Annotated in this window: 128 protein-coding genes, 1 tRNA gene and 1 other RNA gene (2 of these 130 only partly in view); 112 read left to right on the top strand and 18 right to left on the bottom strand. The window is 39.8% G+C overall.

Annotation, left to right across the window (positions count from 1 at the left end):
• The 3 genes from MKY65_RS18640 to MKY65_RS18630 all read left to right on the top strand — a co-directional run.
• Positions 1-84, top strand: the end of a protein-coding gene (locus MKY65_RS18640) for an aldehyde dehydrogenase family protein (protein WP_339179474.1). 1,437 nt of this gene lie to the left of the window's left edge; only the last 84 of its 1,521 coding nucleotides appear in the window; the start codon falls outside the window, past its left edge; the stop codon is at positions 82-84.
• A 112-nt stretch (positions 85-196) separates the two neighbouring features.
• Positions 197-562 (top strand): DUF779 domain-containing protein, encoded by a 366-nt coding sequence (locus tag MKY65_RS18635; protein WP_339179473.1) that lies wholly within the window; start codon positions 197-199, stop codon positions 560-562.
• Positions 563-691: 129 nt separating this feature from the next.
• A complete protein-coding gene (locus MKY65_RS18630) occupies positions 692-1,144 on the top strand; it encodes an IDEAL domain-containing protein (protein WP_339179471.1) in 453 nt (150 codons plus the stop codon).
• A 123-nt stretch (positions 1,145-1,267) separates the two neighbouring features.
• On the opposite strand, the gene MKY65_RS18625 is transcribed toward MKY65_RS18630, so the two are convergent.
• Entirely contained in the window at positions 1,268-3,265 is a 1,998-nt protein-coding gene (locus MKY65_RS18625; protein WP_339179469.1) for a penicillin-binding transpeptidase domain-containing protein, read from the bottom strand.
• A gap of 245 nt (positions 3,266-3,510) precedes the next feature.
• Entirely contained in the window at positions 3,511-4,473 is a 963-nt protein-coding gene (locus tag MKY65_RS18620) for an LCP family protein (RefSeq protein WP_339179467.1), read from the bottom strand.
• 410 nt (positions 4,474-4,883) lie between these two features.
• On the opposite strand from MKY65_RS18620, the gene MKY65_RS18615 reads away from it, so the two are divergent.
• Positions 4,884-5,036, top strand: coding sequence for a hypothetical protein (locus MKY65_RS18615; RefSeq protein WP_175297007.1), 153 nt, complete (start codon positions 4,884-4,886; stop codon positions 5,034-5,036).
• A 46-nt stretch (positions 5,037-5,082) separates the two neighbouring features.
• On the opposite strand, the gene MKY65_RS18610 is transcribed toward MKY65_RS18615, so the two are convergent.
• Positions 5,083-5,733, bottom strand: a complete 651-nt coding sequence (locus MKY65_RS18610; RefSeq protein WP_339179465.1) for a YigZ family protein — start codon at positions 5,731-5,733, stop codon at positions 5,083-5,085.
• A 224-nt stretch (positions 5,734-5,957) separates the two neighbouring features.
• Here MKY65_RS18610 and MKY65_RS18605 point away from each other — a divergent pair, with 224 nt between their 5' ends.
• From MKY65_RS18605 to MKY65_RS18430, 36 genes are all read left to right on the top strand, one after another.
• Positions 5,958-7,097 carry a sensor histidine kinase gene (locus tag MKY65_RS18605; RefSeq protein WP_339179463.1) on the top strand — a complete coding sequence of 380 codons (1,140 nt, stop codon included), beginning with the start codon at positions 5,958-5,960 and terminating at the stop codon, positions 7,095-7,097.
• A 251-nt stretch (positions 7,098-7,348) separates the two neighbouring features.
• The gene (locus tag MKY65_RS18600; protein WP_042530169.1) at positions 7,349-8,041 is read left to right on the top strand and encodes a response regulator transcription factor; all 693 of its coding nucleotides are present in this window, start codon (positions 7,349-7,351) and stop codon (positions 8,039-8,041) included.
• Positions 8,042-8,270: 229 nt separating this feature from the next.
• On the top strand, positions 8,271-9,113 hold the full coding sequence (locus MKY65_RS18595) for a DegV family protein (RefSeq protein ID WP_339179460.1): 843 nt from the start codon (positions 8,271-8,273) through the stop codon (positions 9,111-9,113).
• Positions 9,114-9,209: 96 nt separating this feature from the next.
• Positions 9,210-10,619 carry a DEAD/DEAH box helicase gene (locus MKY65_RS18590; protein WP_339179458.1) on the top strand — a complete coding sequence of 470 codons (1,410 nt, stop codon included), beginning with the start codon at positions 9,210-9,212 and terminating at the stop codon, positions 10,617-10,619.
• Positions 10,616-11,293 (top strand): ComF family protein, encoded by a 678-nt coding sequence (locus MKY65_RS18585; RefSeq protein ID WP_339179456.1) that lies wholly within the window; start codon positions 10,616-10,618, stop codon positions 11,291-11,293. Before MKY65_RS18590 ends, MKY65_RS18585 begins: the two co-directional genes overlap by 4 nt.
• 218 nt (positions 11,294-11,511) lie before the next feature.
• A complete protein-coding gene (locus MKY65_RS18580; protein WP_339179453.1) occupies positions 11,512-11,934 on the top strand; it encodes a TIGR03826 family flagellar region protein in 423 nt (140 codons plus the stop codon).
• A 74-nt stretch (positions 11,935-12,008) separates the two neighbouring features.
• Positions 12,009-12,272 (top strand): flagellar biosynthesis anti-sigma factor FlgM, encoded by a 264-nt coding sequence (flgM, locus tag MKY65_RS18575; protein WP_339179451.1) that lies wholly within the window; start codon positions 12,009-12,011, stop codon positions 12,270-12,272.
• A 27-nt stretch (positions 12,273-12,299) separates the two neighbouring features.
• Positions 12,300-12,782: a flagellar protein FlgN gene (locus tag MKY65_RS18570; RefSeq protein ID WP_339179449.1), complete on the top strand. Its 483-nt coding sequence runs from the start codon at positions 12,300-12,302 to the stop codon at positions 12,780-12,782.
• Between the two features lie 20 nt (positions 12,783-12,802).
• Positions 12,803-14,278 carry a flagellar hook-associated protein FlgK gene (gene flgK / locus MKY65_RS18565; protein WP_339179446.1) on the top strand — a complete coding sequence of 492 codons (1,476 nt, stop codon included), beginning with the start codon at positions 12,803-12,805 and terminating at the stop codon, positions 14,276-14,278.
• Positions 14,279-14,287: 9 nt separating this feature from the next.
• Complete coding sequence (flgL, locus tag MKY65_RS18560) at positions 14,288-15,169, top strand: flagellar hook-associated protein FlgL (protein ID WP_339179444.1); 882 nt, start codon at positions 14,288-14,290, stop codon at positions 15,167-15,169.
• Between the two features lie 181 nt (positions 15,170-15,350).
• Positions 15,351-15,914 carry a DUF6470 family protein gene (locus tag MKY65_RS18555; RefSeq protein WP_339179442.1) on the top strand — a complete coding sequence of 188 codons (564 nt, stop codon included), beginning with the start codon at positions 15,351-15,353 and terminating at the stop codon, positions 15,912-15,914.
• A gap of 12 nt (positions 15,915-15,926) precedes the next feature.
• Positions 15,927-16,373 carry a flagellar assembly protein FliW gene (gene fliW / locus MKY65_RS18550; RefSeq protein ID WP_339179440.1) on the top strand — a complete coding sequence of 149 codons (447 nt, stop codon included), beginning with the start codon at positions 15,927-15,929 and terminating at the stop codon, positions 16,371-16,373.
• The gene (csrA, locus tag MKY65_RS18545; RefSeq protein WP_040978816.1) at positions 16,373-16,597 is read left to right on the top strand and encodes a carbon storage regulator CsrA; all 225 of its coding nucleotides are present in this window, start codon (positions 16,373-16,375) and stop codon (positions 16,595-16,597) included. Before fliW ends, csrA begins: the two co-directional genes overlap by 1 nt.
• A gap of 113 nt (positions 16,598-16,710) precedes the next feature.
• Positions 16,711-17,070 carry a flagellar protein FlaG gene (gene flaG / locus MKY65_RS18540; RefSeq protein ID WP_339179438.1) on the top strand — a complete coding sequence of 120 codons (360 nt, stop codon included), beginning with the start codon at positions 16,711-16,713 and terminating at the stop codon, positions 17,068-17,070.
• 12 nt (positions 17,071-17,082) lie between these two features.
• Positions 17,083-18,564 (top strand): flagellar filament capping protein FliD, encoded by a 1,482-nt coding sequence (gene fliD / locus MKY65_RS18535; protein ID WP_339179437.1) that lies wholly within the window; start codon positions 17,083-17,085, stop codon positions 18,562-18,564.
• A gap of 19 nt (positions 18,565-18,583) precedes the next feature.
• Positions 18,584-18,985 (top strand): flagellar export chaperone FliS, encoded by a 402-nt coding sequence (fliS, locus tag MKY65_RS18530; protein WP_339179436.1) that lies wholly within the window; start codon positions 18,584-18,586, stop codon positions 18,983-18,985.
• Positions 18,985-19,338 carry a flagellar protein FliT gene (locus MKY65_RS18525; protein ID WP_339179433.1) on the top strand — a complete coding sequence of 118 codons (354 nt, stop codon included), beginning with the start codon at positions 18,985-18,987 and terminating at the stop codon, positions 19,336-19,338. Before fliS ends, MKY65_RS18525 begins: the two co-directional genes overlap by 1 nt.
• A 309-nt stretch (positions 19,339-19,647) precedes the next feature.
• Complete coding sequence (raiA, locus tag MKY65_RS18520) at positions 19,648-20,202, top strand: ribosome-associated translation inhibitor RaiA (protein WP_042530193.1); 555 nt, start codon at positions 19,648-19,650, stop codon at positions 20,200-20,202.
• A gap of 421 nt (positions 20,203-20,623) precedes the next feature.
• Positions 20,624-20,770, top strand: a complete 147-nt coding sequence (locus MKY65_RS18515) for a hypothetical protein (RefSeq protein ID WP_175297008.1) — start codon at positions 20,624-20,626, stop codon at positions 20,768-20,770.
• A gap of 356 nt (positions 20,771-21,126) precedes the next feature.
• On the top strand, positions 21,127-23,646 hold the full coding sequence (gene secA, locus MKY65_RS18510) for a preprotein translocase subunit SecA (RefSeq protein WP_339179430.1): 2,520 nt from the start codon (positions 21,127-21,129) through the stop codon (positions 23,644-23,646).
• Positions 23,647-23,802: 156 nt separating this feature from the next.
• Positions 23,803-24,904, top strand: a protein-coding gene (gene prfB, locus MKY65_RS18505) for a peptide chain release factor 2 (protein ID WP_339179427.1) whose coding sequence is annotated in 2 segments (ribosomal slippage) — positions 23,803-23,874 and positions 23,876-24,904 — 1,101 coding nt in all. Because the reading frame shifts where the segments join, the coding sequence is not laid out codon by codon here.
• Between the two features lie 94 nt (positions 24,905-24,998).
• The gene (locus MKY65_RS18500) at positions 24,999-25,313 is read left to right on the top strand and encodes a cytochrome c (protein ID WP_339179424.1); all 315 of its coding nucleotides are present in this window, start codon (positions 24,999-25,001) and stop codon (positions 25,311-25,313) included.
• A gap of 664 nt (positions 25,314-25,977) precedes the next feature.
• On the top strand, positions 25,978-26,664 hold the full coding sequence (gene ftsE, locus MKY65_RS18495) for a cell division ATP-binding protein FtsE (RefSeq protein WP_339179423.1): 687 nt from the start codon (positions 25,978-25,980) through the stop codon (positions 26,662-26,664).
• Positions 26,654-27,550: a permease-like cell division protein FtsX gene (ftsX, locus tag MKY65_RS18490; RefSeq protein ID WP_339179420.1), complete on the top strand. Its 897-nt coding sequence runs from the start codon at positions 26,654-26,656 to the stop codon at positions 27,548-27,550. Before ftsE ends, ftsX begins: the two co-directional genes overlap by 11 nt.
• Positions 27,551-27,744: 194 nt before the next feature.
• A complete protein-coding gene (locus MKY65_RS18485; protein WP_339179418.1) occupies positions 27,745-29,367 on the top strand; it encodes a peptidoglycan DD-metalloendopeptidase family protein in 1,623 nt (540 codons plus the stop codon).
• A 393-nt stretch (positions 29,368-29,760) separates the two neighbouring features.
• Entirely contained in the window at positions 29,761-31,236 is a 1,476-nt protein-coding gene (locus MKY65_RS18480; RefSeq protein WP_339179416.1) for a S41 family peptidase, read from the top strand.
• 226 nt (positions 31,237-31,462) lie between these two features.
• Positions 31,463-32,659 (top strand): PDZ domain-containing protein, encoded by a 1,197-nt coding sequence (locus tag MKY65_RS18475; RefSeq protein WP_339179414.1) that lies wholly within the window; start codon positions 31,463-31,465, stop codon positions 32,657-32,659.
• A gap of 229 nt (positions 32,660-32,888) precedes the next feature.
• The gene (gene uvrB / locus MKY65_RS18470; protein ID WP_339179412.1) at positions 32,889-34,871 is read left to right on the top strand and encodes an excinuclease ABC subunit UvrB; all 1,983 of its coding nucleotides are present in this window, start codon (positions 32,889-32,891) and stop codon (positions 34,869-34,871) included.
• Between the two features lie 7 nt (positions 34,872-34,878).
• Complete coding sequence (gene uvrA / locus MKY65_RS18465; RefSeq protein WP_339179409.1) at positions 34,879-37,752, top strand: excinuclease ABC subunit UvrA; 2,874 nt, start codon at positions 34,879-34,881, stop codon at positions 37,750-37,752.
• A gap of 328 nt (positions 37,753-38,080) precedes the next feature.
• Positions 38,081-38,434 (top strand): YojF family protein, encoded by a 354-nt coding sequence (locus tag MKY65_RS18460; protein WP_040978834.1) that lies wholly within the window; start codon positions 38,081-38,083, stop codon positions 38,432-38,434.
• Between the two features lie 44 nt (positions 38,435-38,478).
• Positions 38,479-39,162 (top strand): bacillithiol biosynthesis deacetylase BshB2, encoded by a 684-nt coding sequence (gene bshB2, locus MKY65_RS18455; protein WP_339179406.1) that lies wholly within the window; start codon positions 38,479-38,481, stop codon positions 39,160-39,162.
• A gap of 137 nt (positions 39,163-39,299) precedes the next feature.
• Complete coding sequence (locus MKY65_RS18450) at positions 39,300-39,491, top strand: PspC domain-containing protein (protein WP_042530211.1); 192 nt, start codon at positions 39,300-39,302, stop codon at positions 39,489-39,491.
• Positions 39,491-39,847 carry a phage holin family protein gene (locus MKY65_RS18445; RefSeq protein WP_193064297.1) on the top strand — a complete coding sequence of 119 codons (357 nt, stop codon included), beginning with the start codon at positions 39,491-39,493 and terminating at the stop codon, positions 39,845-39,847. The genes MKY65_RS18450 and MKY65_RS18445 overlap by 1 nt, the downstream gene beginning before the upstream one ends.
• 91 nt (positions 39,848-39,938) lie before the next feature.
• A complete protein-coding gene (locus MKY65_RS18440; protein WP_339179404.1) occupies positions 39,939-40,874 on the top strand; it encodes a YafY family protein in 936 nt (311 codons plus the stop codon).
• An 81-nt stretch (positions 40,875-40,955) separates the two neighbouring features.
• Positions 40,956-41,471, top strand: a complete 516-nt coding sequence (locus MKY65_RS18435) for a GyrI-like domain-containing protein (protein ID WP_339179401.1) — start codon at positions 40,956-40,958, stop codon at positions 41,469-41,471.
• A gap of 28 nt (positions 41,472-41,499) precedes the next feature.
• Positions 41,500-41,988, top strand: a complete 489-nt coding sequence (locus MKY65_RS18430) for a MepB family protein (RefSeq protein ID WP_339179399.1) — start codon at positions 41,500-41,502, stop codon at positions 41,986-41,988.
• A 96-nt stretch (positions 41,989-42,084) separates the two neighbouring features.
• Here MKY65_RS18430 and MKY65_RS18425 read toward each other — a convergent pair whose 3' ends face one another.
• Together MKY65_RS18425 and MKY65_RS18420 are read right to left on the bottom strand one after the other, a co-directional pair.
• Positions 42,085-42,858, bottom strand: coding sequence for a MerR family transcriptional regulator (locus MKY65_RS18425; RefSeq protein ID WP_339179397.1), 774 nt, complete (start codon positions 42,856-42,858; stop codon positions 42,085-42,087).
• Between the two features lie 251 nt (positions 42,859-43,109).
• Positions 43,110-43,901 (bottom strand): hypothetical protein, encoded by a 792-nt coding sequence (locus MKY65_RS18420; RefSeq protein ID WP_339179394.1) that lies wholly within the window; start codon positions 43,899-43,901, stop codon positions 43,110-43,112.
• Positions 43,902-44,400: 499 nt separating this feature from the next.
• On the opposite strand from MKY65_RS18420, the gene MKY65_RS18415 reads away from it, so the two are divergent.
• From MKY65_RS18415 to MKY65_RS18295, 25 genes are all read left to right on the top strand, one after another.
• Positions 44,401-45,501: a hypothetical protein gene (locus MKY65_RS18415; protein ID WP_339179391.1), complete on the top strand. Its 1,101-nt coding sequence runs from the start codon at positions 44,401-44,403 to the stop codon at positions 45,499-45,501.
• Between the two features lie 229 nt (positions 45,502-45,730).
• On the top strand, positions 45,731-46,669 hold the full coding sequence (gene hprK / locus MKY65_RS18410) for an HPr(Ser) kinase/phosphatase (RefSeq protein WP_042530222.1): 939 nt from the start codon (positions 45,731-45,733) through the stop codon (positions 46,667-46,669).
• Between the two features lie 13 nt (positions 46,670-46,682).
• Positions 46,683-47,564, top strand: a complete 882-nt coding sequence (gene lgt, locus MKY65_RS18405) for a prolipoprotein diacylglyceryl transferase (RefSeq protein ID WP_339179388.1) — start codon at positions 46,683-46,685, stop codon at positions 47,562-47,564.
• Between the two features lie 33 nt (positions 47,565-47,597).
• Complete coding sequence (locus MKY65_RS18400) at positions 47,598-48,545, top strand: nucleoside recognition domain-containing protein (protein WP_339179385.1); 948 nt, start codon at positions 47,598-47,600, stop codon at positions 48,543-48,545.
• Positions 48,520-49,155 (top strand): pyrophosphatase PpaX, encoded by a 636-nt coding sequence (gene ppaX / locus MKY65_RS18395; RefSeq protein WP_339179383.1) that lies wholly within the window; start codon positions 48,520-48,522, stop codon positions 49,153-49,155. The genes MKY65_RS18400 and ppaX overlap by 26 nt, the downstream gene beginning before the upstream one ends.
• Positions 49,156-49,157: 2 nt before the next feature.
• Positions 49,158-49,694 (top strand): acyltransferase, encoded by a 537-nt coding sequence (locus tag MKY65_RS18390; RefSeq protein WP_339179381.1) that lies wholly within the window; start codon positions 49,158-49,160, stop codon positions 49,692-49,694.
• A complete protein-coding gene (locus MKY65_RS18385; protein ID WP_339179378.1) occupies positions 49,694-50,227 on the top strand; it encodes a glycerol-3-phosphate responsive antiterminator in 534 nt (177 codons plus the stop codon). Before MKY65_RS18390 ends, MKY65_RS18385 begins: the two co-directional genes overlap by 1 nt.
• A 473-nt stretch (positions 50,228-50,700) precedes the next feature.
• Positions 50,701-52,467: a solute:sodium symporter family transporter gene (locus MKY65_RS18380; protein WP_339179375.1), complete on the top strand. Its 1,767-nt coding sequence runs from the start codon at positions 50,701-50,703 to the stop codon at positions 52,465-52,467.
• Between the two features lie 24 nt (positions 52,468-52,491).
• Positions 52,492-53,169 carry a DUF4867 family protein gene (locus MKY65_RS18375; protein ID WP_339179373.1) on the top strand — a complete coding sequence of 226 codons (678 nt, stop codon included), beginning with the start codon at positions 52,492-52,494 and terminating at the stop codon, positions 53,167-53,169.
• Between the two features lie 31 nt (positions 53,170-53,200).
• Positions 53,201-54,430 carry a Gfo/Idh/MocA family oxidoreductase gene (locus MKY65_RS18370; protein WP_339179371.1) on the top strand — a complete coding sequence of 410 codons (1,230 nt, stop codon included), beginning with the start codon at positions 53,201-53,203 and terminating at the stop codon, positions 54,428-54,430.
• Between the two features lie 116 nt (positions 54,431-54,546).
• Entirely contained in the window at positions 54,547-55,986 is a 1,440-nt protein-coding gene (locus MKY65_RS18365) for a hypothetical protein (protein WP_339179368.1), read from the top strand.
• Entirely contained in the window at positions 55,983-57,155 is a 1,173-nt protein-coding gene (locus MKY65_RS18360) for a diphosphate--fructose-6-phosphate 1-phosphotransferase (protein ID WP_339179366.1), read from the top strand. The genes MKY65_RS18365 and MKY65_RS18360 overlap by 4 nt, the downstream gene beginning before the upstream one ends.
• Positions 57,136-57,870 (top strand): GntR family transcriptional regulator, encoded by a 735-nt coding sequence (locus tag MKY65_RS18355; protein ID WP_339179364.1) that lies wholly within the window; start codon positions 57,136-57,138, stop codon positions 57,868-57,870. Before MKY65_RS18360 ends, MKY65_RS18355 begins: the two co-directional genes overlap by 20 nt.
• Positions 57,871-57,884: 14 nt before the next feature.
• The gene (locus MKY65_RS18350; RefSeq protein WP_339179362.1) at positions 57,885-58,763 is read left to right on the top strand and encodes a class II fructose-bisphosphate aldolase; all 879 of its coding nucleotides are present in this window, start codon (positions 57,885-57,887) and stop codon (positions 58,761-58,763) included.
• 31 nt (positions 58,764-58,794) lie between these two features.
• A complete protein-coding gene (locus tag MKY65_RS18345; protein ID WP_339185304.1) occupies positions 58,795-60,225 on the top strand; it encodes an aldehyde dehydrogenase family protein in 1,431 nt (476 codons plus the stop codon).
• Between the two features lie 86 nt (positions 60,226-60,311).
• Complete coding sequence (locus MKY65_RS18340; RefSeq protein ID WP_339179361.1) at positions 60,312-61,211, top strand: AEC family transporter; 900 nt, start codon at positions 60,312-60,314, stop codon at positions 61,209-61,211.
• Between the two features lie 227 nt (positions 61,212-61,438).
• The gene (glpK, locus tag MKY65_RS18335) at positions 61,439-62,941 is read left to right on the top strand and encodes a glycerol kinase GlpK (RefSeq protein ID WP_339179358.1); all 1,503 of its coding nucleotides are present in this window, start codon (positions 61,439-61,441) and stop codon (positions 62,939-62,941) included.
• A 310-nt stretch (positions 62,942-63,251) separates the two neighbouring features.
• Positions 63,252-64,913, top strand: a complete 1,662-nt coding sequence (locus MKY65_RS18330; protein WP_339179356.1) for an FAD-dependent oxidoreductase — start codon at positions 63,252-63,254, stop codon at positions 64,911-64,913.
• A 115-nt stretch (positions 64,914-65,028) separates the two neighbouring features.
• A complete protein-coding gene (locus tag MKY65_RS18325; protein ID WP_339179353.1) occupies positions 65,029-66,027 on the top strand; it encodes a hypothetical protein in 999 nt (332 codons plus the stop codon).
• A gap of 83 nt (positions 66,028-66,110) precedes the next feature.
• Entirely contained in the window at positions 66,111-67,043 is a 933-nt protein-coding gene (gene trxB / locus MKY65_RS18320) for a thioredoxin-disulfide reductase (RefSeq protein ID WP_193064310.1), read from the top strand.
• A gap of 530 nt (positions 67,044-67,573) precedes the next feature.
• Positions 67,574-68,461: an RNase adapter RapZ gene (gene rapZ, locus MKY65_RS18315; RefSeq protein ID WP_084612854.1), complete on the top strand. Its 888-nt coding sequence runs from the start codon at positions 67,574-67,576 to the stop codon at positions 68,459-68,461.
• Positions 68,458-69,408 carry a YvcK family protein gene (locus MKY65_RS18310; protein ID WP_339179348.1) on the top strand — a complete coding sequence of 317 codons (951 nt, stop codon included), beginning with the start codon at positions 68,458-68,460 and terminating at the stop codon, positions 69,406-69,408. Before rapZ ends, MKY65_RS18310 begins: the two co-directional genes overlap by 4 nt.
• A 137-nt stretch (positions 69,409-69,545) precedes the next feature.
• On the top strand, positions 69,546-70,496 hold the full coding sequence (whiA, locus tag MKY65_RS18305; RefSeq protein ID WP_042530265.1) for a DNA-binding protein WhiA: 951 nt from the start codon (positions 69,546-69,548) through the stop codon (positions 70,494-70,496).
• A 127-nt stretch (positions 70,497-70,623) separates the two neighbouring features.
• On the top strand, positions 70,624-70,881 hold the full coding sequence (locus MKY65_RS18300) for an HPr family phosphocarrier protein (RefSeq protein WP_152655201.1): 258 nt from the start codon (positions 70,624-70,626) through the stop codon (positions 70,879-70,881).
• 415 nt (positions 70,882-71,296) lie between these two features.
• Positions 71,297-71,599 carry a leucocin A/sakacin P family class II bacteriocin gene (locus tag MKY65_RS18295; protein ID WP_339179342.1) on the top strand — a complete coding sequence of 101 codons (303 nt, stop codon included), beginning with the start codon at positions 71,297-71,299 and terminating at the stop codon, positions 71,597-71,599.
• Positions 71,600-71,761: 162 nt separating this feature from the next.
• Here the strand turns inward: MKY65_RS18295 and MKY65_RS18290 are convergent.
• Positions 71,762-71,837: transfer RNA gene (locus MKY65_RS18290), tRNA-Arg, on the bottom strand.
• 270 nt (positions 71,838-72,107) lie between these two features.
• Between MKY65_RS18290 and clpP the strand changes: the two genes are divergently transcribed.
• On the top strand, positions 72,108-72,692 hold the full coding sequence (gene clpP, locus MKY65_RS18285; protein ID WP_040978891.1) for an ATP-dependent Clp endopeptidase proteolytic subunit ClpP: 585 nt from the start codon (positions 72,108-72,110) through the stop codon (positions 72,690-72,692).
• Positions 72,693-72,753: 61 nt separating this feature from the next.
• On the opposite strand, the gene MKY65_RS18280 is transcribed toward clpP, so the two are convergent.
• The 3 genes from MKY65_RS18280 to MKY65_RS18270 form a co-directional block, all read right to left on the bottom strand.
• Positions 72,754-73,296, bottom strand: coding sequence for a shikimate kinase (locus tag MKY65_RS18280; RefSeq protein WP_339179338.1), 543 nt, complete (start codon positions 73,294-73,296; stop codon positions 72,754-72,756).
• Positions 73,297-73,324: 28 nt separating this feature from the next.
• A complete protein-coding gene (locus tag MKY65_RS18275; protein ID WP_339179336.1) occupies positions 73,325-73,720 on the bottom strand; it encodes an RNase H family protein in 396 nt (131 codons plus the stop codon).
• A 108-nt stretch (positions 73,721-73,828) separates the two neighbouring features.
• Positions 73,829-74,332: a FixH family protein gene (locus tag MKY65_RS18270; RefSeq protein ID WP_339179333.1), complete on the bottom strand. Its 504-nt coding sequence runs from the start codon at positions 74,330-74,332 to the stop codon at positions 73,829-73,831.
• Positions 74,333-74,469: 137 nt separating this feature from the next.
• Here MKY65_RS18270 and MKY65_RS18265 point away from each other — a divergent pair, with 137 nt between their 5' ends.
• The 10 genes from MKY65_RS18265 to MKY65_RS18220 all read left to right on the top strand — a co-directional run bounded on the left by MKY65_RS18265 (position 74,470) and on the right by MKY65_RS18220 (position 85,783).
• The gene (locus MKY65_RS18265; RefSeq protein ID WP_339179332.1) at positions 74,470-75,354 is read left to right on the top strand and encodes a fumarylacetoacetate hydrolase family protein; all 885 of its coding nucleotides are present in this window, start codon (positions 74,470-74,472) and stop codon (positions 75,352-75,354) included.
• A 78-nt stretch (positions 75,355-75,432) separates the two neighbouring features.
• A complete protein-coding gene (gene rpoN / locus MKY65_RS18260) occupies positions 75,433-76,728 on the top strand; it encodes an RNA polymerase factor sigma-54 (RefSeq protein ID WP_339179329.1) in 1,296 nt (431 codons plus the stop codon).
• Positions 76,718-76,948, top strand: coding sequence for a glutaredoxin family protein (locus tag MKY65_RS18255; RefSeq protein WP_339185302.1), 231 nt, complete (start codon positions 76,718-76,720; stop codon positions 76,946-76,948). The genes rpoN and MKY65_RS18255 overlap by 11 nt, the downstream gene beginning before the upstream one ends.
• A gap of 940 nt (positions 76,949-77,888) precedes the next feature.
• Entirely contained in the window at positions 77,889-78,908 is a 1,020-nt protein-coding gene (locus tag MKY65_RS18250; RefSeq protein ID WP_339179327.1) for a sugar-binding domain-containing protein, read from the top strand.
• 48 nt (positions 78,909-78,956) lie between these two features.
• A complete protein-coding gene (gap, locus tag MKY65_RS18245) occupies positions 78,957-79,964 on the top strand; it encodes a type I glyceraldehyde-3-phosphate dehydrogenase (protein ID WP_042530410.1) in 1,008 nt (335 codons plus the stop codon).
• 330 nt (positions 79,965-80,294) lie between these two features.
• Entirely contained in the window at positions 80,295-81,476 is a 1,182-nt protein-coding gene (locus tag MKY65_RS18240; RefSeq protein ID WP_339179324.1) for a phosphoglycerate kinase, read from the top strand.
• A gap of 27 nt (positions 81,477-81,503) precedes the next feature.
• Positions 81,504-82,259: a triose-phosphate isomerase gene (gene tpiA / locus MKY65_RS18235; protein WP_339179322.1), complete on the top strand. Its 756-nt coding sequence runs from the start codon at positions 81,504-81,506 to the stop codon at positions 82,257-82,259.
• Complete coding sequence (gene gpmI / locus MKY65_RS18230) at positions 82,256-83,794, top strand: 2,3-bisphosphoglycerate-independent phosphoglycerate mutase (RefSeq protein ID WP_339179320.1); 1,539 nt, start codon at positions 82,256-82,258, stop codon at positions 83,792-83,794. Before tpiA ends, gpmI begins: the two co-directional genes overlap by 4 nt.
• Positions 83,795-83,823: 29 nt before the next feature.
• Positions 83,824-85,113 (top strand): phosphopyruvate hydratase, encoded by a 1,290-nt coding sequence (gene eno, locus MKY65_RS18225; RefSeq protein ID WP_042530417.1) that lies wholly within the window; start codon positions 83,824-83,826, stop codon positions 85,111-85,113.
• A 166-nt stretch (positions 85,114-85,279) separates the two neighbouring features.
• Positions 85,280-85,783: a hypothetical protein gene (locus MKY65_RS18220; RefSeq protein ID WP_042530419.1), complete on the top strand. Its 504-nt coding sequence runs from the start codon at positions 85,280-85,282 to the stop codon at positions 85,781-85,783.
• Positions 85,784-85,892: 109 nt separating this feature from the next.
• Here the strand turns inward: MKY65_RS18220 and MKY65_RS18215 are convergent, their stop codons facing one another.
• The 4 genes from MKY65_RS18215 to MKY65_RS18200 form a co-directional block, all read right to left on the bottom strand.
• Complete coding sequence (locus MKY65_RS18215; RefSeq protein ID WP_256704973.1) at positions 85,893-87,251, bottom strand: FAD-linked oxidase C-terminal domain-containing protein; 1,359 nt, start codon at positions 87,249-87,251, stop codon at positions 85,893-85,895.
• A 32-nt stretch (positions 87,252-87,283) separates the two neighbouring features.
• Positions 87,284-88,657, bottom strand: a complete 1,374-nt coding sequence (locus MKY65_RS18210) for a YjiH family protein (protein ID WP_256704972.1) — start codon at positions 88,655-88,657, stop codon at positions 87,284-87,286.
• A 28-nt stretch (positions 88,658-88,685) separates the two neighbouring features.
• Entirely contained in the window at positions 88,686-90,002 is a 1,317-nt protein-coding gene (locus tag MKY65_RS18205; protein WP_339179315.1) for an aspartate aminotransferase family protein, read from the bottom strand.
• A gap of 477 nt (positions 90,003-90,479) precedes the next feature.
• Positions 90,480-91,253, bottom strand: coding sequence for a class I SAM-dependent methyltransferase (locus tag MKY65_RS18200; RefSeq protein WP_244882334.1), 774 nt, complete (start codon positions 91,251-91,253; stop codon positions 90,480-90,482).
• A 161-nt stretch (positions 91,254-91,414) separates the two neighbouring features.
• On the opposite strand from MKY65_RS18200, the gene MKY65_RS18195 reads away from it, so the two are divergent.
• The gene (locus MKY65_RS18195) at positions 91,415-91,825 is read left to right on the top strand and encodes a GNAT family N-acetyltransferase (protein ID WP_339179311.1); all 411 of its coding nucleotides are present in this window, start codon (positions 91,415-91,417) and stop codon (positions 91,823-91,825) included.
• A 53-nt stretch (positions 91,826-91,878) separates the two neighbouring features.
• On the opposite strand, the gene ptsP is transcribed toward MKY65_RS18195, so the two are convergent.
• Both ptsP and MKY65_RS18185 read right to left on the bottom strand, forming a co-directional pair.
• Entirely contained in the window at positions 91,879-93,594 is a 1,716-nt protein-coding gene (gene ptsP / locus MKY65_RS18190) for a phosphoenolpyruvate--protein phosphotransferase (RefSeq protein ID WP_193063389.1), read from the bottom strand.
• A gap of 123 nt (positions 93,595-93,717) precedes the next feature.
• Positions 93,718-94,626, bottom strand: a complete 909-nt coding sequence (locus MKY65_RS18185) for an alpha/beta hydrolase (RefSeq protein ID WP_256704971.1) — start codon at positions 94,624-94,626, stop codon at positions 93,718-93,720.
• A 228-nt stretch (positions 94,627-94,854) separates the two neighbouring features.
• Here MKY65_RS18185 and secG point away from each other — a divergent pair, with 228 nt between their 5' ends.
• The 5 genes from secG (at position 94,855) to ssrA (ending at position 99,460) form a co-directional block, all read left to right on the top strand.
• Positions 94,855-95,088, top strand: coding sequence for a preprotein translocase subunit SecG (gene secG, locus MKY65_RS18180; RefSeq protein ID WP_042535818.1), 234 nt, complete (start codon positions 94,855-94,857; stop codon positions 95,086-95,088).
• Between the two features lie 149 nt (positions 95,089-95,237).
• Complete coding sequence (locus MKY65_RS18175; protein WP_042535820.1) at positions 95,238-95,984, top strand: alpha/beta fold hydrolase; 747 nt, start codon at positions 95,238-95,240, stop codon at positions 95,982-95,984.
• Positions 95,985-96,025: 41 nt separating this feature from the next.
• Positions 96,026-98,293 (top strand): ribonuclease R, encoded by a 2,268-nt coding sequence (rnr, locus tag MKY65_RS18170; protein ID WP_339179306.1) that lies wholly within the window; start codon positions 96,026-96,028, stop codon positions 98,291-98,293.
• Between the two features lie 183 nt (positions 98,294-98,476).
• Positions 98,477-98,944 carry an SsrA-binding protein SmpB gene (gene smpB, locus MKY65_RS18165; RefSeq protein ID WP_339179304.1) on the top strand — a complete coding sequence of 156 codons (468 nt, stop codon included), beginning with the start codon at positions 98,477-98,479 and terminating at the stop codon, positions 98,942-98,944.
• A gap of 152 nt (positions 98,945-99,096) precedes the next feature.
• Positions 99,097-99,460: a transfer-messenger RNA gene (gene ssrA, locus MKY65_RS18160) on the top strand.
• A 61-nt stretch (positions 99,461-99,521) separates the two neighbouring features.
• On the opposite strand, the gene MKY65_RS18155 is transcribed toward ssrA, so the two are convergent.
• From MKY65_RS18155 to MKY65_RS18145, 3 genes are all read right to left on the bottom strand, one after another.
• Positions 99,522-100,616, bottom strand: a complete 1,095-nt coding sequence (locus MKY65_RS18155; protein ID WP_339185300.1) for a site-specific integrase — start codon at positions 100,614-100,616, stop codon at positions 99,522-99,524.
• 181 nt (positions 100,617-100,797) lie between these two features.
• Positions 100,798-101,031 (bottom strand): helix-turn-helix transcriptional regulator, encoded by a 234-nt coding sequence (locus MKY65_RS18150; protein ID WP_339179302.1) that lies wholly within the window; start codon positions 101,029-101,031, stop codon positions 100,798-100,800.
• Positions 101,032-101,122: 91 nt separating this feature from the next.
• Positions 101,123-101,521 carry a helix-turn-helix domain-containing protein gene (locus MKY65_RS18145; protein ID WP_339179300.1) on the bottom strand — a complete coding sequence of 133 codons (399 nt, stop codon included), beginning with the start codon at positions 101,519-101,521 and terminating at the stop codon, positions 101,123-101,125.
• 163 nt (positions 101,522-101,684) lie between these two features.
• Between MKY65_RS18145 and MKY65_RS18140 the strand changes: the two genes are divergently transcribed.
• From MKY65_RS18140 to MKY65_RS17995, 30 genes are all read left to right on the top strand, one after another.
• On the top strand, positions 101,685-101,900 hold the full coding sequence (locus tag MKY65_RS18140; protein WP_339179298.1) for a helix-turn-helix transcriptional regulator: 216 nt from the start codon (positions 101,685-101,687) through the stop codon (positions 101,898-101,900).
• A 161-nt stretch (positions 101,901-102,061) separates the two neighbouring features.
• Positions 102,062-102,271: a helix-turn-helix transcriptional regulator gene (locus tag MKY65_RS18135; RefSeq protein ID WP_339179297.1), complete on the top strand. Its 210-nt coding sequence runs from the start codon at positions 102,062-102,064 to the stop codon at positions 102,269-102,271.
• Positions 102,264-102,503 (top strand): hypothetical protein, encoded by a 240-nt coding sequence (locus MKY65_RS18130; RefSeq protein WP_339179296.1) that lies wholly within the window; start codon positions 102,264-102,266, stop codon positions 102,501-102,503. Before MKY65_RS18135 ends, MKY65_RS18130 begins: the two co-directional genes overlap by 8 nt.
• A 250-nt stretch (positions 102,504-102,753) precedes the next feature.
• Positions 102,754-102,915 (top strand): hypothetical protein, encoded by a 162-nt coding sequence (locus tag MKY65_RS18125; protein ID WP_339179294.1) that lies wholly within the window; start codon positions 102,754-102,756, stop codon positions 102,913-102,915.
• A 40-nt stretch (positions 102,916-102,955) separates the two neighbouring features.
• Positions 102,956-103,204: a hypothetical protein gene (locus MKY65_RS18120; protein WP_339179293.1), complete on the top strand. Its 249-nt coding sequence runs from the start codon at positions 102,956-102,958 to the stop codon at positions 103,202-103,204.
• Complete coding sequence (locus MKY65_RS18115) at positions 103,197-103,682, top strand: siphovirus Gp157 family protein (RefSeq protein ID WP_339179291.1); 486 nt, start codon at positions 103,197-103,199, stop codon at positions 103,680-103,682. The genes MKY65_RS18120 and MKY65_RS18115 overlap by 8 nt, the downstream gene beginning before the upstream one ends.
• A 15-nt stretch (positions 103,683-103,697) precedes the next feature.
• Positions 103,698-103,901, top strand: a complete 204-nt coding sequence (locus MKY65_RS18110) for a hypothetical protein (RefSeq protein ID WP_339179288.1) — start codon at positions 103,698-103,700, stop codon at positions 103,899-103,901.
• 5 nt (positions 103,902-103,906) lie between these two features.
• Positions 103,907-104,602, top strand: a complete 696-nt coding sequence (locus tag MKY65_RS18105; protein ID WP_339179286.1) for an AAA family ATPase — start codon at positions 103,907-103,909, stop codon at positions 104,600-104,602.
• On the top strand, positions 104,589-105,941 hold the full coding sequence (locus MKY65_RS18100) for a DEAD/DEAH box helicase (protein WP_339179284.1): 1,353 nt from the start codon (positions 104,589-104,591) through the stop codon (positions 105,939-105,941). Before MKY65_RS18105 ends, MKY65_RS18100 begins: the two co-directional genes overlap by 14 nt.
• 28 nt (positions 105,942-105,969) lie before the next feature.
• Complete coding sequence (locus MKY65_RS18095; RefSeq protein WP_339179282.1) at positions 105,970-106,497, top strand: DUF669 domain-containing protein; 528 nt, start codon at positions 105,970-105,972, stop codon at positions 106,495-106,497.
• A 12-nt stretch (positions 106,498-106,509) separates the two neighbouring features.
• Positions 106,510-108,810 (top strand): phage/plasmid primase, P4 family, encoded by a 2,301-nt coding sequence (locus tag MKY65_RS18090; RefSeq protein ID WP_339179280.1) that lies wholly within the window; start codon positions 106,510-106,512, stop codon positions 108,808-108,810.
• A gap of 284 nt (positions 108,811-109,094) precedes the next feature.
• Positions 109,095-109,406: a VRR-NUC domain-containing protein gene (locus MKY65_RS18085; protein ID WP_339179278.1), complete on the top strand. Its 312-nt coding sequence runs from the start codon at positions 109,095-109,097 to the stop codon at positions 109,404-109,406.
• A 3-nt stretch (positions 109,407-109,409) separates the two neighbouring features.
• The gene (locus MKY65_RS18080; protein ID WP_339179276.1) at positions 109,410-109,796 is read left to right on the top strand and encodes a hypothetical protein; all 387 of its coding nucleotides are present in this window, start codon (positions 109,410-109,412) and stop codon (positions 109,794-109,796) included.
• Positions 109,796-110,005, top strand: coding sequence for a DUF3310 domain-containing protein (locus MKY65_RS18075; protein WP_339179273.1), 210 nt, complete (start codon positions 109,796-109,798; stop codon positions 110,003-110,005). The genes MKY65_RS18080 and MKY65_RS18075 overlap by 1 nt, the downstream gene beginning before the upstream one ends.
• A 184-nt stretch (positions 110,006-110,189) precedes the next feature.
• A complete protein-coding gene (locus tag MKY65_RS18070; protein WP_339179270.1) occupies positions 110,190-110,381 on the top strand; it encodes a hypothetical protein in 192 nt (63 codons plus the stop codon).
• 1 nt (position 110,382) lies between these two features.
• Entirely contained in the window at positions 110,383-110,619 is a 237-nt protein-coding gene (locus MKY65_RS18065; protein ID WP_339179268.1) for a hypothetical protein, read from the top strand.
• Positions 110,616-110,864 (top strand): hypothetical protein, encoded by a 249-nt coding sequence (locus MKY65_RS18060; RefSeq protein WP_339179266.1) that lies wholly within the window; start codon positions 110,616-110,618, stop codon positions 110,862-110,864. Before MKY65_RS18065 ends, MKY65_RS18060 begins: the two co-directional genes overlap by 4 nt.
• The gene (locus tag MKY65_RS18055; protein WP_339179264.1) at positions 110,861-111,265 is read left to right on the top strand and encodes a hypothetical protein; all 405 of its coding nucleotides are present in this window, start codon (positions 110,861-110,863) and stop codon (positions 111,263-111,265) included. The genes MKY65_RS18060 and MKY65_RS18055 overlap by 4 nt, the downstream gene beginning before the upstream one ends.
• Positions 111,258-111,806: an HNH endonuclease gene (locus MKY65_RS18050; RefSeq protein WP_339179262.1), complete on the top strand. Its 549-nt coding sequence runs from the start codon at positions 111,258-111,260 to the stop codon at positions 111,804-111,806. The genes MKY65_RS18055 and MKY65_RS18050 overlap by 8 nt, the downstream gene beginning before the upstream one ends.
• A complete protein-coding gene (locus MKY65_RS18045; RefSeq protein ID WP_339179258.1) occupies positions 111,806-111,949 on the top strand; it encodes a hypothetical protein in 144 nt (47 codons plus the stop codon). The genes MKY65_RS18050 and MKY65_RS18045 overlap by 1 nt, the downstream gene beginning before the upstream one ends.
• A 142-nt stretch (positions 111,950-112,091) precedes the next feature.
• Positions 112,092-112,433 carry a hypothetical protein gene (locus MKY65_RS18040; RefSeq protein WP_339179255.1) on the top strand — a complete coding sequence of 114 codons (342 nt, stop codon included), beginning with the start codon at positions 112,092-112,094 and terminating at the stop codon, positions 112,431-112,433.
• A 148-nt stretch (positions 112,434-112,581) separates the two neighbouring features.
• The gene (locus MKY65_RS18035; protein ID WP_212928436.1) at positions 112,582-112,812 is read left to right on the top strand and encodes a hypothetical protein; all 231 of its coding nucleotides are present in this window, start codon (positions 112,582-112,584) and stop codon (positions 112,810-112,812) included.
• A 134-nt stretch (positions 112,813-112,946) separates the two neighbouring features.
• Positions 112,947-113,255, top strand: a complete 309-nt coding sequence (locus tag MKY65_RS18030; protein WP_339179251.1) for a MazG-like family protein — start codon at positions 112,947-112,949, stop codon at positions 113,253-113,255.
• Entirely contained in the window at positions 113,252-113,416 is a 165-nt protein-coding gene (locus MKY65_RS18025; RefSeq protein ID WP_339179249.1) for a hypothetical protein, read from the top strand. The genes MKY65_RS18030 and MKY65_RS18025 overlap by 4 nt, the downstream gene beginning before the upstream one ends.
• Before the next feature lie 16 nt (positions 113,417-113,432).
• Positions 113,433-113,648 carry a hypothetical protein gene (locus MKY65_RS18020; protein WP_339179245.1) on the top strand — a complete coding sequence of 72 codons (216 nt, stop codon included), beginning with the start codon at positions 113,433-113,435 and terminating at the stop codon, positions 113,646-113,648.
• A gap of 13 nt (positions 113,649-113,661) precedes the next feature.
• Complete coding sequence (locus MKY65_RS18015) at positions 113,662-113,862, top strand: hypothetical protein (protein WP_339179244.1); 201 nt, start codon at positions 113,662-113,664, stop codon at positions 113,860-113,862.
• A gap of 13 nt (positions 113,863-113,875) precedes the next feature.
• Entirely contained in the window at positions 113,876-114,328 is a 453-nt protein-coding gene (locus MKY65_RS18010) for a hypothetical protein (protein WP_339179242.1), read from the top strand.
• Between the two features lie 79 nt (positions 114,329-114,407).
• The gene (locus MKY65_RS18005; protein ID WP_339179239.1) at positions 114,408-114,893 is read left to right on the top strand and encodes a hypothetical protein; all 486 of its coding nucleotides are present in this window, start codon (positions 114,408-114,410) and stop codon (positions 114,891-114,893) included.
• An 85-nt stretch (positions 114,894-114,978) separates the two neighbouring features.
• A complete protein-coding gene (locus tag MKY65_RS18000; protein ID WP_339179237.1) occupies positions 114,979-115,230 on the top strand; it encodes an HNH endonuclease in 252 nt (83 codons plus the stop codon).
• 109 nt (positions 115,231-115,339) lie between these two features.
• On the top strand, positions 115,340-115,343 hold the beginning of the coding sequence (locus tag MKY65_RS17995) for an HNH endonuclease (protein WP_339179235.1). Its footprint extends 845 nt past the window's final position; 4 of the gene's 849 nt are visible here — the first part of the coding sequence; its start codon is at positions 115,340-115,342; the stop codon falls past the right edge of the window.

The raw sequence follows: 115,343 nt of genomic DNA, 5'->3' as shown, positions 1-115,343 counted from the left end.
AATCATTTAATGATGCTGGATCATTATCAGCAGACAAAGAATTTGCTGGTCAGCTACAGTGAAGGCCCGGCTGGTTTATTTTAAATAAAAAAAGGATATAGGAACAGTAGAATGGCAGGCATAGGTTAGATACATATGCCTGCCGAAACATACGGATTCTCTTGTCTGCAGTTACTTAAATAAGGAGGTGTTTTCCATGGTAGACAGAGTGGTTGCAACGCAGGATGCGCAGGACTTAATGGAGAAGCTGAAAGACATTCATGGACCGCTTATGTTTCATCAGTCAGGAGGCTGCTGTGACGGAAGCTCGCCCATGTGTTATCCGCTTGGAGAGCTAAAAACCGGCGAGTCGGATGTCTTATTAGGAAAACTGCCAGGCGATATCCCATTTTATATTTCTAGAGATCAATTTGAGTATTGGAAGCATACGCAGCTTATTATTGATGTTGTCAATGGAAGGGGCGGGATGTTCTCGTTAGAAGGGCCTGAAGGAAAAAGATTTTTAACTCGTTCGAGAGTTTTTTCAGAGGAAGAAGCAGAAGCGTTAAATGGAAGTCCATGATCATTTCAATTTTGAATAAAAAACCAAGTTTTCTAAACAATTAAAAATCTCTGCTTGATTTTTTAAAGTATATCCGGTAGAATAAATTAACAGAAAATTTAGAGTGTGTCCTAAATAAGGGGGGATAAGATGGTTACTGTTAAAATGTTAAAGCCTTATTATGTAAAGACAGAAGAGAAATATATACGGATTATTTTAGCATATCAATACTTCTCCATTATCATGAATAAGAAGGTATATCAATTTATCCCTGTAAAATCTACGGAAGTTCGTATTAATCGCAAGACGAAAAAAATTGAGAATGTCGATGATGTCTTTGCTTTTCAAAAAGGGAAAGAAGTACTCACTATCTCCATGTCACAATTGATTTCAATTCCCGGTTTTTTGGAAATGCTTCACCGTATTGCAGAATCCTATTATTTACCTGAAGATACACAGGAGGTTTCCGAACAGCAAAAGGCTTTAGACCAGCTGATATCAGAACTGGAGTATGAAAATGTCAGAAGGCTGATTGATAAAGCGATTGATAACGATGACAAAGAAACATTCTTAGAATTAACAAGTGCCTTAAACAATCAATAAAATGACTATATTTCCATTTCAGCTGTTTGGCAGATGCTATTCTGTTAAATGGCTTTCTTTTGTTTATAAAAAAGGGTTTGAGCAGCTTTATCATTGCTCAAACCCTTTTTCGTTACAAAAACGTTAATCCTTAATATCCATCAATATTTCTGTAGCTTTTTCAACTCCGGAGCTGCGGTCATTATTTTTGGTTCCTTCCACCATGATAGCAATCATGAGATCCTGGTCATCTGTCGGATAGCCGACAAACCAGCTATTTTCATCCCCGCTGTCTTCTCCGGTTAATTTTAATTCTGCAGTCCCTGTTTTACCTGAGATAGGAAAATCGGCTTCTTCAGCAGGTTTACCAGTTCCTTCTGTGACCACGTTTCGGAGGGACTCTTGGATTTGATCCGCTTGTTCTTCCGTAACTAAGCCTTCTTTCCAAAACTGGCCGGTTTCTTCATCTGTTAATAATGTCGGCTGTATCATATCTCCATTATTCAAGAAGGCAGAATAAGTAGTTGCCAGATGCAGCGCGCTCATTTCAATTTCACCTTGTCCATAGCTTGTGTGTGCCAGTAAATAATTGTCGTCTAACTCGCCTGAATTAGAAATGGTAGAATCTGAAACCGGATAGGTGTATGGGAATTCTTCTCCAACTCCAAATTCATGCAGCCCTTCAACAAAAGCATCTCCGCCCATTTCCACGGCCTTCATTGCAAAGTAAATATTATCTGAACGAACCAGGGCATCATCTAAATCAACAGGTCCGTCGGAGGTCGATACACGTGTTACATTGTAATCCTCCCATTGCAGTCCATCAATTTCAATGCCTTCATCGTATTCAATCGTACCGTTTTTCAGCCCGATTGCCCCAGTGACCGGTTTAATAACAGAACCGGGCGCAAACGTGGAGGAAGAACGATTCAGCATAGGCTGTAACTCATTCTCTTCCATATCCTCCCAATAATTTGGGGCGGTGCCATAAAGGATATCGTTTGGATCAAAGGACGGGCTGCTGACTAAGGCTAATGTTTCCCCCGTTTTTGGATCGATGACAGCTGCATTGCCGGGTTCCTCATCAAATCCTTGAAAAACATCATCCTGAATATTGATATCAATGGTTACCGTAATATTCTCTCCGTCTACTGCTTCTGTTTCAGCTAAAGTTACATCTTCTCCGTCATCTTTTGTTACTTGAATCGTCGCTCCTTTTTTACCGCGAAGCTCTTCTTCAAATAAACTTTCTAATCCCCGTGCTCCGATTCTGTCAGAAGAAGTGTATTCTGTCGGGTCTAGCTCTTCTAAATCCTCTGCATTTACAGAGCGGAGATAACCTACTAAGTGAGCAGTTATTTCGCCTTCTGGATAAACTCTGCCGTTTGTTTCGCGATAGGAAACGCCCTCGATTGCATTTAACTCCTGAACGGTATCTGAATCATCTGGGAGGATGGTTTTCAGCGGAACAAATAAATCATCTTCCACCCATTCTGCTTCGATACTGGAATTAATGGAATCGACAGATATACCAAGTAAACGGGCTAATTCTTCGCGCTTTGCTTCATTTTCTCCTAATTCACTTGGGATAACGCCAAATTCATATACGGTATCATTGATTGCCAGCGGCATTTGGTTTTTATCAAGGATTTCTCCTCTTTCAGGCTGATTAGTAGAAATCCGGATTTCTCCGCCATCGGCAAGATCAGGGAAGATAAAGCCAGAATCCCAATTGATCAGCCAGTTGTCCTCTTCCTCTTCATTTTCGATTAAAGTCAGTTCTGCCTGGTAATCAAATGAAATTTCACCTGCGATTGTGTTCATGTTAACAGTGAAGGGAATCGTTGCTATGCCATCGTCATATGCGTTAGCGACTTCCCTTTCTTCTAATTCCTGTATATTTATCTCAATATCAGTAGCAGAAATATCATCATATAATTTCCCTAAGCGCAGCGCGGAATCTTCTTCGCTATATGTATCTTTTGTTTCCTGAGAAAAAAGATTATACAGAGATTCATAGTCTCCTTCTTCTACTGCTTCTGCATATTGATTTAACGTATTTGTCGGGTCGGTTTGTTCTTCAGAGCACCCGGCTAACAGGGCGATAAAAAGAATCATCATCCATAAACTTTTTTTCCACATTTTCTAACCCCCATTAAAAAATATCTCTTTACGTAAAAGTATACCATGTTCTACATTTTTTTTAGAAAAATAGATAGAATGACATGAAATTTTTAAAAGTATATTGATCCAATCAGAAAAAAGCAGAGACTGTGTGAAAAAACGTCACGCTGTATATTTACCAGGTGACGTTTTGTTTTCCAATTGGAACTAGCTGTCTGTTTCTCTGAAGTCTATGAAAAGTCTTTCAGCAATGACACATTTCTTTATTCTTGTTCCATGTGGTCTGTAATTGTTGAATGGATACGGCTAAACTCTTCATCAGGTACAACATAATACCAAACTCCGCCGATGGTTTGACCGTCGCCTTCCATCTCCATTGTTTCTACATTATTTCTTGTTCCGCTATAATCTGTAAATAATGTTTGCAATCGTTTCATATCTAAATCAGTTTGGACATTATTTCCTAAAATGTCCAGAATGTTACTTGCTTTAGTAATACTTGAAAAGCTGGCCGCTTCGTCCATTGCAGCAACAATAACATCACGCTGACGTTCATTTCTCCCCATATCTCCGCGGCTGTCTTCGTATCTCATGCGGATATAAGAAAGAGCTTCCTCGCCATTTAAAGTGAGATTTCCTTCGCTGAAATCATGCCCGTCTTGAGAAAACGCCATGCTGTTTTGAACAGTAACGCCGCCTAAAGCATCAATACCTTGCTGGAAACCTTCCATATTTACACGTACATAAGAATGGATTGGCAAATCAAAGGCTTCTTCTACTGTTTCCACAGATAATTCGGTTCCGCCTCCTGTTTGAGCAGCTTCGCCAAATGCATAGGCATGGTTGATCTTATCCATTCCCCGGTCCGGGATATTTACATACGTATCACGAGGAATACTTAACATAAGCATGGAGTCGGTTCTTGGATTTAAGGAAAGCAGAATCATCGTATCCGAACGTCCGACATCTCCATCCCGCTCATCTACTCCCAGAAGCAGAATGTTAACTGCATCTGAATCGCTATAGAGCCGGTTGATTTCATCCTGCCGTTCAGGATCATTATCTCTTTCTAATGGACTATGCATCGATTCAACAACCTTGCCAACCTGATTCCACACAAAAAAGGCCCCGCCGCCGACAACTAAAATGAAAAACAAAATGATTCCACCAACAATAAATGGCCATTTTTTCCTTTTACGACTTCTATCATTTAATCTGGACACCAATATATTCTCCTCTATTCTTTCCTTAATTTAAACAAATTTTTACTAATTGTCAGGAAAAATAAATCTGTAATAGATTATATCGAAATTTAGATAAATCGTCTATGTTTAAAACAAATTTTGTGCGTACTATCTTCTCCTGAGAGCAGGACTTTTGATTCGATGTGAGATTTGAATCAGCTGTAAAGAGGAGTTTTGACGGAGGTGTCGCGCCTTTGAACGAATGAAATCGCTATCATTTATGAATCTATCAAAAGAGTTAAAAAATTTATCAAAATTAGTAGACAACGGTTCTATTTTTATATAGAATTACGTTTAGTAAGAAAATTCATCTTAGAGTGCAATATTACATATTTGCATGTAGAGTAAAGGTTAACGACTTTTAAGAAAAAATATTTAAAGGCGGTAGATGAATGGGCAGAGAGCAAGAACAGTATCAGAAGATATTGAAACGGGTTATTCATGATACGGAAAATCAAAAAGTAAATTCAATGGATGAAATCATTCAGTTACTTATTAAAGAATTATCTTTAAATACGACCACAAACATAAAAAGAAGTTATTAAATAAAAACTCTGTCGGATTATCGAGCAATCTGACAGAGTTTTTTTATTATGAAGGTGTATCCTCTACATCGATGTCGACATATTTCTGGCCGAGCAGTTCGAATGCTGCCTGCGCATTTGTCATTTCCGTTATCCAATCTTGGAAAGCATCGGTTTCTTCCGTTTTGACATAAATAATAAATGCGACATTCTCAAGATAATGAATGTCCTCCAAAAGATAGTTAGACTGTTGACGAATTTCGTTTTCTAATTTGCCGAGCAGTGTATATTCGACAGTGACGGAAACACCTTGCATCAGTTCTCTGCGGACGATTCCGGTCGTTTGGATGCCTTGTGTGGTTGCCGAGCCATAAGCACGGATAAGCCCGCCGGCTCCAAGTTTGATTCCTCCAAAATACCTTGTCACGACCACAGCAGTATCCTTTAATCCTTTTTTCTTTAACACTTCTAACATAGGGACACCAGCAGTTCCGCTTGGTTCACCGTCATCATTCGCTTTTTGGATATAGTCGGTTTCTCCGATAATATATGCGGAGCAATTATGTGTCGCATCCCGGTGTTCCTTTTTAATAGATTGAATAAATTCCTGAGCTTCCTCTTCTGATTCCACTCTTTTTACATTTGCGATAAAACGTGACTTTTGAATGATTATTTCGTCTGTACCCTGTTTATTTACGGTATAATAAGTTGATAGCATTTTATTTTCACCTCATTATTTTAAGTATTACATAACATCCCTGAGGAATTGTAACCAGCTGTGTCTTTTGGGGACGCCGTTTAAGTCCGATTGAGCAGCTGTTATCTTCCCTTCATTTTTAATTTAACGGATATATACCGGGCTTCGATGAAATTAATTTTTAAATAACCTTATAAAACCAAGAAAAGCTACGAATAATTATAACATAGGTTGGTGAGTTTCTTATGACAATAAGATTAAGCAGTCAAGCGATAGATAACATTGTAGAGAATGTAATGCAGATGGTGAATCAGAGTAAGGATGAAGTATTTGAAATTACCGAAGAAGGCAGAAAAGAGTATGAATATCTTTCTGGGGAATTAGAATCAACGAAAAAGAAAGTAAAGGAATATATTAAAAACGGAGATAAATTAGAGAACGATGTCAAAAGTCACCGCAAAAAGCTTGCTGCGGTCAGCAGAGACTTTATGAAATACTCTGAGGAAGAAGTGCGGAAGGTTTATGAAAAAACGCATGATCTGCAAACAAAATTAGTCATTATGCGCGAAGAGGAAAAACTGTTAAGGAAGCGGCGTGATGAGATAGAGCTCAGATTGACAAATCTTACACATATATTGCAACGCGGAGAAGAGCTTACCGCTAAGATGACGGTTATTTTTAATTTTATGATGGATGACATGAAACAGGTCAATGAGATGATTGAAGATGCCAGAGAAAAACAGGAATTTGGTTTGAAAATCATTGAAGCACAAGAAGAGGAAAGGAAGAAGCTTTCCCGGGAAATCCACGATGGGCCGGCTCAAATGCTCGCTAATGTCTTATTACGGTCCGATATTCTGGACTATGTCATAAAAAAAGGGTCGCCAGAAGAAGTGAACAAAGAAATTAAATCGCTGCGGAAAAATGTTCGTGCTTCTTTACAGGAGGTCCGGAGAATTATCTATGACCTGCGTCCCATGGCCTTGGATGATTTGGGACTTATTCCGACAATCCGGAAATATGTTGACAGGCTGACCGAATATCATGATATTCATGTGGATTTTATTGTATTTGGGGAAGAAAAAAGATTAGATTCAAAATATGAGGTTGCTTTGTTCCGGCTAATGCAGGAGGCTGCGCAGAATGTGATAAAGCATAGTGGAGCAACAACAATCAAGGTAAAATTAGAAATTTTAAAAGACCGATTGATCCTGATTGTAGCCGATAACGGCAAAGGGTTTAATCCGGAAGAAAAAAGTGATAATTCCTTTGGATTAATCGGGATGAAAGAACGCGTGGAGATGCTTAACGGCAAGTTGGAAATCGTTACAGGGCAAGGAAAAGGAACAACGGTTACAATTAATGTTCCATATTCGTTAACTTAAGTATATAATGAAAAAGAGATATTGTAGAAAAAAAGTGCTTTTTGCAGAAAAGTAGAAAGTATCTGGATTTTTTATAGGGGTGTCATCATTCATAAATAAGCTGTTAAAAATAGTTTGAGCTGAAATGAGACAATAATGATGAAATATACTACAATAGACTTATTTAATCTAGAGAAAACTATCTATCTATTAATGATGAAGACAACATGACAGTTCAATTAGTATCATCTAGTAGAAAAGGAGATATATATATGGACGCACAAAAAGAAGTAAATATCGTATTAATTGATGACCACAAATTATTTCGCGAAGGTGTCAAACGAATTTTAGAATTCGAACCGGCATTTAAGGTAGTTGCAGAAGCGGATGACGGAACGGATGCAGCTAATCTTGTGAGAGATAATAATCCGGATGTTGTGTTAATGGATATCAATATGCCTAAAATTAATGGGGTACAGGCAACTGCTGACTTACTGAGACAATTTCCGCATACAAAAATAATCATCCTGTCTATCCATGATGATGAAAATTATGTGACACATGCTTTGAAAACGGGGGCACAAGGCTATCTGTTAAAAGAGATGGATGCAGAAGCACTTGTTGAAGCAATTAAAGTAGTGAGCGAGGGCGGTTCTTATTTACATCCGCGCATTACACATAATTTAGTAAAAGAGTATCGCCGTCTTGCACGGGAAAATACTTCCAGCCTGGCAAACAGACATGTAGAGCACCGCAAACCGCTTCATTTATTGACAAGACGTGAATGTCAGGTACTTCAGCTGCTGGCAGAGGGGAAAAGCAACCGTGCTGTAGCAGAATCGCTTTATATCAGTGAAAAAACAGTAAAAAACCATGTAAGTAATATTCTCCAAAAAATGAATGTGAATGATCGTACGCAGGCTGTTGTGTGTGCTATACGAAAAGGCTGGGTAGAGGTTATTTAATAAGATAAACAAAAAAAGCGTCCTGATTGAGTCTGTCAGGGCGCTTTTTCCCTCCTTTTGGGCAAGCAGACTTTCTCTTTTTACCATAAGAGGTAGAAACATTCGCCTTGCCGGAAAGCATTCGATTTTTACAGCAGTTTCGTGTAGAATAATGTCAAGTAAGCCGTTTCCTATGAGGATATACAGAACAAGACAGTATAGTACCAGAAAAGAAAAGGGGTAATTGCCTATGAAAGTTGCTGTAATGACAGATAGTACAGCATATATTACGCCGGAAGAACGGGAAAAATATAATATTCATATGGTTCCGTTGAGCGTCAATTTTCCGGATGGTTCCTATCGTGAAGAATTAGATATTACCACGGAAGAGTTTTATCGGAAGCTTGCAAACGCTAAAGAATTGCCAAGTACCTCACAGCCGTCTGTCGGCGAGATGACGAAAAAATTAGAAGCATTAGCAGAAGAATATGACGCTGTTATTTCGGTTCATTTATCGAGCGGGATAAGCGGCACCTATCAGACAATGGTAAGTACAGGTGACATGGTGGAAGGAATCGAAGTGTATGCCTACGATTCGGAAATCAGTTGTATGCTGCAGGGCTTTTATGTACTTGAAGCTGCTGCAATGGCCCAAAACGGAGCATCCGCAGAAACTATTTTAGCGAGAATGGATGAAATGAAAAAATCAGCCCGTGCTTATTTTATGGTGGATGATCTAACGAACCTCCAAAAAGGAGGAAGATTATCGAATGCCCAAGCGATATTAGGAAGTCTGTTACAAATCAAACCGATTCTTCATTTTGAGGATAAGCTGATTGTTCCTTTTGAAAAAATCCGCACGAAGAAAAAAGCAATCTCTCGTATCCTTGGCATGCTGGAAGAAGAGGTTGATGCAGGTAAGGAACTGCGGGTTGTGTTTATTCATGGGAATGACCGCACTTATGCCGAAAAGCTCGAAGCAGATTTTAAAGAAAAACACCCGGAAATCGAAACATCTATCAGCTATTTCGGACCTGTTATTGGTACGCATCTCGGACAAGGCGCTGTTGGCGTCGCTTGGTACAAAAAATAGAATAAAACTTCATTCAGCAGCAGAAAAGCTCACTGAATGAAGTTTTCTGCTAAATAGATGCTTTTCCCCACAAATTACGGAGGTGTTATATTACGTATGGACAAACAGATCCCGCTATCCCCTGCACTCCTCGCTCAGGCCTTATCCGGAAAACGATTATTAGAAGATGAAGTCCCCATTCCTCAAACCTGTTTTCAAGTACTCCAATCCACGAAGCAGCTCATACCAATTCCTGCAATAGAAAATAAAAAAGGAGCGCCCCAATGTATGCGCTGCGGAAATACTTCCCTGCAATATTTTTCCGAATATCCCTGTGGAATTTGCCAGAAAACCCATTTATATTGCCGGAATTGTATCCAAATGGGGAGAATCAGCGAATGCAAGCCGCTGTACAGCTGGAATGGTACAGAAGCACGCTGGCCGGAGCATGCCAATCCGTTAACCTGGGAAGGACAGTTAACGCCGGCTCAAAGCAAGGCTGCGGCTCACCTGGAGCGAGCCGTTAATGAAAAAAATCCATCCTATCTATGCTGGGCCGTCTGCGGTGCCGGCAAAACAGAGATGCTGTTCCCGGCAATTACTGCGGCTTTGAAGCGTGGGAATCGTGTTGCTTTGGCTTCCCCACGCGTCGATGTTATCCGGGAATTACTCCCCAGAATGAGACAGGCCTTTCAAAACATCACCATAGAAGCCCTTTATGGCGGCAGTGAGCATCGTACTGGCAGGTCTCAATTGATTTTAGCCACTACACATCAACTGCTGCGCTATTATCAGGCATTTGATGTATTAATCATTGATGAGGTAGATGCTTTTCCTTATTATTTAGATAGAAGCCTGATGTATGCTGCCAAGCAAGCTGTTAAGAAGCAGGCTACGACATTATACCTCACTGCTACCCCTCGTAAAAACTTCAGGCTGCAAATGAAGCTTGGAAAGCTCCCGCATGTTTTTGTGCCTTTGCGTTACCATGGACATCTTTTACCTGTTCCCCAATTTAAATTTTCCTTTTATCTAACCAGTCAGCTGACAAACAGAAAACTTCCCCGTGCCTTATTAAAGTGGCTGGTTCAAAGAAAAAACCGGAAGCGGCAGCTCCTTTTGTTCGTACCAGAAATTGCTATGGCAAAAGAATTAAAGGAAGTTATTTCCGACGCCTTGCTTAAAACAAATACAATAGCAGCTGCTGAAAAATTAGAGATTGTTTTTGCGGCGGATCAGGATAGAGAAGAGAAAATCATTCAATTTCGAGAAAAGAAATTACATGCCTTGATTACAACAACAATCCTGGAAAGAGGGGTGACCTTCCCCTCTGTGGATGTAGCTGTGCTGGGTGCCGGCCATGAAGTATTTAATGAAGCTGCACTGGTGCAAATTGCTGGACGTGCCGGAAGAAGTGCGGCTGATCCATCAGGAGAGGTTATTTTTTTCCATGACGGGAAAACAGACGCAATGGAAAAAGCCCGACAGATGATTTTAGATATGAATGCAAGGGGGAGCAAACGTTGAATATTTGTTTATACTGCTATGCCCCTTTAGAAAAGTCCTTGAGCTGGTCGAATTGGCTGACAGTAGAAGAAAATTCGGTTCTCTGTGAAACCTGTGCCGCAAAACTTAAAATAATTTCTGGGAACCGGTGTGAGATATGCAGCCGGGCGTGGAACGGCGCCATTTGTTCCGATTGTCAGCAGTGGAGGCAATTAGGAGAAAATATAGAAGGGAATTATTCTATTTACTATTATAATGAAACGATGCGTGACCTGATTACCCAATGGAAATTCCGGGGAGATTATGTATTAAGAGAAGTTTTTCGGAAGGGCCTGCAGCATGCTTTTGAAAAACAATTTGCTTCGATTACGCCATCCATAGCGGCCGTGCCTATTCCATTAAGTAAAAATCGAATGCAGGAGCGGGGGTTTAATCAATCATTAGCTCTGGCAGAAATGCTGGATATTCCAGTAAAGCATGCGTTGGGAAGAAACAGCGGGGAAAAGCAGGCAAAGAAAAATCGGAAGTCGCGTTTAAAAAGAGGGAATCCTTTTTTTATCACAGAGGCCCTGCAGCAGCCGGCTTTGATTGTGGATGATATTTATACAACTGGTACAACTGTCCGGCATGCAGCACAGCAGCTGAAGCTTCACGGCTGCCCGGCAGTGTATTCCTTAACAGTAGCACGAAGTTAGAAGTGCAGGCCTGCACAGGATGAATAATAGAACTGCTCCCAAAACTGCGAAACGATTTGTTATAATAAATGTAACGAACGTAAAATAAATCGAATTTACTATTAACAATAGCGGCAATAGTGACGATGATATAAGTAGGCAAAAGTATTTCGTGAAAATAAAATATGAAATGATAAATTCCTTCCTGGCAATATGCAGAGCAGAGAGGAGAAACGGCAATGGGAGAACTGGCAAACTGCGAACGATGTAATCGTGTGTTTGTGAAGCAATTTAGAGAAATATGTAACGAATGCTATAAAAAAGAAGAAGAAGATTTTAGAATGGTATATAACTTTTTAAGAAAACGGGAAAACCGGATGGCTACAATTGGGCAGATTGTAGAGGCGACAGATGTAAATGAAAGTATTCTTCATAAATTTATCCGGGAAAAAAGGCTCCAGCCTTCTCACTTCCCTAATTTGTCCTATCCTTGTGAAAGGTGCCAGCGACCTATTACAGAAGGGACTTTATGTGATGCTTGCCAGACAGAGCTGAAGGAAGAACTGGAGCGGCATGACGCAGTGGAATCCATTCAGGAAAAAGCGCTGAAAGAAGAAAGTAAAACAACATATTATGCAAAAGGAGAATGGAAGAAAGATTAATATACCAGAATCGGACAAAGAAAGAGTAATGCAGTATCCAAAGAAATCACGCATTACTGGAAGGGGTGCAGAAATTGAAAATACATGGACCAAATCCAACCAACTTTAATCCATATAAACAGGCATTTAAGGATAAACAGGCAATCGAGTCTGAAGCATATAAGAAGGACAGTATTGAGATATCGCCGGAAGCGAAGAAGCTGCAGAAGCAGGAGCAGCCGAATGAAACGCGGGCAGCGTATGTCAATGAGATAAAACAGAAAATCGAGAGCAATCAATATGAAATAAATTATGAGAAGATTGCTCAGAAAATGCATGATTTTTGGACTGGTAAGTAAGGGAATACCGTCAAAGGAGGAAACGGTGTGGGCATACAGCTGATACACGCAATGAATGATTTAACCGCAACACACAAAGATTTACTGGGATTATCCAAGCGAAAGACAGAAGCTTTGACGAATAATAAGCTGGATGAATTTCAGGCATTGCTTTTAGAAGAGCAGAAGCTTATCCGTCAGCTGGAGAAACAGGAACAACAAAGACAGGAAGCCGCAGAAGCATGGAATCAAGAACAGCCTGATGCCGCAGCATCACTGACCATTACAGAGATTTTGGACAGGCTGGATGGAGAAGAACAGAAAATGGCAGCAGATGCAGCGGCTGCACTAACGGATACAATGACAGAGCTAAAAAGACAGGAGCAATTAAATAAAGCATTACTGGAAGAATCGATGAAGTTTGTTCAGCTTTCGATGGAATTAGTTAATCCTTCCATCAACTCAATGAATTACGGAAATGGATCCTCTGATAAGATGTCCAACCGTTCTTTATTTGATTCGAAAGCGTAGAAAAGGAGAGAAAAGAAGGCATGAGTACGTTCCGAGGATTAGAAATGGCACGTCAGGCACTGAGTACACAGCAAAGTGCTTTATATACAACCGGGCATAATATTTCCAATGCCAATACACCTGGATACTCCAGACAGCGCGTGAATATGCAGGCAATGAATGCTTACCCGACGCCGGGAATGAACAGTCCGCACCTGCCTGGTCAGATGGGGACAGGAGTAGAAGCTGGGTCTGTCCAGCGTATCCGTAATCAATTTTTAGATACCCAATTTCGGTCGGAGAATGCTTCTGTAGGCTATTGGTCTCAACGGACAGAGGCACTTTCAAGAATGGAAAATTTATTGAATGAGCCGAGCGATTCAGGCATCGAAGCAGCAATGAGTGATTTCTGGAGTGCGTTGCAGACTGCATCTACCACCCCGGGCGAAAATGGGGGGCGTGCAGTTATCCTGAGCAGAGGGGAAGCGCTGGCTGATACGTTCAATCATCTGTCGTCTTCGATGAATACCATTCGTACGGATTTACAAACGGAGACAGAGAATACAATTAATCAAGCAAATAGTATGATTGAAAATCTGAAAGATATCAATTCTCAAATTAAAAAGCTCGAAACACATGGGTATACTGCCAATGATTTATATGATCGGCGCGATAATATTTTAGATGAGCTTTCAGAAATTGTGAATATTGATGTGTCCTATAATAAAGATCATATTCCGGGCGGAAAGCAGGGAGATGGTGTCGCGATAGTGAATATTATCGTTGCAGATGGTGAGCCGGTGAATATCGTTAATGGGGTGACAGGAGAAACCCAGCAGATCGATGATCCGGTTTATACAGAAATTAATGGAATGAAAGTTTTTGAAAGCATCAATGTAGGTGATGTGGATATTACATCCTCCAGAGGCACAATCCAAAGTTATGTACATGCTTCCGGATATGCGGAGGGCGAAGGAGAGAACGCTGTAGCAAAAGGCGATTTTCCGGAGATGCTTGAAAAGCTGGATAATCTGGCACATGCGATTGTAACCAGCTTCAATGAACTTCATAAAGAGGGGGACTCAGGGCTGCCATTTTTTGAAGAGTTAACGGATGCACAGGGAGCTGCCGGGAAAATGGCGGTTGCATTAAAAGACCGTTCCGACGTTAATGTGTCAAGAGAAGGAAATTCAGGAGACCTGGCAAGAGATTTGTCGAATGTCTTTACAAGTGCCAATGAGGATTTAGATGGTGTCTCTGTGAATGGTTATCTGGAATCCATTATCGGTGAAGTCGGGGTGGATGCTAAACACGCCATCACGATGCTGGATAATACAGCGACATTACAGCATCAGGTGAATAACCAGCGTCAATCGATCAGTGCAGTTTCTCTGGATGAAGAAATGACAAACATGATTAAATTCCAGCATGCATACAATGCAGCAGCCCGCGGGATGACAGCGATGGATGAATTAATAGATACAATTATCAACCGAATGGGATTGGTAGGAAGGTAGGTTAGAAAAATGCGTGTAACTCAAAGTATGCTTTCCAATAACTTATTACGTAATTTATCACATAACAGTACGCAAATGAATAAATATATGGATCAGCTGTACACGGGGAAAAAGATATCCAAGCCTTCTGATGATCCGATGATTGCGATGAAGGGCGTTTCGTACCGTTCCGAATTAGCACGAATTGAACAATTTGAACGGAATACCTCTGAAGTGAACAGCTGGCTGGATAATACGGATGCTGCCATTGACCAGACGAATCATGCGATGCAGCGGTTAAAAGAGCTGGCAGTAAAGGCAAGCAATGGGACAAACAGCAGCGACGAATACCAGAGTATTGTAGAAGAAGCAAAGCAATTAAAAGAGCATTTAGTAGATATTGCGAATACGAGTGTGAATGGAAAATACATTTTTAACGGCACGAACTCGAATGTACAGCCAGTAACAATAGGCGAAGATGGAGAACTGACAGTTGATTTTGCAGATGATGATATGATTATGGAAGTTTCAAGCGGGATTACTGTAAAAGCAAATACAGATGGATCTACCGTTTTTGGTGAGAATGGAGATTTATTTGCAACGGTGGATAGCTTTATTTCACGCCTTGTAGACGGAGAAGGTATTGAAGCAAGCATTGGCGAATTAGAAGCATCGATTGGCGGCGTTCTTGATTCACGTGCAGAAATCGGTGCCCGCATGAATCGGGTAGAGCTTGTCGAAAACCGCTTAGCCGATCAAAAAATCGTCACGACAAAAACGTTATCTGATAATGAGGACGTCGATTTTGCAGAGGCAATTACGAACCTGATTACACAAGAGAGTCTTCATCGGGCAGCACTTTCAGCAGGTTCTCGTATTATCCAGCCTTCTCTGGTTGACTTTTTACGATAAGGACATGTTCACGTGAAAGTTTGTTGACGTATAAAACACCCTGCCCACTATGTTGTTTGGAGCAGGGTGTTTTTTATCTAATAGGAAAGTTTTGTTTGTAAGACGGATGTGAGCATGTTATTCACCCAAAGGCTTAGCCAAGCCAATGTTTTCTAAATCATGCGATGGAGAGGGAAAAGAGATGGAGATTCCACAAATTAGAATGCATTCACAGCCGGCAAAAATACAAATTCAAACAGAGTCGGCACAATTACATATGTCACAGCCGTCTAGTGATTTAACCATCAGACAGCCCAAAGCAGAAATCTCCATGCGTACGAAACAAGGAAAGCTAAACATCGATCAGAGCCAGGCGTGGGAGGACATGAATTTATTAAGTGCGAAAAAAAGCATCGCCAAAAATGCGCAGGCCGGGGAACAGGCGGCTGCTCAAGGGACTGCCAGAAGAGCACGGCAGGGCAATGCATTAATGCGCATTGAAAATAGTGCAGATCCCATCAAGGCACAAGCGATGGAAAACGCATTTTCAGAGCAAAAAAGATTGGGAATTACATTTATTCCTTCTACCTTTGCTGTAAAAACTTCCTATGAACCGGCAGATTTAGATATTCAGGTGCAAACACATCAGCCGGTGATTGAAGGAAGAGCCAATAAACCAATGATGCAATATACACCTGGAAGTATAGAAACCTCCCTCGCCCAGCGTCCGGAGCTAACAATAGAAGTAATCAATACAAAAATATAAGGAGTGTGCACCATGAAGATGCCATCTGCGTACTTAGGTGAAATCGAAGTCGATGAGTCAAAAATAATTACATTTCCATCCGGAATACCCGGATTTTCAGAGTCCAAACAATTTGTATTACTGGAATTTCCAGATAACCAGATGTTTCATATTTTACAATCGGCAGATAATGCGCAATTAGCTTTTATCATTACCGACCCCTATTATCTTTATCAGGATTATGTGTTTGAACTGGAACCCTCTACTATTGACCTTTTAAAAATAAAAGACCGCAATGATGTAGCTATCTACACGATTGTCACTGTAAATAAACCCTTTACGGACAGCACCATTAACCTGAAAGCGCCAATTGTGATTCACGTTAAAGAAAACTTGGCAAAACAGGTCGTCCTTCAAACGGATGCATATTCATCCAGAACGCCAATCAACCGGCCTTCCCATGAAAAGGAGGAAAAATAATGCTTGTACTTTCCAGAAAAAGAAATGAAGCCATCCAAATCGGTGACGATATTGAAGTAGAAGTAATTGCGATTGAAGGGGATCAGGTCAAGCTGGGTATTCGTGCGCCAAAGTCAGTAGATATCTACCGGCAGGAGATTTATGTAGATATCAAAAACCAAAATAATCAGGCGGCACAGATTGATCAAAACCTCTTTGATTTCTTAAAAGGAGAAAAACTATAAACTTTTTATCGTACAGATAAACTTGACAATCATGCTATAAAACTTGTATTTAACCCTTTACATTTTCCAAGAGTAGCCGATATAAAAGATAAACAGTAAGGAGTTGTGACCTGATGGTTGTAAATAAAGCTGGAGTGCAGGACACTTCATTTATTCCTCATCCCATTAAGGCTGTTACATCCCCCGCCGCTTTACCGTCTGAAGCAAAAGAAAAAGAAGTAACCAAGACAGAAACGAGCAAAGCAGTGAGTAAAGAACAAGTAGAGCTGGTTATTGAAAAAATGAATGGCTTTTTAGAGCCGGTCAGAAGAAATGTAAAGTTTGAAATGCACGATAAATTGGAAAAGTATTATGTTACTGTTGTAGATGCAGATAAAGACGAGGTTATACGAGAAATTCCTCCAAAAAAGTTATTGGATATGTATGCAGAAATGGCCGATTTCATGGGCCTGTTAATCAATAAAAAGATATAGAGGTGAGTGAATATGCGAATTGGCGGATTGGCAAGTGGAATTGATACAGAATCGATGATCAAAGATTTAATGAATGCAGAGAGAATCCCGCTTGATAAAATGCATCAGGACCGGACAAAGCTGGAATGGAAACGCGATGCTTTCCGGGACGTTAATAAATTATTAGGCAACTTTGACCAGAATATGATTTTGAATATGAAATTGAGTGAAACTTTTAATAAAAAGATTATTTCCTCGACACAGGAGGATGCGGTTCGTGCTACGGGAAATGCTGGCGCGAATGGCGGTACGTATCGGATTAAGGTGGAGCAGTTGGCTAGTTCTGCTATTAATGTAAGTGAGTCGGATAAAATGCAGATTAATGCTGAAGATACGCTTGATCCATCAATGGGACCAATTGAATTTTCAACATATGATAAAGCCGGTGAAAAAATAGATCATAGCTATGAGATTCAATCTGGAGATAAACTTTCTGATGTTATTAAAAGAATTAATGACGATAAAGATAGCCCTGTTCGTTTAAGCTACGATGAAAATGCAAATACAGTCATATTAGAAGCTACTCGAACTGGGAAATATAACAAAGCTGAAGGTGGAAAGGAAATTACGTTTACTGATAGTAGCTTTTTTGCCAACCTAGGTTTGAATGATGAAAATGAAGAAGGCGCCCAAAATGCAGAATTTACCTATAATGGCGCTTATAAAGTCACAACCCAGGACAACCATTATCAGCTAAATGGCGTTACCTTCCAATTTCTAAATAAAACAGAAGGCGAAGCAACCCTAAACGTAACCAACGATATTGACCATACCGTTGAAAAAATTACCGAGTTTGTGGAAGCTTATAATGAAATTGTTGAGAAAATTAATGAATCGCAGCGTGAACAGGTTTTCCGTGATTTTCCTCCGTTAACAGATGAACAAAAATCAGATATGTCCGAGCGTGAAATTGAGCTTTGGGAAGAAAAAGCAAAAAGCGGAATGCTGCGGGGAGAATCATTCTTATCTAGTGGATTATCCAGCATGCGGCAAAGCTGGTATGGAACAGTGAAAAATGATGGAGCCTTCACTTCATTAACAGAAATCGGAATTGAAACGTCAGCTGACTATATGGATGGCGGAAAGCTGGTTATTAATGAAGCAGAGTTGCGGGAGGCGCTAGCTGCCGATCCAGAAAGTGTGCAAAGACTCTTCTCCAATAATGTAGAGGGAGAAGGAAGAGGACTGATCAATCGGTTGGAGGATTCTGTAGAGAATACCATCGGTCAAATTAATCAGCGTGCTGGTAAAGCAACCAGTGTATCCTTAGATGGGTATGCACTAGGGAAACGCATGGAGGAAATCAACAGCCGTATTGAGAATTTTGAGCGTCGTTTGGAAAACGTCGAATCGCGTTATTGGAGACAATTCTCAGAGATGGAGCGTGCTATTTCCATGATGAATCAGCAATCCGATATGCTGATGTCGAATTTTGCTCCTGGACTGGCACAATAAGAAAGAAGGGTGACGCAATATGAGTAGTAATAAAGCATATCAAACCTATCAAAATAACGCTGTTAATACAGCATCAGGCGGAGAACTGACGCTGATGCTCTATAATGGCTGTATTAAATTTATTAAACAAGCAAGGAAAGAGATGGATAACAACCATTTTGCTGCTAAAAATACCAATATCCAAAAAGCGCAGAAAATCATTAATGAACTCATGGTGACATTGGATATGAATATGGAAATCTCTCACCAGATGATGCCGTTATACGACTATATGCATAATCTATTAACAGAAGCGAATATAAAGAATGATACTGAAAAATTAGAAGAGGCACTCAGCTATGCAGAGGAATTTCGCGATGTTTGGAAACAGGTTATTCTAAAGGATCGTCAGCAGAAATACAGTCAGGGTGCTTCGATCTGATGAACCGGATCATACCTATCTACCAACTAACAGAGCGCATGCAGCAGCTATTATCCCAGGATATCGATTCGCATAATCGGGAAGAGGTTATCAGTACCTTTCAAAAATTGATGGAAGAGAGAGGGAAGCTGCTTGAAGCGATAGCTCCTCCATACACAGAGGATGAAGACAAGCTGGGAAAAGCAGTCGTCCCTATGAACCAAGATATTGAGCAAAAGATAAAATTTATATTCTTTGCTTTAAAAAATGAAATGAAGCAGGTACAGCAGCAAAAGAAATCAACATCAAGCTATTCCAATCCATATAAAAATATGCAAAGCATGGACGGCATGTTTTTAGATCAGAAAAAATAAAGGTTTATTACCTTCAAAAAGAGATAATCAGCAATGGCCAAGCTGGTTATCTCTTTTTAGAAGAGAGGATGCTTTACTTTCTGTCTGAGACGGAGAGAAGGAAAAGAATAGAAGGATATGTTTCTGGTAAATCGAATTCAAACATAACTTCGAATTTTGTCAAAAAACTTTAATCTTTCTAAACCTTGCATATACAGGGGTTGGCCCGGATGAATAGAAAACGTTTACGAAAAATAAGGGTTTAGACAAGAGAAGTTTGTGAAATAGTGATATAATATATTTATAAAAGTAAAGAAGGAGGACACTTATATGAAATTTAATATTAGAGGCGAAAATATTGAGGTTACAAACGCTATTCGAGAGTATGTTGAGAAGAAAATCAGCAAACTGGAAAGATATTTTGATTCCGCTCCGACTAGCGATGTGCATGTAAATCTAAGTGTCTATAATGATGAACAGCGCATTGAGGTTACCATCCCAATGACAAATCTCTTACTGCGTGCAGAGGTACAGCATATTGACTTATATGCTGCTGTAGACTTAGCCGTAGATAAATTAGAAAGACAAATTCGCAAACATAAAACTAAAATCAATCGTAAATTCAGACAAAACGGCGCTCCTAAGCATGCTTTTGCTGAATTAGAAAAAGAAGCAAAACTGGCATCTGAAGAAAATGAAAATCAAATTGAATTAGTACGTACCAAACGTTTTAACTTAAAACCAATGGATTCTGAAGAAGCAATTCTGCAAATGGATATGCTTGGACACAGCTTCTTTGTATTTACCAATGATCAATCTGGAGAAACCAATGTAGTTTATAAACGCCGTGATGGAAAATACGGATTGATTGAACCGCATGTTTAAATCAAAATAAAATAGTATATTAATAGAAAAAGCAGAATATCACTTCCGATGCAGGAGGCAATATCCTGCTTTTTTCATTTTTACGAGATTGCTAAAAAGTTTTTTTGATCAAGAAATGAAATATCTACGGATCATAGAAATCGCCCACAGAGTGCGTATGTACAGGATTTGTTGTGGTAAAGGAAGAATAAATAAGCCAAAAAATTTATCATTTTCATCCAATCGGTGAAATTTTGTCGAAAAAAACATCAAACTGGCGTTTTTGTTCAGTTTATACGGGTAAACGCGTCTTTTTTACAGCCAAAAACACAGTTTGTCTGGACAAACTGTGTTTTTGGCTGTTGAAAAATGGAGTTTGCTGATTCGCTGGAAAAGAAGGCATGTGGTATAAATAAATTAGAAAGTAAAGGGGGGCAGTCAAATGCAGTATACGACGCAGCGAGTGCTGGATGAATTGGAACAGCGGGTAAGTCAGCATGAACATACAATTCAGCAGCTATTACGTATTGTAGGAAACCTCAATAAGCATCTTGCACAGATATCCTCTGAACAAAAAGAAAAAGTTTAAAAATAGTGTATCTATAATCGATACTACTCTTCGCAAAACAACCTCGGAAGATCACTTCATTCAGGACTGAAATCAACATTTCAGTTCTTTTTTTATACATACAGGAGGTCAGTCAGTATATTGATAATTAGCTTGTGCCAGAAAGAGACCCTGCTGGGAACGAAACGGACAATGTAAGTTGTCATAACGGTTTAGGAAGTGTTATGATTACTTATATTGACTATTGCCTATCAGACATGGTAAATTTATCAGCTACGATATCATTACCTTTAAATAATGGTATATGACATATAATTTTTGAATCAAGTGTAATTCTATAAGCAATAAAAGTTTCAATTAACTGAGGAGCGTTCATAATGGCAGGAATTTTAACGAAGATTTTTGGTGACGGAAATCAAAAACAAGTGAAGCGTATCGAAAAACAGGTGGACAAGATCGAAGCATTAGAGCCTGAGGTACAGAAGCTTTCAGATAATGATTTACAGAAGAAAACAGAGGAATTTAAGGAACGGGTCGCAAATGGAGAAGAATTGGACAACCTTCTTGTAGAAGCATATGCGGTTGTTCGTGAAGCCTCTAAGCGTGTGCTCGGAATGCGGCCTTTCCGTACGCAGTTAGTCGGTGCGGTAGCGCTGCATAATGGAAATATATCTGAAATGAAAACAGGGGAAGGGAAAACGTTGGCTTCCACGATGCCAGCGTATCTTAATGCGCTTTCGGGTGAAGGTGTGCATATTATTACGGTCAATGATTATTTAGCAGATCGTGATGCGAAAGAAAATGGAGAGCTGTTTGCTTTTTTAGGATTAACGGTCGGTTTAAACCATAATGGTCTCCCTAAGGAAGATAAGCGTAAAGCGTATCAAGCAGATATTACTTATGGAACAAATAATGAATTTGGTTTTGACTATTTAAGAGATAACATGGTGTTATATAAAGAACAGATGGTGCAGCGTCCATTGAATTATGCCATTATCGATGAGGTTGACTCGATTTTAATTGATGAAGCCCGTACGCCATTGATTATTTCCGGGTCAGCAAAAAAATCTGCATCGCTCTATCAGCAGGCAGATCAATTTGTGCGTACACTGCAGAAGGAAACAGATTATACCTTTGAGGAAAAAACAAAGGCAGTACAATTAACGGAACAAGGAATTGATAAAGCAGAGAAATTCTTCAGTATCGAAAATTTATTTGAATTATCACATGTTTCTTTAACGCATCATATTAATCAGGCATTAAAAGCGCATGTATCCATGCATAAAGATACGGATTATATGGTAGAAGAAGGCGAAGTCATTATTATCGACCAGTTTACTGGACGTAAAATGAAAGGCCGCCGCTATAGTGATGGTCTGCATCAGGCAATTGAAGCTAAGGAAAACTTACAAATACAAAATGAGAGTATGACGCTTGCTTCGATTACTTTCCAGAACTATTTCCGTATGTACAAAAAATTGTCTGGTATGACAGGTACAGCAAAAACAGAAGAAGAAGAGTTCAGAAGCATCTATAATATGGATGTTATTGCTATCCCAACTAATCAGCCAGTTCAAAGAGATGACCGTGCAGATCAAATTTATAAAACGATGGAAGGCAAGTTTAAATCTGTTGTCAATAACATCAAAGAGCGTCATGAAATGGGTCAGCCGGTTCTGGTCGGTACGGTAGCGGTAGAGACCTCTGAATTGATTTCACAGATGCTCAAGCGCGCGGGAGTAAAGCATGAAGTACTAAATGCGAAAAACCACTTCCGTGAGGCGGAAATTATTGAAAATGCCGGTCAGAGGGGTGCAGTAACCATCGCAACCAACATGGCGGGCCGCGGTACAGATATTAAATTAGGAGACGGTGTAAAAGACCTTGGCGGACTGGCTGTCATCGGCACGGAACGACACGAATCACGTCGGATTGATAATCAGCTCCGCGGACGTTCCGGACGTCAGGGTGATCCGGGAATATCCCAATTTTTCTTATCTATGGAAGATGAGCTGATGCGCCGTTTCGGTTCAGATAATTTGAAAGCAATGATGGAAAGGCTTGGCATGGATGATGACCAGCCAATTGAAAGTAAAATGGTTTCCCGTGCAGTAGAATCTGCTCAGAAACGTGTGGAAGGAAATAACTACGATGCACGTAAAACGGTTCTGTCTTATGATGATGTGCTTCGTGAGCAGCGTGAGATTATTTATAAACAGCGCTTTGACGTCATTGATTCTGAAACCAACCTGCGTGAAATCATTATAAATATGATTCAGTCTACCGTAGAGCGAATTGTTGCAACGCATACACAGGATAATGATGAAGATAAATGGAACCTGGATGCTATTGTGGAATATGTAGAAGGGAACTTATTAGATCAAGGCGATATCACAACAGCAGAGCTTCAGGATAAGGAAGCAGATGAAATAACTGGCATTATTATGGAAAAAGTGAATAGCCGTTATGATGCAAAAGAAGCAGAGCTTACACCGGAGCAGTTTGTTGAGTTTGAAAAAGTTATTTTACTGCGTACAGTAGATACAAAATGGATGGACCATATTGACCAGATGGATCAGCTTCGCCAGGGTATTCATTTACGTGCTTACGGTCAGAACGATCCGCTGCGTGAATATCAAATGGAAGGCTTCACGATGTTTGAAGAAATGATTGCAAGCATTGAAGAGGAAGTATCCAAATATGTGATGAAAGCACAGATTCAGGATAATCTGCAGCGTCAGGAAGTCGTTAAAAATACGCAAGCTGTTTCTGGAGGAGGCGACGGTCAGAAGAAAAAATCCAGAAAACCAGTTGTGAAAAATAATACCGTAGGACGAAATGATCCTTGTCCATGCGGCAGCGGTAAAAAATATAAAAACTGTCATGGTAAGCAATAAGCTAAACGGCGTTCATTTGAAACAACACCCCGTTCAATAGTGGATACAACGGCTATATTGGCGGGGAAAACCGGCTGGGGGAAAACAGAGAGCTTTCCTGGAAAGAGCATCTGTTATACCATGGCAAGGAAAAGCTATATTAGGAGGAATCAGTATATGGAATTAAGCGAAATTAAACAGGAACTGGAAAAAATAACTTCACGTGTTGAAGATTTCAGGGGGTCTCTTTGACCTCGAACAAAAGAAAGCGCGGATTGCTGAATTAGAAGCATTGATGGCTGACCCTGCTTTTTGGGATGATCAGAATCAAGCGCAAACGGTTATTCAAGAATCGAATGGATTAAAAAGCTACGTCGATTCTTTTGAAGAAATGGAAGAAACATTAGATAATCTGGAAGTATCTTATGAGCTGGTTAAAGAGGAAAATGACCAAGAGTTATTTGAAGACCTGCAGTCAGAGCTGAAGGATTTTAAAGAGAAAGTAAATAAATTTGAATTACAGCTCTTATTGAGTGAGCCTTATGATGCGAATAATGCCATTTTAGAGCTGCACCCAGGAGCAGGCGGTACAGAATCGCAGGACTGGGCAAGTATGCTGCTGCGTATGTATCAGCGCTGGGCGGAAAGCCATTCGTTTTCTGTGGAAACCATTGATTACCTTCCCGGAGATGAAGCCGGTGTGAAAAGTGTTACGTTATTAATCAAAGGTCATAACGTCTATGGCTATTTAAAAGCAGAAAAAGGGGTTCATCGCCTTGTCCGAATTTCTCCTTTTGATTCATCAGGGAGACGGCATACATCTTTTGTATCCTGTGATGTGACACCAGAGATGAGCGACGACGTAGATATTGATGTGAAAACAGAGGATTTAAAAATAGACACGTATCGTGCAAGCGGCGCCGGCGGACAGCATGTCAATACGACGGATTCGGCTGTACGGATTACGCATCTTCCGACAAATATCATCGTTACCTGCCAAAATGAACGTTCCCAGATCAAAAACCGGGAACAAGCGATGAAAATGTTAAAATCAAAGCTTTATCAGCTGGAGATTGAAAAGCAGCGGCAAGAACTAGCTGAAATTCGCGGAGAACAAATGGAAATCGGCTGGGGAAGCCAGATTCGTTCGTATGTTTTCCATCCATATTCGATGGTCAAGGATCATAGAACAGATGTAGAGACAGGGAATACGCAGGCGGTAATGGATGGTAGCCTGGATATATTTATTGACGGATATCTCCGTTCCCAAATGAAATAAACCCCAATTGTCCTTTTTTGTTCATAATGATTTATGTAGAATGAAACAGGAGAAGATATACTAATAGTAGCAACTGGCAAGGAGGATTGAGGCGATGAAAAAAGGATTAGCTGCCTTGTTCCTGGGAATGGTTATTATTCTGGGAGCTTGCGGTAATGCAGACGATACCAACAGCGATTCAGCTGAAAATTTAGAAGCTGGCGAGGAAGTGTATCGCAATAACTGTGCTAACTGTCATGGTGCTGACCTTTCTGGAAATGGCGGTCCTGAACTGCTTGATATTGGATCAAAATATTCTCAGGAACAAATTGAGGATATCGTCCAAGAAGGTATCGGCAGCATGCCGCCGCAGTCGCAAGTAGAAGGGCAAGACTTAGAGGAATTAGCATCCTGGTTAACTGAACAATAGGGGACGGACAGACGTTTGCTTTACGGCAAGCGTCTGTGTCTCTTCTTCTCAATTTATTTAGAAAAAGTATTTTAAAAGCATTGATATTTCGCCATTGTCAGGTTTATTTTCATAGTTCTTCGCTTATTAGATATAGCAGGTTAATGCTGCTTTTGACTTGAATATTCAAATAGAAATAATGATAAAAATCAATCTTCTTCATGAAATACAGCGTCCCCTCCAGCCTTTTAATAATTCCAAAATCTGTCGTTTTATCACAACCCGCTCAATTACCCGTTATCCTTTAAACCAAAACATTTTCAACTAGTAAACATAAAAAATTGTCGATTATACGAAGCTGTGTTAAACTCCTCTATGCCAAGCTTGATTGGTGTTCTTTTTTGATTATTACAAGAGTTGTCGAATTGAAATAAAAATGTAATATGATTTTTTCATCATAAAATACACAGAGATGTTATAATTATTTTTGGTCGTTTAAATCTATTTAAATGAATTCTAATAACATGAAAAAGATAGAGATAAAATAGCAGAAATCAAAATATAACAGAAATATATAATAGATAGAGTTTGCGAAATATGTATTTTTTTGGCAGTTAATCAGACAGATATCAGTGACGGTTAAAGACATAAGCGGAAATAATATATTAAATTAGGTGGTCATGAAATGATAACAATGGAGAATGTATCCAAAACATATAGTAATGGTGTGACAGCACTGAACGATATAAATATACATATCGATCGTGGTGAATTTGTTTATCTTGTCGGGCCAAGCGGGGCCGGTAAATCATCATTTATTCGTTTGATTTACCGTGAAGCAAAGCCGACAAAAGGTAAGATAATCATTAATGGACGAGAATTAAGTAAAATAAAAGAAAGGCATATCCCCTACTTGCGTCGTGATATAGGGGTTGTCTTTCAGGATTTCAAACTTCTGCAAAAACTGACAGTCTATGAAAACGTGGCGTTTGCTTTAGAAGTAATCGAAACGTCGCCAAAAAGTATCAAACGCAGAGTGTCAGAAGTCTTGCAGCTTGTAGGATTAGAGGATAAAGCGAAAATGATTCCAAGTGAATTATCAGGCGGAGAGCAACAGCGTGTGGCAATTGCGCGGGCGATTGTAAATAACCCTAAGGTTGTAATAGCCGATGAACCGACAGGAAACCTGGACCCGGATACTTCATGGGGAATTATGCAAGTTTTAGATGATATTAATTCAAAAGGTACAACCATAATCATGGCAACTCACAGTAAACATATTGTTAATACAATCAAACGTCGTGTCATTGCAATTGAAGATGGGAATATAGTACGAGATCAACAGCGGGGTGACTACGGCTATGAAGTTTAGAACATTGTTAAGACATATACGTGAAGGTATGAAGAACATATTCCGGAATGGCTGGATGACCTTTGCTTCCATTGCAGCCGTAACCACAACCTTAATTCTTGTGGCTGTATTTTTGGCTTTAGTTCTAAACCTTGACCAAATGGCAAGGAATATCGAGCAGGATGTACAAATCAGTACGCTGATTGAATTAACAGCAGATGAAGATCAAATTGTCGAACTCGGCGAAGAAATTGAACAGATAGATGGTGTAGCAGAGGTTCAATTTTCTTCCAATGATAATGAATTAAAAAGCTTAATTGACAGTATGGGAGATGACGGCCAGGCGTGGGTCATGCTGGAGCAGGACAACCCGTTGAACCATGTATATATCGTGGAAGCTGACATTCCAGAGGAAACAGAGGCTATTGCAAATCAGATCAGCGAGTTAGACAGCGTAGAAGATGTATTATACGGACAAGAAGTAGTTGACCGGCTTTTCCAATTTAATAACTATGCAAGAGCAATTGGAATGGCATTGATTATAGCGCTGGTATTTACAGCTATTTTCTTAATTTCAAATACAATCAAGATAACGATTATCGCAAGAAGTACTGAAATTGGCATTCAGAAATTAGTAGGAGCAACGAATTCCTTTATTCGCTGGCCGTTCTTTGTGGAAGGGGCACTGTTAGGGATACTTGGTTCCATAACCCCAATGGCTGTTATCGTGGGAGGTTATTATTATATTTATCATAACTTACCAGGTATAACGAATACCTTCCGATTTATAGACCTTCTGCCATTCAATCCATTTGCTTGGCAGCTGTCCGGAATGGTACTGCTGATAGGAGCAGTAATTGGCGTTTGGGGAAGCGTGATGAGTGTACGTAAATTCTTAAAAGTCTAGAATACAAGAGAAATAAAGATTATGCTCCATATAGGGAAAATAAGAAAAACTCGCATTTGCTGCAAACGCAGTGAATACGAGTTTTTCTAAAATAGAATAGTCAGCTGAGCAGAAAGACATAGGGGGCAGTTTCAGCTGATAGAAAAATCACAATTTACTATAAAGCAGAAACAAAATGGAGAGGGGAACAACATATGAGAAGCTTGAGAGCACTTGCGGCATTCAGCCTGGTTACATTGCTCGCAGTCACGACACCAATACATTCTGTTTCAGCAGAGTCTGTAAAAGATGTAGAAGATGAAATCAACGAACTGGAAAAAGAGAAATCTGATCTGGAATCGGAAAAAGAGGAAGCAAAGAAAAAGAAAGATGATTCAGAGGAAAAGCTCGAATCAAACAAAAAAGAACAGAATAACGTGGAAAGTGAAATTTCTTCCATCGATGAAGAATTGAGCCAGACGCAATCCAATATCGCTGATAAAGAAGGCGAGATTGAAGCAACCAATCAGGAGATTGCAAATTTAACGAATGAAATAGAAGAATTGTCCAATCGTATTGATGAATTAGAGGAAGACATAGTAGATTTAGAAGAGCGAATCGAACAGCGGGATGCGCTCATTAAAGACCGTCTCCGCAGTATTCAGCAGAATGGCGGAGAAATTCAATACTTAGAGGTTATTTTTGGTGCACAAAATTTCAGTGAATTCGTCTCCCGCAGTACCGCGGTGAATAGAATAATGGATTCAGACAGATCTATTATGGAAGAACAGGCTAATGATAAGGCGCAGCTGGAAGATGACAAAGGGGAACTGGAAGCAAGTAAAGTGACAGTTGAGGAAAATAAGGTTGCTGTAGAAGAAAATAAAGCAGCGCTTGAAGATCAGCACGATGAACTGCTTGCATTGCAGGACCAATTAGATGAACAAATATCTGATAAAGAAACGTTATTAGCTGACTTAGAAATTGAGTATGATGAAATGGAAGAAGTGAAGTTATCAGCTGAAGAGGAGCAGCAGCTGATTGATGCTCAGGCAGCAGCGAAGCAAGCTGCATTGGAGTCTGCTCAAAGTAAAAAGGATGACATGGAACAGAAGGAAGCAGAAGAGAAGGCACGTGCTGAGGCAGAAGCAGAGCGCAAGGCAGAAGAAGAACGCCAGGCGGAAGAAGAACGCCAGGCGGAAGAAGCACGTCGAGCTGCGGCAGAAAGTGAACAAGAAGCAGAGCAGCAGGAAGAAGAAAGTGAAGAGCAGGAACAAGAGAGCCAGCCGGCAGAGGAAGAATCAGAGAGCGAAGATACTTCCAGTGAAGAAGAAACGGAACAGCAGGAAGAAGAAAGTGATGTGGACGTGCAAGTAGCCAGCGGAGCTTCCGGTGAAGTGAAATCAGAAGATGCTGCGCCAAGCAATCGTTCTGGTTTTATTCGACCAACCTCCGGACCGACCACTTCTCCTTTTGACCCGAATCGTGTGCATCCAATACATGGAGATGTCAGACCGCATAACGGAATGGATTTTGGACAAGCTGGAGAAGCGGATAAAGTAATTCGTGCAGCTGCTGATGGTGTGGTTGCTTATACTGGTTCAATGAGCGGTTATGGCAATACGGTGATGGTTACGCATAATATAAACGGCCAGGAGTATACGACCTTATATGCGCATTTGGATAGCTTTACGGTATCTAACGGCGAGACGGTAAGCCAAGGCGATCAAATCGCTGTAATGGGCAATACGGGAGGTTCCACTGGTGTCCATCTCCATTTTGAGATTCACCCTGGAGGCTATAAGAACCCGGTTGACCCGGCAGGCTACTTGAATTAATTCAAAGCTAAATAAATAGAAACCTATCAAATAATAAATCCGAACTAGTACTTCATTTGCTTTTAGGCAGAATGTGAATTAGTTCGGATTTCTTGTTATTAAATAAAGCTGCCAGAAGCATGTTCTGAATAGCCTGTTCAAAAGAAAGATTCTAGATAATGTTTGTGTGTAAAATCATAGTCATTCACTGGATAACATGATATGATTTCTTTATTAGAAAATAAATATGCTTTGTTTTACTTGAGAAGTGTCTTTATTTTTATATAGAAACATACGCTTTTTAAATGCTTTTTACGAATATCAGTTTTTCTAAATGGTTTGCTGCTTGTGATAATTTATTAATTCAACTTCGGAGCTGGATGGAAGCTTTTGAAGCAACAAAGAGGTGTAGAAATGAAGCTTAATCAAACTAAAATCATACTGATATTAATCGGTGCTCTACTTATCGGTGTGTTAGGGGGCTACGGCGGAGTTAAATTAGCTCAAAATTCAGAGGGGAACGCTCCTTTGGAAATAACGAATTCAGAAAATGAAACTGATAATGACGAGGAAGAATCCGCTGCTGAATTACCGGCAGATTTAGACAAGATTTCTCAAACTTTTGATTTAATCAAATCAAACTATATAGAAGATGTTGATGATAATGAACTGGTGGAAGGCGCTATAGAAGGAATGCTTTCGACGCTGGAAGACCCGCATACTTCTTACTTAGATAGTGAAATGATGGAGCAGTTCAACGAGCAGATTGAGTCCTCGTTTGAAGGAATTGGTGCGGAGGTCAGTGAAATAGACGGTTATATAACCATTATGTCACCAATGAAAGAATCACCTGCGGAAAAAGCAGGGCTGCGTCCAAATGACCAGGTCTTAAGTGTGGACGGAGAGAGTTTAGAGGGATTAAATGTAAACGAGGCAGTTGCTAAAATCCGTGGAGAAAAAGGAACCGATGTTGTTTTAGAAATACAGCGTTCAGGTACTTCGGATCCATTTGAAGTAACGATTCAAAGAGATACGATTCCGGTGGAAACCGTATATAGTGAAGTGGAATCAGAAGACGGCAAGGATACAGGGGTTATTCAAATCACAAACTTCTCTGAGCACACTGGAGAAGAATTTGAAGAACAGCTGGCAGATTTGGAAGAGCAGGGGATTGACGGTCTGGTTATTGATGTTCGCGGAAACCCGGGTGGGCTGTTAGATGTTGCAGAAGAAATCTTACAGCAATTTGTTCCGAGTGATATGCCTTATCTGCAAATAGAGGATGCGGATGGAAATGCAGAAGAATATGTATCTAATTTGGATGAGGAGAAAGATTATCCAATCAGCGTGTTGATTGACGAAGGCAGTGCCTCTGCTTCTGAAATTGTCGCTGTTGCTATGAAAGAGCTTGATTATGATGTTGTGGGAGAAACAAGCTTTGGAAAAGGTACCGTACAGCAGGCTATTCCGCTTGGAGACGACAGTTCAATTAAAATGACAACTCTTAAATGGCTGTCTCCTGGCGGCGAGTGGATTGATGGAAAAGGAGTGGAACCGACCATCGAGCAAAGGCAGGATGATTACTACTACTCTACTCCGATTCAAGTAACAGATGATGAGCCGCTCACGTTTGACCATACAAGCGAAGCAGTGGCGAATATGCAAGTGATGTTATCTGGACTGGGATATGATACTGGAAGAACAGACGGCTATTTCAGTGAAGAAACAGAGCAAGCTGTAGAAGAATTTCAGGAAGATAATGACCTGGAAGCAACTGGAGAAGTAGACGAAGAAACTGGCGGTTTAATTGAAACACAGGTTATTGAAAAGATTCGGGACGGAGAGGACGACCAACAGCTGGAACGCTCTTTAGAAGAACTTTATCAATAAAACGAAACTTCATTCAGCGGGAGTTATTGCTTTTCTTCCACTGAATTAGCCTAAATGATTCAGGGAGTTAGCGCCCGTTAACTCCCACTGGCTAAATATATTTCCACTTTCTATTTTAAGACGGGAGTTTTACGGGCGATTCTCCATGATAAAACAAGAGATTTGTTCATTCATCACTTAGTGATGGATGGACAAATTGTATTTGCAAAGCAGGTGAAGAGTATTGGTGGAAGCATGGCTTATTGAATTGGCAAAAGGTATAGGCAAATTTTTTCTGAATCCGGCATTATACTGGTTTTTATTTATATTGACGATGGCAAGTTATTTTCGAATCAAACGGGAACGGTACGATTTTGGGATAAAAATATATCCGAAGTTTATGGAGTGGCATCGGACCTGGCTTGTCTCCTTAATCAGCGGAATACTAATTTCTGCCGTCATTATTGGCACAGGCATGGTATTCTCTTATGAGACACTTCTCGTTTTAGCGTTAAGCTTTGTTGTATTAAGCATCAGTACGCGTTTTACATTATTGTCTCCCAGCTATACACTTGGGCTGACTTTTCTTATTTTGTTTTTTGCACCGTATCTTATTGACATGCAAGGTGTCATTGATTATTCCTTGCTTTATGAAAGCAGTCTTCCGGCGTTAGCTGTATTAGCGGGATTGCTTCTTTTTGTAGAATCCCTGTTCATTAAACGTATTGAAAAGCAAGATACGTTTCCAAGAATTACGCTGAGCGACCGCGGTGTCTGGGTAGGCGAACAGCAAATCAAACGATTAACGGTTGTTCCTCTGCTGATGCTTGTGCCTGAAGGATTAATTACTTCCTTTGCTCCCTGGTGGCCGTATTTATCCATTGGAGAATCCAGCTTAGGCTTAGCATTGATTCCATTTTTGATTGGGTTTAACTATAAGGCAAAGGGGCATTTTCATCAGGATGCGATTTACAAGCTGGCAAAAGCAAATACCTTTTTAGCAATCGGTATTTTACTTATTGCTGTCGGTGGAGTATTTATTCCGTATCTTTCCCTGGCTGCGATAATTTTGGCGATTATCGGAAAAGAATATTTGAATTACCGCTATCGCGAAGGAGACCGTTTGCGTCGTCCATATTATCAGCCGCATGCGAAAGGCTTAAGAGTGGTTGGTGTGTTGCCTGGAAGCCCGGCAGACAGGCTGGAGATAGAGACTGGCGAGGTCATTTACAGAGTAGGCGGGAAAAACGTACGGACAAGCCAAGCTTTTTATGAAGCACTGCAGGGAAGCGGGGCATATATTAAAATGGAAGTCTTGAACCATGAGGAAGAGGTTCGTTTTGTACAAGGATCTCTGTATGAAGGAGAGCACCATTCCTTAGGCTTTCAATTTGCGGAAGAGCCTTTTAAAGCTAGAAGAGAAAAGAATACGAACGCTTCTTAACATAAGAATGCTTGGAACAGTGACTTACTGCTGCATCCAAGCATTCTTATTTGATTATAAAAACGAAACGAGGATTGAAAGATTGACAGAAAGGCTATAATGAAAGTAGAGGTTATCTTAATAATATAAAAAAATATATAATTTCTTAAAAACAAGAACGAATACTTGTTCGTTTTTTAAGAAAAGGATATAATAGAAAATAGCTATGGTATGGAACGGAGGAAATAGGATGAATGAGCAATTTGAGTTAGTTTCTGCTTATGAGCCTGCGGGTGATCAGCCGGCAGCTATTCAGGAAATTGTAGATAAGGTGCTTGCCGGCCAGCATCATCAGACGTTACTCGGTGCTACCGGAACGGGGAAAACATTTACGATGTCCAATGTGGTGAAAGAAATCAACCGGCCGACGCTTGTTATTGCACATAATAAGACGCTGGCAGGACAGCTTTACAGTGAGTTTAAAGAGTTCTTTCCAAACAATGCGGTAGAGTATTTTGTGAGCTATTATGATTACTATCAGCCGGAAGCATATGTGCCTTCTACCGATACGTTTATTGAAAAAGATGCCAGCATTAATGATGAAATAGATAAATTGCGCCACTCTGCTACATCTGCCCTGTTTGAACGAAGCGATGTATTGATCGTAGCGAGTGTGTCGTGTATTTACGGTTTAGGTAACCCGGAAGAATACAGAAGCCAGGTGCTGTCCCTTAGACTTGGTATGGAAAAAGAAAGAGATCAGCTTCTGCGGGAATTAGTAGATATCCAATATGCAAGAAATGATATTAATTTTCAGCGCGGGACGTTTCGTGTGCGCGGGGATTCCGTAGAAATTATCCCGGCATCTCATGAGGAGCATTGTATCCGGGTAGAATTTTTCGGAGACGATATCGACCGGATCCGTGAAGTAGATGCGCTGACGGGAGAAATCATCGGCGACAGAGAGCATGTAGCGATTTTCCCGGCATCTCACTTTGTGACCCGTGAAGAGAAAATGAAAATTGCGATTAAAAATATTGAAAAAGAATTAGAAGACCGGTTGAAAGAATTAAATGATGCCGGGAAGCTGCTGGAAGCACAGCGTCTTGAGCAGCGGACCAATTATGATTTAGAAATGATGCGGGAAATGGGCTTTTGTTCCGGGATTGAAAACTATTCACGTCCGCTGACACTGCGTGAAGCCGGAGCAACGCCTTATACACTGCTGGATTTCTTTCCAGAGGACTTTTTAGTAATTATTGATGAGTCCCATGTGACGCTGCCGCAGATTCGCGGTATGTATAACGGGGACCAGGCCCGGAAACAGGTATTAGTGGATCATGGCTTCCGCTTGCCTTCCGCAATGGATAACCGCCCGCTGCGGTTTGAAGAATTTGAAGAAAAGACCAATCAGCTGGTGTATGTTTCGGCGACACCGGGACCGTATGAATTAGAGCATTCACCAGAAATGACAGAGCAGATTATCCGTCCGACCGGCTTACTGGACCCAGAGGTGGAGGTCCGTCCGATTGAAGGACAGATTGATGATTTAATAGGTGAAATCAATAAGCGGACGGAACGCAATGAACGTGTATTGATCACGACGTTAACCAAGAAAATGTCAGAGGACTTAACCGATTATTTAAAAGAAATCGGAATAAAGGTTGCATACCTGCATTCTGAAATCAAAACCTTGGAGCGGATCGAGGTCATCCGTGATTTACGTGTCGGGAAATATGATGTGCTTGTCGGAATCAACCTGCTCCGGGAAGGACTGGATATTCCGGAAGTATCTTTAGTTTCCATTTTGGATGCAGATAAAGAAGGCTTCCTTCGTTCCGAGCGCTCGTTGATTCAGACAATGGGCCGCGCCGCGCGAAATGAACAGGGTAAAGTTATAATGTATGCTGATAAGATGACCGATTCGATGCAAAAAGCAATCGATGAAACAGAACGCCGCCGTATGGTTCAGCAGGAATATAACGAAAAACACGGCATTACCCCGCAAACGATTCGCAAGGAAGTACGCGATGTTATTCAGGCAACGGTTGCTGCGGAAGCACCGGAAGCGTATGAATCCGAAGCGAAGCAAATGAAGAAGATGACGAAGAAAGAAAAGCAGAAAGTCATCGAAAATATGGAAAAAGAAATGAAGCAGGCAGCCAAAAATCTAGACTTCGAGAAAGCAGCAGAATTAAGAGATGTTCTCTTGGAGCTTAAAGCGGAAGGATGAATTTTTTATGCTAAGTAAATCTATAAAAATCCAAGGTGCCAGAGCGCATAACTTAAAAAATATCGATGTGGATATTCCTAAAAATAAATTAGTGGTTCTTACAGGGCTTTCTGGCTCCGGGAAATCCTCCCTTGCCTTTGATACCGTTTATGCAGAAGGACAGCGCAGGTATGTAGAATCGTTGTCTGCCTATGCAAGACAATTTCTGGGACAGATGGACAAGCCGGATGTGGACGTGATTGAAGGCTTGTCTCCGGCAATTTCGATTGATCAGAAAACAACCAGCAAAAATCCGAGATCGACCGTCGGAACAGTGACCGAGATTTATGATTATTTGCGTTTGCTTTTTGCACGCGTAGGAAAGCCGACCTGTCCGAAGCATGGCATTGAAATCAGCTCGCAGACTGTACAGCAGATGGTGGACCGGGTGCTGGAATATCCGGAAAGAACGAAAATGCAGATTTTAGCTCCGGTCGTATCCGGCAGAAAAGGAGAACACGTTAAAGTATTAGAAGACTTGAAAAAGCAAGGCTATGTGCGTGTTCGGATTGATGGCGATATGATGGAGGTTACGGACGATATTAATCTGGAGAAAAATAAAAAGCACTCCATCGAGGTGGTTATCGACCGTGTTGTTATTAAAAGCGGCATCGAAAGCCGTTTGAGTGATTCCCTGGAAGCAGCGCTGAAGCTTGGAGAAGGAAATGCGATTGTGGACGTTATCGACGATGAAGAGCTGTTATTCAGCGAAAACCATGCCTGCCCGATTTGCGGTTTCTCTATCGGGAAATTAGAGCCGCGTTTATTCTCCTTTAACAGTCCCTTTGGGGCGTGTCCGAGCTGTGATGGGCTGGGTACGAAGCTGGAGGTCGATGTGGAGCTGGTTATTCCAGATTGGGACAAGACGTTAAATGAGCATGCTATCGCACCATGGGAGCCAATCAGCTCGCAGTATTACCCGCAGCTTTTGAAAAGCGTCTGCGACCATTATGGCATTCCGATGGATGTTCCAGTGAAGAATATTCCTGAGGAACAAATGGATAAAATTTTATATGGAAGCGGGAAAGAAAAAATCCACTTTCATTATGAAAATGATTTTGGCAGCTCCCGTACGAAAGACGTTGCGTTTGAAGGTGTTTTAAAGAATGTGGAACGCAGATATAAAGAAACTTCTTCGGACTTTATCCGTGAGACATTAGAAAAATATATGGCGCAGAAAAATTGTCCGACCTGTAAAGGGAACCGTCTTAATAAAGAGGCGCTTGCTGTATTGATTGACGGGAAGCATATCAGCCATGTAACAGATTTTTCTATTCTGGAATCAATGGATTTCTTTAAGCAGCTTGAATTGAGTGCAAAGGACCGCCAGATTGCACGTTTGATTTTAAGAGAAATTGATAATCGTTTGAATTTCTTAAATAATGTCGGCTTAGACTATTTAACGTTATCCCGTTCAGCAGGAACACTTTCCGGCGGAGAAGCACAGCGGATTCGTCTGGCGACACAAATCGGCTCTGCATTGACAGGAGTGCTTTATGTGCTGGATGAGCCTTCTATCGGACTGCATCAGCGGGATAATGACCGTCTGATTGAAACACTCAAACAGATGCGTGATTTAGATAATACGCTGATTGTGGTGGAGCATGATGAAGATACGATGCTTGCAGCGGACTGGCTGATTGATATTGGCCCCGGCGCCGGCGAGCATGGCGGGGAGATTGTTGCCAGTGATACGCCGGAGAATGTGAAGGCGAATGAGAATTCATTAACGGGCCGTTATTTATCTGGAAAAGAGTTTATTCCTGTGCCGTCAAAACGTAAAAAAGCGGATAAACGCAAAATAAAAGTTACCGGCGCATCGGAAAATAATTTAAAAAACGTATCAGCTGAAATTCCGATTGGCCTGATGACCGTTGTCACAGGGGTTTCCGGTTCAGGGAAAAGTACGCTGGTTAATGAGATCATTTACAAATCCTTAGCAAAAGAATTATATAAAGGGAAAGTAAAACCAGGGAAATATCGAAGCATAAAAGGGATCGAGCATATAGAGAAAGTCATTGATATCGACCAGTCTCCAATCGGAAGAACACCGCGTTCGAATCCGGCGACGTACACCGGGGTATTTGATGATATCCGTGATGTATTTGCGCAGACGAATGAAGCGAAGATACGCGGCTATAAAAAAGGCCGTTTCAGCTTCAACGTCAAAGGCGGACGTTGTGAAGCCTGCCGCGGCGATGGAATCATCAAGATTGAAATGCATTTCCTTCCCGATGTGTATGTCCCTTGTGAGGTTTGTGACGGAGCACGTTATAATCGGGAAACATTGGAAGTGAAGTATAAAGGCAAAAATATATCAGAAGTGTTGGGGATGCGTATTGAAGAAGCGCTGGAGTTTTTCGCTGCCATTCCAAAAATTAAACGGAAGCTGCAAACCATTTATGATGTCGGATTAGGATATATTAAATTAGGCCAGCCGGCAACGACGTTATCCGGCGGGGAAGCTCAGCGTGTGAAATTAGCGAGTGAGCTGCATAAACGCTCCGATGGAAAAACATTTTATATTCTGGATGAGCCGACAACAGGGCTTCATTCTGCCGATATCCGGCGTTTGCTGGATGTCCTGCAGAGACTTGTAGATAATGGAGATTCTGTCTTAATTATCGAACACAACCTGGATGTCATCAAAAGTGCGGATCATATTATTGATTTAGGTCCGGAAGGCGGAGACCGCGGCGGTCAGATTATCGCTAAGGGAACGCCGGAAAAAATCGCAGAGCAGGCAGATGTTTCTTATACAGGAAAGTATCTTGGCCCTGTGTTAGAGCGCGATAAGGAACGTATGAATGATATGCTGAAAGAGAAGGTCAGCAGTAAATAGAGGATAGCTGGTCCATCTTTAGAGTGCAGTTTTGCTCTTTAGATGGACTTTTTTTATCACGGGATTACAGACTGTAAAAGCATTTGCAGATAGATATTATATTTTAAGAGCAAATCATAACGGGTCTACAGAATAATAGTTTATTTCATCATACATTTGCAAACCAATCAGAATACTATGGTATAATAAAACGTAAATATCTTACGAATAGGATGCAAATGTAAGTTTAAAATCATCTTAAAGCGCTGTTTTCGTATGAATAAGCTATCTAATTGACGATTTGCCCGCATTTCGATAGAGTAAAAGAATAAGAAGTGGAGGTTGAAACATGAAGCCGATAGAAATTGAAAAAGTTCAGCAGGCGCTGGACAGCTACTTAAATAAAGAAGTGTATGTTCATTTGGAAACAACAAATGGAGCTTATGCGAATCATTTAGACGCCAATGCCTATACCGTTGGTGCATATATACGTAATGCAAAAGTAACCTATAAACAGGCAAAGATTATAGGAGAAGGAAATTCCTATCGTGTCGGTTTGAAAATGGAGCTTGGCTGGATTTATGCAGAAGGGCTGACGGACTGGACGATTTATCAAGAAGACCAATTGCTGCTGGCCGGTCATGACAGAGAAGGCCGGTTAATGGTGGCATTAGAAATTAGTGAGACGCCTTTTCATCAATAAAAAACGAAAGATATAGCTTGATTCTAGAAAGATAGGTGAACGTAATGGAGAAACATGTAGTAGTTATTTATCCGCATCCAGACGATGAAGCATTCGGTGCGTCTGGTTCCATCGCACAGTTTCGAAGAGATGGGGTGCCGGTAACATATTTATGTGGAACGTTAGGACAAATGGGGAGAAATATGGGGAATCCGACATTTGCGAATCGGGAATCCTTGCCTGAAATTCGTAAAAAAGAGTTGAAGCAGGCATGTGAAACATTAGATATGGAACTGAAAATGCTCGGATACCGTGATAAAACGATTGAATTTGAAGATAAACAAGAGGTGGCCGATCATTTAAGAAGCTATTTAGAAGAAATTAAACCCTCTCTTGTGATTACACACTATCCCGGCTATGCTGTGCACCCGGATCATAATTCCTTGGGAGCAGCTGCAATCCAGGCTGTAGAAGATATGGCTCCTGAGGAAAGACCAAAAGTATGGGCGCAGGCTTTTTCTAATGGTCATGAAGAGGATTTAGGAAGCCCTGATATCGTTAATGATGTGCATGATACGTTTGATAAAAAGCTGCAAACGGTTCTATCCCATGATTCACAGGTAGCGGGCATGTTTGGCTGGTTCAAACAGATGGATGAAATCGATGAAGAAGTGAAAAATGAACTGATTGAGCATCAGGCGATGGAACGTTTTTATACTTGGGATTTTGAAAAGAACAGCTCCAACTAATTGTTTTGTTTAAAAAGAATAGGGAGAGGGAAAATAGAAATGAAACTTTTTCATTTCTATTTTCGTATGAAAGGATAGAAGCACACATATCCATGAATAGATAGATGGCAAAACAATTACCTGAGGAGGTACTTTTCATGAAAAAATTATATCGTTCCGAAACCAATAAAATACTTGCTGGTGTCCTTGGCGGAATAGGAGAGTATTTAAATGTGGATCCGACATTGCTCCGGATTATTTTCTTGATTCTGCTTATCCCGAGCTTTTCTACATTGGCAATTGTTTATCTTATTGCTGCATTTATTATGCCTAGAGGAGACGTGTATTAATGTTACTTCGGGGGATTATTTCGTTAGTATTAAATGCTGTCGCGCTGATAGCAGTTGCTCAGATTTTTGATTCATTTCAACTGGACGGATTTGGCACAGCGCTGTTAGCAAGTGTTATTTTAGCCATCCTGAATATGTTTGTGAAGCCGATTTTGGTTATTTTAACATTGCCGATTACGGTGATTACATTTGGATTGTTTTTAATTGTGGTCAATGCGATTATATTGATGATTACACAGGCGCTTATCGGACCTTCCTTTGTCATTGACGGGTTTGGTACAGCGTTTATCGCATCGATTGTGATTTCATTGATTTCGATGATTTTAAACAGTGTTGTCCGGGATATACGACGGTAAAAGGGAAGGTCAGGTTATTGCCTGGCTTTTTCTTTGTTTATTAAAAGGAATCCATAACGTTTAGGTACTTCTGTTCTGAGGAGGGTGATGAATGAAATTAGAAAGACTGCTATCCATTATTATATTATTGATAAATCATCGTATGCTGCAGGCAAAAGATTTAGCAAAGCGATTTGAAGTATCCGTGCGGACCATTTATCGGGATATTGAAGCGATAAATGCAGCTGGTATCCCGATAGTCACTTATCAGGGAGTTCATGGGGGTATCGGACTTGCAGAAGGTTACCGGCTGGATCGTAATCTGTTGACCAATGATGAATTGGCCACAATTGTGACAGCACTTCGCAGTATATCTACATCCTATGAAAAAGTACAGCATCAGCAGTTGATGGAAAAAATGAATAGTGTTGTACATCCTGGGGATGCTGAAGCTTTTCAAAGTAAAACAAGCCGCGTTCTCATTGATTATTCCCCTTGGGATAATAATACACATCTCCAAGAAAAGTTGGAGCGTATTGAACAGGCAATTGATACGTGTCTATTTATTGTATTTACATATTCGGATGCACAAGGTAAGGTTACGCAGCGAACAGCAGAACCACATACATTGATCCTCAAGGGAAGACAATGGTATGTCCAAGCATACTGCACAGATAGAGAGCAGTTTCGTTTATTTAAATTGCGAAGAATGAAATCTTTGTCCGTTGATCCAAAGTTAAGTTTTACCCGCCGCCCTTTACCAGAACAAAAACAAATAAAAGGGAAACAATCCTCTCTTTCTCATAAAAACGAGGTAGTTTTACGTTTTCAGAAAGAAGCGCGTCATTTAGCGGAAGATTGGTTTGATGCGGAAGAGCTTGTTCCGACAGAGAATGAGGCTTGGCTGGTGAAGAAAGCTTATCCTGAAGATGAATGGTTATACAGCTTTATTCTAAGCTTCGGGTCTCATGTGGAAGTGCTAGAGCCTGTTCATTTACGAGATGTTATTGCAGAGCGTGCAGCGCAAATTACAAAAATATATAAATAAGTTGAACAAACTAGACAGACAGCTGTCAGGTTTCCTGCATTATAATAGCTATTATCACATAGATAAGGAGTTTGATAAGGCATGAAGCAGGATAAATCAGCTGTACACATAAAACCAGTCCGGATCGAGAAAAGACCAGCTTTTACACTAGCAGGAGTTAGTGCGGTAACTACAAATGAGGCAGAACAGCTAGGAAACGGAAAGATAGGCGGGCTATTTGAACGCTTTTTTACAGAAAATATTGGCGGAAAATTAGGTGTAAACATTCGTGAAGCAGGATATTACGGTTGCTATTTTCATTACCGGCAAGAAGAAAAAGGACCGTATGAAATTATGTTGAGCGTGCAAGTAGCGGACAATTCGGAGGTTCAAAATGTAGAAGGAATTCAAACGTATACAGTGCCGGAAGCGACATATGCTGTCTTTGTAACTGAAAAAGGTCCGATCGTGGAAAAGGTTCCACAAACATGGGCGGCTATTTGGGAATGGCAGAAGCTCTCTGAAAACCGACGGACATTTACTGGCGATTTTGAATGCTATGCCGGTGATATGGACCCGGCAAATGGGCAGGTAGAAATATATATTGCGATGGAATAAGCAGAAATGCAAAGGATGAGAAGAAAAAATGCTAAAATCGATAAACCTAACCAAATCATTGCTTTCTGGCACAGATTATGACATCACAAATATAGTGAAAGAGCCGCAAAATATGGAATATGAAGGGACTACTTTTACGATTCATGAAAATATGTATAGGAGTCGCTTAGCCAAACGAACACTCAAGAAAAAGGGCTACTTTGTTGTCTTTTGGGAAAAAGATGTAAATCATTGTAATCAACCTTATGCGTATAGTGAAAGTCCTGATAAAATAATGATTTCAATTATAGATAAAGACTTGAAAGGTCAGTTTATTTTTCCAAAGTCCTTGCTTTTAGAAAAAAGAATATTAAGAACGATTAATAACAAAGGGAAAATGGCAATAAGAGTATATCCTTCTTGGGAAAAGCCGTTAAATAACGCTGCTAAAAAAACACAAGCATGGCAAGCACCATACTTTATCAATGTTTCAAATGAAATAGATTGGAGAAGGCTTAGAGAATTATATTTCTCTTGAAAAGTACATATAAAAATATCGAATGAAAAAGTCCGAAGTGATTCAGTGTAAATAGTGAGCTCTTTCGGACTTTTTCATTCCATTTTTTTCATTCCATTATTTCCTTTCATTCTCTTTATACTGCTGCTCCATCGCTTTAGCGATTTCCTCCATATAAGCTTCTTCCTCTTTCGACCAAAATGTCGGGGCTACAAAATCATCCGCTTCAGCAGATTCCAATTGTTCCTCCCATTTATCTATATTCTCTGTGATAACATCTTCAGGGACGATCCTCATAAATAAATCATTGATATTTAAAAATACCTGCTGCGCTTCTGGGGCATGCGGGGGTACGTTTTCCCGCATCAGTCTTTTTACCTCGGCCAGAATGGAAAGCCATTCTCTATCTAATTTTTCACGTTCTTCGTTTGGGATATCTGTGAAAAGTGATGCAAAATCATCTGGAAAATGCTCCTGCATCCACGCCTTTTGTTTTTCTTCAAATTCCATCCCGTGAAGCAGCGAGGTGAGGACCGTCCAATCTAATGGGAAATCATCATCTAAAAGTGCTTGCACATGATCAATAGCTGCAATGACGCGGTTTAATTCTTCGCGCTTATGCACCAAAACCTTTCTCTGAACAGGGAGGGAGCCTGCAAAATTTTCTAAGGTAATTTCTTCTTTATCGAGCATTTCTTTGATTTCCTGAAGCGAATAACCAATAAACTTTAACGACTGAATACGCTGTAAGATAGCGAGTTCTTCCAAGCCATATAAACGATGGCCGCTCTCATTTCTTTTGCTAGGGTAAAGAATCCCGAGCTCTTCATAAAAACGCAGCGTCCGTGTTGAAAATCCGGTTTTTGCTCCAAATTCTCCGATGGTATACATTTGAATCAGCTCCTTTACTGATAAGTATAACGGTTTCCGTTACGTGAAGTGCAAGCGAAATTACATAAGCGTTTGTCTGAACCGGATGCAGGGAATATTTTTAATAACAGCATGAAAAGACCGGATAAAAATAATGTGAAAGGGCGGGGTATATTTAATGAAGAAATGGCTTTTTTTTGATCATGATTTCGTTATTATTTATCGGAGGCTGTAACAGTGAAGCTGGGGCAGCTTTCCTTTCTAGCCACTCCTTACCTGACACCCATAACTTGAATATACAGAGATAACAGAATTTCTTTTGGAAGCTTTGATTCAGATACCTGAATATGATGCTGCTCGCCTCTTCGATTTGTTTTTTTATCTTTTGATAAATCAAAGTAAGTGCGCTTTGCAGTAAGGAGTTCTTTATCTTCAGTATTTTGAATTTTGGTTTCCATGCTAAAATAATCACTCTGTATAGTAAACGTTTCCTCCTCATTCGTAGTAAATATAAAGTTCAAATATTTTTTACTTCCGCCTTCTTTAAAAAATCCTTTCGACCGCAGCCTTCCGTAAAAAGTTTCATTCCAATACACATCATAAAAATATCTGGCACGAAATATTTTAGCTGGAACTACTTTTACTGTATTTTGATTAGAAGTTAATTTAATTCCAGATGCTGATGGGAGAACCTGAAAAAGAACGAGGAATTTATAGCCTGCATTCTTTAAATACAATTGAAATTTAAAATCATTCACGCCCTTTATCACAATCAGCATGTTATCAAATAAAGTGGTAACGGGCATTTGATAAAAATATTCGCCTTCTTTTTGATCAAACTCTCTTTCTTGACCAAATGATTCTTGAGAAATTTCCCAAAACCTTTGTTGCTGCTTTTTTCTTAAAAAATAAAAGACTATTAAAGAAACCGTAGCAACGCCCCACAAAGCCCAAATAACTCCTAAAGGATTACCAAAAAAGGTTTCCCCATTTTGTACATAGTGTACGGTTTCAATAATATTTAAAATGCCGATAACCACGAATATAAATAAAGATTTAAACATAGATGAGCTTCCTCCTGATTAACGTATGTAATTTTCTGTTAATTACAGCTTTAAAGATACGATTTTCATAGGTACTTTCGTTTAACAATTTCCCTGGATTTATATATTTAAACTCAAAGCAGCGAATATCTATTAACTGAAGTACCAACGGTTTTATCAGGGAGCATATAGGGTAAACGTTTTTTAAAGAGAACAATACATTAAACAAAGGGTATATCAAAAATGAATCAATGTTTGAAATTGACTGGTTAGTATCCGTGATATGGGAAAGTAAACCTCGTTATTCAAGAACTTATTAAACTTCATTTCGCAGAGAAATATTGTATGGAGAAAGACACCTATAAATTCTTCGTTTTTTATTGTTCCTGGTATTCAGAAACAACATCAAGTAGATACTGCAAATAAATTTACCCGCCTGTCCTGATTACGTATAAAAAGCTGATTTTTGAATTAATTTATTTTTCACGAATCCAACTTAATAGTATGAAAGGAGAATTGCATGTGTTTTAAACGGAAGTTAGGATTGCTTTTTGTTGTTGGTAGTTTATTGTTACTTAGTCCTATTGGAGCTATTAAAGTTATGGCGATAGCTGATTACGATGGAAGTGTTGACAGCGAAGAAGTAGAGGAAAATTTAGAACTGCCGGATATGCATGAAAACACCATTATTTATAATGGGACAATTAATCCTGAATTAGCTTTAAGAATACACCTGCCTGGATCAGATAATGTAGTTAGTCCGTATGTGAATGAAGACGGACAGTTTTCAACGGAATTACTTATGAGAGAATTTGAAGCTGGTGATGAAATTACTTTTCTTTTTGGAGAAGATGGTAAAGAACCTCAAGAGCGAACCATTGAAGTACAACCGGAAGAAGAAGGAAAAGAAGTGGTAGAAAGCAGTGCAGATACAAGTGCGGTCGAAGAAGTGATCGAAGAAGGAACATCCATAGACTGGCCGGAGAATAATGACAGCATACGATTTAATTTAAGCACAATTGGCGATGTTGATGGGCAGATATATTACGCTCGTGAAGGAAAAACGATTAATGAGCATACGCAATTGGAGGATATGGGTCCAACAAGTTTTACTGCTTTCCTAGCTCCTTCAGAAGAGGACTATGAAGAACAAACGGATTCAGATGATTACCCGCAGCCTGGTGAAAAAGTTAATATATACATTCCTGCATTAGGAGTAACTGCCGTAATAGAAACGGAAATTCCTGATAATTTAGATGTTTGGAAGGAAGAGGATAATCAAGAAAATGGGATGGAATCCAATGATGACAAAAATGAAACAGGGGCAAGTGCATCAAGCAATGAAGGTGCTTCGGATAATACCTCCGCAGAAGATAGTAATAATAATGAAGGAACAGAGAACAACTCCAACGACAATGAAACAGATGGAACCGCGGAAAACTCGGATAACAATCATACCGCCGATGACACAGCAAATGCGGAAGATACAGAAAGTGCTGTAAGTGATGCAAATGAAAGTAGCGGAGGGATGTCCGCGCTTTGCTGGAGTCTTATCGGAATTGGGCTGTTGGCAATAATTATTAGTGGTATTATCTGGGGCAAAAGGCGCCGCAGCACGTAGAATAAGTTTTCAAACGAAGAAGCTGTCAACGAATGCATACGATGCATTTGGTTGACAGCTTCGTTTTATGGGGAAGCACATTTTCAAAATAATACATATTTTCTGCTGTGAAAGCTTATCCTATACAACAAAAATAATTTAATCACACTAAAACTTCTCCCCTACGTTTTTTAAATGGATTATGCTAAAATGTATATCAGTTAGCTTTGTTGAAGAGAGGAGCTTCAAAATGGTATCAACCGTCTGTACAAAAGATTTATTGGACAGGTTTCATTTGCAATTGGTAGCAGGAGAAGAAGGGGTTCACCGTGAGATTATCACAAGTGATATTTCACGTCCGGGATTAGAAATGACAGGTTTTTTTGATTATTATCCCAGAGAACGCCTGCAATTGATCGGAAAGACAGAATTAGCTTATTTTCTGGGTTTGAATGCAGCGGAGAGAAAGCAGCGTGCTGAAAATCTATGTACGGATGTAACCCCGGGGATCATCATTTCCCGCGGGATGGATGTACCGGAAGAATTTTTTGAAGCATCGAAGCACTCTGGCGTTCCTATCATACAATCACCGCGGACAACCACGCGTGTATTGAGCCGTTTAACCAATTACTTAGAATCTAAATTTGCGCCATTTACTGCGGTACATGGTGTGTTAATCGATATTTATGGTGTCGGCGTCTTGATTATCGGCCAAAGCGGTGTCGGTAAAAGTGAGACAGCACTTGAATTAGTCAAGCGGGGGCATCGGCTTGTAGCGGATGATAATGTGGAAATCCGGCAGGAGGATTATGAGAGTCTGATTGGCAATGCGCCGGCTCTGATTGAGCATTTGCTGGAGATTCGGGGACTTGGAATCATTAATGTCATGACATTATTTGGAGCCAGCTCCATCCGCAGTCAAAAGCGGATCTCGATGGTGATTCAATTGGAAATCTGGGATGAAAAGAAGCAGTACGACCGTTTAGGCTTAGATGAGGATACCATGAAGATCATGGATGTTCATTTGCCAAAAGCGACGATACCGGTCAGACCAGGAAGAAACCTTGCTGTTATTATCGAAGTAGCTGCCATGAATTTCCGTCTGAAACGGATGGGTGTCAATACAGCCGAGGAGTTTTCAGACCGTTTAACCAAAATGATTGAACAAGGTGATTTGGAATCACAATAGGAGGATGATATAGATGACTGGGACAGACGCTCCTATTGAACGTGTGTTTTTAGAATTGGGTCCTTTTACCATTTATTGGTATGGTATCATTATCGCCGTTGGGGCCGTATTAGCCGTTTATTTAGCAACGAGAGAAGCAGAAAGAGTCGGCCTTGGCAAAGAAACCATTATGGATTTCATTATTTTTGCTGTGCCGATTGCGATTATCTCAGCGAGAATCTATTATGTCATTTTTGAATTTGAGCAATATGCGAATGGTCCGCTTTGGAAGATGATTGCCGTCTGGGAGGGCGGTATCGCTATCCATGGAGCCATTATCGGCGGGGTTCTTACAGCCATCGTTTTCACAAAAGTAAAGAAAATTTCTTTCTGGCGTCTCGCTGATGTGATTGCGCCAAGTTTAATCTTAGGCCAGGCAATTGGACGCTGGGGGAATTTCGTCAATCAGGAAGCGCATGGCGGTCCGATTTCCGAGGCGGCGTATGAGAGCTTCCATCAGTATTTGCCGGACTTTATTATGAATCAGATGGTGATTGACGGTGTGATGTATCACCCGACATTTTTATATGAATCCGTCTGGAATTTCCTGATATTTTTCGGACTGCTGTTTTTCCGCAGAATCAATCCAAAACGCGGCATGGTATTTTTAATGTATGCCGTCACCTATTCGATTGGAAGGTTCTATATCGAAGGACTCCGGACAGACAGTTTATATGTTATTGGTGAGCTGCGAACGGCGCAGGTTGTTTCCATTCTAACGATTGTAGCAGGAGTTATCATGATGCTGTATCTGGTAAAAACATCCAACGTCCGTTACCTTGACGTGCCTGCGAAAAAGAAACAGGCAAAGCCGTCGAATAAAAATAAAGGTAAAAAGAAGAAGAAAAAGAAGTAATGGAATTGTGATAAATTGAAATGAGGTAAGAAAATGAAAGGGATGCTTTACAGGGGATTGAAAGAGGGGTTAAAGACCACACTAAAGCTTGGAAAGGTTATTTTCCCCATTACATTAATTATAACGATTTTACAGTTTACACCTGTTTTCCCCTGGTTTATGAATATCATCTCCCCGCTTATGGGGCTATTCGGTTTGTCAGGTGAAGCCGCTGTTCCGCTTGTTTTAGGGAATGGCTTGAATTTATATGCAGGTATTGCAGCGATTATTTCCTTTGATTTTACAGTGAAGGAAGTCTTTATAATGGCAGTCATGCTGTCATTCTCCCATAATCTTTTTATTGAATCTGCTGTAGCGACCAGCGTCGGAGTAAGATGGTGGATCATCGTCGGCATTCGGGTCGGACTGGCTGTTGTTTCCGGACTACTGATTAATTTATTCTGGAATGGCGGTGCAGAGCTTGCGCAATATGGATTCATTTCCAGTAATGAAGTGGTGCTGAATAATTGGTGGGAGATTGCCCTCCATGGGGCACAGGCTGCGCTGACAGCAATAGTTCAACTAGCTTGTATCGTTATTCCGTTAATGATTATAATGCAGGTTATGCGGGAGCTGGGCTGGATGACAGCCTTATCCAATAAATTCGCTCCATTTATGAAGCTGCTGGGGATAGATAAACGGGCTTCCATGACAATGGTTGCCGGGCTGACAATCGGACTTGCTTATGGAGCAGGCCTCATGATGCAGGCGGTTAAGGAAGATAATGTGCCGAAGAAGGATATGTATTTAGCCTTGATTTTTCTGGTATCCTGCCATGCGGTCGTTGAAGATACATTAGTCTTTATTCCGCTTGGTATTCCAGTTTGGCCATTATTGATTATCCGGTTATCGGTAGCGATTATTTTAACGATGACGCTTGCTTATTTTTGGAAGAAAGAAGAAAGGAAAATGCATCATGAGCATTCGTACCATTCTGTTTGATCTGGACGGAACATTGATTAATACAAATGAGCTGATACGTGCTTCATTTGAACATACGTTTCAACAATTTGATATGCAGTTTACACCGGAGGAAATAAAACATCTTAACGGACCGCCGTTAAATGAAACCTTCTATGAAATAAATCCGGGGCTGTCTGAGCAAATGGTGGCTGCATACCGGGAGTATAATATGAGGGAGCATGACGATTATGTAGAAGCTTTTCCGGATGTATATGAAACAATCAAACAGCTGTATGAAAAGGACATTACATTAGGGATCGTCAGCACAAAAATTAAAAAAACGGTGATGATGGGGCTGGATTTAACCAGGCTGACGGATTTCTTTTCGGTCATCATTACGTATGATGATGTAGTAAATAAAAAGCCTGATCCGGAACCCGTGGAAAAAGCGATGAATCTGCTGGATGCCGATCCGGAGACAACGTTAATGGTCGGGGATAATTTTCATGACATTGTTTCTGGACAGCGGGCAGGCACACAAACGGCGGCCGTAAGCTGGTCCGAGAAAACAGAGGCCTTTTTAAAAAGCTATCATCCAACCTATTATTTGGATACAATGAGGGATTTACTAACAGTGGCAGGTGAATAGGCATGCGGAGAACGGAAAGGTATAAGGTCCATCCTAAAGCAAATTCTCTATGGCAGATGTACAGTACCATATCTTTTTTTAAAATAGTGAAGAATTTTATTGTCATTCAGATTGCGCGATATACCCCTTTTTTAAGAATGAAAAATTGGATGTATCGGCATCTGCTGCGCATGAAAGTAGGCGATCGTACATCATTTGCTTTAATGGCGATGCCTGATTCCATGTTCCCGGAAAAAATCAAGGTTGGAGACAACAGCATTATCGGTTATAATACCACTATTTTAGCGCATGAATATTTAATTACAGAATATCGCCTGGGCGAGGTGCATATTGGCAATGAGGTTATGATCGGCGCTAATTCGACGATATTGCCGGGGGTGCATATCGGTGATGGAGCGATTGTCTCGGCTGCGACGCTTGTTCATAAAGACGTCCCGGCTGGAGCTTTTGCAGGGGGAAATCCAATGCGGATTATTTATACCAAGGAAGAAATGGAATCGCGTCAATCACCGGATGAGCATGAAGGGAGGAAGTCTTGATGCAAGGGGTATTGCCTGCTGTACGACGGATGAAGGACTTTGAGAAAGTATTGGAAAGTGGTCATGAACATATTATTATTTTAGAATCAAGATTAATTCAGCTCAAGAGTATGATTGTTTACGCTCATCGGGCAAATAAAAAGGTATTAGTCCATTTTGATTTGATCCAAGGATTGAAAGCGGACGAGTACGGCATGGAATTTCTACAGCGGGAAATGAAGCCGGATGGGATTTTAACAACCCGCGGCAATGTGATTGCCGCTGCTAAGAAGCATAAATTGCTGGCGATTCAGCGTGTTTTTATCTTGGACAGCGCGGCGTTAGAACAAAGCATTAAGCTTATTCAGCGATTTCATCCGGATTATGTTGAAATCTTGCCTGGACTGATGCCTGAAGTGATTGAAGAGATAACGGAAGAAATTGATATTCCTGTCATTGCCGGCGGTTTGATTAAAGAGGAAGAGCAGGTGAAAGCAGCATTAGATGCTGGAGCGGTTGCTGTTTCTACTTCAAGCCGGAAGCTTTGGGATTGATGGTGGCAGAAACGATATACAAAGATAATAGAATGAATTCTGTTTAGATAGGTCTTCAAAAATAATTAGTGCCACATTTTAAAAGAACTTTTTCGTTATACCTTCTAAAAAGAACCTTCTGAAAACCAGCCAATCTTTTACATGTGTAAAGGATTGGCTGGTTTCTTTCTAACGAAAAATAATTCTGATTTATTATCAAACCTTTGTTTACAGGTATCTGCCACTGTTTTCTATATAAGTAAATCAGTAAAACTATCATACCAAATAAAAAATTTTTTAAAAAAAAGCTTGCATTTTTGAATCCGTTTCCAATATAATATGTTTAAAGATAATGATGTTTGTATAAACGTAATGATGTTAGCTAGGAGGTAGATTTGAATTTGAATAATTAAAAACGGATAACAAATAAAACAGTCGAGGGGCAGGACGTTTAAAAATACGAAATAACGTGTTATCTAAAAGGAGGAGCAAGGATGGGGAGTATTGCGTTTACGTTAATAACATGTGCTTTCTTTATGGGACTGGTGGCTTGGTATTCTTATCATAAAACAAAGAATACAGTAAGTGATTCAACAGGTTATTTTTTAGCTGGCAGAGGATTGACCGGCGGGTTTATAGCCGGATCATTAATTTTAACAAACCTGTCTGCAGAACAGTTAATCGGTTTAAATGGTCAAGGGTATAGTGCAAACTTATCAAATATGGCCTGGGAAGTTACAGCTGGATTTTCTGTTATTATGCTGGCTCTTGTGTTACTTCCAAGATATCTAGGAGGAGCCTTCACAACACTTCCTGGTTTCATTAATAATCGATTTGACCAGGGTACGAGATTGTTGATTGTGTTATTGTTTATGCTGGGGTATGGATTAATTACAATCCCTTCCGTACTTTATTCAGGATCTATTGCGGTATTACAATTATTTGATATACCTAATATGCTTGGGATTACTTTTGAGCAATCGATGTGGATAGTCGTTTGGGTGATTGGTATTATTGGTTCTATCTACGCAATTTTCGGAGGTTTAAAGGCGGTTGCTATTTCGGATACATTAAATGGAATTGGACTTTTGATAGTTGGATTATTAGTGCCGATTCTAGGATTTATAGCTTTAGGTGATGGAAATTTATTTGAAGGAATGAAAACGATTACGACAGAGCATCCGGAAAAAATGAATGCCATTGGATCAAGTGATGATGGTGTTCCGTTTGGAGCTATTTTCACTGGAATGCTATTTGCTAATTTATTTTATTGGGGGACAAACCAATATGTTATTCAAAGAACCTTGGGAGCAAAAAGCTTAGCGGAAGGTCAAAAAGGAGCGTTATTTACAGGCTTTCTGAAAATCTTAGTTCCATTTTTAATGATGATTCCGGGAATTATTGCTTTTCATTTATATGGACCGGGACTAGAGACTATGGATTTGGCTTATCCGACGCTAATCAGTGGTGTCTTCCCTACATTTTTAAATGGATTTTTCTTAGCTGTATTATTAGGAGCTGTTTTTTCCAGCTTTAACTCCTTATTAAATAGTGCTTCTACGCTGTTTGTATATGATGTCTATAAGGTTGTTATTAACAAAGATGCCAGTGATAGAAAAATGATACGTGTCAGTCAGTGGTTTGGAACAATTTTGGCATTAATAACGTTTTTTATTTCTCCGTTGTTAATCAATGCGCCTGATGGGTTATGGACACTGATTCGTCAGTTTACTGGATTTTTCAATATTCCAATTATTGCAATTGTATTAGTGGGGATATTTTCCAAACGTGTTCCTTCCATAGCGCCGAAAGTTACGATTATACTCCATGTAATAGCATATTATTTCTTGATTTGGGGTCTGCCAACATTCTTTAATGTGGAATTAGCTATTAACTTCATTCACATTCAAGGGTTAATGTTTGTAATTGAAGTTGCGCTTATGCTCGTAATTGGAATGGTAAAGCCATTAGAAGAGCCATTTGTATTTAAAGTTAACGCGCAGGTTAGCATGGTTCCTTGGAAATATGCATTGCCAGTGACGATTCTATTATTAAGTGCAATGGTATTCAGCTATATTTTATTCTCGCCAATTGGCGTGGCTTCGCCGGAAAATATTATCTCAGGCTGGTTCTGGCCTGCAACGATTGCTCTTATCATCGTAACGATCATTCTTTATCTTATTGCACTTAAATCGTGGAATAAAAAATATGCAGACAAGCTGTTAAGCAGTCATGAAGAGCAACTAAAGAAAGAAGCTTAGCATTATATACGAGGGAGGTAGAGGATGAATAATCTACTAGAGAAATTGCAAGAAAATAATTCAAATAAGACGATTCACCCTATTACAGCGGATAAATTTAAAAAATATGGCAGGATTCTAACGGAATTTGATTGGAGCGAATGGAATGAAACAATGAAGCAGATAGAGATTCCTCAGGAGGCGAATCAATATATTGCTTCTGATACAGCTTTAGAGAAAGCAAAGCTGACAGGAAAAATCCAAACAACACTGTTTGGAGGAATGGAGATACAGGTAGGATATTGTAATGGGCCCAATAGTCATTTGAATGGGTTAGAATATCATAAAGGCAGTGAAATCAACATTGCGGTTACTGATTTAATTCTTATTTTAGGACACACCGGAGATATTCACAAAAATAAGTATAAAACAGAAAATCTGGATATTTTCTATTTGCCTAAAGGAACAATGATTGAAATTTATCAGACTACATTGCATTTTGCACCTTGTAAAGTGAATGTGGAAGGTTTTAAGTGTGTGGTTATCTTACCTAAAGGAACCAATGAACCTATTGATTTCAACAAATCAGTGATAACCGAAGAGGACGAGCTGCTCTTTATGAAAAATAAATGGCTGCTTGCCCATCCAGATAGAATACCGCTTATTTCAAAAGGCGCCTACCCTGGGATTATTGGAGAAAATTTCAAATTAGAAACAATATAAGATTTACTAAATTTAAAGGAGAGATGGAGAAATGACAGTAGAAAGACAGGAATTAGATATTTTAGCAGGTTTTGATAAATCAAAATTTGATTATTTACCAGGAGATGACCGTTACCTGACCGCAGAAAATCAGCCTAAACTAAAGTTTAACTTAATAGGCACAGGGAATATTGGGCAAGAGCATATGAAAGTCACGGTACTGGAAGGCCGCGCAACCATTAATGGATTATATGATCCAAATCAAAAAAGCATTGAACAGGCGAAAGACGTATTTGTTAATGAATTGCAGGCTGGAGATGTAAAGGTGTTTGAATCATTAGAAGAAGCATGTAATGATCCGGAAGCGGATGCATTATTAATCTGTACGCCAAATTATACGCATATAGATGTTGTACGGGTAGCTGCAAAATCGAAAAAACATATTTTTCTAGAAAAACCAATGACAACAAATCTGGAAGATGCATACGAAATCATGGAGATTGCTAAGGATTATCCAAGTATTTTTCAAATAGGTTTGCAATACCGTTATAAACCAATCTATGTAGAAGCAATTCATGAAGCGCTGGAAAGAAAATCAGTTGGCGACATTAAAACGATTTCCATTATGGAGCATCGTGTACCTTTCCTTGATAAAGTAGGTCAATGGAATAAATTCTCCGAAAAATCAGGGGGAACATTTGTAGAGAAATGCTGTCATTACTTCGATTTATTTAATTTATTTGCGCAATCGAAGCCTGTAGAAGTATATGCAACAGGAAGCCAGGCAGTAAATTTTCAAACCTTCCAATATGAAGGGGAAAGTTCAGATATTATTGACAGCGGCTTTGTCATTGTAAAATATGAAAATGGTATTCAATGTAATTTTAACTTATCTATGTTTTCACCTATGTTTTATGAAGAATTAGTGCTTTGCGGGAATGAAGGACGTTTGAAAGCTACTGAAACAGAACGGTTTGTACCATTAGAAGGGCCGGATAACTATTTGGAGATTATTCGTGCAGGAGGAAGCCCTTCGAAAACCTCTACGCCGGTTTATCCGACAGAGATTCAAAAAAGCGGACATGGCGGAGCAACTTATTATGAGCATGTTTACTTTGTAGATAATATTTTAGGAAAAACAACATCGACTGCTACAGTAGAGGAAGGTTTCTGGTCTATCGTAGTAGGTTTGGCCGCAGAAGAATCATTAAGAACGGATGAAAAAGTAATTATAAATGATTTTTTAGCTGCAAATCCGAAAGACACAGTGGTGAATAAATAAGAAGAATCTGATAGAGATTCCTTCTATAAAAGAAGGTGTTCAAAAAGCTGAGTTGCTTTGAAATTCAATTTGTAATTCAGTATTTATAAAATGTTTTTGGAAAGCGGGGAAGTTACATGGCTAATAAAATAGTATATATTCCAATTGGAAGAAAAACGTTTGATTTAAAAGCTGCTGAAGAGCAGAGGGAACAAAGCTCGAAACTCTTACATGAATTGGTTGATACGGTAATAGAACCAAAGGAGATTATTACATCTACTGAAGATGTAATGGATTTTCTGAATACAGAGGATTTAAATGATATATCCTACGTTGTCTACCAACATGCAACTTTTGCTGATGCTGCTGCTGTGGAAGAACTGATTCAAGTAGTGAAAGCTCCGATAATTGTCTGGAGTGTCAGAGAGCCAAGTGTTGGCGGAAGATTACGGTTAAATTCTCTAACTGGAGGAAATGCAACCAGCCATCACTTAAAAGCTGCGAAACATCCGTATGTCTTTGTATTTGGCAATGCAGAAGAATCACGAGTCAAAGAAATATTATCGAACTATCTAAATGGGGTTCAAGAAGAAAAGGAAAGAAACGTAAAATCAATTAATACCCTAATTGAAGTAAATACAAAACAAAAATCAGAAGTAGAAAAAGTTATTAAAGATCTTCAAAATATTAAAATTGGCGTTTTTGGAGATCATCCACCAGGATTCTTTTTCTCTGGTACAAATGAAGAAAAACTTGGAGAACAGCTGGGAGTTTCGGTGAAATTTTTTGATTTAAATGAAGCATTTGAGAAATGTGTGGAGCTCCCGAAGGAAAAATGGATTGGAGCCATTGAGAGAGCTGAGAAGCAGGTGATTGGATTAAACAGATCGGATGAAACAGTAGAACGATTTGCACAATTCACAACCTATGTTAAAGAGCAAATTGATCAGGAGGAACTTACAGGAACAGCAGTACGTTGTTACCCGGAATTTTTCAATAAACTAGGTGCTGCAGCCTGCTCCACACTATCACAATTTACTGAAGATGGTATCGTTTCAGCTTGTGAATCGGATATTCATGGGGCTATCTCGATGTCAATTCTGCAGCAGCTGTCAGGAGGAAGTGCTCCTTATTTAGGAGATATGGTACATGTTAATGAAGAAAGCAATTCTGTGGTATTTTGGCATTGCGGGGCTGGTGCATATTCTTTAGCAAATCCAAAAACTGGAGCACGTCCCGGGGTCCATCCAAATAGAAAACTGGGATTCACCATGGAATTTGGTTTAAAACCGGGAAAAGTAACTATTTTCAGAGTAAGCTATACACCGGAAGGATATCGCATGCTTATCATGTCAGGAGAAGCATTGGATACACCGCAGCGTTTTAATGGAACCTCTGTAGAAGTAGAACTGGGAACAAACGTAACAGATACGCTTTATGATTTAATGGATGAAGGATTTGAACCACATTACGCCCTTGTATATGCAGATATAACGGATGAATTAATCGAGTTGGGCAAACAGCTGAATATTGAAACTGTGGTATATAACAGTCGTTCGGAAGAAGTTCTCTCATGAAGAAGGTTGTTGTAGGACAGGCAGGCGGTCCAACTTCTGTTATCAATGCAACATTAGCGGGTTTTGTAGAGGAAGTGATGGATGAATACAAGCTTACCTTTTTACAAAACGGCTACGAAGGCCTGGTTTACGGAAATTTTTTGGATGGAACAGATGAAATAAACAGCTGGATTGTAGAAAACAGACATGTGCCGGGAGCCTGCCTTGGATCTGGACGCTTTCCTTTGGAAGCTGAGCATATCGAACAATGTGTTCAGCAATTAAGAAACATACAGGCAGATGCGCTTGTCGTAATCGGTGGTAACGGCACAATGGAAGCTTTAAGTAAAATTGAACAGGAAGCGGCAAATACAGGGTATGATTTACAAGTTATCGGGTTACCGAAAACAGTGGATAATGATTTGGGAGGAACGGATCATGCGCCGGGTTTTGGCAGTGCGGTAAGGTATGTTGCTCAATCAACCTTAGATATCAGCAGAGATCTTTATTCCATGAGAAATTTTGAACAGGTTCGAATCTTAGAAACGATGGGTAGAAATGCCGGCTGGCTGGCGCTGGCTACTGGATTTCTTCGCAGATATGAAGAGGACGGTCCGCATATCATCTTAATTCCGGAAAGACCTGTAAAAAAAGAAATATTCTTAAAAGAAGTAGATAAAACAATTCAGAAGAATGGTTATGCTGTGATTGTAGTGAGCGAGGGGGCGAAGTGGGAAGGATCCAACCAAATTGAGAAGGAAGTCGTAGATGGCAGAAAGATACTTGGCGGGATTTCCTCAGAAATAGAGGATTTAATAAAAAAAGAGTTAAAGATAATGGCAAGAGCAGAGCTGCTGGGGATGAACCAGCGCAGTTCTTCCATGTTTGTTTCACCAGTGGACTATAAGGAAGCATCTCAAGCAGGAAGCTGTGGAGGCAAATGGTTAAAAGAAGGTAAAAATAAAATCATGGTTTCCCTACAAAGAACGAAACAATTCGACTATAATATAAGTAAAATACCAGTCGATTTGAAGGAAGTAGTTCAAGAAGGAGAAAGGTTGCTGCCGGATTATTTTATTGATAATCGTCAGGCATATTATGAGTGGTTGACTCCAATAATTGGAGAAGGCCTTCCTTCTTATCCTTCACCGATTCCTAGGAGAGATAGTCATGTCGGGGAGCCGTTTTGAGCCTAAAAAAGGCGAGGCATTGTATTTACAAGTAAAAAAAGAATTATATAAACGTATTCAGGAAGGTATCTGGAAGGCGGATACACTTATTCCTACAGAGCAAGAATTAATTTCAGAATTTGATGTCAGCCGAACAACCATAAGACAAGCAATAAACTTGCTTGTTCAGGATAATTTACTTGAAAAGAAACAGGGACGAGGGACTGTTGTCCGGCCGCAAAATTTGGTAGGGCATTTAGGTAAACTGAAAGGATTTACAGAAGAAGCCAGAGAAAGAGGACAAATCCCGAAAGCAAAGGTTTTACGAAGTGAATTTAAATCAACGTTTTTTTTCGAAAAGGATATATTAGAGGTTGCTGAAAAGGATCCTATCCTGCTGGTGGAAAGAATCCGGCTGGCAGATGATATTCCGATAGCAATTGAAAGATCCTGCTGGCCAAAGGATATTGGAGAATTACTGCAAACGCATAACCTGAATGAAGCGCATTACTATGAAATTTTAGAACAGCATAATATTTATTTAAAGCGTGCGAAAGAAACCATCAGAGCAATTAATGCAACGATGGATGAAGCAGATTATTTAGGAATTCGCCCGGGAGAAGCGCTGTTAGAAATGACAAAAGTCAGCTATGGAATGGACGATCGTCCAATTGAATATACAAAAACTAGATATCGAAGTGATAAATATCAATATAGTATCGAATTAAAAAGATAGGGAGTGGACATAGTATGCCATTTATAAACGGAAAGGTAATGCTTCAGCATGCTTATGAGAATGGATATGGCGTTGGGGCTTTCAGTGCGCATAATGCTGAAACCATTTTAGGGATTTTAGAGGCGGCAGAAGAAGAACAGGCGCCAATTATGATTCAAGTGGGGCAAAAGGTTATTCAGACATTAGGAATGGAATCAATGAAAGCATTGATAGATATCTATGCAAAACAATTTACAATTCCGGTCGCTATTCATTTAGATCACAGCAGAAGTTTTGAACAAACAATGCAGGCTGTTCAGCTTGGGTTTCAATCTGTCATGTTTGACGGGTCCGCAAGATCCTTTGAAGAAAATAGCAGCATTACACGGGATGTCGTTCAAGTAGCAAAAGCACTCCATATCGGTTCTGAAGGAGAAATTGGCAAAATAGGCGGAACAGAGGATGATATTTCTGTAGATGAAAAAGATGCCCTTATTACAACGACAGAAGAAGCAGTTGCCTTTGTAGAAGCAACAGACGTGGATTATTTAGCTGTTTCCATTGGTACTGCTCATGGGCTGTATAAACAAACACCTCAATTACGATTTGAGAGGTTAGATGCCATTTCAAAGGCGGTGCAACGTCCCGTAGTGCTTCATGGAGGATCGGATGTTCCTGATGAACAGGTTCAAAAAGCAATCCAATTAGGCGTTGCCAAAATTAATGTAGACACAGAATTGCGTCAGGCGTTTACAAATGGTGTAAAAGAAACTTTTAAACAGAATCCGGATGAAATCGTATTAGCCAATTCATTAGGAAACGGAAAAGATTATTTAAAGAAAAAAGTTCAGGAAAAAATAAAGGTATTTGGCAGTAATGGGAAAGCAAAGGATTTATTAGAAAACAAAAGGTAGTAACCTTATGTTGTGAAAGGATGATGTTATGATGAATAATGTATTATTAAAAAATACCTATGGCCTTTTCATTGATGGAAAATGGACAGAGAGGGATAAAAGGCTTCCGGTCTTCAATAAATACTCACAAGAAGTGATTGCTGAAATTTCTGTAGCGGAAGAAAGCGATGTAAATGCAAGTACAGAGGCAGCTAAAAAAGCTTTAAAAACACCATTTCCACCTTACGAGCGCTTTCATGTTTTAAAAAAAGCTTCTGAATTATTATTGGAACGAAAAGAGAGCATTGCGAATGTCCTTGTTCAAGAAGTTGGGAAGCCTTTAACAGAATCAATTGGTGAAGTGGAAAGAGCGGCCTTAACATTAGAAGTTTCGGCAGAAGAAGCGAAACGTATCCATGGAGAGGGAGTGCCAATAGAGTCAGCACCGGGTTCGGAAAATAGGAAAGCATTGACAATAAAAGCACCAGTTGGGGTCGTTGCCGCCATCACACCATTTAACGTTCCTTTAAATCTAGTTTGTCATAAGGTTGGGCCAGGTCTTGCTGCGGGAAATAGCGTGATATTAAAACCAGCAGAAGAAACATCTATATCCGCGCTATTGCTGGCGGAAATATTTGAAGAAGCTGGTCTTCCTGTCGGACGTTTAAATGTGTTAACTGGAGAGGGAGCAGAAATTGGTGAGTACTTGACCTCCAATCAAGAAATAAACATGTATACCTTTACTGGCAGCCCGCGCGTAGGTCAAATTATACGTGAAAATACTGGAATAAGAAAAGTAGCATTAGAACTGGGGAATAATTCAGCAACGATTGTTCATCGAGATGCTGATATTGAGACCAGTGCAGCTGCGGCAGCGCAAAAAAGCTTTAATAATGCCGGTCAGGTTTGTATTTCGGTTCAACGTGTTTTTGTGCATGAATCCATTTATGAATCCTTTTTGGAGAAAATGATCGAAACAACAAAAGCTCTCAAGGTAGGTGACCCTGCAGATGCTTCCACAAATATCGGTCCTATGATTGCGGAGAAAGAAGCCATTCGCGTTGAAAACTGGGTGGATGAAGCGATAAGCCAAGGTGCTAAGCTGCAGGTTGGCGGGAAACGCGATGGTGTTTTTTATCAGCCGACTATTTTGACAAATGTAAATCAGGAAATGAAAGTGTGCAGAAATGAAGTCTTTGGTCCAGTAGTTGCAGTAGATACGTATCACGATGAAGATGAAGTGATTGAAAAAGTAAATGATTCAGAGTATGGGCTGCAGGCAGGGTTATTTACAAATGATTTAAGCTTTGTTATGAAAGCAGCCGAGAAGATTGAAGTAGGCGGCTTGATTATTAATGATACTTCTGGTTACAGAGTAGACCACATGCCTTATGGCGGTGTAAAAAAGAGCGGCACCGGTAAAGAAGGTCCGAAGTATGCAATGGAAGAAATGACAGAGGAAAAATTAATTGTATTTCAATAATTACTTTAACGCAAGATGGATAACAGGGCTATTCTAATCGGATAGCCCTGTTATCCATCAATAAATAAAATAAGCAAGGTGATCAAGTGTTTGTTCTATCAATTATGCTACCCATTTTCTTTGTGTTTGTTGTCGGCTACATTGCACAGTCTTTTCTCAAGTTAGAAACCGTCATGATATCGAGACTGGCGATTTACATACTTGTTCCCTTTTTAGTTTTTCGTACCTTTTATTTACAGACGATTGATAGTTCCTTTATGTATTTTATTATTTTTTTACTTGGACTTTGCTTTTTGAGTATTTTTCTCATTACTTTATTTACAAAAGCCTTGAAATATTCTGAGGAACAACGTTGTGGATTAATATTATCCAGTGCGTTTATGAATAATGGAAATTATGGTACGCCGCTAGTTCTCTTTTTGTTTGGACCTGAAGGGATGAAGGTAGCCATTGTATTAATGGTCCTGCAGCAATTGTTAATGAGCACATTAGGAGTCTATTATGCGGCGAAAGGGAGTCCATTTAATGTAGGGAGCATAGATGCCGCAGGACAGGTTTTGCGCATGCCGATGATTTACGGGGCAACACTTGGAATCGTATTTAACTGGTTGAATATTCCCTTAGGAACTTTAATGAAAGGGATTGATTTTATAGCAGATGCTGCAATTCCAGTGATTATGATTGCCTTAGGGATGCAATTAGCAAACATGATAATCAAAAAAGTGGACTGGAAATTACTTTCATTCAGTCTTTCTATGCGGCTGATGCTGTCTCCTTTATTAGCATTACTTATCGTATGGCAGTTGCCGCTTGATGAACTGACGAAGCAAATAATGGTTATTGTAGCAGCTACACCGACTGCTGCAAATACGACAATGTATGCTATCCAATTTCGGGTACAAGAGAATAATGTGTCTGCTGCAACCTTGATATCAACAGTGCTGAGTCTGGTTACTGTTCCTGTTGTCATTTATCTAATGACCTAAATAATTTTAACTTTATAACAGATTAATAAGAAGGTTTGAAATTATTTACACCGCTTTCAATTTATTATAATGTATAAATAAATAGGGTAAAGCATGTGCATAAGTAAAGCACCTTCATCATGCGCCAGAATATCTTTTAAAAGAATATGGTTTTGTCTTTGTGAACTTTTTTTGATTCCTGTTTTATTTTAGTTTAGGAAGCTACATTAGAAAAGGAGGAATTTACCATGACCGAAAAATATATCTTATCCATTGACCAAGGTACCACAAGTTCTCGTGCGATTTTATTTAACCAAAAAGGCGATATTGTAGAAACGGCACAAAACGAATTCAAGCAATTTTTTGATAAACCGGGCTGGGTGGAGCATGATGCCAATGAAATTTGGACGTCCGTATTAGGCTGTATTGCTCAAGTAATCAATAAAACAGGGATTGAGCCGAGCAGTGTAGAAGGAATCGGTATCACCAATCAGCGGGAAACAGCGATTGTATGGGATAAGCATACAGGAAGGCCAATTTACAGGGCAATCGTCTGGCAATCGCGCCAAACAGAAGGTATCTGTAAAGAGCTCAGGGAGCAGGGGTATGAGGACACCGTTCGTAATAAAACGGGGCTGCTGATTGATCCTTATTTTTCAGGTACCAAAGTAAAATGGATTCTGGATCATGTCGAAGGAGCCAGAGAAAAAGCGGAAGCAGGAGACCTTTTATTTGGGACAGTGGACTCGTGGCTGATTTATAAGTTTTCAGCTGGAAAAACACATGTTACTGATTATTCCAACGCTTCCAGAACACTGATGTTTAATATTTATGATTTAAAATGGGATGAGGAGCTTCTGGACATTTTTGATGTACCGAAATCCATGCTTCCGGAGGTGCGCCCGTCATCTGAAATCTATACCAACACAGTGGCGTATCATTTCTTTGGGGAAGAGATTCCGATTGCCGGTATTGCTGGTGATCAGCAAGCTGCTTTATTTGGGCAGGCCTGCTTTGAAAAGGGAATGGCTAAAAATACGTATGGTACCGGCGGCTTCTTATTAATGAATACGGGAGAAAAACCGGTCAGTTCCGAAAATGGTTTGCTGACCACGATTGCATGGGGCTTGGATGGAAAGGTAACCTATGCCCTGGAAGGAAGTATTTTTGTTGCCGGTTCAGCAATCCAGTGGCTCCGTGATGGTTTAAGAATGATTGAATCGAGTCCGGAGAGTGAGGACTTTGCCAGCAGAATTGATACCACAGACGGTGTTTATGTGGTGCCGGCATTTGTCGGATTAGGAACGCCCTATTGGGACAGTGCAGCCCGCGGTGCTGTATTTGGTTTAACCAGAGGGACAAAAAAGGAGCATTTTATCCGGGCAACGTTGGAATCACTGGCTTATCAGACAAGAGATGTGATGGAAGCGATGGCTGCCGACTCCAATATTGATTTGAAAACGCTTCGTGTGGATGGCGGCGCCGTAAAGAATGACTTCCTGATGCAGTTCCAGAGTGATATTCTGGATGTGACCGTGGAACGGCCGGTTGTTCAGGAAACAACGGCGCTTGGTTCTGCTTACTTAGCGGGATTAGCAGTTGGGTTCTGGGAGAGCCAGGAAGAGATCTCGCAGCAGTGGCAAAATGAGAAAACATTTAAAGATGCAATGGATAAAGAAGAAAGCGAGCGCTTATATAAAGGCTGGAAGAAAGCGGTGGAAGCGACGCGTGTATTTAAATTAGAGGATTGATCAGCAAGCACGTAGTAATATGCCGGCTGTGCAATAGATAAAATCCGAATCGAGCAAGTGACTATACAATAAAAGCCAACTGTGTTAAGATATAATCAAGTTAATATAAAGGACGGAGAAGCAGGAGAGACCGCAAAGTATCTGGTGTATAGACACCAGTGCATTTGTGGTCTTTTTTTATTGCCCTGGAAATGTAATTACTCGCCAATGTTCGGGTAGATTCATGCTTTTTATCTGCATTTCTTGAATAACCGTCTTCAATAAAGGGAATAAAAACAATAGATCATTACTGGGAGTGGGAGTGGAAATAATGCATAATTTTTCAAGTAAAGAACGTAAAGAAACACTAGGGGCCTTAGAAAGTAATCAACTGGATTTATTAGTTATCGGCGGCGGTATTACCGGATCAGGAATTTCTCTGGATGCTGCGACAAGAGGTCTGCGTACGGGCCTGATTGAAATGCAGGATTTTGCAGCCGGTACCTCCAGCCGTTCTACTAAATTGGTGCATGGCGGCCTGCGTTACCTGCAGCAATTTGAAGTGAAAATGGTAGCAGAGGTAGGGAAAGAACGTGCGGTTGTTTATGAAAATGGCCCGCATGTGACGACACCAGAATGGATGCTGCTGCCATTCCATAAAGGAAGTAATTTAGGACCGTTTACATCAAGTATCGGTTTGCGTGTATATGACTTTTTAGCAGGGGTAAAAAAATCAGAGCGTCGGGAAATGTTAAAGCCGGCAGAGGTATTAGAACGTGAGCCGCTTGTAAAAAAAGAGGAGCTTCGCGGCGGGGGCTTTTATGTAGAATATAAAACCGATGATGCACGTTTAACGATTGAAGTGCTTAAAAAAGCTGTGGAAAACGGCGTGAAAGCAGTCAACTACACCAAAGCAGTTGAATTCATCTATGAAGAAGGCAAAGTAGTCGGCGTTGTAGCCGAGGATCAAATCAGCAAAGAGAAGCATCCCATCTATGCAAAGAAAATTATTAACGCTGGCGGGCCTTGGGTGGATGATGTCCGTGAATTAGATGGTTCCAAAAAAGGAAAAACCCTTCATTTAACAAAAGGTGTCCATCTTGTATTCGATGAATCGGTCTTCCCGTTGAAGCAAGCAGTGTATTTCGATACACCGGATGGCCGGATGGTTTTTGCTATTCCGCGTGATGGCAAAACATATGTAGGTACAACCGATACCGATTATAAAGGGGATATTGCGCATCCGACGATGACAGAGAAGGACCGGGATTATATTCTAGATGCCATCAATTATATGTTCCCATCTGTTGGAATTGATGCAAGTAAAGTCGAATCAGGCTGGGCCGGCATCCGTCCGTTAATTGCGGAAGAAGGGGCAAGCAGTCCAAGTGAAATTTCCCGTAAGGATGAGATTTTTCAATCAGACTCCGGGTTGCTTTCTATGGCAGGAGGTAAATTAACTGGTTACCGCAAAATGGGCGAGCATGTTGTTAATATGGTAGCAAAACAGTTAAAAGAAGAAGAAGGCATCCTATATACAGAGAGCCAAACGAAGCACCTGCCTATTTCCGGCGGAGAAGTCGGCGGATCCAAAGGCTTCAAGAATTTTAAAGCAGAAAAAGTCAAAGAAGGCAGCAGCCTTGGGTTATCAGAAAATGAAGCAGCAGAGCTGACACAGCGTTATGGCGCAAATGTAGATAAAATTTTTACACTATATAAAGAGAATAAAGAAGCAGCTGCAAAAGAAAACATCGAGCCGGCAGTATTTGCTCAGGTAGTATATGCAATAAATGAGGAAATGGCATATAAAGCAGTGGATTTCTTCATCCGCCGTTCCGGTGCATTATTCTTCAACCGTCCATGGGTGGAAACGCATATGGATACCGTCCTGCCATTTATGGAAAAAGAGCTCGGCTGGACCAAGGAAGAAGCAGCAGCCTATCGAAAAGAACTGGAGCAGTTATTATACGAAACAACGCATCCAGATAAATAAATGAAGGAAACGAAAATAAGATGCACGCCATATCGTGCGTCTTATTTTTTATGGGAATCTGCTATATTCTATGGTATACTTTTCTCGACTGTCTTTAAGAACGGGGGATTGATTCATGTTAAGAAGGAAGAAAAAGAAGACAACTGCAAGTAACGTAACCCCATTTATTCCTGAAGGCGACTTTTACTATACAAAGGGTGTCGAAGCATTTAAGAAAAGGAAGTTTGACATTGCGATTAAATGGATTCAAAAAGCCATTGAGGACAAGCCTCATTTTCCTTTATATAAATGTCAGTTATCGATTATTTATACAGAAACCGGTGCTTATCATAAAGCCAATCAGCTGCTGACAGAAGTGCTGCAGACCGGAGAGTATATTGATTGTTATTATTTAGCTGCCAACAACTATGCGCATCTTGGATTGCTTCAAGATGCCAAAAAGTATGCGCAGATGTATTTAGATAAGAAACCAGAAGGCGACTTCAGCAACGATGCCGCACAGCTTCTTGATTTCATTGAAATAGAGGATGAAGAGGAAGAAAATTTTTCCCTTGAGGATGAAGATGAACTGATTGTCCTGCAGGAGACTGCATTTTATCATATGGAGCATGATGAATGGGAAAAGGCAATTCCGTTTATTGAGGAGCTCATGGAAAACTTTCCGGAGCAGAAGCTGGCTGTCCATGATTATGCCCTGGCCTTATTCTACACAGGCAGAAAAGAAGAAGCCATGCATATTGAAGAAGATATGCTCGTGGATTATCCCAATAATTTGCACAGCCATTTAAATTTAGCTCTGTTTTATTATGAAACGGGAGAGGCGGATTATCAGACGCATATCGACATTATAAACAATATTTATCCGATGCATGAAGAACAAAAGCTGCGGATTGCGGAAGTCTTTGCGAAAACAGCAAATTATGGTTTAGCCTATGAACGGTATCAAAATATTTCTGGGGAGCAAGCTAAAAGGAGAGCATCCTATTATAAATGGTATAGCATCACAGCTTATCAATCGGGGAACCCGAGCAAGGCATTGCGTTTATGGGAAGAGGGTTTGAAGCGGCATCCCAAGCTGTCAGAAGAAGAAGGGCCTTGGGCAATAAAAAAATGAGCAAAAAGATAGACGTTAAATCTTAATTTCATTACACTATACGGTGGAATAAGAATATTATAAGGATAAAGGGGCGGTATGGAATGTCCGAAGAGAGAATATATGATGTGATTATTGCCGGAGCTGGACCAGCAGGTATGACAGCTGCTGTGTATGCTTCACGGGCAAATTTAGATACACTGATGCTGGAACGCGGAATTCCGGGAGGTCAGGTGGCAAATACAGAGGATGTAGAGAACTATCCTGGATTTGATCATATTTTAGGTCCGGATTTGTCGAATAAAATGTTCGATCATGCCAAAAAATTTGGCGCAGAATATGCATATGGTGATATTAAGTCGATTGAAGATCATGGCAATTATAAAACCATTCATGCAGGAAAAAAAGTTTATCATACAAAAGCTTTGATTATTGCAACAGGTGCACAATATAAGAAACTCGGCATCCCTGGCGAAGAAGAGCTTGGCGGACGCGGTGTATCTTACTGTGCCGTTTGTGATGGTGCATTCTTTAAAGAGAAAGAACTGGTTGTTGTCGGCGGGGGAGACTCTGCTGTAGAAGAAGGCGTGTATCTGACAAGATTCGCAAGCAAAGTAACCATTGTTCATCGCCGTGATGAATTGCGGGCACAGCGCATTCTTCAGGATCGCGCATTTAACAACGATAAAATTGAATTTATTTGGGATACGATAGCCGAAAAAATTAACGGTCCAGAGGGAAAAGTCAGCAGTATTTCATTAAAAAATGTAAAAACGGATGAAGTATATGATTTCCCAACAAGCGGTGTATTTGTTTATGTCGGTATGCTCCCATTAAATGATCCATTTACGGATTTAGGGATTACGGATGAAGAAGGATATATTCCTACATCTGAAAATATGGAAACGAAAATACCTGGTATTTTTGCAGCGGGAGATATCCGTGCAAAAGACCTTAGACAAATTGTTACAGCTACAGGTGATGGAAGTATCGCAGCGGAAACAGCAATTAAATATGTAGAAACATTAGAAGATTAATTAGCAAAATTGTCGTATTTTAGGAGATGCATAATACGATAGTTATTGGAAATTGTCGAAAATGCAGGTCATATCCATCTTTGGTTAGGATTTGTATAAAAAAATTAATCTGCGGTAACTGCATCTTAACGTTGCTGTAACACGCATGAAACAATGAAAGGGTATTATAGAATTAACTAATTGACCCCCTTTTAATAGATAGATTAGTTTTGGGACAGGTGACTCACCTGTCCATTTTTTTGTTTAAATGGAAAAAGGGAGAGTGTCTCAGCTGCGGGGAAGTTTCACAGGTCAGCTGTATAAGCTATATAAGAGAAGCGATATCTTCGCAACAGTGTTCGCAGCTCAAACGAAGGCATTCACTCAAAGGCTTGGCGAATGTCAGGTTTTCTAATATAATTAAAATAAGATATAAGAAGCATGATAAAAAGGGTTGAGCTGCTAAAGTCTCAGACAACTTTTTTGAGACTGCAGTCTCCGTACCTGCAAAATGCAAATGTGTTGGAAGAGGACTGAAAGGGGAGAGTTTAGTGAATCAGGAAAAAGAAACAAAGCTCGTTATTATTACGGGGATGTCAGGAGCCGGAAAAACAGTTGCGGTGCAAAGCTTTGAAGATTTAGGTTATTATTGTGTAGATAATTTACCTCCTGCGCTTCTTCCCAAATTTCTAGAATTAATGAAGGATGCTTCGAATACCATTCAAAAAGTTGCACTTGTTATGGATCTGCGCGGCAGAGAGTTCTTTGATTCCTTATATAAGGCACTGGATGCAATCAGCCATACACCATGGATTCAAAGCCATATCCTGTTTTTAGATGCGGAGGATGAAACGCTGGTGACAAGATATAAAGAAACCAGACGCTCTCATCCATTAGCTGTCGGCGGACTTCCTTTAAATGGAATCCATCAAGAGCGAATTATTATTGATGAGCTGCGCGGTCGTTCCCAGCGGATTATTGATACTTCAAAACTCAAGCCGAGAGATTTGCGTGAAAAGATTCTCCAATTGTACAAGGAAGAAAAACAAGAAGTATTTTCCACTCATTTTGTGTCCTTTGGGTTTAAATATGGAATTCCAATTGATGCGGATTTAGTTTTCGATGTACGTTTTCTGCCGAATCCGCATTATGTATCTGCACTTCAGCCATTGACTGGACTAAATCAGGAAGTAAATTCCTATGTATTTAAATGGTCGGATACGAAATTGTTTGTAGAGAAATTAAATGATTTATTCCGATTTATGCTCCCGCAGTATAAAAAAGAAGGAAAGTCTCAGTTAGTTATTGCCATTGGCTGTACGGGTGGACAGCACCGTTCAGTTGCTTTAGCCGAGTACTTTTCCAAACAATTCAGCGATGATTATATTACCCACGTCAGCCACAGAGATATTGAAAAGAGAAAGGCCAAAACCTCATGAGCGATATCCCAAAAATAACAGCGATTGGCGGAGGGACAGGAATGCCGGTTTTGCTTCGCGGGTTGAAGGATTTGCCCGTGGATCTGACTGCTGTGGTGACGGTAGCAGATGACGGGGGGAGTACAGGAAGAATTCGTTCCGAGATGGAAATGCCGGCACCAGGAGATATCCGGAATGTAATAGCAGCTCTGTCTGATGCAGAGCCGATGCTTTTAGAGCTTTTTCAACACCGGTTTCAGCAGGGGAATGGGTTGACAGGGCATTCATTAGGTAATCTATTATTGGCAGCAATGACCTCCATGACCGGTAATTTTAATCAAGGGATAAAGGAAATTTCCCGGGTGCTTAATGTAAAGGGAAATATCTATCCGATTTCAAATGATAACATGTCTTTGCATGCCATTATGGAGGATGGAGAGATTATTCATGGGGAATCCAATATTCCCCTGTCCGGCAAACGGATTAAAAGGGTCTTTTTAGAGCCGCAGCCGCTGCAGCCATTACCTAACGCTGTGGAATCAATTCAAAAGGCGGATTTAATCGTGATTTCTCCAGGGAGCCTTTACACCTCAATTATGCCGAATTTAATTGTTCCAGAGGTGAAGGAAGCATTATTAAATACAAAAGCAAAGATTGTGTACGTTTGTAATATCATGACACAATATGGAGAAACAACGAATTATTCTGCAGCAGATCATGTCCAGGCGATTCATGATCATGTCGGTGATGATTGTGTTGATTATGTGATTGTTCATGATCAGCCAATCGATGCAGAGACGCAGGAGATTTATAAAGAAGAGCAGGCATTCCCGGTAGCAGCAGATAGTTCCCGTTTAGAATCGATGAATGTGCAGGTTTTTCCAGGTAATATTGTCGTGAAGCATAAAGATGGAACTCTCCGTCATAATAATGATAAAATAGCTAAAATGCTTTATAAATTTTTATAGCAGTGAGTGTTCAAAAAGTACGATGAAAAAGACAAAGAAGTCAGATTCAGCGGGGTATGCAGGCTTATTCCGCTGAATACAGTTTCATTGAATAAACGTATCAAGGCGTGTTCGAAAAGGGGAAGGAGCGTGATACAATGTCCTTCGCATCAGATATTAAGAAAGAACTAACCGCTATTCAATCGGATTCTTGCTGTCAGTTTGCTGAACTAGCTGCATTAGTTCGAATGAATGGCGTTATTTCTATATCAAAGCAAGGTTATGTACTGGATGTTCAAACAGAGAATGCAGCAATTGCAAGGCGTATTTACACATTAATCAAGCAAAATTATACATTGCCGGTGGAGCTGCTTGTCCGTAAAAAAATGAAGCTGAAGAAAAATAATGTATATATCGTCCGTATGAAAAACGGCGTTCAATCCTTATTAGAGGATTTGAACCTAATGGAAAATCAATACCAGATTGTCCGGACCATTTCAGAGAAATACTTAAGAAAAGAATGCTGCCGAAAAGCATATTTACGCGGAGCATTTTTAGCTGGCGGATCAATGAATAACCCGGAAACCTCCTCCTATCATTTGGAGATTTTTAATTATTATGAGGAGCATGCAGAAGCATTAAAAACATTGTTTAATGCATATGATTTACATGCAAGAACGTTAGAGCGTAAAAATGGTTATATCGTCTACATCAAAGAAGCTGAAAAAATTACTACGTTTTTAAGTGTCATCGGAGCGCATCAAGCATTATTAAAATTTGAAGATGTACGCATCGTCCGTGATATGCGTAATTCTGTCAATAGACTGGTGAATTGTGAAACCGCGAACTTAAATAAAACCATCGGCGCAGCGTTCCGTCAAATTGAAAACATTAAATTGATTGAGCGGACAGTTGGATTGGATCAACTGCCGGAGAAATTACAGGAAATAGCTAAGCTCCGTATTCAATATGAAGAAGTTTCATTAAAAGAATTAGGGGAACTTGTTACCAGCGGAACAATTTCTAAATCAGGCGTGAATCATCGTTTGAAAAAAATTGATGAATTTGCAGAGAAAATCAAACGTGGCGAACTGCAGCTTGGTAATTAATGCTAGTATCCGCAGAATATGATATAATGCAGTAAATATCATGGAACATCGCCGAAAGAAAGACGCAGAATTTTTTCTGCTTCCTAAAAAAATGGAGGCGTTTACTTAAGACAGGAGAGTGAATTTATTGGTTGAGAAAACAGTGAAAATCGAATTAGATTCAGGACTACAAGCGAGGCCAGCTGCCTATTTTGTACAAGAGGCCAATCGATTTGATTCACACATATTTTTAGAGAATGATCATAAAAAGGTTAATGCCAAAAGCATTATGGGATTAATGAGTCTGGCCCTGACAAAAGGAGAAGAAATCAAGCTTATTATTGAAGGAGAAGATGAAGAAGAGGCGATGGAATATTTAACAAGCCTTGTACGTGAAAAAGTTTAATGCTGTCTGTATAACGAACTTTGCTTTATTTGATAGGTAAGCAAAGCACCAAATATTAAAACCTCAGTTAAAAAAGTCCCCCTTAAAGGCGAGTTTACATTGCTCAAATTTAAGGGGGCTTTTATTTATTTGGTATTATGTATTTTCTGGTGCACCTATAAGAATTCCAATTTGACTGCTTCAAATATAAATAAACTCAATTTTCGAGCATTAAAAATTAACTTCATTTCCATAGAAACAGGAGTTGACCGTACCTTGGATAACTCCCTTGACCTGGACAAATAATAGAAGGTGAAGTGTAAAGCACCGCTGCGGCGGATCATTTTGCTGTCCATTCTTCAAGGTAATTTGTTGAATCTTCGCAAAAGTTATGTTAGGTTGAGAGACAAATCATTATATAAAAGGAGTGCCTGTGATGAAAAAGAGAATGAAATTAGGAGTAGCAGCCTTAACGTTAGGATTATCCGTTATTTCAACCTCCGGAGTTCAAGCAGCCTCAACAAACTATGGAAATGGTGTTCGCTGCGATGAAACAAATTGTTCGGTAAACTGGAGTGAAACATTTCAACAATCCGCAGATAGAGCGATAGAAAGCTGGGCAACGGGGCTGACATCAGCTCCTGCTAAAGCTAAATCTGCCATTGAGTCCAACTATAAATCAAGTAATGATTCTAACCGGCCGGAGTCAGGTACAACTACTGGCAGTCCCTCTTTCTAATTAGGCAAGGGGTATCACATATAGGGAAATAGAGTATTCATTCGCAACCCAGTGGAAAGGCTGGCGATGATTGTGGAAAGATAATACGAAACTTCCGAAAGACAGAAAAAAGACAAGGGAAGCAAACATCTCCATCCCTTGTCTTTTATTAACTTTATCTAGCGCGCCCAGAGGGATTCGAACCCCCGGCAAACCTGGTACCGGAAACCAGTGCTCTATCCAGCTGAGCTATGGGCGCATCTCATTGAATTAAAAACACAATCTTAATTATACATAGGAAGTTCCTTTGAGACAAGTCCTTTTTATGTAATTTAGCTGAAAAATTATTTTATGCCTCTTTCAATAAGTTTAAATGGTACATGTTTAACAAACATAAAATCGGGAAGGATGGTTAAAGTAGAAATTTGGTGAAACTTTTTGTTTGACCTTCATTGACCAATGAGCTATCATATAAAGTATAGAAAAAATCATCAGCCATTAACGTTGGCAACTTAAGGAGGATTTTTAAATGAATTTAGTACCTACAGTTATTGAACAAACAAATCGTGGTGAACGCGCATATGATATTTACTCCCGCTTATTAAAAGACCGGATTATTTTACTTGGCAGCGGCATTGATGACAATGTAGCCAACTCTATTGTAGCACAGCTTTTATTCTTAGAAGCAGAAGATCCAGGAAAAGATATCTCTTTATATATTAATTCTCCTGGTGGTTCTATCACAGCTGGTATGGCTATTTTTGATACCATGAACTTTATTAAGTCAGATGTATCTACCATCTGCATCGGTATGGCAGCTTCTATGGGTGCTTTCCTGCTTAATGCCGGAGAGAAAGGCAAACGTTTTGCATTGCCAAACAGTGAGATTATGATTCACCAGCCTTTAGGCGGTACGCAGGGACAGGCAACAGATATTGAGATTCATGCCAATCGAATTATCGAGATTAAAAAACGTATGAACCGCATTATGTCTGAAAATACTGGTCAGCCTTTAGAAGTTATTGAACGTGATACAGAACGCGATAAATTCATGAGTGCAGAACAGTCTAAAGAATATGGCATCATAGATGATATCTTTGAGCGCAAAGCGTAAACAATAATAAATCATGAAATCATAAAAAAACAGGCCTTAGCCTGTTTTTTTATGTGCAATTTTAAGCGTAAAGCTCCCATGCTAATTTTAAGGAATCGGCAATATAATCTGCAATTTCTTCAATTTCTTGATTATCTGTCACTACACGGGAGTGATGCTGTCCATAAATTGGCTGCCGATCATCAAAAAGCTGTTTGATTTCCTCCATATTTTTCCCCTGTAAAACGGGGCGGCTGTCAATCAGCAGGCTGATTCGATTCTTCCAGCTGTCCCAGGACAGGTCGAGAAAGAATATTGTAGTGGTTGCGAGACAGACATCCTGTACTTCTTTTTGAAGAAAAGCGCCGCCGCCTAAAGAGATAACCTTTAACTTCTTATGGCATATTTCAGAAATAATTTCTTTTTCATGCTGACGGAAGACGGCTTCTCCATATTTCGCAAAAATCTCTTTCGGAGGCATTCCGAATCTGCGCTCAATTTCTTCATCGATATCAATAAAATCACGATACAGTTTTTTGGCAACAGCTTGACCAATGGTTGTTTTTCCAACACCCATAAACCCAATTAGTACAATGCTTTGTTCCTTTAATGGTATTTCTCTCATGTGACATTCCCCCTCGTCATCCAGCACGTTACGATGATTGCTGATGGATTGCTTTTCTTGCCAATTGGTCCGCTCTGCTATTTTCTTTTTCCGGTATCCATTTAATAAATAAGAATGGAAAGTCTGCTGCTTCAGCCTGGATGATTTCAAGCAAAGGAAGAAATTGTTTGTTTTTGGTTCGTCCTTTATCAATCACGTCTGCGGCTACTTTAGAGTCAGTTCGAAAAGATAAGATTTCTTCAGGGAAGTTGATCTTACAAATTTTTAATGCTTCTATGATAGCGTGAAACTCGGCTTCATGATTGGACATATAAGGTAAGGGGACAGTATATTCCAGCTTCTTTTCCCCAGCCTTTATATAAATGCCGGCTCCGCTTTTTTCTGTATTCACGTTTGTAGCACCGTCTGTATAAACCTGAATCAAAGCATATCCCTCCGCCAAATCGTTCTTTTCTATATTCATATTATAACGAATTTTAAATCAAAAAGGAATGCGTGCAGCCCGGGAATGGTTTAAAAAAACGATGCTAAATTATTCCTCTTCCTGATCATGTTCGTCTGCATCATGACCGTGTTCATGGTGCTCATGATCCATTTCATCATGGGCTTCTTCTTCAGACGGCTCTGCATCACCGGCAATAACCGTTTCTAATGGCATGACATGCAGCTCTCTTGCGGTAGTATGAGCATACATTTCATAAACAGCTTCCTCTTCAAAGGTAAAGCTGGCTGTATAGGTGCCGTCCTCTTGATGAACGCCTTCGATTTCCACACTGTCATCCGCATGCCCCTGCGTCCATACCTCAAATAACACTTCACGTGCATCTTCTACAGGCTCATCATCAAAGGTGACATGAGCTGTTAAATCAATGGTTTCCCCGACTTCAACATGCTCCGGCACATCGAAATCTACTTCCAGAACAGGCAGCTCCATGGAATCCGTGTCCTCTTCTTCTGCTGTATCCGCTTCATTATTTGAGCAAGCAGCTAAAACAGCCATCAGCGCGATGAGGATAAAAAAATTTTTTTTCTTCATTATGTATACCCCTTTCTATATAGTCTCCCGACTCCTAGTATAGCATGACCAGTCAAAGGAGAGGTTGAATAAATTATGACATATTTATTCCTTTCCAACTATAACTCTACTATAATGAGGACAAGGGAGGAATTGACATGAAACTAGTAGCTTATCGGAAAAACAAAGATGAAAATTATCGTGTTGGTGTTTTAACAGATTCAGAATCTATAGCAGATGTAGAAAGCCTGTCGCAGCAATTTGGAGGAAAAGCGCTTCCTGCCAATCCGAGTGATTTTTATGCACATGCATCCGAATACATAGAAGCGTTGCAGAAAATACTTCCAGAAACGGGCAGATATGAAAGCCTTTCCCTTCAGGATGTGCAATTGGGAATGCCGCTCGGAGAAGCGAGAAAGGTTATTTGCGTTGGAAAAAACTATCAGGAGCATGTTCATGAAATGAAATCAGATATACCTGATTTTCCTGTTTTATTTGCGAAATTTGATAATGCTATTATTGGACCGGAGGATGATATTTATTATCCTTCAATAACTGAAAAATTAGATTATGAAGCAGAATTAACCATTGTCATTGGAAAAACAGCTTCTAAAGTGAAAAAAGAAGATGCTTTTGATTATATTGCCGGCTATACCCTTGCCAATGATACCTCCGCACGTGATTTGCAAAAACGGACGCCGCAATGGCTGCAGGGGAAATCACTGGATCATACCACGCCGGTAGGGCCATGGGTTGTGACAAAGGAGGAAGTGGATAATCCGCATGAATTAGCTATCCGTTCCTATGTAAATGGGGAGGTGCGCCAGTCTTCTAATACAGCGCATCTTATTTTTGATATCCCTTTCCTTATAAACTTTATTTCTGAAATCATGACGCTGGAGCCAGGAGATATTATTTTAACCGGAACGCCGCATGGTGTCGGTTTAGCGATGGAGCCATCCGGCCTGCTTCAGGAAGGAGACCGGGTGAAGTTAGAAGTAGAAGGAATTGGAACCATGGAAAACCAGGTGAAGAAAGTATAATATCTGTATAGGGCAATACTGGGAACGGCAGCAATACGAAAAAAATGATTTCCTACTGAAATGCATGGAGGTTAAAGCATGCAGCAGAGTCTGGTGTTAAAGCAAGCGTTAGCTTGGAAAATGAATCAATCGCTTCATCAATCCATTGAAATCCTGCAGCTCTCTGGTATTGAATTATATGATCATGTACAAAAAATTGCGGAAGAGAATCCGTTGATTGAGGATATCCGTCCTATTGATCAGCAGGTGCTCAGTCAATTTCATGGAGAGACAAACGCATTTGAAAATATGAATGCTTCGAAAAAAAATATGTACGAGCAATTAAAAGAGAATGTGTACATGCTTTCTATTTCGGAGGAAAATTTAAAACAGGCGGTTCTTTTTGGAATTGATTCCTTAAATGAAAAGGGCTATCTGGATATTACTATGGAGGAGTGGGCTGCAGACTGTCAATTATCGATGGAAGAAACGGAGCAGGCTCTTTCCTATGTACAATCCCTTGATCCGCCGGGAATTGGAGCCCGGAGCTTACAGGAGTGTATCCAGCTGCAATTAAAAGAAATGGATTGTGATTACCCCTTTTTAGAGGAGCTTTTTGAAAATGATTTGGTCCTGATAGCCGAGGAGGACGTTCAGGCTTTAGCTGAAACCTATGGGGTAACCGAGAATGAAGCCGGCAGATTAATTTCGAATATGAAGCTTTGTCATCCGAATCCAGGTAAATTATTGGAGGAAGAAGAGACAGAATATATTATTCCGGAAGCGGCAGTGTTGAAGGAAAACGGAGAGTGGCAGCTGTCCTTTTTCAATTGGTCAAGCCCCACTATTCAGCTTCGGGATGATATCCTGCAGGCTGATATGCCGAAAGAGGGAGCAGATTTTTTGAAGGAGAAGAAGAAGGAGGTAGAGATGCTGGAGCAGGCAATCCAATACCGCGGGAAAACCTTGGAACAGGTTTTGCGAATTATTGTCAATAAACAATTATCCTTTTTTGAAGAAGGGATAGCGGCATTAAAACCGTTAACCCTTCAAGAAATAGCGGATGTATTGGATCTGCATGTTTCAACGATCAGCCGGACCATCAGCCATAAATATCTGCAGACGAGTTTTGGTATTCTCCGGGTCAAGTATTTATTACAGCGTGAATCCCGGAAAGGGGGAGGAGTCGCCCGGGTTGTGGTGAAGCAATATGTACAGCAAATAATTGCGGATGAAGACCAGACCCGCCCGCTCTCTGATGAGAAAATCCGCAGAAAGCTGGAAGAGCTGTATCAGGTGCATGTAGCAAGAAGAACGGTGATGAAATATCGGGAAGAGTTGGGTGTCCCCTCTTCCCCCAAGCGCAAAAGGAGAACGAACGGAAATAATGATTAAATTTTACACGAAAACGAATTGTCCGCTATGTGAAGAAGCGAAGGGGTTATTAGATTTACTGAACACAAATCATATTCCTGTCGAGGAAATAGATATCTATCAATCAGATGATTTACTGGAAACGTATCAATTAATGATTCCTGTTATCGTTTATAAGGATAATGAATTATATGGGAATGATATCAGCATAGAAAATATCAGCAGACTGTTAGCTGAATAAAGGAAAAGGCGTTCTTTAAAGCAAATGTAAGTGCTTTAGAGAATGTCTTTTTATTATATACTCAACTTTCATACATTAAAAAGTAACTTTATTTCCATAGAAACAGGGGTTGATTGTTCATTCGCTAACACCCTTGATAAAGATATAGAAGGTGAAGTGTAAAGCGCCGCTGCGGCGGACCATTTTGCTTTCCTAGGGGCACGCTCTTCAGCTAACTTTTGCCAAGAAGAGCACTTGGCAAAAGTGGATCTTCAGATGGTGCTGATCCCTCAGGAGTCAAAATGGTCCGCCTCCGCTAGCAGGATATTCTATACGTGAAAAACAACTCATCAAACAGAAGTTTAATCAGATAGAACCTATTTTTCATGTTGCATGGTAACATGTTCCGCCAAGATTCCTTTCTATGCATCGAAGTGATTCCCTGTATTTCATATCCATGCTGTCATGATTGGTTATTCAGGCGAAAGTTGAGTTATATAGAAGTACCCCTGTCTGGATGGAAGAAGAGAATGTGTATGGTTAAACGCCTATCATGTATTTCGGGACATTATTGACCCGGAAGAAATGTTTCAGCGCATATAAACATTAAAATTTTGTAAACATCCGATTCTGTGTTTAAGTTCATATGCAATGGGAATAGTAAACTGTATGCCTTTTTCATGCTATAAAATTAGCAGATGCTTTGGTAAGGAGGTAATCACCCCCCGGGACATAATTGCTCTTCATCACAAAAGTATAACGAAAACACTCCTATGCTTTTTCGCATTTAACTGGCGGCAGGACAGGTTCCTTGTTTTTTAGACAAAAGGGGTGCGAAACAGCCTTATTTTCAAGAGTTTTTCTTTGCTTTTGATAAGAGGTATGTTATAATACAAATGAATCGGGACATAAAACAACCACATGGGACGTTTTCAATCCCGTATGGAGGAGAATGGTTAATATGGAATCCATCATGGCCCTACAGAGAAAAATCGTACCTGAATTGGTAAGTTTGATGCAGGAAAGGTACACGTTATTACAGCATGTGCATTTACATCAGCCGATTGGAAGACGGGCATTAGCAGAAAGTACAAATTTAACAGAGCGGCATGTTCGCGGAGAGATTGATTTTCTGCATGAACAAGGTTTAGTCGAAGTGACCTCCAAAGGTATGTTTATTACCAATGAGGGAAAAGTAGTTCTAGATCAGTTAGCTGCTTTGATTGGAGATATGTCCCGGTTAGAAAATCTGGAGGATCAGTTAAAACGCACGTTGTCTATTGATAATGTGATTGTAGTGCCTGGTGATAGTGATCATAACCCTCAAATCAAGGCAGAGATGGGAAAAGCATGTGTGACGCATTTGCAATCTACTCTGCAGAAAAACAATACCGTTGCTGTGACAGGCGGAAGCACCATAGCGGCAGCAGCTGATGCAATGAAACCATTGCCAGAGGGAACGGATGTATTATTTGTTCCGGCAAGAGGCGGCATTGGCGAAAAGGTGGAGAATCAGGCATCACGTATTGTTTCAGAGATGGCAAGAAGGTCAAATGGCCAGTATAGAATGCTTTATGTACCAGATCCAATCAGTGATTCCACATACGAATTAATCATTCAGGAACCACATGTGATTGATGCGTTAGCTGTCATAAAAAATGCTGATATTGTTTTACACGGTATTGGAGACGCGCTGCGCATGGCAGAACGAAGAAGGTCTTCCGAGAAAGTAATTGATGTTTTGAAGTCAGAAAATGCTGTTTCAGAAGCGTTTGGTTATTACTTTGACGCAGATGGACGCGTCGTTTACAAAGTAAAAACAGTGGGACTGCAGCTGGAGGATATGGATGAATCCAAGCATATCATCACGGTTGCCGGAGGCTCATCAAAGGGACATGCCATTCATTCTTACTTTAAACAAGGGAAGAGCAATTTGCTGATCACCGATCAAGGTGCTGCAGAAAAGATATTAAGAGGATAACCTCTTTATATAAATAAAAAAACAAGAAATTCTTAGGAGGAATTTAATATGACTGTAAAAGTTGGTATTAACGGCTTTGGAAGAATTGGACGTAACGTATTTCGTCAATCTTTAAAAAATGACCAAGTGGAAATCGTGGCAATCAATGACTTAACAGATGCTAACATGCTTGCACACTTATTGAAATATGATTCTGTTCACGGCAAACTAGAAGAAGAAATCAGTGTAAATGGTTCTAATCTTGTTGTTGACGGAAAAGAAATCAACGTACTTTCTGAACGTGATCCAGAAAATCTTGGATGGGGAGACCTTGGCGTAGAAATCGTTATCGAATCTACTGGTATCTTCACAGAAAAAGAAGCTGCTGAAAAGCATATTAAAGCAGGAGCGAAAAAAGTTATCATCTCTGCACCAGCTAAAGGTGAAGACTTAACAATCGTTATGGGTGTTAACGATGATAAATATGATCCAGCTCAGCACCATGTTGTATCTAACGCATCTTGTACAACAAACTGCTTAGCGCCATTCGCTAAAGTATTAAATGATAACTTTGGCATCAAACGTGGATTAATGACTACTATCCACTCTTATACAAATGACCAGCAAATCCTTGATTTACCGCATAAAGACTATCGTCGTGCGCGTGCAGCTGCTCAAAACATCATCCCTACTTCAACTGGAGCTGCAAAAGCAGTAGGTTTAGTATTACCGGAACTTAATGGTAAATTAAATGGTAACGCAGTACGCGTTCCAACTCCAGATGGTTCATTAACTGACTTAGTTGCAGAGCTTGATAAAGAAGTAACTGTAGAAGATGTAAACAATGCAATGAAAGAAGCTGCACAAGGACCGCTTAAAGGAATTCTTGAGTATACAGAAGATCCAATCGTTTCTTCTGATATCGTAGGAAACAACCACTCTTCTATTTTCGATTCTCTATCTACAATCGTAATGGAAGGCAACCTGGTTAAAGTTGTTTCTTGGTATGATAACGAAATGGGTTACTCCAGCCGTTGTGTAGACTTAGCTGTATTCATGGCTGAAAAAGGACTATAAAACGATACTTCACGCAGTGGGAGTTCTTGTTCTTCTCCCACTGCGAGTTAGTTGAGTGATTCAGGGAGTTAGCGTCCGTTATCTCCCGCCTAAATAAATTGATTTTTACGCTGTATGGTTAAGGCGGGAGTTTTACGGACGGTTCTCCGTGATAAAATAATAATTGACGTTCGTTGTAAGGCAAGCCTCTCCGAACGGTATGAAATAGAGGAGGGAGCAATTCCTCCTCTATTTTCATTTTAGAACATTCATTTTTGTAGAATTAGCAGTAATGCAAGATAAAATGGTATAATAACAAGAGCTGCATATACCAAACTAGGAGGGATTCCGTTGAACAAGAAAACCATTGCTGATTTACAAGTAGAAGGGAAACGCGTATTTTGCCGTGTCGATTTTAACGTGCCTTTAAAAGACGGAGAAATTACGGACGATACGCGTATTCGTGCTGCATTGCCAACGATCCGTGAGCTGACGGATAAAGGAGCAAAACTTATTTTAGCGAGTCATTTAGGGCGTCCAAAAGGAACTGCTGTGGATGAACTTCGTTTAGACCCGGTAGCAAAACGTTTAAGTGAACTCTTAAACAAAGAGGTTCTTAAAACGGATGAAGTCTACGGAGAAGAAGTGAATAAAGCCATCGGCCAATTGAACAATGGCGATGTGTTATTAATTGAAAATGTTCGTTTTGAAGCTGGTGAAGAGAAGAACGATCCAGAGCTTGTGGATGCCTTTGCTAAAATGGCAGACGTATATGTCAATGATGCATTTGGAGCAGCACACCGTGCACATGCTTCCACAACAGGTATTGCTACCAAGCTTCCAGCTGCGGCAGGACTATTAATGGAAAAAGAAATTGAAGTTCTTGGACAAGCATTGGAAGATCCGGCACGGCCATTTACAGCCATTATCGGCGGAGCAAAAGTAAAAGATAAAATCAATGTGATTGATAACCTGCTTGATAAAGTGGATAATCTGATTATTGGCGGCGGATTAGCTTATACGTTTGTAAAAGCGTTAGGCCATGAAATTGGGAAATCATTATTAGAAGAAGATAAAATGGATTTAGCAAAAGAATTCATGCAAAAAGCGAAAGACAAAGGCGTTAACTTTGTATTGCCGACAGATGTTGTCGTAGCTGATGATTTCTCAGAAGATGCAAATACAAAAAATGTAGGTATTGATCAAATCCCTGCTGATTGGGAAGCGTTGGATATCGGCATTCAAACACGCGAAGAATATGCTTCGATTATCAAAGAATCTAAACTGGTTATTTGGAATGGACCAATGGGTGTATTTGAATTAAATGCATTTGCAGGTGGTACAAAAGCTGTTGCTGATGCAGTAGCAGAAACAGAAGGATTCTCTGTTATCGGCGGAGGAGACTCTGCAGCAGCAGTAGAAAAATTCGGTCTGGCAAGTGAAATGAATCATGTATCTACAGGCGGAGGAGCTTCCTTGGAATTTATGGAAGGAAAAGTTCTGCCGGGAGTAGACGCACTTAACGATAAATAATAAATTTAGAATGGATGAGGTGAGCGCATGCGGAAAGTAGTTATTGCGGGAAACTGGAAAATGAATAAAACATTAGCAGAAGCAACTGATTTTATGGATGCTGTAATTCCAAAAGCTCCAGGCGGGAATACAGAAGCAATTGTTTGTGCACCTTTCGTACATTTACCTGCTCTTGTTGAAAAAGCAAAAGGGTCCAATGTAAAAGTTGCTGCTCAAAACATGCACTTTGAAGAATCAGGTGCTTTTACTGGGGAAGTGAGCCCGGTTATGTTAACAGACATCGGTGTAACACATGTCGTTATTGGACACTCCGAGCGTCGTGAGTATTATGCAGAAACAGACGAATCTGTTAATCAAAAAACAAAAGCTGCCTTTGCACATGGCTTAACACCAATTGTTTGTGTAGGTGAAACGTTAGAACAGCGCGAAGCAAACGAAACAATGGATGTTGTCGGCGGCCAGGTAAAAAAAGCATTAGCAGGATTATCGGATGAACAGGTAACACAGACGATTATTGCTTATGAACCAATTTGGGCAATCGGAACAGGGAAAACAGCTTCCAGTGAAGATGCCAATGAAGTTTGTGCAAAAACACGTAAAGTAATTGCAGAAGCTACGTCCGGAGACATTGCTGACCAAGTTGTTATTCAATACGGCGGAAGCGTTAAGCCGGCGAACATTGATGAGTTGCTTTCTCAATCAGATATTGACGGCGCACTAGTCGGCGGCGCGAGCTTAGAGCCTGAATCATTTGTTCAATTAGTGGAGGCAGGTACAAAATGAGTCAAGATAAATTAGCTGCATTAATTATTCTGGATGGCTTTGCTATCCGCGATGAAGAAAAAGGAAATGCAGTCAAGCTAGCGAACACACCGAATTTTGACCGCTATTGGAATGCCTATGCGCATAATCAGCTGACAGCATCTGGAAATGCTGTTGGCCTGCCAGAGGGTCAAATGGGTAATTCCGAAGTGGGTCACTTAAATATTGGCGCAGGTCGCATTGTTTATCAAAGCTTGACACGTGTGAATCTGTCGATTGAAGAAGGCGACTTTTTCGAGGTAGAAGAGCTTGTGAATGCTGTAAAACATGCGAAAGAAAAGGGCAAAGCATTGCATCTTTTCGGTCTGTTATCTGATGGCGGTGTACACAGCCACATCAACCACCTGTTTGCGTTATTAAAAATGGCAAAACAGTATGATTTAGAAGAAGTATATGTACATGCATTTTTAGACGGACGTGATGTCGGTCCGCAAACTGCCGGTGAATATCTGCAGCAGACAGAGGATAAAATGAAAGAGCTTGGCGTAGGTAAAATTGCAACGGTATCCGGCCGTTATTATTCCATGGACCGTGATAAGCGCTGGGATCGTGTGAAAAAAGCATACGATGCGATGGTTTATGGCGAAGGACCTTCTTATCATAGTGCTGCAGAAGTGGTTGAAGACAGCTACAAGAACGAAATCTATGATGAATTTGTTATTCCGTCTGTGATTACAGATGAAAATGACAAGCCTGTGGCAACAATTCAGGACGAAGACGCGATTGTCTTTTACAATTTCCGTCCTGACCGTGCAATTCAAGTTTCCAGAACGTTTGCGAATGAGGATTTCCGAGATTTCGACCGCGGCGAGAGCGCTCCGAAAAATCTTGAATTCGTCATGATGACCAACTTCAGTGAAACGGTAGATGGCCATGTTGCATATAAACCAGTTAATCTCGACAATACCGTTGGGGAGGTTCTGGAACAGAATAAGCTTAACCAATTACGTATTGCCGAAACAGAAAAATATCCGCATGTTACCTTCTTTATGAGCGGCGGACGTGAAAAAGAATTTGAAGGCGAAAAACGGATTCTGATTGATTCGCCCAAAGTAGCAACCTATGATTTGCAGCCAGAAATGAGCGCTTATGAAGTAACAGATGCTTTATTAAAAGAACTGGATGCTGGAACCCAAAACGCCATTCTTTTAAACTTTGCAAACCCGGATATGGTTGGACATTCCGGAATGCTGCAGCCAACCATCGATGCGATTGAAGCAGTAGACGAATGTCTGGGTAAAATCGTTGATAAAATTACAGAGTTAGGCGGACATGCGATTATTACCGCTGACCACGGGAACTCTGATGAGGTTATCACCTTGGAAGATCAACCGATGACTGCCCACACAACCAACCCGGTTCCTGTTATCGTGACAAAAGATGACGTAACATTGCGGGATGGCGGTATTCTTGCCGATTTAGCACCAACCTTATTAGATTTACTTGATGTAGAGAAACCGGAAGAAATGACTGGTTCATCCTTAATTAAAAAATAAAAATAAATGTTATTAAAGGAGAGAAAATAATGCCATATATTACTGACGTATACGCAAGAGAAGTATTAGACTCAAGAGGTAACCCGACTATTGAGGTAGAAATTTTCACAGAATCTGGAGCTTTTGGCTCTGCAATCGTACCAAGCGGTGCTTCTACAGGGGAATATGAAGCGGTAGAACTTCGCGATGGCGATAAAGATCGTTATTTAGGAAAAGGCGTTGAAAAAGCGGTTGAAAACGTTAATGAAATCATCGCTCCTGAATTAATCGGTTTAGATGCAACACGTCAAAACATCATTGATGCATTAATGATCGATTTAGATGGTACAGAAAATAAAGGGAAATTAGGTGCAAATGCTATCCTGGGCGTATCGATGGCAGCAGCTCGTGCAGCAGCGAATCACCTGGAAGTGCCTTTATACAACTATCTTGGCGGATTCAATGCCAAAACGCTTCCAACACCAATGATGAACATCTTAAACGGTGGAGAGCATGCGGATAACAACGTGGATATCCAAGAATTCATGATTATGCCTGTAGGCGCTGATTCTTTCAAAGAAGCATTGCGCACTGGTGCTGAAATCTTCCACGCATTGAAAAAAGTATTAGGATCTAAAGGCTACAATACAGCTGTTGGGGACGAAGGCGGATTTGCTCCAAACCTTGGTTCCAACGAAGAAGCACTTCAAACCATTGTAGAAGCAATTGAAGCTGCCGGCTACAAACCAGGCGAAGAAGTGAAACTTGCAATGGACGTAGCTGCTTCTGAAATCTACAACGATGGTAAATACAACCTTAAAGGAGAAGGCGTGGTACGTACTTCGGAAGAAATGGTTGACTGGTATGAAGAAATGATTTCAAAATACCCAATCATCTCAATTGAAGATGGTTTAGATGAAAACGACTGGGACGGCTTCAAAGTATTAACAGACCGTCTTGGTGATAAAGTACAGCTTGTAGGTGACGACCTATTTGTTACAAACACTGCTAAACTTTCCAGAGGTATCGAGCAAGGCATCGGCAACTCAATCCTTGTTAAAGTGAACCAAATCGGTACACTTACGGAAACATTTGAAGCAATCGAAATGGCGAAACGCGCTGGCTACACAGCTGTTATCTCTCACCGCTCTGGTGAAACAGAAGATACAACCATCGCTGATATCGCAGTTGCAACAAATGCCGGTCAAATCAAAACCGGAGCTCCATCCCGTACAGACCGCGTAGCAAAATACAACCAGTTACTTCGCATTGAAGATGAACTGGCTGGCATGGGCGAGTATGGCGGATTGACTTCTTTCTATAACTTGGCTGATAAATAATAAATCAGTTTACATGCAGAACCCTCTGTTTACGATGATAAATTCATTGTAGGCAGGGGGTTTTTATTGTGTTGAAAATTCGGGTATACATAGAGTAACAAGGGTATGAAGTTAGCGTTTCGTATAAATGAATTTATTTAAAATTTGAAAACAAAGGAGGTATAACTTGCGCGAACCAAAGTCCAGGTTAAATAAGTTATTTGACATTATCTTATTACTGGCAATCGTTGTAACAGTCATTATGTGGATATTTAATTTATCTTTTTCTTTACCGACTACCTTCGATAAGGTGGTTGAGGATAACGCGGGAACTACCGTAAATGACATTGAAAAAATAGAGATTGAAATGACTGGTAAAATACCAGAAGATTTTAATAATCTATCGGATTATATCCCTCCAGAGGATGAGAGAAGATTTGTGATGGAAGGGTCTGAGCAAATAAGCAAATATATTAATAGCGATTACAGGATTTATCAGATAAATAGTGTAGATAGGGTGAAAGATGACAAAGAAAACGAGTATCTGATAGAGGTAGAATTAAGAAATGGGGACAGTTTATCCTATACAGTAGGAAAAGGCTATGTGATTGACAATGAAGGCGTTCCTTATGAGGTTTTAGATGATAAAAATGCATTATACAGAAACGTAATATCGTTATTTGAACACTAAAAACTTATAGGAATCAGCACGGTTATCACGAATAAAAGCAGCTATTCTCTAAAAGGGTTCAAAAGAATAACTGCCTTATTTTAGTCATTTACGGGGAAAAGGTTTATGTTTAAGAAAAAATCTTCCCTGGATTTAAAATCCCTTTAGAGTCATAAAGCTGCTTCGTGCGCCGCATCATTTCTAAAGCGGTGCCGTGCTCCGCTTCCTGAAATTTCTTCTTGCCAAGACCAACTCCATGTTCACCAGTACAGGTTCCGCCTGATTCAATGGCCAGCTTGACAATGGCATCATTGGTTTGCTCTGCCAATGCTTGTTCTCCATCTGCATTTGGATTAAACATAATGCTGGTATGGAAATTACCATCTCCAATATGCCCCCAGATTGCTCCTTTTAATCCGCTTGTATCCATGCTGTGACGGGTGAAAGAAACAAGCTTTGGGAGCTGAGAAATAGGAACACATACATCTCCGCCAATTTCCTTTAATTCTTTTAAATGTTGAAAGGAAACAGCTAATTTTACCCGCGCTTCCCAAAGCTTCTCTTTCTCGATCGGATCACTTGCTGCTGCCCAGTCCTCGCAGCCAAGCTCATGCATGATTTCGGAAGCGAGCTTTACCTCTTCCGCAACCGTATTTTTTGGCCCGGCAAACTCTAAAAATAAAGAATGGTTTACAGGGAAATCAAGCCCGCATTGCTCATTGATGATACCGATGCTGACAGAATCTATCAATTCCATCCGCATAACCGGGATGCCTTTTAATTGTATGGTTTGCGCTGCAATCGTACATAGCTCCGGTGTTTCAAAGGTACATCTTGCTACGGTTGAATATTCCGGGATGCCATAGAGTTTTAAGGTGATTTCTGTAATAATCCCCAATGTGCCTTCTGAGCCGGCAAAAAGGCTGGTTAAATGATACCCGGAAGAGGATTTTTTTGCTTTTGTTCCGGTATGAAAGGTCATTCCATCAGCCAGTACCACCTCTAAATCCAGTAATTGATCTCTCATTACCCCGTATCGTACAGCTCTGGTTCCGCTCGCATTTGTAGCTGCCATGCCGCCGATGGTTGCATCGTAATCAGGACCTCCTGCAAAAAATAATCCTTGCTGACGGACAAACTGATTCAATTCACTTTTCATCAATCCCGGCTGTACGGTAATACGCATATCCTCTGGAGAAAAGTCCAAAATCTGATTCATGTTTCGAAAATCGAGACTGATTCCTTTTTGTACAGGAATAGCCTGTCCTTCCAAACCAGAGCCTGCCCCATAGGCGGTCACAGCTATCTGATATTTGGAAGCGATACGAAGGATCATTTGTATATCTTTCTTTGATTCCGGAAAACATACCACATCCGGGGTCACTGCTTCATGAATCGATTCATCCTTGCTGTGCTTTTTTAATTCGGATTCCTGCTGCGTTACTTTTTCCCTGCCTAATTGTTCGTAAAGTTTTTCAACATATAACAAAATCTATCCACCTGCCAGTTGTTCACTAAAAATTAATAAATCATATGTGCGATTAAAGCAATAATCGGTAATGAAATAAGGGTACGTTCAATAAAAATAACGAGTAAGTGCCATAATTTAACCGGTATTTTTGAAATCAGCAACAGGGTGCCCATCTCTGTTAAATAAATGATTTGAACTAACGATAAAGCACCAATCACAAATCGTGTTATCTCGGCTTCAATTCCAGAGGCCAGCACAGCTGGTAAAAACATATCAATAAAGCCAATAATGGATGCTGGTGCAGCAGCTGCCGCTTCAGGAATCTGCAATAGATATAAAAGCGGAATCATCGGCTGGGAAATCCAATGGAAAACAGGTGTGAATTCAGCAATAATAAGAGCTATGGTTCCAATCGCCATGACTTGCGGCAATAAAACGAAAATAATTCCCAGAAATATTTCAGAGCCCTGCTTTAATTGATCTGTTAACGTGCCTGCTTTTTTTGCTCTTCTGACAGCCTGATCAACTCCCCATTTAAGCGGGGAAGTGTTTGCTGGAATTTCTTCTTGGAAATGACTTTCTTTATAATACGTATCCGGAATTCTGGAAACAGGCGGAATTCTCGGAATAATGATGGCACTTACGACTCCTGCAATGACAATCGTTAAATAAAAGACAGGAAACATATGTCCAACATTCAGCATATTCGCGATGACGAGACAGAATGGCAGAGAGACGGTTGAGAAGCAGGTTGTAATTGCTGCTGCTTCACGTCCTGTATAAAATCCATCCTGATATTGCTCTCTTGTAAGAACAACTCCAACATTGACATTTCCGACCCATGACGCCAATAAATCAATGGCAGAACGGCCCGGCAGTGTAAATAATGGTTTAATGACTTTCCGAAGTAATGTCCCCACAAATTCCATCGCCCCAAAATTAATGAGATAAGGCAAGAGATAGGAGGCTACAAAAAACCAGACAATCAAGGTTGTCAATAATCCGAACATCACTTGCCCGGTAATTTCGGAATGGATAAATGTAATCCCGGCTCCGAAGAATGTCATCACAGCGAAAATAGTTCCGAGCACTCGGACAACCATCCAGAAAAAAGATACATTAAATAAGGATGAAAGAAACTCTGAATTTACGATAAATGCTGGCTTTAGCAGCATTGCAATGAGCGTAAGAACAGTAGAAATAACCATTGTAAATGTAATGATACCAGGCAGGAGGTTCTCCAGCTGTTCAATAAGAAATTCAGTTATAATGCCCAGCGGTATATTAAACGTATCTCCATCGACGATGGGAAAAAGAAATATAAAAATACCAAATAAGGAGGGCAGCAAAAATTTCAGGAAATCTTTTTTGGAATGTTTTTCGGACACGGTATGCTCTTCTGTTTGTTCACTATTATGGTTCAATGGTCTACCTCCTTATAAAAACGTGAGCTTATTTTTCGTTTTGAACAGCAGTCAATGCCTCTTCAAGTACTTTTATTCCTTCATCTACTTGTGCTTTTGTTACCGTTAATGGAGGAATCATCCGGATAATTTCCCCGGCATTTCCGCATAAATAGAAGAGAACACCTTTCTCTAGACAGCTGTTTAATACATTCATCACGGCTTCTCCGTCAGGTTCACCGGTTTCTGCATCTTTTAGCGCAATTCCAATCATTAATCCAACACCGCGAACATCATGAATAATCGAAAATTTATCTTTTAACTGTATCAGCTGGTTAAGGGCGTAATCCCCGACAGTACGTGCATTTTCAAGAAGTTTTTCTTCCTTGATGACTTCAATGGATGCCCGTGCTGCTGCGCAGGCGATAGGATTTCCGCCGAAAGTCGTTGCGTGGGACCCCATTGGCCATTGGTCCATTAATTCCTTGGAAGCAATTGTTACGCCAAGCGGCATCCCTGCTGCAATTCCTTTTGCAACAGCCATGATATCTGGTGTCACGTCAAAGGTTTGGGCTGCAAACCAGTTTCCTGTCCTGCCAAACCCGGTCTGTACTTCATCAAAAATTAATAAAATCCCATGCCGGTCACAAATCTCCCGCATTTTCTTCAGCCATGATTTAGGCGGGATAACATAGCCGCCTTCACCTAACACAGGCTCTACAATCATACAGGCAACTTCTTCCGGGTCAACCTGATGACGGAATAAATTCGCTGCTTCTTTTTCAAGCTTTTCTGCAAAAAATACCTCCGGATCTTCCCCGGCCGGACAGTCTTCCGAATGTGCGTATGGAAGCTGGTAAGTTAACCAGGAAGGCTGAAGGTGTTTTCTATATTTACTTTTAGAAGTAGAAACACTGAGTGAGCCGATGGTCCGTCCGTGGAATCCGCCTGTAAAAGAAATTACATAAGGACGGTTAGATACATGCTTTGCTAGTTTTAGGGATCCTTCAATTGCTTCCGTGCCGCTATTTCCAAAAAAGAAGTTATCCAGCTTGGGCGGAAGTATTTCCTGGAGCTCTTCTGCCAGCTTTAAAATAGATTCATAGATAATCACGCCGGATGGTCCATGAATCAAATGATCCGCGCTGTCTTTGATAGCCTGCACGACTTTGGGGTGACGGTGTCCAACATTTTCAACAGCAATTCCCGAAGTGAAATCTAAGTATTTTTTGCCGTCTGTCCCATAGTAATAACAGCCCTCTGCCTTTACAACAGGTAAATTTGGATGGTCTTTTGCCATACTCGGAGCAAGGAAATTTCCAATCGAATCAACTAAATGCTCCCAATCTTCTTGCTTTCTTTCCATTTTAAATCCTCCATTTCATTACATTGCGATAAAACGAAACTTCATTCAGTGGGAGTTTTTCGACGCACAGGATGTGCTAGTGCAGACGTTGCGACAGGACGTCGCGAACTTAGTCTGCTTCCTTAATTCTCCCGCTGAATTAGCCTGAGTGATTCAGGGAGTTAGCGCCCGTTATCTCCCGCCTAAATAAATTTATTTTCGCTCTTTATTTTGAGGCGGGAGTTTTACGGGCGGTTCTCCATGATAAAACAATTATTGCATAAGATGTATGATAAATATACATTATTATAAAAGACATAAAATATAATTTATCTAAGCTGTTTATAGTTATTTTTAAGGTTAGATGAAAAATAGCTTCGGTTAATTATAATACGTATTGTATAAATATACAATACGTATTTAATGGTTTTTTGAAAGAGAATAAAGGGGATATTATGTCGGGCATTCGAGTAATAGAGATTCAACGATTCAGTATAGTTATTTCACTGCTTTAATCAATGTCCATCTGTCTTTTTCAACAACTTCTTCCATATCATCCCCAATCGAATAATCGATATAATCGCTTAAATACTGCAGCTCCTCATCTGATAATTCATGTAAAATACTTCGTCCCGTTCTGGATTGAATATCAGCGAGAAGTGCTCGTTTGTTTGGATATGTTTTTCTAATCTCCCAGAGGCGATGCGCTGTTATCTCTTTAAAACCAGCCTGCTGAAGACTTATTTTTATATCATCACTGGAGTATCTCCGTTTCTTTTCAAATTCTCTTAATTTCGGAAAAGCTTCAAAAAAGTATCCGCGGATGTGCTCTTTACTCCCTTCCAGTAAACAATCGTCCAATGTCCGGTCTTGAATAAGATAATAGCCATTGCTGTTTAATACCCTGTATGCTTCTGCAAATACGGAATCAAGATTTTTAAGATGATGGACCAATGCTCTGCTTAGTATCAAATCAACACTTTCCGATTCCAGGCCGGTTTTGTCTGCCAGCCCAAGCTGAAAAGAAATATTCGGGTACCTGCTGCAGTCTTTCTTCGCACCTTCTAATATTGGCTTGGAAGAATCGATGGCTAGGATAGATGGTATCCCGATAGCAGCTAAAGCTCTTGAATAAATTCCGCCTCCGCAGCCTATGTCCGCAGCATGGTGAATGGATGAAATATCAATGAGTTCTCTGATTTTTTCTTTCCACGCTGCATCCGCGTCCCGGCCAGTATAGCTGTACATATTATCTTTACTGTGAAAATCCAAAGCATTCCCTCCTTGAATGGTGTTGTTATCATTCATTATAGTCTTCTTTGTTATCTGTGGATAATCGTGTTTTTTAATCAAAGGAGATAAGAAAATATGATAGGAAATAGACTTAGATGGTAAAATAGAAGAAATAAATAGGATGAAAAGGATGGGAATCAATGAATGAACGTTATCAGATCAGTCATCAAACACCAGCAGTCGAAGCATTTAATGAGCTTCGTGTCGAGGCTGGATTAAGCAATAAAGAAAAAGCAGCGATTGAAATTGGGCTTCCTAATACGTTATTTGCTGTATCCATCTATGACGGTGATACGTTGATTGGGATGGGCAGAGTAGTGGGAGATGGGGGAATTGTTTTTCACGTAGTAGATATCGTGGTCAAACCAAGCTATCAGGGACAAGGGCTTGGAAAGGTCATTATGCAGGAGATTATGGCTTATTTAGATAACCATACCTACAAAGGCTCTTATGTCAGCTTGATTGCAGATATTCCCGCTGATAATTTATATGAACAGTTCGGCTTTCGTCATACGGCCCCGAATTCTGCGGGAATGGCGCGGATGTATTAATAAAAAACCCTGATTATTGTTGTGCAAACAATAATCAGGGTTTTTCAGTATACTTATTTATTAATCGTCTTCTCCGCTAATGCAACCACTTCTTCTGCAGTGCTTAAGGAAAGGAATTCATCTTTAAGTGCTGCAAGCTCTTTTTTGTTCAAGCTAAGAATCTGAGTTCTTGCCGGTAAGATAGAAGTTGCGCTCATGCTGAATTCATCCAGTCCAAGAGCAAGAAGCAATGGAATAGCAGTAGAATCTCCTGCCATTTCACCGCACATGCCTGCCCATTTGCCTTCTGCGTGAGCAGCTTCGATGACATTGTTTACCAGATTCAGGATAGCTGGGTGATATGGCTGATACAGATAAGAAACCTGTTCATTCATACGGTCAGCAGCCATCGTATATTGGATTAAGTCATTTGTTCCGATACTGAAGAAATCGACTTCCTTCGCAAATTGTTTTGCAATCACTGCAGTAGATGGAATTTCTACCATGATTCCTACTTCAATGTTGTCGGAAACTTTAACGCCATCTTTTTTAAGATTGTCTGTTTCTTCTAGCAATAACGCTTTTGCCTGACGGAATTCTTCCAATGTAGCAATCATCGGGAACATGATTTTCAGGTTGCCGTAAGCACTCGCACGCAGTAATGCACGTAATTGCGGGCGGAAGACATGTTCATTTTCCAGACAGAAACGAATTGCACGGAATCCTAAGAACGGGTTCATTTCATGCGGCATATCTAAGTAGCTGATTTCCTTATCGCCGCCGACATCAAGTGTTCTTACAACGACAGGCTTGTCTCCCATTTTTTCTAATACAGCTTTATAAGCTTCAAATTGAACATCTTCGGAAGGCAATTCAGAGTTACCCATATAAAGGAATTCGGTACGATAAAGTCCGACGCCCTCGCCGCCATTATTAAGAACACCTTCTACATCATTCGGTGTACCGATGTTTGCAGCAAGCTCAACTTGTTCACCGTCTGCAGAGAAAGTAGGCTCATCCTTTAATTTTGCCCATTCTTCCTGCTGCTTAGCAAATGCAGCTTGTTTCGCTTCATATACTTTAATCTCTTCTTCTGTCGGATTGATGATAACTGTACCTTCAATGCCATCGACAATAATCTGGTCGTCCTTTTTCACAGCGCCGGTAATTTCTTTTGTACCTACCACAGCAGGAATTTCTAAGGAGCGGGCCATGATAGCAGAGTGAGAAGTTCTGCCGCCGATATCGGTTGCAAACCCTTTTACAAATTCACGGTTTAACTGAGCGGTGTCAGATGGTGTTAAATCTCTTGCGATAACAATCACTTGCTCATCAATTAAAGCAGGGTCCGGGAAGGTAACCTGAAGCAGGTGAGACATGACACGTTTGGTTACATCATGGATATCTGCTGCACGTTCGCGCATATATTCGTTATCCATGGCTTTAAACATGTCGATAAACATCGTAGCAACTTCGTCCAAGGCAGCTTCTGCGTTTACTTTATCATCGTTGATTTTATCTTTAATCGGATTAATCAGCTCTGGGTCTCCTAATACAAGCAAATGCGCAGAGAAAATTTCTGCATGCTCTTCCCCGAGTTCTTTTAATGTATGTGCTTTGATTTTTTCCAGTTCCTGTCTAGAAACTTCTAATGCGCTTTCAAGACGCTCAATCTCTTGTCCTGGATTATCAATAGACGTTTTTTCAAAATTTAAATCCGGGTCTTTCAGTTCGTATACTTTCGCAATGGCAATTCCACTAGATGCAGCAATTCCATTCAATTTTTTCATTATGAGAGCATCCTTTCTTTAATAAAACTATCTTATTAATTATAACATATCTATACTAAATTAGCGTGGGCTGAGGTGCAAGTTTAAAGGGTTTTCTTCAATTGTTAAAATCAATATAATCCGTTATTTTTTACCAGCATTCTTCAGCCAATCTCCGATAAACGCATATACTTCCTCCCGGCAGGTATCATTTAATAATTCATGCTTTCCACCCTCGTAAACCTGAACGACAATATTCTCCAGGCCATTTTTTTGAAAGAGAGAAGCTGTTTTCCATACTCCCTTTCCATATTGACCAATAGGATCCTCGTCACCGCTGATAAGGAGAAGCGGAAGATTTTTACGTATGTTTTGATTGAGACTTTGCTTTCTGGTCTGATAGATACCTTCCAATAAATCATAGAAGAAACGGGCTGTCGGAATAAAGCCGGTATAGGAGTCTGCTTCATAAGCGTCTGCATATGCTTTTTCTCTTGTAAGCCATTCGTGTTTGTAATGCTTATCCTGTTTCATACTGTTCCCTAAAACGAGCTGATTCATGAGAGGAGAAGGTTTCCTTGACGGCAGGAGGGATGCTGCTGTTTTTCCTGCGGTGGCAAGAAGTCTGGAATAATGTCCTGTACCGGTTAATATTAATCCATCCATTTCATTACTAAAATGCTGAATGAAATTCCGCATTAAAAAAGAACCCATGCTATGCCCCAAGAAGTAATAGGGAAGATGAGGAAAAGCTTTTTTTCCATATTGCATGATTTCATACAAATCTGTCACGACGCGTTGAAAACCATTTTTCTCTGTAAAGTAGCCTTGTATTCCTAAATCACCTGTTTTCCCATGTCCGCGATGGTCATTGCCGATCACGATGTAACCTAAAGAAGTGCAGCAGGAAGCGAAATCATGATAGCGTTCAATATGTTCCACCATGCCGTGGGCAATCTGCAGGATGCCAACAGGTCTTCTTTCCGGAAGCCATTGTTTGATATAGATGCGGGTTCCGTCAGACACTGTCAGCCAATCTGTTTTCATCTCCATGTTTTCTTCCCCCTTGGTATCATTAATAACGATGCTTTTTTATTTACGCGGGACTGCTACATTCATTATACGTTGAAGACGGGTTGTTGGACAAATTCAAATAAGGGATGAATCACGAGGGGTGTATAGTAAAGAAGTATTTCACAAATCAATCTTGCACAACAAATTCAAAGTATGATAAAGTATAAGATAGGGATTGTCGGAACATAGGAGGAGTATGAAAACATGTTGTTAACTGTGGTTAATGTGATATTAGTAATTGACGTTATCGTGATGATTGCACTTGTCTTATTGCAGTCTGGAAAAAGCGCTGGTCTTTCAGGAGCGATTTCCGGCGGTGCAGAGCAGTTATTTGGAAAACAGAAAGCACGCGGAATTGACCTGGTGCTACATCGTATGACAATTGTTACAGCGGTGCTGTTCTTTTTATTAGCTTTCTTGGCAGCGTACGTATTACAATAAATGATATTCCTTATCACAGTAGTGTGGTAAGGTTTTTTTATTTTCGCTTTTCATAATACAGGGTATACTAGAAATGAATTGGGAAAAATGATTTCCCGCAGTTTAACGGACAGTTTTATTTTTCAGGAAGATGAAAGGAATGGATGATTGTGAAAATAAAGTTACCACAGCCGTTTACATTTGAAGCAGGAGAACGTGCTGTATTATTACTGCATGGATTTACCGGGCACTCTGCAGACGTCCGCATGCTTGGACGGTTTCTGGAAAAGAAAGGCTACACAAGCCATGCGCCGATTTATCGCGGACATGGACTGCCGCCGGAGGAATTGATCAAAAGTAATCCGGACCAATGGTGGGCAGATGTGAAAGCTGCTTTTAACCATCTGAAGGACCTTGGATATCAGGAAATTGCAGTTGCCGGTCTGTCTCTTGGAGGCGTATTAGGTTTAAAACTTGCCTATTCGGAGAAAATTAAAGGTATGGTGTCCATGTGTGCTCCGATGTTTTTTGACAATGAGGAAGAACTGACCAAAGGATTCCGGGAATTCTCCAAAGAGTTTAAACAGCTGGAACAAAAAGATGAAGCGGTTATAAAAGAAGAAGTCGATACGATTATGGATAATTCCAAGAACCTCTTTATTGGTGTCAGGGACACAGTGAAGGAAGTAAAATCAAATATTGATATGATTTACACGCCTACCTTAGTCGTACAGGCTGAGAAGGATCAAATGATTAATACAGACAGTGCGAATTATATTTATGACAATGTCGAATCCACACAAAAAGAAATCAAATGGTATGCTAATTCAGGCCACGTGATTACGATGGACAAAGAAAAAGATCAGCTTCACGAAGATATTTATGCGTTTTTAGAGAGCCTGGATTGGGAAGTATAAAGTAGAAAGATGGAAAGATAAACAGAAAGAAGGTGAACGTTATGAAAGAACGCATTTTAGATTATATTAAAGAGAACAGCACGAAACCCTTATCTGTCCAAGAATTAGAAGAGGCTCTTGCGCTGGAGAATGCAGAAGAATTTAAAGAGCTGGTGGTTTCTTTAAATGAACTCGAATTAGAGGGAGACCTTGTCCGTACCAGAAAAAATCGATTTGGACTGCCGGATAAAATGAATTTGGTCAAAGGAACTCTCCAAATGCATGCCAAGGGCTTTGCTTTTCTGATTCCGGAAGATGAGAACCAAACAGATGTGTATATCCATGCAAATGATATGGGCTCTGCCATGAATAAGGATAAAGTGCTCGTCCGCCTGGAAAAAAAGGATACGGAGGACACGCGCCCGGAAGGAAAGGTTATTCGTATTCTGGAACGTGCAGTCGTCACCGTAGTAGGTACATTTGAAGATAATCGTTCCTTTGGATTTGTTATCGCGGATGACAAGCGGATTCCAAATGATATTTTTATTTCTAAAGGACATACGCATGGAGCGATTGACGGTCATAAAGTACTTGCCCGCATCACTAAATATCCGGAGGGAAGAAAAAGTGCAGAAGGAGAAATCATCCAGATTCTTGGTCATAAAAATGATCCGGGAATTGATATTCTCTCCATTATTTATAAGCATGGAATCCCGATTGATTTTCCGGAAGAGGTTATCGAGCAGGCGAATAAAGTTCCCGAAGAAATTGACCCGGATGATATCCAAGGGAGAAAGGATCTGCGCGATGAGGTCGTTGTTACGATTGACGGTGCTGATGCCAAGGACTTAGATGATGCGGTAAGCGTCAAACGTCTGGATAATGGAAATTACCAGCTTGGAGTCTATATTGCTGATGTCAGTCATTATGTAGAAGAAGGTACGCCGCTGGATAAGGAAGCCTTTGAGCGGGGGACAAGTGTTTATTTAGTTGACCGCGTGATTCCGATGATTCCTCATCGTTTATCAAACGGGATATGCTCGCTTAACCCTCATGTGGACAGACTGACACTTGGCTGTCAGATGGAAATCAATACAAGCGGACAAGTCGTTAACCATGAAATTTTCCAAAGTGTGATTAATTCGAATGAGCGAATGACTTACACCGATGTAAACAAAATTTTAGTCGACAAGGATGAAGAGCTGCGCCAAAAATATGAGCCGCTTGTTCCAATGTTTGAGAATATGGAAAAGCTGGCAGCTATTTTACGCGGAAAACGCTTTGGCCGCGGCGCCATTGACTTTGATTTTAAAGAAGCAAAGGTACTCGTTGATGAAAAAGGCCATCCGACCGATGTGGTTATTCGTGAGCGCTCTGTCGGAGAAAAATTAATTGAGGAATTTATGCTGGCAGCGAATGAAACAATTGCGGAGCATTTCCATTGGATGGACGTCCCGTTTATCCACCGTATCCATGAGGAACCGGATGAAGGGAAGCTGGAGAAATTCTATGAATTCTTAGCTGGTCTGGGCATTTCTGTCAAAGGAACGGCTAACGAGGTTCATCCGCAGCAGCTGCAAAAGGTATTAGAATCAATTAAAGATGATCCCGAAGAAATGATTGTATCTAAATTAATGCTGCGCTCGATGCAGCAGGCAAAATATTCTCCGCAAAGCGTGGGTCACTTTGGCCTGGCAACGGATTTTTATACCCATTTCACGTCGCCAATCCGTCGTTACCCAGATTTAATTGTGCATCGGTTAATCCGCACTTATTTGATTGAGAAGAAAATCGATAAGAAAACGATGATGCACTGGAAGGACAGAATGCCGGAAATCGCCCGCCATACTTCCGAAATGGAACGCCGGGCAGTCGATGCAGAGCGTGATACCGATAATATGAAGAAAGCGGAATTTATGAAGGATAAAATCGGCGAAGAATTTACTGGTATTATCAGCTCGGTAACGAATTTTGGCATGTTTGTGGAACTGGAAAATACGGTAGAAGGACTGGTTCATGTCAGCTATTTGACAGATGATTATTATCATTATGATGAACGCAGTCAGGCGATGATCGGCGAGCGGACGGCCAAAGTATTCCGCGTTGGCGATGAGGTCGATATTAAAGTGGCTGATGTAAACTTAGAAGAATACACGGTCGACTTCGAATTGACATCCTTAGGTTCTCCGCGCCGGAAGGAAAGAAAGCAGAAGCCCGCAGGAAGAATTATCCAATCTCCTGGAAAGAACAACGAAAAATCCAAAAGTAAGCCAAAGGGCAAAGGCAAAGCAAAACCCAAAAACAAGAAAAAGAATAAACCGAAACGATAGAATCTCTTTCAGGAGATTTTATCGTTTTTTTCGCACAGCGATAGAAACGTTTTAATTATGTGAAAGCTTTGAGATAAGGCGTATTTTTTGGTAAACTATAATGAGGATTCATTCATGGAGAAATGGATTACTTTATGGATGAATAAGAACTTTTCAAAGTTCGATGGAAGAGGATGATTTCAAATGCCAAAAGGAAATGGAAAAACCATTACACAAAATAAAAAAGCTTCCCATGATTATTTTATTGAAGAAACCTACGAAGCAGGCATTGTCCTGCAGGGGACAGAAATCAAGTCTATTCGGAATGGCAGAGTAAATATTAAGGACGCCCATGCGCGAATCGACAGAAAAGGGGAAGTGCAATTAGTGAACCTGCATATTGCCGAATATGAGCAGGGGAACCGGTATAATCACGACCCGACCCGTTCAAGAAAGCTGCTGCTTCATCGGAAGGAAATTGATAAATTAATCGGCTTAACCCAGCAGCAGGGCTATGCATTAGTTCCATTAAAGATTTATATTAAAAATGGCTATGCAAAAGTATTAATTGGTCTTGGAAGAGGGAAAAAGAAATACGACAAGCGTGAAGACTTGAAACGCAAACAAATGAAACGGGATGTGGACAGGGCCATTAAAGATCATATGCGGTAATCCGGAGCATACTTGACAATTAGGTATGGTTTGTTATAATGAAAGGTACCCTATTCGTGGTATGCTGTGAAGAAAACAGCTGATATCAGGATAGCAGGGTACAGTTGAATAATTTAAGTTTGCTTAATTATTCCCTGTGTTTTTTATGATACGGGGACGTTACGGATTCGACAAGGATAGATTGAGCTCAAGTTGCACGTCGAGGTTACGGCTCGTAAAACGTTACGCCTAAATATAACTGGCAAAGAAAACAATCAACCTGTTTTAGCAGCTGCGTAAGTAGCCTAAAACGATCCTTCCTGCCATCGCCCGTGTGGCAGATTGAAGGGTCTCAAATGAAGCGGGCTATACTGCTATCCACCGTCTGAGGATGGGCAGAAGAACTGAATCAGACTAGCTCCATGGAAGCCTGTTGGCAGGCCGACATGTGAGCGAATGATAATATACCAACTAAGCGTGTAGATACTTGAGTGGCAATATCTCTGGACGAGGGTTCGACTCCCTCCGTCTCCATTTGTAACTTATAAACGTTGTTATATCAACGTTTATAAATCGGTGGCAACAAAACTGGCAACACTTATTTAAAATTGTATATCTTTGCAGGTTTGAAGTCGTCTTCCATTTGAAGTACGGCTTCTTTTTCTGTGCTCGGATATAAATGACTGTAAATGTTTAATGTTGTTCCTATATCACTGTGGCCTAATCTTTGCGCGATGATTCCAGGGATAGCATTTTTATTAATTAAATAACTTGCATGGCTATGTCTGAAATCATGTATTCGAATCTTTTTAACTCCTGCAGCCTTCACATACTTAGCGAAATTGTTATCGATGGCAGTTGTGGAAACATGATCGTGGAATTCGCCAAATACTACATAGTCAGGCTTATAATGCTCCTGTGATGCTTTTAATTGAGATAAAAGCCTTATCGTATGCTTAGGCATAATAACCGTTCTGCGACTGGCTTTTGTTTTTGTGGTAGTTACTTTCCTATTGTAAGCTGTTTTATTAATGTTTATTTTATTCTCCTCAAAATCAATATCTTTCCATGTTAAAGCTAAAGCTTCCCCTTTTCGCATCCCGCTATAATAAAGCGTCATAAATAAAGTATAATATAACGGGTTGTCCACCACAGAAATAAATCGTTTAAACTCTTCAAGCGTCCAATAGTTGACATGCTTTTCTTCTTCTAAATCCACATTACCTACAACTGCGGCAGGATTTACTTTTACATATTCTTGTTTAATTGCATAATTAAAAACAGCAGACAATGTTGTGTGTATCTTTTTAATGTGACTGGCTGCATATTCTTTATCTATAAGTTCATCCTGGAACTTGGTAATGTCACGATTGCGTATATTTTCCATTTTTTTATTACCAAACTTAGGCAATATGTTTGTATTTATAATCCCGCTTATCTTATTATATGAAGATTCTTTTCTTCTCTTTTTATACCAGTCTAAATATTCATTGGCTACATCCTCAAATTTTAAGTTTTCTTCTGTTAACTCCTCATTTTCCCAATCAATCAAAAATTGAGCTTCCGCAAGCCGTGCTTCCTTCTGGGATTTAAACCCCCTGCGTTTAGGCTGTCTAACTTTTCCTTTTTTGTCTTTAACTCTAACAGTAAAAAAATATTCACCTTTTTTATCTTTATCTTTATGGACTGACATGTTTTTTCCTCCAATTAATTTCAATTAACACTAGAACATTTGTTCCTTTGATGATATAATAATATCAAACAAATATCAAACGTATTACGTTTTTGTAACAAACACCATATTATTCGCTCCACAAATATGGTATAAATAAATTAAGCTGTTCGGCTGAATCATGTCGGTGAGTAGATATAATCTACTCGTTTTCGCCTACTTCGTCCCAAACGTATAAGTCTTCCATTCGACAGTTCAGAATGGACGCAATATTGTACGCAACTTCTATAGACATTTTTTGTTTATTCAATACATATTTATTTATTTGCTGGACTTTTACGCCCAAAACGTCTGCCAATTGTTGTTGCGTTATATCGGCGCTAAGAAGTTTTTCACGAAGCAGGCATCTACCGACTACATAAGCCAGAACAGACACCTTCTCTCTATATTTATTACACCAAGGCGGTGATGTTTGTGACGGATGAAGAATTACAATTGCTTGTTGATTTTATTAATTTGGTTAAGGATTAATTTTTGTTTAAGTTTTCATAATATTCTACAGTAAAACGAATGCTTTCCAAAAACTTTTCCCTTTCTTTTTCATCCATAGAAAGGGTTTTTTCTATGAGTTTGTTTAAAAATTCCATGTCTTCTATATCAAGGTTATTCGCTAACTTTAATGCATTTTCAAATTCATCTCTTGTGTTTTCCTTTTTCGGAAACAGTTCATTGATACTAATACCAAGCACATCACTAATCGCAAACAACATATCTTGTTCTGGCGATATTGCCCCACGTTCATAAGCGGAAACTGTATTATCTTTTACTCCTATTTTTTCTCCTAATTCTTTTTGAGTTAATTTATTTCGTTTTCTGTTTTCCTTTATTCGGCTTCCAACAAATTTAGCTAATTCTTTTTTATTCATTTTCTTGCCTCCATTTATTTGCTAACTGCATTAATAATAGCACTTTACATATAGTATATCCACTAAAAATAAAATTATGCATTAAAAATGAGAAAATAGTATTGACTTCACATTAATAATGCATTATTATTAAAAATGTCAAGAGGAGAAAGGAGGAAAATTAATGCAATGGAACCTAATCATCTCAAGAAAAGAACTCAAGTTAAGTCAAGTCGATATGGCAAAAGAATTGAAAATGTCTAAAGACACATACGGCAGAAAAGAACGAGGAGAAACCCAATTCACAGCAGACGAAATGTTTTTAATCAGTGATTTTTTGGGTAAACCTATTGATCAAATTTTTTTAAGAAGAAACTGCATTAATAGTGCAGTTAAGTAATTTAGCTTTCATTAACACCATCACACACCCTGTAATGAATATTTAAACGAGCGGAGCATGCGACGACCTACCATTAGAGATAGCGAGCAGCAGCAATAGCCAATCGCCATGACTTTAAATATTGATTAGGGGGTGTGTATGGAAAAAAAGGAGGATGAATCATGTCAACAAATACTAGATTGTTTATTGCCAGGAGAGAACATCAATTAAAACAATCTGATGTTGCTAAGAAATTAAATATCTCTCCACAGACTTACTATAGGAAAGAAAAAGGTATATCGGAATTTAGCCAGCGCGAAATGATAATGCTGGCAAAGATTTTCAAATGCACTTTAAACGAATTGTTTTGGGAGGAGGCTAAACATGCTTAAAAATCATTATTTAGAAAAAGACCTATCACTCGTAGAAACGGAACTTGGAAAACTGTTAGTAGCGTTTGAGAAATCTAAAACAATGGTTGAAAATGCGCAGTTTGAAGATAATCAGGAAATTATTTCTGAAATCACAGGAGCACTTGCAAACCTGCACATGTTAAACCGCAGGAAGATTGATGCAGACGTCACAGCAGATGCAATGGAATGTATAAGGAGAGCATATGGATAAGACGGATTTTGTCTATAACGTAATGTTTGCGGGTGCAATGGGGTTTTTACTATTAATGATGGTTCATTAGGAGGAGTGAAAGTTATTTTAAATATTTTAGTAATTATATGTGTATTGCTTATAGGTGCATTGGAAACTATTGGTCATTATAAATACGGGGCTCGATTACGATTGTTTCCTATGTGGATGCTTATATTTTTAGTAATTATTGCACACTTACAAATAATTTCAATGAAATAGGAGTGATTGGATGGATATACAGCACCCCGACATAACAAGAACCTTACGCACCGGATATCCCACACCAGAAAAACGATTAAAGGACAAGCCAGGCGAGTATTGGGACCCCATTGAATGGATGAAAGAAAAAAATAGTCCTCTGCCAAGGACTATAAATAAAATTAAAAAATAAATTTATACGCCTATTATAAGGCGTTTGGGAGGATTGTGCAATGAATTTAGATGAAGCGATTGAAGTTAATAAGATTCTTTCTGTTGCATATGATGATGGTTTTATATCACTTTTTTCCGGTGGGATACCGAAAAGAATTCATTTAGATAACAAAAAATTTAAAGAATTATCTTGGGATAAAACAGTTCACCTCACAGACCATCGCGATGAATATGACGAACATTATTTCGTTTATAAAGGTATTAAATTTTTCAGTCTTGTGGAGAGGGAGAGTGATTCAAATGAATAGCCTATACGATTTAACACAAGATTTCATGCAAGTACAATCCCTAATCGATGAAGGAGGCGAAAACCTCCAAGACACCTTAGATTCTATAAATCTAGCAATTGAGGACAAGCTCGAAAATATCGGAAAAGTTATCCGCAATTTGGATGGGGAAATGGAAATGCTGAAAAATGAAGAAACTAGACTGGCTGATAAAAGAAAGGCGCTTGAGGCGAATAAAAAACGGTTGAAATTATATGTGGAAGATCAGTTAGCTATCACAGGTAAAGACAAAGTAAAAGCAGGATTATTCACATTCGCGATGCAGAATAATGCACCGTCTGTGAAAGTGACGGATGAAAAATTAATACCTAAACGTTTTTTTATTAAACAAGAACCGGTATTGGATAAGAAATCGTTAAGTGAAGAGTTAAAGGAAAAAGACGAAAAGTCAATGCCTGGCGTTGAATTAGTGCAGGGCAAGCATTTACGGATTAGATAGGAGGTTGGATAAGCAGTGAGAGGCTCACGAAGTAACTTAGGAGGACATTATGCCGGAACAGGCATGAATCACTGGGAGGAATCAGAAGAAAATTACAAAAATCATAAAGTGCATGTCAAATTAGAAAACGATTATGAATCAATGGAATCAGAAGAATTTGAAAAACTGTGTGAAGAATTATCCGGGGAGGTTAAAACCTATAATAAACGGATTAGATAGGAGGTATGACGTTGAGTTTACAGATAACTAATGCAACTGATATTCAAACGAATAAAGGTACGTATTTAATTTACGCGCCACCAGGCATGGGTAAAACCACAGCGATTAAATATCTGCCAGGTAAAACATTAGTGCTCGATGTAGACAGGACAACCAGAGTGCTAAAAGGTGAAAAGAACATCGACATTGCCTATGTAGATAATACAGATACTTGGAAGTTTTGGGGAGAATTGATTGTTGATCTTGAAGAAAATTATAAAGGCAAATATGACAACATTGTCGTCGATAATATCAGTGAACTTGAACGTAGTCTGTTATCAGACTTAGGTAATAAAGGAAAAAATAAAGGTGTCCCGTCGCAGGGCGATTATCAATATATGCAGTTCCGTATCGTAAACAGTTTAAGATATATGAAAAATTTAGGTTCCAATTTAGTGTGGACAGCGTGGGAAAGTTCAGATTTATTCACGGATAGTTCAGGACAACAATGGAACAGAAGCTTCCCACAGATTAACCATAAAATTATGAACAATGTTCTTGGGTTGTGTGATGTGGTTGCAAAGTTAGCCATTAACTCTGACGGTGAAAGAGGTTTTGTTTTAAGTTCATCAAACAGCACATACGCAAAAAATCAGATTGATGATCGCAAAGGGTGCTTGCAAAGTGAATTAATACTGGGTGATGTTGATGATCCAACTTAGAGATTATCAGCAAGAATTAATTAATGATGTTAGGAAGTCGTATTTAAACGGCAGTAGAGCACCTTGTGTTGTTTTGGGGTGTGGAGGCGGTAAAACGGTTTTATTCGCTTACATGGCTCAACAATCGCAAGAAAAGGGTAATACAGTATGGTTTTTGGTTCATAGGACTGAATTGTTGCAACAAACTGTAGACACATTCGACAGATTCAATATTGAAAGAAAAACAATTCATATCGCAATGGTCGGTACTGTTTCTAGAAATCTATCAAAGTTACCAAAGCCGGATTTCATCATATTTGATGAATGTCACTTTTCAGCAGCCAAGACATGGAGAAAGATAATAGATGCTTTTCCGGATGCAAAGTTAGCCGGACTAACCGCAACGCCCACAAGATTGGATGGTAAGCCGTTAGGCGACATATACGACGATTTAGTCGAAGGTGAAAGTATTGGTAATTTGATAGATAAAAACCATCTGGCGCCCTATAAATATTACGCTCCATCGGTAGCTGATCTCTCTGCTCTGAAAAAGAAAAGAGGGGATTTTGATAAAGGACAAGCAGAAGAAATACTTTCAACCAAAGCAGTATTTGGCGATGTAATAAAGCATTATAAAAATTATGCGAATGGAAAACAGACGATTTGTTATTGTTCCACAATCAATCACAGCGAAATGATGGCCAAGGAATTTCAAGAAAAGGGTATTAATGCAATTCATTTCGACGGAGACACACCAAAGAAAGAACGAAAGCAGATTATCAAAGACTTTCGAGAAGGGGAAATAACTGTTTTATGTAACGTTGATTTAATCTCTGTCGGATTTGATATGCCAGATGTGGACTGCTGCATTTTATTAAGGCCAACTGATTCCACAGCCTTATACATCCAACAAGCGTGTAGGGCTTTAAGGTTTCGTGAAGGTAAAACGGCCATCATTCTGGATCATGTAAATAATTATGAACGTCATGGACTTCCAGATGATGAGCGAGATTGGAGTTTAGGTGATAAATACCAAAAACCTAAACGTTTCCAGGAGGATGGAACACTGAAAATAAAACAATGCTTAAACTGTTTTGGAGTATTTGAAGCTGGTATCAATATATGCCCTCATTGTGGACATGAAGTTGAGTTGGTAAAGCAAGAATTAGAAAATATCAAGGAGATTGAGTTAGAGGAAATCAAGCGCAAGAAGAAAGAAGAAGCCGAAAAGATTGTTTTGGATTTTCGTTCTCCAGATGAATGTAAGAGTTTGGCGGAATTACAAGCATACGCCAGAAACATGGGATATAAAAATGGTTGGGCCTGGTTCCAGGCAAAAGCGAGAGGTTTAGTTAATTAAAAAAACAAACAGAAAAGGATGATTAATAATGGGATTTAATTTAGATTTTAACAACACATTTGAAGGATTTTCAAAAATCGAGGACGGCGTTTACGAGGTGGTTATTGACCATGCAACAGAAGACGCAACAAAAGGTGGCGCAGAATTTACTAATTTTCAAATGACTATCAGAAATGATCTGGATCAACCGCATAAAAATCAAAAAATTTGGGAGCGTGTATTTAAAGCGAAAGCTACCGGAACTTATAACATGATGATGTTTAATACAATCGGTAAAGCTGCTAACTTACAGTCTGGAAAAACTTACAATACGTTTGAAGAGTTGTTGGAAGATTACCGGGGGAAACCATTGCAAGTTTACGTTGAAAACGAAACATCAGAGTACAATGGAAAAACTTATGAAAATCTTAATGTAAAGCAATGGAAACCGACAGCATTTCCACAGGTTAATCATCAGTGGAAGCAAAGCAATGACAGCAATAATCAATCAAGTAACGATCCGTTTAAAAATAACGGCGAACCAATAACTATCCAAGATGACGATTTACCATTTTAAGGAGTGAACTGCATGTTTTCAAAAATACCGCACGAATTAAAAGAACTACACCACTGGTGCGGTTACAAACTGCAGCAGAGAAACGGAAAAACAACAAAAATTCCTGTAGATGCAAATACAGGTAATTTAGGAAAAAGTAATGATGAATCTACATGGGCGAGTTTTCAAACCGCCCTGGATTCCATCAATAAATTTAATTGTGATGGAATTGGGTTTTACTTTAAAGAGCCTTATATCGGTATTGATATTGATAATATCCAAGAGGATATAAAAAGCTACCAATCTGGTGATGGAGATAATATCGTCTCTGAATTTGTGGACATGCTTGGCAGTTATGCAGAAATATCACCTAGTGGGAATGGTATCCACATTATTTTAAAAGGCGAACTACCGCCTAATGGAAGCAGGAAAGGTAATAAAGAGTTTTACAGTTCGGGTCGTTTCTTTACAGTAACCGGCAATGCCATTGGTGGCTATAATCACATTGTGGATGACACCGATTATGGAAAAATTAATTACCTTCACAATAAATATATTGCCAGTAACGAGCCTATAAAGGCGCCTACTGCATTAAATAATCAAGGTAACAACTTATCAGAAACAGAGGTTATCAGAATTGCGGAAAACAGTAAAAATGGCATGCGATTTAAATTGTTTTTAAACGGTGGATGGGAGCAATTTTATGATAGCCAGTCCGAAGCTGATATGGCTTTTGCAAATGATTTAGCATTTTGGACAGCTTGTGATTATGAAAAAATGGACACTATTTTCCGTCAATCATCCCTCTATCGCGAGAAGTGGGAGAGAAAGCAGAGCGGGTCAACGTATGGAGGAATTACGTTAAATAAAGCTATTCAAGAGTGTAATAACGTATTTAATCCGCAATCTGATGGTAGTGATTTCAATTTATACGTCCTAGAAAACAGCACAAAAGAAATTGAGAAAAAATATTATTCTTACGATGACACAGGGAATGCAGCCAGATTTACCGATAATTTTAAAGATGCAGTCAGATATAGTTACGTTCGGAAGAACTGGTACTTTTATAACGGAAAAACATGGGTGCTAGATCAAGAAGGGAAAGTTAAATCTTTAGTTGACGAAATCTTGGAAAAAATGAAGCAGGAACCAGTTTTTGTTTCTGATGATGTGGATGAGGAGGAAGCGCAAAAAAACCTTAGAAAACACATTAAATATTCCAGAGGAAGTAACGGAAAGACAAACATGCTGAAAGAAAGCCAGCACTTGCTGCCTATTCAGCCGGAAACGTTTGATAAAGACCAACACTTGCTGAACGTTCAAAATGGCTATATCGACCTTAAAACAGGGGAATTGAATAATCATGATAAAGATAAGTTTTTTACAAAAATAGCTTCCATCGAATATACGGATAAAATCGATTGTCCGCAATGGATAGACTTTCTGAATCATACATTCGATGGAAACAAGCCTTTAATAGATTATATGCAGCGAGCTGTAGGATATTCCATATCCGGATCAACAGAAGAACAAGTTATGTTTATTCTTTACGGAAACGGTAGGAACGGTAAATCAGTGTTCCTAGATGTTATTACCGAAATGCTAGGAAACTATACGACTAACATTCAACCACAGACGCTTATGGTTAAACCGCAATCTGGTAGTGCTAACAGTGATATCGCTAGATTACAAGGGGCTAGATTAGTAACGACAACAGAGCCTAATGATGGAATGCGGTTTGATGAGGGATTGGTTAAACAGGTTACAGGCGGAGATACAATAACAGCTAGATTTTTATACGGTGATGAGTTTGATTATGATCCAGAATTTAAGCTGTGGATGGCCACAAACCACAAACCGATTATTCGAGGTACGGATGATGGGATATGGCGCAGGATGGTTATTATTCCCTTCACCGTGCAGATACCAGAGAACAAGGTGGATAAAAATCTAAAATATAAACTCCGCAGAGAAATGACTGCAATATTAAATTGGGCGGTCGAAGGCTACCGGGAGTGGAAACGGATTGGATTATCCGAACCACAAGTTATTAAAGACCAGCGCCAGACATACCGAACGGAAATGGACGCAGTAGAATTATTCATCGAAGAATGTTGTTACCGCAAACCAGGAGAGAGGGAGAAGTCCAAGGATTTATATCGAGTATATCGAGAATGGGCTAAAGAAAACAATCAGTATGCCATGAATAGCACTAAGTTTGGTAAGGAAATGAGCAATAAATTCCAAAAAATCAGAAGTAATGGCAGCTGGTATGTGGGAGTTAAATTAAGAAGCGAATATTCTGGTCATGGATTTCAACTTGATTTAGGATGATTGGACAACACTCGGACAAGTTTTGGACAGGTTAATATACAAACCTGTCCACCCAACAAACGTTGACATATAGCCTTTTCTTTATATTATATTTTCTTTTTGGACAGGTTGGACAGGAAAAAATAATAAAAAAGGAATATAAAAATGAAAATAAAAATATAGGAAAGGTTTTATGGTTTTTAAAAAACTTGTCCAAAATAAGCTAAAAAAACATGGTCAAAACCATGAGTGACAAGGGTTTGGACAGGTTTGAAGTGTTGTCCGAATATAGGAGGTTTAAAAAAATGCGCGAAAGTGACATCCAAAATTCCATCAGACTAGCATTAAATCCATATGCTGTTATTTTCCGAGTTAATTCCGGGAAAGTGAGAATGAAAGATGGGAGATTTTTTGATACAGGAGTACCCAACGGATATACAGACTTATCAGGATTCCGGAAAAGCGATGGTAAAGCTATATTTTTAGAAATAAAAACAGATAAAGGCAGATTACGAGATGCTCAGAAACACTTTTTAAATACTATGCAGCAATATCCGATTATATGCGGAGTGGCTAGATCACCAGAAGAAGCAATAAAAATTGTGACTGGAGGTTAGTTTATGGAAATTGAACAAACAACAATATTAATACGTGATGCGATTAGAGATATACCAAAACAATACAATATGAATGCAGAGCGTATTCGGGCGTTGGAAAAAGAAAGGATTGATTTGCTACACCTCATTGAACTTGTGGATTTAAATGCCAGGGAAGGCTACAAAGTTTATAAAGAGCTTCAATCCTTGCAGAAAGAACGCAGAAAATTAAAGGATGAAAACGAGTTATTGAAACACGTTAAGCAATCTTTTTCAAACATGAAAGGTCAACTAAAGCATTTGGATAAAGCGATTGGCGATATACGAAACGAAAAAATTAATTTAGATAAACGCAGTTATCGTTGTAGGTCTAGAAAAGATCTAGAAAAAATTATAAATGAGGTGAAATAGTGGATAACATAAATCATCCAGAACATTACAAAGGAAAAACAGAAGTGATTGAAATCATCGAACAGCTCACGGAAGGTATGGAAGGGAATAAAGCATACATGCTCGGAAATGTTGTTAAGTACGTTTTCAGACATGAAAAGAAAAATGGTATTGAGGATTTAAAGAAAGCTGCTTGGTATTTGAACCGGGTGATTGATAATGAAAATTAAATTTGTTATTAACGAACGCAGAAAAGATGTAAAAAGCAATTTCAACCCTAAGTTATCGGAGTATTGGCAAAAAACATTTTATGATTTGTTTAAAGGGTGGTAGGAGAGAGATTAATAGATTTGAGACTAAAATATAGCCAAAGATGTTAAAACGTCTCAAATTAACCAAATGGAGGGTTTAGGCATGAATCAAGATTTAACTAAAAGATACTGGATATTTATAATCCGGGAATATTATCCGACTGGTGGATTAGATGATGTTGTGTATACGACCGATATGTTGTCGGATGCGCTAGATATACAAAGAGAAAATGATGGCATTTGGGACGAAGTGTATATATTCGATTCAGAACGAAGGAAAGTATTGGAGGGATAGCGTGAAACAAAAGATATTAGATGCTGGATTAGCTGTTTTATTGGTTGGTGCTGTTATCGCGATGTTTGTTATGGCTAATACGGTGAAAGAAGTGCATGCGGAGAATGAGCAATTAAAGCAAGAAAACGCAGATTTGCTACTGGATAAAATCAACCTGGAAATCGATTTAGAAAATACCTTGGATGCTAATTGGCAGTTGAATAATCAGTTGGAGAGGATGGAGGGCGAAGGAGAATGACTGAGTTAGAACTATATAAATTTGTACAAGGTAAAGAAATTGATTGGAGAGGTGAAACTCTCATGCTTTGGTTAGATGGTGATGATTTAGAGGCATTCTCCGAAGTAGAAGGCAATGTCATCGTTGACGATGGTGGGTACGAAGTCACTTTGCTTCATGATGGGACGATATGCATCGAATTAAACGATATATGTGAAATTCATGAAATTGAACCGACTAACATTCTTGAAAGGAGTGAATCGTGATGGATGAACGAATACGGGAAATGAGATTAAAACTGGATAAGATTGCTTGGGAGCCGGAACAATCCGAGAAAAACAAACGAGCTTTTGCCTTTATTGTTGTGTATTCGGATTACCTTATTCAACAAGCTGAAAAAGCCAACGAACTAGAAGAACATTTAAAAGTTATAGAAGACAGCTGGGGTTATCAGTTCAGGGTAAAAGCTGCGGAATATGTTGATGTATTAGAAAAGGAAAATCAGCGCTATAAAGAGGCTTTGGAGTTTTATGCGGATAGAGAAAACCACGTTGCTCCATTTTTATTTATGCAAGATAACGGTATTCCTGTTCACAATGAATCAAAAGTTGATGAGGATAAAGGTCACAAAGCACGTCAAGCACTTGGTGGTGACGAAAATGCGTAATAAATATTCTGTGTTTGGTGATGTGACTGTAATTTATCTAGAAGCACATGGAGAAACCTTAACAACAATTGTAAACACTGAACACCTAGAAAAGATTAAAAGGTTTAAAAATAAATGGTTTGCAAGTGATTACGGAAACGGCTTGAAATACGTTACAGGCTATCTTTATAACGAAGGGAAACAGAAGACAATATATTTACACAGGTTTATAACCGATGCCGCAAATTCAAAAATAGTCGATCATATAAATCATAACGGCTTAGATAATAGAACTAAAAACCTAAGGTTGGTTGACCATAGCGCGAACGCTTTAAATTCAAGAATTTATAAAACTAATAAAACTGGAGTTAAAAATGTACGGTGGAACGATAGGTACGGATATTACGAAGTGCGCATTAGAGTCAAAGGAAAAGAGTATTCGAAGTATGGAATAAAAACACTTGAGGAGGCAACGGCAATTGCTAATGATTATAAAAATAAAGCATTACTTATTGAGTGGTTGACAGATCAAGCTATACAAAATCAGAGAGGAGAATCCTAATGGAAATCTATAAAAAGCTAAGAGAATGGCTACTAAATGCAAACTACCCTGTACACATGGTAGCAATGATGACAGATGAGGATGTTGTAGCAGAGTACGAGGCAGTGACTGGAGACGATTCTATACCGACACCAGTTAATTAAGGGAGGGGTTTTTATGAAAAAATGCATTGATTGTAAAGTAAACGAAGTACGGAACAATAGCAGTAGCTTATGTGATAAGTGTTTTGATAAGGCTCTTGAAAGAAAAGTGGTACAAGCTCCAGAGCAAAGTTGGTGGTAAGTTATGAAACACTACGAAGCATACGATGGGACGGATTTGATTGCAGAAGGTACTGCGCCACAAATTATTAATAAATTAGGTATAACGAAAAGCAGATTCTATTACTGGAAAAGAAAAGCTGTCTCCGGTGATGATGAAGGATTCAATGTTATCGAAGTAGATAGGACACCTGAATACGCAGTTTATAAAGGTGAAGAGTTTTTATTCATCGACACTAGAGAGAACATCATGAAAAGGCTGGGAATTAATAAAAGAACATTCACTTTTTATATGTCTCCGGCAAATGCTAAGAGGGACGGCGGGGATAAGTTGGTAATATTCGATTTAGACAAGGAGGTTGATTGATATGAAGAAAGTTTATGTCAAAGAAACCACCAAGAAAACGCACGATGACGATGTGCTGATTGTTGTTAAAACGTATCACAGCAAAGTAAGGGATTATGATTATGTGTTTTTTAGATAGGGGGATAGAAAATGCGAAGGAGTGAGAGGGATGGATTTAGACGCTTTTATCAAAAATAGTATAAAAACACCCAAGCAAGTCGGAAGAAAAGTTTATGTTTACAACGGAAACCATGAATTAGTAAAGGTTTATGATGCAATCGAGCTAGGAAAGGATTACTTTTCAATGAGTAATGATATTTTCTTTGATATATACGGATTTAATTATGTCCCTAGAGGCAGGTATTGGGAATTGTCAAAAAGAGCAGCAGGAAAAATGTGAAGTCCGAATAAACTACGAATCAATTAACGATAAAAAAAACAATATAAGCCACTGTGAGCGTTTTTGGCAGACAACTAGACTAAACATACATAAGAGGTCAAACAGCTCTCTGTGGCTGGAATGGGGATGAAATTATGAAAGCAAGCGAATTAACGGATTTAATTAAAATATGGGCGATGGACAGAGGATTAGATGTAGCTGATCCAAACAAGCAAATGTTAAAGCTGATGGAAGAAGTCGGAGAGTTGGCGCAGGGTATGGCTAAAAATAACGCAAGTCAGATTATAGATTCAGTCGGTGATGTTTACGTGGTGCTAACGATTTTATCTATGCAGATAGATTTAGACATTGAGGATTGCATTGAACAGGCTTATGTGGAGATTGCTGATAGAAAAGGAAAGATGATTAACGGTGTATTTGTTAAGGAGGAGGACTTGCAATGAGCGAAACCGATGTACAGCAACGTAAATCAGAGCTTATCAGAGGACTTCGGCGCCTTGGAATATTTTATACTAGCGATGGTAGAAAGCTAGAGGATTGCTCTTTATACACGCTGGAATGGACAAATATATCTGTTAGGTATGAGATGGCCAACAGCATTTAAAACAGGGGGAATAACAATGACGAAGAATAATTTAACATCTATTGATGGTAAGAGTAAGAAAAAAACAGAGATGCAAGAAGCATTGGCGCAAATACTCGAAAATATAGAAGAAATTATGGAACTGGATATTATTAAATCCAAAATCAGAAGGAATTATTACGATCATTTAATCAAACAAGGGTTTACCGAAGAGCAGGCGTTAGAAATAGTGAAATCTGATTCAACCATTTGATGAGGATGGAATCATGAGATCCATAAGCAAAGTAAGACATCCAAATAAGCGTAAATGTCTGATGTTGTGTATCGACAAGGAAAAATCCGGGTTTGAGTGCAAGAAGCCAATCGAAGAAATAACGGCATATGAGAAGATTTTCAACAAGAAGGGACAATACATCAGAACGATTGAAGAAACGTACTACGAAGCCGTATATGTTAAGGATAACTAAACGAGGTGATTCAGTGACAGATAACTATTATACAGTCAAAAAGATAATGGATATTATAAAGTATTATCACATCAACATGAATAATATAAACACACTTGCTGCAGAAGAAATGAAAAGCATCGGTGTATCGCAATATGGAATTGAATCATCTCTTCCGAAAGGGAACGGATTCTCCAGTGTGGTAGAGAATGAAGCAATGAGACAGATTGAAAATACAAAGTTCTTCGCAGACATGATTACAGATATGAAATACTTGCAAGACAGATGGCATAGAATCACTGATGAGAAAGAGGCGTCGATATTAAAATTAAGACTGGATGGATATGGCATTACTGATATAGCCGAAACAATGAAGATGGAACGGACAGGAGTATACAGAACACTGGAACGGATTGCATGCAGGATTAAAAGTTATCCACAGGGTAGTGCAACAGATTCAACAAATTATGTGCAGGAAAAAATATAGTTTATAATTGGAGTAACGAAGAAGGCATCTCTTGATTGAGGTGTCTTTTTATTTTGTACGTGAAAGGGGACGGTTAGCCATGTATAGTACACCAAGAATATGCATGATGTGTAATTGTAGTACTTCTACGATTGGAAGTAAGAATAACAGCCCAGAAGTAATTGAATGTCCTGAATGTGGAGGACCGTTTGTAGATAAATTCCATTATGCGAAATACAAACAACAACATAAACCAGATGTATTTGATCCGTTGGATAGCTTAGCTTATATACTTGAACAAGCAAACAAAGCAGTGGAAGAAGCAAAAGAAGCTAAAGAGAATAATCCAGTGCCATTACTCACCATTGAATTGGAAGACATGAATAGCGTCCCTGTTGTGAAATATAAAGGTGAAGAACTTGTTCACAAAACACACGTCAAGTTCGATTGGGAACAAAAGACAGATAAAAGTTTCGGTGGGGTAGAGTTCGATATTGAACATCATGTAAGTGAAGCCAAGCAAAACAAGATAGGTCACTTCAATACAATTAAAAAAGCCAGCACATTTAAAGGCTCTTCGATGTGATTGCACAATGCCTGAATACAAAACATACGAACAGAAGAAGAAGTTCTATCGTTCATCGGCTTGGCAATCGTTAAGGAAACAAGCATTGGAGAGAGACCACTACGAGTGCCAGCATTGCAAGAAGGAAGGCAAGGTAACAGTCGACAGCATCAAGACACCAGGAGAACGTAAAGAGGTTAAGTTAAACGTGGATCATATCTATCCAATAGAGAAGTATCCGAAGCTTGCTCTTGTATTGGATAACCTACAGACATTGTGTGTGTATCATCATAATGTTAAAGAGGGTAGGATATTTAAACCTAAAAAGAATAAGTGGGCAGAAGATGAATGGTGGTAGAGAATGCTGATGCATCAATAGTTTAATGGTATAATAGACATAAGAAAAGCCCATGCGATGCGCTAACATCCATGAGCGTGACCAACAACTATAAGGGAGTTGCTGATAAATGA

The organism is Oceanobacillus sp. FSL W7-1293 (assembly GCF_037969815.1).
GTDB lineage: Bacteria > Bacillota > Bacilli > Bacillales > Amphibacillaceae > Oceanobacillus > Oceanobacillus oncorhynchi.
Note: the sequence above shows the minus strand (reverse complement) of the source record. Positions and strands in the feature narration are given on the sequence as shown.

What these genes read in the sequence shown, in the direction of transcription:
- MKY65_RS18635 (WP_339179473.1), top strand. Translation starts at nt 197, where the DNA reads ATGGTAGACAGAGTGGTTGCAACGCAGGATGCGCAGGACTTAATGGAG.
- MKY65_RS18630 (WP_339179471.1), top strand. Translation starts at nt 692, where the DNA reads ATGGTTACTGTTAAAATGTTAAAGCCTTATTATGTAAAGACAGAAGAG.
- MKY65_RS18625 (WP_339179469.1), bottom strand. Translation starts at nt 3,265, where the DNA reads ATGTGGAAAAAAAGTTTATGGATGATGATTCTTTTTATCGCCCTGTTA.
- MKY65_RS18615 (WP_175297007.1), top strand. Translation starts at nt 4,884, where the DNA reads ATGGGCAGAGAGCAAGAACAGTATCAGAAGATATTGAAACGGGTTATT.
- MKY65_RS18610 (WP_339179465.1), bottom strand. Translation starts at nt 5,733, where the DNA reads ATGCTATCAACTTATTATACCGTAAATAAACAGGGTACAGACGAAATA.
- MKY65_RS18605 (WP_339179463.1), top strand. Translation starts at nt 5,958, where the DNA reads ATGACAATAAGATTAAGCAGTCAAGCGATAGATAACATTGTAGAGAAT.
- MKY65_RS18600 (WP_042530169.1), top strand. Translation starts at nt 7,349, where the DNA reads ATGGACGCACAAAAAGAAGTAAATATCGTATTAATTGATGACCACAAA.
- MKY65_RS18595 (WP_339179460.1), top strand. Translation starts at nt 8,271, where the DNA reads ATGAAAGTTGCTGTAATGACAGATAGTACAGCATATATTACGCCGGAA.
- MKY65_RS18590 (WP_339179458.1), top strand. Translation starts at nt 9,210, where the DNA reads ATGGACAAACAGATCCCGCTATCCCCTGCACTCCTCGCTCAGGCCTTA.
- MKY65_RS18580 (WP_339179453.1), top strand. Translation starts at nt 11,512, where the DNA reads ATGGGAGAACTGGCAAACTGCGAACGATGTAATCGTGTGTTTGTGAAG.
- flgK (WP_339179446.1), top strand. Translation starts at nt 12,803, where the DNA reads ATGAGTACGTTCCGAGGATTAGAAATGGCACGTCAGGCACTGAGTACA.
- flgL (WP_339179444.1), top strand. Translation starts at nt 14,288, where the DNA reads ATGCGTGTAACTCAAAGTATGCTTTCCAATAACTTATTACGTAATTTA.
- MKY65_RS18555 (WP_339179442.1), top strand. Translation starts at nt 15,351, where the DNA reads ATGGAGATTCCACAAATTAGAATGCATTCACAGCCGGCAAAAATACAA.
- fliW (WP_339179440.1), top strand. Translation starts at nt 15,927, where the DNA reads ATGAAGATGCCATCTGCGTACTTAGGTGAAATCGAAGTCGATGAGTCA.
- csrA (WP_040978816.1), top strand. Translation starts at nt 16,373, where the DNA reads ATGCTTGTACTTTCCAGAAAAAGAAATGAAGCCATCCAAATCGGTGAC.
- flaG (WP_339179438.1), top strand. Translation starts at nt 16,711, where the DNA reads ATGGTTGTAAATAAAGCTGGAGTGCAGGACACTTCATTTATTCCTCAT.
- fliD (WP_339179437.1), top strand. Translation starts at nt 17,083, where the DNA reads ATGCGAATTGGCGGATTGGCAAGTGGAATTGATACAGAATCGATGATC.
- fliS (WP_339179436.1), top strand. Translation starts at nt 18,584, where the DNA reads ATGAGTAGTAATAAAGCATATCAAACCTATCAAAATAACGCTGTTAAT.
- MKY65_RS18525 (WP_339179433.1), top strand. Translation starts at nt 18,985, where the DNA reads ATGAACCGGATCATACCTATCTACCAACTAACAGAGCGCATGCAGCAG.
- raiA (WP_042530193.1), top strand. Translation starts at nt 19,648, where the DNA reads ATGAAATTTAATATTAGAGGCGAAAATATTGAGGTTACAAACGCTATT.
- MKY65_RS18515 (WP_175297008.1), top strand. Translation starts at nt 20,624, where the DNA reads ATGCAGTATACGACGCAGCGAGTGCTGGATGAATTGGAACAGCGGGTA.
- secA (WP_339179430.1), top strand. Translation starts at nt 21,127, where the DNA reads ATGGCAGGAATTTTAACGAAGATTTTTGGTGACGGAAATCAAAAACAA.
- MKY65_RS18500 (WP_339179424.1), top strand. Translation starts at nt 24,999, where the DNA reads ATGAAAAAAGGATTAGCTGCCTTGTTCCTGGGAATGGTTATTATTCTG.
- ftsE (WP_339179423.1), top strand. Translation starts at nt 25,978, where the DNA reads ATGATAACAATGGAGAATGTATCCAAAACATATAGTAATGGTGTGACA.
- ftsX (WP_339179420.1), top strand. Translation starts at nt 26,654, where the DNA reads ATGAAGTTTAGAACATTGTTAAGACATATACGTGAAGGTATGAAGAAC.
- MKY65_RS18485 (WP_339179418.1), top strand. Translation starts at nt 27,745, where the DNA reads ATGAGAAGCTTGAGAGCACTTGCGGCATTCAGCCTGGTTACATTGCTC.
- MKY65_RS18480 (WP_339179416.1), top strand. Translation starts at nt 29,761, where the DNA reads ATGAAGCTTAATCAAACTAAAATCATACTGATATTAATCGGTGCTCTA.
- uvrB (WP_339179412.1), top strand. Translation starts at nt 32,889, where the DNA reads ATGAATGAGCAATTTGAGTTAGTTTCTGCTTATGAGCCTGCGGGTGAT.
- uvrA (WP_339179409.1), top strand. Translation starts at nt 34,879, where the DNA reads ATGCTAAGTAAATCTATAAAAATCCAAGGTGCCAGAGCGCATAACTTA.
- MKY65_RS18460 (WP_040978834.1), top strand. Translation starts at nt 38,081, where the DNA reads ATGAAGCCGATAGAAATTGAAAAAGTTCAGCAGGCGCTGGACAGCTAC.
- bshB2 (WP_339179406.1), top strand. Translation starts at nt 38,479, where the DNA reads ATGGAGAAACATGTAGTAGTTATTTATCCGCATCCAGACGATGAAGCA.
- MKY65_RS18450 (WP_042530211.1), top strand. Translation starts at nt 39,300, where the DNA reads ATGAAAAAATTATATCGTTCCGAAACCAATAAAATACTTGCTGGTGTC.
- MKY65_RS18445 (WP_193064297.1), top strand. Translation starts at nt 39,491, where the DNA reads ATGTTACTTCGGGGGATTATTTCGTTAGTATTAAATGCTGTCGCGCTG.
- MKY65_RS18440 (WP_339179404.1), top strand. Translation starts at nt 39,939, where the DNA reads ATGAAATTAGAAAGACTGCTATCCATTATTATATTATTGATAAATCAT.
- MKY65_RS18435 (WP_339179401.1), top strand. Translation starts at nt 40,956, where the DNA reads ATGAAGCAGGATAAATCAGCTGTACACATAAAACCAGTCCGGATCGAG.
- MKY65_RS18430 (WP_339179399.1), top strand. Translation starts at nt 41,500, where the DNA reads ATGCTAAAATCGATAAACCTAACCAAATCATTGCTTTCTGGCACAGAT.
- MKY65_RS18425 (WP_339179397.1), bottom strand. Translation starts at nt 42,858, where the DNA reads ATGTATACCATCGGAGAATTTGGAGCAAAAACCGGATTTTCAACACGG.
- MKY65_RS18420 (WP_339179394.1), bottom strand. Translation starts at nt 43,901, where the DNA reads ATGTTTAAATCTTTATTTATATTCGTGGTTATCGGCATTTTAAATATT.
- MKY65_RS18415 (WP_339179391.1), top strand. Translation starts at nt 44,401, where the DNA reads ATGTGTTTTAAACGGAAGTTAGGATTGCTTTTTGTTGTTGGTAGTTTA.
- hprK (WP_042530222.1), top strand. Translation starts at nt 45,731, where the DNA reads ATGGTATCAACCGTCTGTACAAAAGATTTATTGGACAGGTTTCATTTG.
- lgt (WP_339179388.1), top strand. Translation starts at nt 46,683, where the DNA reads ATGACTGGGACAGACGCTCCTATTGAACGTGTGTTTTTAGAATTGGGT.
- MKY65_RS18400 (WP_339179385.1), top strand. Translation starts at nt 47,598, where the DNA reads ATGAAAGGGATGCTTTACAGGGGATTGAAAGAGGGGTTAAAGACCACA.
- ppaX (WP_339179383.1), top strand. Translation starts at nt 48,520, where the DNA reads ATGAGCATTCGTACCATTCTGTTTGATCTGGACGGAACATTGATTAAT.
- MKY65_RS18390 (WP_339179381.1), top strand. Translation starts at nt 49,158, where the DNA reads ATGCGGAGAACGGAAAGGTATAAGGTCCATCCTAAAGCAAATTCTCTA.
- MKY65_RS18385 (WP_339179378.1), top strand. Translation starts at nt 49,694, where the DNA reads ATGCAAGGGGTATTGCCTGCTGTACGACGGATGAAGGACTTTGAGAAA.
- MKY65_RS18380 (WP_339179375.1), top strand. Translation starts at nt 50,701, where the DNA reads ATGGGGAGTATTGCGTTTACGTTAATAACATGTGCTTTCTTTATGGGA.
- MKY65_RS18375 (WP_339179373.1), top strand. Translation starts at nt 52,492, where the DNA reads ATGAATAATCTACTAGAGAAATTGCAAGAAAATAATTCAAATAAGACG.
- MKY65_RS18370 (WP_339179371.1), top strand. Translation starts at nt 53,201, where the DNA reads ATGACAGTAGAAAGACAGGAATTAGATATTTTAGCAGGTTTTGATAAA.
- MKY65_RS18365 (WP_339179368.1), top strand. Translation starts at nt 54,547, where the DNA reads ATGGCTAATAAAATAGTATATATTCCAATTGGAAGAAAAACGTTTGAT.
- MKY65_RS18360 (WP_339179366.1), top strand. Translation starts at nt 55,983, where the DNA reads ATGAAGAAGGTTGTTGTAGGACAGGCAGGCGGTCCAACTTCTGTTATC.
- MKY65_RS18355 (WP_339179364.1), top strand. Translation starts at nt 57,136, where the DNA reads ATGTCGGGGAGCCGTTTTGAGCCTAAAAAAGGCGAGGCATTGTATTTA.
- MKY65_RS18350 (WP_339179362.1), top strand. Translation starts at nt 57,885, where the DNA reads ATGCCATTTATAAACGGAAAGGTAATGCTTCAGCATGCTTATGAGAAT.
- MKY65_RS18345 (WP_339185304.1), top strand. Translation starts at nt 58,795, where the DNA reads ATGAATAATGTATTATTAAAAAATACCTATGGCCTTTTCATTGATGGA.
- glpK (WP_339179358.1), top strand. Translation starts at nt 61,439, where the DNA reads ATGACCGAAAAATATATCTTATCCATTGACCAAGGTACCACAAGTTCT.
- MKY65_RS18330 (WP_339179356.1), top strand. Translation starts at nt 63,252, where the DNA reads ATGCATAATTTTTCAAGTAAAGAACGTAAAGAAACACTAGGGGCCTTA.
- MKY65_RS18325 (WP_339179353.1), top strand. Translation starts at nt 65,029, where the DNA reads ATGTTAAGAAGGAAGAAAAAGAAGACAACTGCAAGTAACGTAACCCCA.
- trxB (WP_193064310.1), top strand. Translation starts at nt 66,111, where the DNA reads ATGTCCGAAGAGAGAATATATGATGTGATTATTGCCGGAGCTGGACCA.
- MKY65_RS18310 (WP_339179348.1), top strand. Translation starts at nt 68,458, where the DNA reads ATGAGCGATATCCCAAAAATAACAGCGATTGGCGGAGGGACAGGAATG.
- whiA (WP_042530265.1), top strand. Translation starts at nt 69,546, where the DNA reads ATGTCCTTCGCATCAGATATTAAGAAAGAACTAACCGCTATTCAATCG.
- MKY65_RS18295 (WP_339179342.1), top strand. Translation starts at nt 71,297, where the DNA reads ATGAAAAAGAGAATGAAATTAGGAGTAGCAGCCTTAACGTTAGGATTA.
- clpP (WP_040978891.1), top strand. Translation starts at nt 72,108, where the DNA reads ATGAATTTAGTACCTACAGTTATTGAACAAACAAATCGTGGTGAACGC.
- MKY65_RS18280 (WP_339179338.1), bottom strand. Translation starts at nt 73,296, where the DNA reads ATGAGAGAAATACCATTAAAGGAACAAAGCATTGTACTAATTGGGTTT.
- MKY65_RS18270 (WP_339179333.1), bottom strand. Translation starts at nt 74,332, where the DNA reads ATGAAGAAAAAAAATTTTTTTATCCTCATCGCGCTGATGGCTGTTTTA.
- MKY65_RS18265 (WP_339179332.1), top strand. Translation starts at nt 74,470, where the DNA reads ATGAAACTAGTAGCTTATCGGAAAAACAAAGATGAAAATTATCGTGTT.
- rpoN (WP_339179329.1), top strand. Translation starts at nt 75,433, where the DNA reads ATGCAGCAGAGTCTGGTGTTAAAGCAAGCGTTAGCTTGGAAAATGAAT.
- MKY65_RS18250 (WP_339179327.1), top strand. Translation starts at nt 77,889, where the DNA reads ATGGAATCCATCATGGCCCTACAGAGAAAAATCGTACCTGAATTGGTA.
- gap (WP_042530410.1), top strand. Translation starts at nt 78,957, where the DNA reads ATGACTGTAAAAGTTGGTATTAACGGCTTTGGAAGAATTGGACGTAAC.
- tpiA (WP_339179322.1), top strand. Translation starts at nt 81,504, where the DNA reads ATGCGGAAAGTAGTTATTGCGGGAAACTGGAAAATGAATAAAACATTA.
- gpmI (WP_339179320.1), top strand. Translation starts at nt 82,256, where the DNA reads ATGAGTCAAGATAAATTAGCTGCATTAATTATTCTGGATGGCTTTGCT.
- eno (WP_042530417.1), top strand. Translation starts at nt 83,824, where the DNA reads ATGCCATATATTACTGACGTATACGCAAGAGAAGTATTAGACTCAAGA.
- MKY65_RS18205 (WP_339179315.1), bottom strand. Translation starts at nt 90,002, where the DNA reads ATGGAAAGAAAGCAAGAAGATTGGGAGCATTTAGTTGATTCGATTGGA.
- MKY65_RS18195 (WP_339179311.1), top strand. Translation starts at nt 91,415, where the DNA reads ATGAATGAACGTTATCAGATCAGTCATCAAACACCAGCAGTCGAAGCA.
- ptsP (WP_193063389.1), bottom strand. Translation starts at nt 93,594, where the DNA reads ATGAAAAAATTGAATGGAATTGCTGCATCTAGTGGAATTGCCATTGCG.
- MKY65_RS18185 (WP_256704971.1), bottom strand. Translation starts at nt 94,626, where the DNA reads ATGGAGATGAAAACAGATTGGCTGACAGTGTCTGACGGAACCCGCATC.
- rnr (WP_339179306.1), top strand. Translation starts at nt 96,026, where the DNA reads ATGAAAGAACGCATTTTAGATTATATTAAAGAGAACAGCACGAAACCC.
- smpB (WP_339179304.1), top strand. Translation starts at nt 98,477, where the DNA reads ATGCCAAAAGGAAATGGAAAAACCATTACACAAAATAAAAAAGCTTCC.
- MKY65_RS18155 (WP_339185300.1), bottom strand. Translation starts at nt 100,616, where the DNA reads ATGTCAGTCCATAAAGATAAAGATAAAAAAGGTGAATATTTTTTTACT.
- MKY65_RS18145 (WP_339179300.1), bottom strand. Translation starts at nt 101,521, where the DNA reads ATGAATAAAAAAGAATTAGCTAAATTTGTTGGAAGCCGAATAAAGGAA.
- MKY65_RS18140 (WP_339179298.1), top strand. Translation starts at nt 101,685, where the DNA reads ATGCAATGGAACCTAATCATCTCAAGAAAAGAACTCAAGTTAAGTCAA.
- MKY65_RS18135 (WP_339179297.1), top strand. Translation starts at nt 102,062, where the DNA reads ATGTCAACAAATACTAGATTGTTTATTGCCAGGAGAGAACATCAATTA.
- MKY65_RS18130 (WP_339179296.1), top strand. Translation starts at nt 102,264, where the DNA reads ATGCTTAAAAATCATTATTTAGAAAAAGACCTATCACTCGTAGAAACG.
- MKY65_RS18125 (WP_339179294.1), top strand. Translation starts at nt 102,754, where the DNA reads ATGGATATACAGCACCCCGACATAACAAGAACCTTACGCACCGGATAT.
- MKY65_RS18120 (WP_339179293.1), top strand. Translation starts at nt 102,956, where the DNA reads ATGAATTTAGATGAAGCGATTGAAGTTAATAAGATTCTTTCTGTTGCA.
- MKY65_RS18115 (WP_339179291.1), top strand. Translation starts at nt 103,197, where the DNA reads ATGAATAGCCTATACGATTTAACACAAGATTTCATGCAAGTACAATCC.
- MKY65_RS18105 (WP_339179286.1), top strand. Translation starts at nt 103,907, where the DNA reads ATGACGTTGAGTTTACAGATAACTAATGCAACTGATATTCAAACGAAT.
- MKY65_RS18100 (WP_339179284.1), top strand. Translation starts at nt 104,589, where the DNA reads ATGATCCAACTTAGAGATTATCAGCAAGAATTAATTAATGATGTTAGG.
- MKY65_RS18095 (WP_339179282.1), top strand. Translation starts at nt 105,970, where the DNA reads ATGGGATTTAATTTAGATTTTAACAACACATTTGAAGGATTTTCAAAA.
- MKY65_RS18090 (WP_339179280.1), top strand. Translation starts at nt 106,510, where the DNA reads ATGTTTTCAAAAATACCGCACGAATTAAAAGAACTACACCACTGGTGC.
- MKY65_RS18085 (WP_339179278.1), top strand. Translation starts at nt 109,095, where the DNA reads ATGCGCGAAAGTGACATCCAAAATTCCATCAGACTAGCATTAAATCCA.
- MKY65_RS18080 (WP_339179276.1), top strand. Translation starts at nt 109,410, where the DNA reads ATGGAAATTGAACAAACAACAATATTAATACGTGATGCGATTAGAGAT.
- MKY65_RS18070 (WP_339179270.1), top strand. Translation starts at nt 110,190, where the DNA reads ATGAATCAAGATTTAACTAAAAGATACTGGATATTTATAATCCGGGAA.
- MKY65_RS18060 (WP_339179266.1), top strand. Translation starts at nt 110,616, where the DNA reads ATGACTGAGTTAGAACTATATAAATTTGTACAAGGTAAAGAAATTGAT.
- MKY65_RS18050 (WP_339179262.1), top strand. Translation starts at nt 111,258, where the DNA reads ATGCGTAATAAATATTCTGTGTTTGGTGATGTGACTGTAATTTATCTA.
- MKY65_RS18045 (WP_339179258.1), top strand. Translation starts at nt 111,806, where the DNA reads ATGGAAATCTATAAAAAGCTAAGAGAATGGCTACTAAATGCAAACTAC.
- MKY65_RS18040 (WP_339179255.1), top strand. Translation starts at nt 112,092, where the DNA reads ATGAAACACTACGAAGCATACGATGGGACGGATTTGATTGCAGAAGGT.
- MKY65_RS18035 (WP_212928436.1), top strand. Translation starts at nt 112,582, where the DNA reads ATGGATTTAGACGCTTTTATCAAAAATAGTATAAAAACACCCAAGCAA.
- MKY65_RS18030 (WP_339179251.1), top strand. Translation starts at nt 112,947, where the DNA reads ATGAAAGCAAGCGAATTAACGGATTTAATTAAAATATGGGCGATGGAC.
- MKY65_RS18025 (WP_339179249.1), top strand. Translation starts at nt 113,252, where the DNA reads ATGAGCGAAACCGATGTACAGCAACGTAAATCAGAGCTTATCAGAGGA.
- MKY65_RS18020 (WP_339179245.1), top strand. Translation starts at nt 113,433, where the DNA reads ATGACGAAGAATAATTTAACATCTATTGATGGTAAGAGTAAGAAAAAA.
- MKY65_RS18015 (WP_339179244.1), top strand. Translation starts at nt 113,662, where the DNA reads ATGAGATCCATAAGCAAAGTAAGACATCCAAATAAGCGTAAATGTCTG.
- MKY65_RS18005 (WP_339179239.1), top strand. Translation starts at nt 114,408, where the DNA reads ATGTATAGTACACCAAGAATATGCATGATGTGTAATTGTAGTACTTCT.